The 114050-nt window shown below is 73.0% G+C and carries 109 protein-coding genes and 2 pseudogenes (1 of these 111 running past the window's edge); 62 read left to right on the forward strand and 49 right to left on the reverse strand.

Annotated features, from left to right (window positions below; translation table 11 throughout):
• The first annotated feature begins 734 nt into the window (after positions 1-734).
• Genes LZG04_RS17125 through LZG04_RS17145 form a run of 5 tightly spaced genes read left to right on the forward strand, consistent with a single transcriptional unit; the run spans position 735 to position 5307 of the window.
• A complete protein-coding gene (locus tag LZG04_RS17125) occupies positions 735-1127 on the forward strand; it encodes a GntR family transcriptional regulator (protein ID WP_233818115.1) in 393 nt (130 codons plus the stop codon).
• Positions 1124-2005, forward strand: coding sequence for an ABC transporter ATP-binding protein (locus LZG04_RS17130; protein ID WP_233818117.1), 882 nt, complete (start codon positions 1124-1126; stop codon positions 2003-2005). The genes LZG04_RS17125 and LZG04_RS17130 overlap by 4 nt, the downstream gene beginning before the upstream one ends.
• Positions 2002-2985: a transporter gene (locus LZG04_RS17135; RefSeq protein ID WP_233818118.1), complete on the forward strand. Its 984-nt coding sequence runs from the start codon at positions 2002-2004 to the stop codon at positions 2983-2985. Before LZG04_RS17130 ends, LZG04_RS17135 begins: the two co-directional genes overlap by 4 nt.
• Positions 2986-3007: 22 nt before the next feature.
• Positions 3008-4138: an alpha/beta hydrolase gene (locus LZG04_RS17140; protein WP_233818120.1), complete on the forward strand. Its 1131-nt coding sequence runs from the start codon at positions 3008-3010 to the stop codon at positions 4136-4138.
• Positions 4139-4161: 23 nt separating this feature from the next.
• Complete coding sequence (locus tag LZG04_RS17145; protein WP_233818123.1) at positions 4162-5307, forward strand: alpha/beta hydrolase; 1146 nt, start codon at positions 4162-4164, stop codon at positions 5305-5307.
• On the opposite strand, the gene LZG04_RS17150 is transcribed toward LZG04_RS17145, so the two are convergent.
• Positions 5271-5966 carry a GntR family transcriptional regulator gene (locus tag LZG04_RS17150; RefSeq protein WP_233818126.1) on the reverse strand — a complete coding sequence of 232 codons (696 nt, stop codon included), beginning with the start codon at positions 5964-5966 and terminating at the stop codon, positions 5271-5273. The two genes, LZG04_RS17145 and LZG04_RS17150, sit on opposite strands and share 37 nt — an antisense overlap.
• Positions 5967-5994: 28 nt before the next feature.
• Between LZG04_RS17150 and LZG04_RS17155 the strand changes: the two genes are divergently transcribed.
• From LZG04_RS17155 to LZG04_RS17170, 4 genes are read left to right on the forward strand one after another with little or no spacing between them, the layout of a single operon-like run.
• Positions 5995-6411 carry a VOC family protein gene (locus tag LZG04_RS17155; protein ID WP_233818129.1) on the forward strand — a complete coding sequence of 139 codons (417 nt, stop codon included), beginning with the start codon at positions 5995-5997 and terminating at the stop codon, positions 6409-6411.
• Positions 6408-7085 carry an SDR family NAD(P)-dependent oxidoreductase gene (locus LZG04_RS17160; protein WP_233818131.1) on the forward strand — a complete coding sequence of 226 codons (678 nt, stop codon included), beginning with the start codon at positions 6408-6410 and terminating at the stop codon, positions 7083-7085. The genes LZG04_RS17155 and LZG04_RS17160 overlap by 4 nt, the downstream gene beginning before the upstream one ends.
• Positions 7086-7094: 9 nt before the next feature.
• Positions 7095-8051, forward strand: coding sequence for an LLM class flavin-dependent oxidoreductase (locus tag LZG04_RS17165; RefSeq protein ID WP_233818133.1), 957 nt, complete (start codon positions 7095-7097; stop codon positions 8049-8051).
• A gap of 26 nt (positions 8052-8077) precedes the next feature.
• A complete protein-coding gene (locus LZG04_RS17170; RefSeq protein WP_233818135.1) occupies positions 8078-8449 on the forward strand; it encodes a hypothetical protein in 372 nt (123 codons plus the stop codon).
• Positions 8450-8455: 6 nt separating this feature from the next.
• On the opposite strand, the gene LZG04_RS17175 is transcribed toward LZG04_RS17170, so the two are convergent.
• Positions 8456-9049, reverse strand: coding sequence for a TetR/AcrR family transcriptional regulator (locus LZG04_RS17175; protein WP_233818137.1), 594 nt, complete (start codon positions 9047-9049; stop codon positions 8456-8458).
• A 50-nt stretch (positions 9050-9099) separates the two neighbouring features.
• Between LZG04_RS17175 and LZG04_RS17180 the strand changes: the two genes are divergently transcribed.
• From LZG04_RS17180 to LZG04_RS17215, 8 genes are all read left to right on the forward strand, one after another.
• Complete coding sequence (locus LZG04_RS17180; protein ID WP_233818140.1) at positions 9100-9912, forward strand: class I SAM-dependent methyltransferase; 813 nt, start codon at positions 9100-9102, stop codon at positions 9910-9912.
• Positions 9913-9969: 57 nt separating this feature from the next.
• The gene (locus tag LZG04_RS17185; RefSeq protein ID WP_233818143.1) at positions 9970-11271 is read left to right on the forward strand and encodes a sensor histidine kinase; all 1302 of its coding nucleotides are present in this window, start codon (positions 9970-9972) and stop codon (positions 11269-11271) included.
• The gene (locus LZG04_RS17190) at positions 11268-11939 is read left to right on the forward strand and encodes a response regulator transcription factor (RefSeq protein ID WP_233818145.1); all 672 of its coding nucleotides are present in this window, start codon (positions 11268-11270) and stop codon (positions 11937-11939) included. The genes LZG04_RS17185 and LZG04_RS17190 overlap by 4 nt, the downstream gene beginning before the upstream one ends.
• Positions 11940-12024: 85 nt before the next feature.
• The gene (locus tag LZG04_RS17195) at positions 12025-12909 is read left to right on the forward strand and encodes an ABC transporter ATP-binding protein (RefSeq protein ID WP_233818147.1); all 885 of its coding nucleotides are present in this window, start codon (positions 12025-12027) and stop codon (positions 12907-12909) included.
• Positions 12909-14018: an ABC transporter permease gene (locus LZG04_RS17200; RefSeq protein ID WP_233818149.1), complete on the forward strand. Its 1110-nt coding sequence runs from the start codon at positions 12909-12911 to the stop codon at positions 14016-14018. Before LZG04_RS17195 ends, LZG04_RS17200 begins: the two co-directional genes overlap by 1 nt.
• Positions 14019-14163: 145 nt before the next feature.
• Positions 14164-14670: a SigE family RNA polymerase sigma factor gene (locus LZG04_RS17205; RefSeq protein ID WP_233818152.1), complete on the forward strand. Its 507-nt coding sequence runs from the start codon at positions 14164-14166 to the stop codon at positions 14668-14670.
• On the forward strand, positions 14667-15905 hold the full coding sequence (locus tag LZG04_RS17210) for a hypothetical protein (protein ID WP_233818154.1): 1239 nt from the start codon (positions 14667-14669) through the stop codon (positions 15903-15905). The genes LZG04_RS17205 and LZG04_RS17210 overlap by 4 nt, the downstream gene beginning before the upstream one ends.
• A 123-nt stretch (positions 15906-16028) precedes the next feature.
• Positions 16029-16886, forward strand: coding sequence for an SDR family oxidoreductase (locus tag LZG04_RS17215; RefSeq protein WP_233818156.1), 858 nt, complete (start codon positions 16029-16031; stop codon positions 16884-16886).
• Positions 16887-16892: 6 nt separating this feature from the next.
• Here LZG04_RS17215 and LZG04_RS17220 read toward each other — a convergent pair whose 3' ends face one another.
• From LZG04_RS17220 to LZG04_RS17275, 12 genes are all read right to left on the reverse strand, one after another.
• The gene (locus LZG04_RS17220) at positions 16893-17444 is read right to left on the reverse strand and encodes a GNAT family N-acetyltransferase (RefSeq protein ID WP_233818158.1); all 552 of its coding nucleotides are present in this window, start codon (positions 17442-17444) and stop codon (positions 16893-16895) included.
• Positions 17441-18913: an ABC transporter ATP-binding protein gene (locus LZG04_RS17225; RefSeq protein ID WP_233818159.1), complete on the reverse strand. Its 1473-nt coding sequence runs from the start codon at positions 18911-18913 to the stop codon at positions 17441-17443. Before LZG04_RS17225 ends, LZG04_RS17220 begins: the two co-directional genes overlap by 4 nt.
• Positions 18910-19680: an ABC transporter permease gene (locus LZG04_RS17230; RefSeq protein ID WP_233818161.1), complete on the reverse strand. Its 771-nt coding sequence runs from the start codon at positions 19678-19680 to the stop codon at positions 18910-18912. The genes LZG04_RS17225 and LZG04_RS17230 overlap by 4 nt, the downstream gene beginning before the upstream one ends.
• The gene (locus LZG04_RS17235; protein ID WP_233818163.1) at positions 19677-20621 is read right to left on the reverse strand and encodes an ABC transporter permease; all 945 of its coding nucleotides are present in this window, start codon (positions 20619-20621) and stop codon (positions 19677-19679) included. The genes LZG04_RS17230 and LZG04_RS17235 overlap by 4 nt, the downstream gene beginning before the upstream one ends.
• Complete coding sequence (locus LZG04_RS17240; RefSeq protein WP_233818165.1) at positions 20618-22153, reverse strand: ABC transporter substrate-binding protein; 1536 nt, start codon at positions 22151-22153, stop codon at positions 20618-20620. The genes LZG04_RS17235 and LZG04_RS17240 overlap by 4 nt, the downstream gene beginning before the upstream one ends.
• Before the next feature lie 10 nt (positions 22154-22163).
• On the reverse strand, positions 22164-22958 hold the full coding sequence (locus LZG04_RS17245) for a trans-aconitate 2-methyltransferase (RefSeq protein ID WP_233818167.1): 795 nt from the start codon (positions 22956-22958) through the stop codon (positions 22164-22166).
• Positions 22955-24136 (reverse strand): MFS transporter, encoded by a 1182-nt coding sequence (locus tag LZG04_RS17250; RefSeq protein WP_233818169.1) that lies wholly within the window; start codon positions 24134-24136, stop codon positions 22955-22957. The genes LZG04_RS17245 and LZG04_RS17250 overlap by 4 nt, the downstream gene beginning before the upstream one ends.
• Before the next feature lie 109 nt (positions 24137-24245).
• The gene (locus LZG04_RS17255; RefSeq protein ID WP_233818171.1) at positions 24246-25247 is read right to left on the reverse strand and encodes a dipeptide epimerase; all 1002 of its coding nucleotides are present in this window, start codon (positions 25245-25247) and stop codon (positions 24246-24248) included.
• Positions 25244-26302, reverse strand: a complete 1059-nt coding sequence (locus LZG04_RS17260; protein WP_374202829.1) for a PLP-dependent cysteine synthase family protein — start codon at positions 26300-26302, stop codon at positions 25244-25246. Before LZG04_RS17260 ends, LZG04_RS17255 begins: the two co-directional genes overlap by 4 nt.
• Positions 26299-27138, reverse strand: a complete 840-nt coding sequence (locus tag LZG04_RS17265) for a Rossmann-like domain-containing protein (RefSeq protein WP_233818173.1) — start codon at positions 27136-27138, stop codon at positions 26299-26301. The genes LZG04_RS17260 and LZG04_RS17265 overlap by 4 nt, the downstream gene beginning before the upstream one ends.
• A gap of 43 nt (positions 27139-27181) precedes the next feature.
• Positions 27182-28438, reverse strand: coding sequence for an ATP-grasp domain-containing protein (locus tag LZG04_RS17270; RefSeq protein WP_233818175.1), 1257 nt, complete (start codon positions 28436-28438; stop codon positions 27182-27184).
• Between the two features lie 142 nt (positions 28439-28580).
• Complete coding sequence (locus tag LZG04_RS17275; protein WP_233818177.1) at positions 28581-29111, reverse strand: CGNR zinc finger domain-containing protein; 531 nt, start codon at positions 29109-29111, stop codon at positions 28581-28583.
• Between the two features lie 39 nt (positions 29112-29150).
• Here LZG04_RS17275 and LZG04_RS17280 point away from each other — a divergent pair, with 39 nt between their 5' ends.
• Positions 29151-30083: an EamA family transporter gene (locus LZG04_RS17280; protein ID WP_233818179.1), complete on the forward strand. Its 933-nt coding sequence runs from the start codon at positions 29151-29153 to the stop codon at positions 30081-30083.
• A 246-nt stretch (positions 30084-30329) separates the two neighbouring features.
• Here LZG04_RS17280 and LZG04_RS17285 read toward each other — a convergent pair.
• The 5 genes and pseudogenes from LZG04_RS17285 to LZG04_RS17305 form a co-directional block, all read right to left on the reverse strand.
• A pseudogene (locus tag LZG04_RS17285) lies at positions 30330-30788 on the reverse strand (acyl-CoA dehydrogenase family protein); the annotation flags it as partial.
• A gap of 17 nt (positions 30789-30805) precedes the next feature.
• Positions 30806-31261: an acyl-CoA dehydrogenase family protein gene (locus tag LZG04_RS17290; protein ID WP_233818181.1), complete on the reverse strand. Its 456-nt coding sequence runs from the start codon at positions 31259-31261 to the stop codon at positions 30806-30808.
• Between the two features lie 64 nt (positions 31262-31325).
• Positions 31326-32381, reverse strand: a complete 1056-nt coding sequence (locus LZG04_RS17295) for a hypothetical protein (RefSeq protein ID WP_233818183.1) — start codon at positions 32379-32381, stop codon at positions 31326-31328.
• Positions 32382-32551: 170 nt separating this feature from the next.
• On the reverse strand, positions 32552-32923 hold the full coding sequence (locus tag LZG04_RS17300) for an RNA-binding S4 domain-containing protein (RefSeq protein ID WP_233818185.1): 372 nt from the start codon (positions 32921-32923) through the stop codon (positions 32552-32554).
• A gap of 34 nt (positions 32924-32957) precedes the next feature.
• Positions 32958-34313: an alpha/beta fold hydrolase gene (locus tag LZG04_RS17305; protein WP_233818187.1), complete on the reverse strand. Its 1356-nt coding sequence runs from the start codon at positions 34311-34313 to the stop codon at positions 32958-32960.
• A gap of 90 nt (positions 34314-34403) precedes the next feature.
• Here LZG04_RS17305 and LZG04_RS17310 point away from each other — a divergent pair, with 90 nt between their 5' ends.
• Complete coding sequence (locus LZG04_RS17310; protein WP_233818189.1) at positions 34404-35618, forward strand: sensor histidine kinase; 1215 nt, start codon at positions 34404-34406, stop codon at positions 35616-35618.
• Positions 35615-36247 (forward strand): response regulator transcription factor, encoded by a 633-nt coding sequence (locus LZG04_RS17315; protein WP_233818191.1) that lies wholly within the window; start codon positions 35615-35617, stop codon positions 36245-36247. The genes LZG04_RS17310 and LZG04_RS17315 overlap by 4 nt, the downstream gene beginning before the upstream one ends.
• Positions 36248-36286: 39 nt before the next feature.
• On the opposite strand, the gene LZG04_RS17320 is transcribed toward LZG04_RS17315, so the two are convergent.
• On the reverse strand, positions 36287-37477 hold the full coding sequence (locus tag LZG04_RS17320; protein WP_233818193.1) for a serine hydrolase: 1191 nt from the start codon (positions 37475-37477) through the stop codon (positions 36287-36289).
• Positions 37478-37591: 114 nt separating this feature from the next.
• Between LZG04_RS17320 and LZG04_RS17325 the strand changes: the two genes are divergently transcribed.
• Positions 37592-38719 carry a sensor histidine kinase gene (locus LZG04_RS17325; RefSeq protein ID WP_233818195.1) on the forward strand — a complete coding sequence of 376 codons (1128 nt, stop codon included), beginning with the start codon at positions 37592-37594 and terminating at the stop codon, positions 38717-38719.
• Complete coding sequence (locus LZG04_RS17330; protein ID WP_233818196.1) at positions 38716-39405, forward strand: response regulator transcription factor; 690 nt, start codon at positions 38716-38718, stop codon at positions 39403-39405. The genes LZG04_RS17325 and LZG04_RS17330 overlap by 4 nt, the downstream gene beginning before the upstream one ends.
• A 1-nt stretch (position 39406) precedes the next feature.
• Here the strand turns inward: LZG04_RS17330 and LZG04_RS17335 are convergent, their stop codons facing one another.
• A complete protein-coding gene (locus LZG04_RS17335; RefSeq protein ID WP_233818199.1) occupies positions 39407-40522 on the reverse strand; it encodes a glycosyltransferase in 1116 nt (371 codons plus the stop codon).
• 195 nt (positions 40523-40717) lie between these two features.
• Here LZG04_RS17335 and LZG04_RS17340 point away from each other — a divergent pair, with 195 nt between their 5' ends.
• A complete protein-coding gene (locus LZG04_RS17340; protein ID WP_233818200.1) occupies positions 40718-41092 on the forward strand; it encodes a hypothetical protein in 375 nt (124 codons plus the stop codon).
• Here LZG04_RS17340 and LZG04_RS17345 read toward each other — a convergent pair.
• The 6 genes from LZG04_RS17345 to LZG04_RS17370 form a co-directional block, all read right to left on the reverse strand.
• A complete protein-coding gene (locus LZG04_RS17345; RefSeq protein ID WP_233818202.1) occupies positions 41089-41232 on the reverse strand; it encodes a hypothetical protein in 144 nt (47 codons plus the stop codon). The genes LZG04_RS17340 and LZG04_RS17345 overlap by 4 nt on opposite strands.
• An 84-nt stretch (positions 41233-41316) precedes the next feature.
• The gene (locus LZG04_RS17350) at positions 41317-42720 is read right to left on the reverse strand and encodes a cell wall metabolism sensor histidine kinase WalK (RefSeq protein WP_233818204.1); all 1404 of its coding nucleotides are present in this window, start codon (positions 42718-42720) and stop codon (positions 41317-41319) included.
• Complete coding sequence (locus LZG04_RS17355; protein ID WP_233818206.1) at positions 42717-43403, reverse strand: response regulator transcription factor; 687 nt, start codon at positions 43401-43403, stop codon at positions 42717-42719. Before LZG04_RS17355 ends, LZG04_RS17350 begins: the two co-directional genes overlap by 4 nt.
• Positions 43404-43575: 172 nt before the next feature.
• Entirely contained in the window at positions 43576-46275 is a 2700-nt protein-coding gene (locus LZG04_RS17360) for a Tat pathway signal sequence domain protein (protein WP_233818208.1), read from the reverse strand.
• Positions 46275-49325 (reverse strand): glycoside hydrolase family 2 TIM barrel-domain containing protein, encoded by a 3051-nt coding sequence (locus LZG04_RS17365; RefSeq protein ID WP_233818210.1) that lies wholly within the window; start codon positions 49323-49325, stop codon positions 46275-46277. Before LZG04_RS17365 ends, LZG04_RS17360 begins: the two co-directional genes overlap by 1 nt.
• 272 nt (positions 49326-49597) lie before the next feature.
• Entirely contained in the window at positions 49598-50623 is a 1026-nt protein-coding gene (locus LZG04_RS17370) for a LacI family DNA-binding transcriptional regulator (RefSeq protein ID WP_233818212.1), read from the reverse strand.
• 382 nt (positions 50624-51005) lie between these two features.
• Here LZG04_RS17370 and LZG04_RS17375 point away from each other — a divergent pair, with 382 nt between their 5' ends.
• The 4 genes from LZG04_RS17375 to LZG04_RS17390 all read left to right on the forward strand — a co-directional run bounded on the left by LZG04_RS17375 (position 51006) and on the right by LZG04_RS17390 (position 55695).
• Positions 51006-52316, forward strand: coding sequence for an ABC transporter substrate-binding protein (locus LZG04_RS17375; protein ID WP_233818214.1), 1311 nt, complete (start codon positions 51006-51008; stop codon positions 52314-52316).
• Between the two features lie 67 nt (positions 52317-52383).
• Positions 52384-53346, forward strand: a complete 963-nt coding sequence (locus LZG04_RS17380; protein ID WP_233818216.1) for a carbohydrate ABC transporter permease — start codon at positions 52384-52386, stop codon at positions 53344-53346.
• Complete coding sequence (locus tag LZG04_RS17385; protein WP_233818218.1) at positions 53343-54182, forward strand: carbohydrate ABC transporter permease; 840 nt, start codon at positions 53343-53345, stop codon at positions 54180-54182. Before LZG04_RS17380 ends, LZG04_RS17385 begins: the two co-directional genes overlap by 4 nt.
• 7 nt (positions 54183-54189) lie before the next feature.
• Positions 54190-55695: an alpha-N-arabinofuranosidase gene (locus LZG04_RS17390; protein WP_374202830.1), complete on the forward strand. Its 1506-nt coding sequence runs from the start codon at positions 54190-54192 to the stop codon at positions 55693-55695.
• Between the two features lie 621 nt (positions 55696-56316).
• On the opposite strand, the gene LZG04_RS17395 is transcribed toward LZG04_RS17390, so the two are convergent.
• The 3 genes from LZG04_RS17395 to LZG04_RS17405 all read right to left on the reverse strand — a co-directional run bounded on the left by LZG04_RS17395 (position 56317) and on the right by LZG04_RS17405 (position 59683).
• On the reverse strand, positions 56317-58707 hold the full coding sequence (locus LZG04_RS17395) for an ATP-binding cassette domain-containing protein (RefSeq protein WP_374202832.1): 2391 nt from the start codon (positions 58705-58707) through the stop codon (positions 56317-56319).
• Positions 58708-58817: 110 nt separating this feature from the next.
• A complete protein-coding gene (locus LZG04_RS17400) occupies positions 58818-59228 on the reverse strand; it encodes a VOC family protein (RefSeq protein ID WP_233818222.1) in 411 nt (136 codons plus the stop codon).
• A gap of 5 nt (positions 59229-59233) precedes the next feature.
• On the reverse strand, positions 59234-59683 hold the full coding sequence (locus tag LZG04_RS17405; RefSeq protein ID WP_233818224.1) for a helix-turn-helix transcriptional regulator: 450 nt from the start codon (positions 59681-59683) through the stop codon (positions 59234-59236).
• Between the two features lie 71 nt (positions 59684-59754).
• On the opposite strand from LZG04_RS17405, the gene LZG04_RS17410 reads away from it, so the two are divergent.
• The gene (locus LZG04_RS17410) at positions 59755-60279 is read left to right on the forward strand and encodes a hypothetical protein (protein ID WP_233818226.1); all 525 of its coding nucleotides are present in this window, start codon (positions 59755-59757) and stop codon (positions 60277-60279) included.
• A 3-nt stretch (positions 60280-60282) separates the two neighbouring features.
• On the opposite strand, the gene LZG04_RS17415 is transcribed toward LZG04_RS17410, so the two are convergent.
• On the reverse strand, positions 60283-61320 hold the full coding sequence (locus LZG04_RS17415; RefSeq protein WP_233818228.1) for a sigma-70 family RNA polymerase sigma factor: 1038 nt from the start codon (positions 61318-61320) through the stop codon (positions 60283-60285).
• Positions 61321-61396: 76 nt separating this feature from the next.
• Here LZG04_RS17415 and LZG04_RS17420 point away from each other — a divergent pair, with 76 nt between their 5' ends.
• On the forward strand, positions 61397-62224 hold the full coding sequence (locus tag LZG04_RS17420; RefSeq protein ID WP_233818230.1) for an alpha/beta fold hydrolase: 828 nt from the start codon (positions 61397-61399) through the stop codon (positions 62222-62224).
• Here the strand turns inward: LZG04_RS17420 and LZG04_RS17425 are convergent.
• Entirely contained in the window at positions 62214-63437 is a 1224-nt protein-coding gene (locus LZG04_RS17425; protein WP_233818232.1) for an MFS transporter, read from the reverse strand. The genes LZG04_RS17420 and LZG04_RS17425 overlap by 11 nt on opposite strands.
• 188 nt (positions 63438-63625) lie before the next feature.
• Between LZG04_RS17425 and LZG04_RS17430 the strand changes: the two genes are divergently transcribed.
• Genes LZG04_RS17430 through LZG04_RS17440 form a run of 3 tightly spaced genes read left to right on the forward strand, consistent with a single transcriptional unit; the run spans position 63626 to position 65340 of the window.
• Positions 63626-64345 (forward strand): HEAT repeat domain-containing protein, encoded by a 720-nt coding sequence (locus LZG04_RS17430; protein ID WP_233818234.1) that lies wholly within the window; start codon positions 63626-63628, stop codon positions 64343-64345.
• Positions 64346-64384: 39 nt separating this feature from the next.
• Positions 64385-65089 carry a hypothetical protein gene (locus LZG04_RS17435; protein WP_233818237.1) on the forward strand — a complete coding sequence of 235 codons (705 nt, stop codon included), beginning with the start codon at positions 64385-64387 and terminating at the stop codon, positions 65087-65089.
• A complete protein-coding gene (locus LZG04_RS17440; protein WP_233818239.1) occupies positions 65086-65340 on the forward strand; it encodes a hypothetical protein in 255 nt (84 codons plus the stop codon). Before LZG04_RS17435 ends, LZG04_RS17440 begins: the two co-directional genes overlap by 4 nt.
• Here LZG04_RS17440 and LZG04_RS17445 read toward each other — a convergent pair.
• The 7 genes from LZG04_RS17445 to LZG04_RS17475 form a co-directional block, all read right to left on the reverse strand.
• Positions 65328-65714 (reverse strand): pyridoxamine 5'-phosphate oxidase family protein, encoded by a 387-nt coding sequence (locus LZG04_RS17445; protein ID WP_233818241.1) that lies wholly within the window; start codon positions 65712-65714, stop codon positions 65328-65330. The genes LZG04_RS17440 and LZG04_RS17445 overlap by 13 nt on opposite strands.
• A 50-nt stretch (positions 65715-65764) precedes the next feature.
• A complete protein-coding gene (locus LZG04_RS17450; RefSeq protein ID WP_233818243.1) occupies positions 65765-67201 on the reverse strand; it encodes an MFS transporter in 1437 nt (478 codons plus the stop codon).
• Between the two features lie 73 nt (positions 67202-67274).
• Positions 67275-67763, reverse strand: a complete 489-nt coding sequence (locus LZG04_RS17455; protein ID WP_233818245.1) for a MarR family winged helix-turn-helix transcriptional regulator — start codon at positions 67761-67763, stop codon at positions 67275-67277.
• Between the two features lie 51 nt (positions 67764-67814).
• The gene (locus tag LZG04_RS17460; RefSeq protein WP_233818247.1) at positions 67815-69158 is read right to left on the reverse strand and encodes a glycoside hydrolase family 6 protein; all 1344 of its coding nucleotides are present in this window, start codon (positions 69156-69158) and stop codon (positions 67815-67817) included.
• 97 nt (positions 69159-69255) lie between these two features.
• On the reverse strand, positions 69256-69906 hold the full coding sequence (locus tag LZG04_RS17465; protein WP_233818249.1) for a response regulator transcription factor: 651 nt from the start codon (positions 69904-69906) through the stop codon (positions 69256-69258).
• Positions 69891-71282 carry an MSCRAMM family adhesin SdrC gene (locus tag LZG04_RS17470; RefSeq protein WP_233818252.1) on the reverse strand — a complete coding sequence of 464 codons (1392 nt, stop codon included), beginning with the start codon at positions 71280-71282 and terminating at the stop codon, positions 69891-69893. The genes LZG04_RS17465 and LZG04_RS17470 overlap by 16 nt, the downstream gene beginning before the upstream one ends.
• On the reverse strand, positions 71275-72339 hold the full coding sequence (locus LZG04_RS17475; RefSeq protein ID WP_233818253.1) for a sensor histidine kinase: 1065 nt from the start codon (positions 72337-72339) through the stop codon (positions 71275-71277). Before LZG04_RS17475 ends, LZG04_RS17470 begins: the two co-directional genes overlap by 8 nt.
• A 116-nt stretch (positions 72340-72455) precedes the next feature.
• Between LZG04_RS17475 and LZG04_RS17480 the strand changes: the two genes are divergently transcribed.
• The 4 genes from LZG04_RS17480 (at position 72456) to LZG04_RS17495 (ending at position 76363) form a co-directional block, all read left to right on the forward strand.
• Positions 72456-73244, forward strand: coding sequence for a class I SAM-dependent methyltransferase (locus LZG04_RS17480; RefSeq protein WP_233818255.1), 789 nt, complete (start codon positions 72456-72458; stop codon positions 73242-73244).
• Positions 73245-73314: 70 nt separating this feature from the next.
• Positions 73315-74724 carry a serine hydrolase gene (locus LZG04_RS17485; protein ID WP_233818257.1) on the forward strand — a complete coding sequence of 470 codons (1410 nt, stop codon included), beginning with the start codon at positions 73315-73317 and terminating at the stop codon, positions 74722-74724.
• A 26-nt stretch (positions 74725-74750) separates the two neighbouring features.
• Positions 74751-75710 (forward strand): sensor histidine kinase, encoded by a 960-nt coding sequence (locus LZG04_RS17490; protein WP_233818259.1) that lies wholly within the window; start codon positions 74751-74753, stop codon positions 75708-75710.
• Positions 75707-76363 carry a response regulator transcription factor gene (locus LZG04_RS17495; RefSeq protein WP_233818261.1) on the forward strand — a complete coding sequence of 219 codons (657 nt, stop codon included), beginning with the start codon at positions 75707-75709 and terminating at the stop codon, positions 76361-76363. Before LZG04_RS17490 ends, LZG04_RS17495 begins: the two co-directional genes overlap by 4 nt.
• Here the strand turns inward: LZG04_RS17495 and LZG04_RS17500 are convergent.
• Positions 76333-77034, reverse strand: a complete 702-nt coding sequence (locus tag LZG04_RS17500) for a MerR family transcriptional regulator (protein ID WP_233818263.1) — start codon at positions 77032-77034, stop codon at positions 76333-76335. The two genes, LZG04_RS17495 and LZG04_RS17500, sit on opposite strands and share 31 nt — an antisense overlap.
• A gap of 118 nt (positions 77035-77152) precedes the next feature.
• Here LZG04_RS17500 and LZG04_RS17505 point away from each other — a divergent pair, with 118 nt between their 5' ends.
• Together LZG04_RS17505 and LZG04_RS17510 are read left to right on the forward strand one after the other, a co-directional pair.
• Positions 77153-78037, forward strand: coding sequence for an ABC transporter ATP-binding protein (locus LZG04_RS17505; protein WP_233818265.1), 885 nt, complete (start codon positions 77153-77155; stop codon positions 78035-78037).
• Positions 78034-78885: an ABC transporter permease gene (locus LZG04_RS17510; protein ID WP_233818267.1), complete on the forward strand. Its 852-nt coding sequence runs from the start codon at positions 78034-78036 to the stop codon at positions 78883-78885. The genes LZG04_RS17505 and LZG04_RS17510 overlap by 4 nt, the downstream gene beginning before the upstream one ends.
• 5 nt (positions 78886-78890) lie before the next feature.
• Here the strand turns inward: LZG04_RS17510 and LZG04_RS17515 are convergent, their stop codons facing one another.
• Together LZG04_RS17515 and LZG04_RS17520 are read right to left on the reverse strand one after the other, a co-directional pair.
• Positions 78891-79823, reverse strand: a complete 933-nt coding sequence (locus LZG04_RS17515; RefSeq protein ID WP_233818269.1) for a hypothetical protein — start codon at positions 79821-79823, stop codon at positions 78891-78893.
• Between the two features lie 308 nt (positions 79824-80131).
• The gene (locus tag LZG04_RS17520) at positions 80132-80770 is read right to left on the reverse strand and encodes a hypothetical protein (RefSeq protein WP_233818271.1); all 639 of its coding nucleotides are present in this window, start codon (positions 80768-80770) and stop codon (positions 80132-80134) included.
• A gap of 17 nt (positions 80771-80787) precedes the next feature.
• Between LZG04_RS17520 and LZG04_RS17525 the strand changes: the two genes are divergently transcribed.
• The 6 genes from LZG04_RS17525 to LZG04_RS17550 all read left to right on the forward strand — a co-directional run bounded on the left by LZG04_RS17525 (position 80788) and on the right by LZG04_RS17550 (position 88016).
• Complete coding sequence (locus LZG04_RS17525) at positions 80788-80946, forward strand: hypothetical protein (RefSeq protein ID WP_233818273.1); 159 nt, start codon at positions 80788-80790, stop codon at positions 80944-80946.
• A 104-nt stretch (positions 80947-81050) separates the two neighbouring features.
• A complete protein-coding gene (locus LZG04_RS17530) occupies positions 81051-82562 on the forward strand; it encodes an amidase (protein WP_233818275.1) in 1512 nt (503 codons plus the stop codon).
• 34 nt (positions 82563-82596) lie between these two features.
• A complete protein-coding gene (locus LZG04_RS17535; protein ID WP_233818277.1) occupies positions 82597-83505 on the forward strand; it encodes an NAD(P)-dependent oxidoreductase in 909 nt (302 codons plus the stop codon).
• Positions 83506-83714: 209 nt separating this feature from the next.
• Entirely contained in the window at positions 83715-84230 is a 516-nt protein-coding gene (locus LZG04_RS17540; RefSeq protein ID WP_233818279.1) for a hypothetical protein, read from the forward strand.
• A 109-nt stretch (positions 84231-84339) separates the two neighbouring features.
• A complete protein-coding gene (locus LZG04_RS17545) occupies positions 84340-84696 on the forward strand; it encodes a DUF6292 family protein (protein WP_233818281.1) in 357 nt (118 codons plus the stop codon).
• Between the two features lie 113 nt (positions 84697-84809).
• A complete protein-coding gene (locus LZG04_RS17550; RefSeq protein ID WP_233818283.1) occupies positions 84810-88016 on the forward strand; it encodes a BTAD domain-containing putative transcriptional regulator in 3207 nt (1068 codons plus the stop codon).
• Positions 88017-88122: 106 nt separating this feature from the next.
• Here LZG04_RS17550 and LZG04_RS17555 read toward each other — a convergent pair whose 3' ends face one another.
• On the reverse strand, positions 88123-88494 hold the full coding sequence (locus tag LZG04_RS17555; RefSeq protein ID WP_233818285.1) for a metalloregulator ArsR/SmtB family transcription factor: 372 nt from the start codon (positions 88492-88494) through the stop codon (positions 88123-88125).
• 84 nt (positions 88495-88578) lie between these two features.
• Here LZG04_RS17555 and LZG04_RS17560 point away from each other — a divergent pair, with 84 nt between their 5' ends.
• From LZG04_RS17560 to LZG04_RS17590, 7 genes are all read left to right on the forward strand, one after another.
• Complete coding sequence (locus LZG04_RS17560; protein ID WP_233818287.1) at positions 88579-89535, forward strand: cation diffusion facilitator family transporter; 957 nt, start codon at positions 88579-88581, stop codon at positions 89533-89535.
• A 157-nt stretch (positions 89536-89692) separates the two neighbouring features.
• Positions 89693-90724, forward strand: a complete 1032-nt coding sequence (locus tag LZG04_RS17565; protein ID WP_233818289.1) for a GDSL-type esterase/lipase family protein — start codon at positions 89693-89695, stop codon at positions 90722-90724.
• 140 nt (positions 90725-90864) lie between these two features.
• Positions 90865-91866 carry an efflux RND transporter periplasmic adaptor subunit gene (locus LZG04_RS17570; protein ID WP_233818291.1) on the forward strand — a complete coding sequence of 334 codons (1002 nt, stop codon included), beginning with the start codon at positions 90865-90867 and terminating at the stop codon, positions 91864-91866.
• Positions 91863-92588, forward strand: coding sequence for an ABC transporter ATP-binding protein (locus LZG04_RS17575; RefSeq protein ID WP_233818293.1), 726 nt, complete (start codon positions 91863-91865; stop codon positions 92586-92588). Before LZG04_RS17570 ends, LZG04_RS17575 begins: the two co-directional genes overlap by 4 nt.
• Positions 92585-93895: an ABC transporter permease gene (locus tag LZG04_RS17580; protein WP_233818295.1), complete on the forward strand. Its 1311-nt coding sequence runs from the start codon at positions 92585-92587 to the stop codon at positions 93893-93895. The genes LZG04_RS17575 and LZG04_RS17580 overlap by 4 nt, the downstream gene beginning before the upstream one ends.
• Positions 93896-94339: 444 nt before the next feature.
• Positions 94340-95152: a nitroreductase/quinone reductase family protein gene (locus LZG04_RS17585; protein WP_233818297.1), complete on the forward strand. Its 813-nt coding sequence runs from the start codon at positions 94340-94342 to the stop codon at positions 95150-95152.
• 108 nt (positions 95153-95260) lie between these two features.
• Entirely contained in the window at positions 95261-96784 is a 1524-nt protein-coding gene (locus tag LZG04_RS17590; RefSeq protein WP_233818299.1) for a S1 family peptidase, read from the forward strand.
• 485 nt (positions 96785-97269) lie between these two features.
• On the opposite strand, the gene LZG04_RS17595 is transcribed toward LZG04_RS17590, so the two are convergent.
• A complete protein-coding gene (locus LZG04_RS17595; protein WP_233818301.1) occupies positions 97270-97842 on the reverse strand; it encodes a TetR/AcrR family transcriptional regulator in 573 nt (190 codons plus the stop codon).
• A gap of 219 nt (positions 97843-98061) precedes the next feature.
• Between LZG04_RS17595 and LZG04_RS17600 the strand changes: the two are divergent.
• The 11 genes and pseudogenes from LZG04_RS17600 to LZG04_RS17645 all read left to right on the forward strand — a co-directional run.
• Positions 98062-98862: pseudogene (locus tag LZG04_RS17600) on the forward strand (trypsin-like serine protease); the annotation flags it as partial.
• A gap of 69 nt (positions 98863-98931) precedes the next feature.
• Complete coding sequence (locus LZG04_RS42590) at positions 98932-99228, forward strand: proprotein convertase P-domain-containing protein (RefSeq protein WP_308199168.1); 297 nt, start codon at positions 98932-98934, stop codon at positions 99226-99228.
• A gap of 312 nt (positions 99229-99540) precedes the next feature.
• Positions 99541-102624: a fibronectin type III domain-containing protein gene (locus LZG04_RS17605; RefSeq protein ID WP_308199148.1), complete on the forward strand. Its 3084-nt coding sequence runs from the start codon at positions 99541-99543 to the stop codon at positions 102622-102624.
• Positions 102625-102930: 306 nt separating this feature from the next.
• Positions 102931-104460, forward strand: a complete 1530-nt coding sequence (locus tag LZG04_RS17610; RefSeq protein WP_233818305.1) for a sensor histidine kinase — start codon at positions 102931-102933, stop codon at positions 104458-104460.
• Positions 104448-105089 carry a response regulator transcription factor gene (locus tag LZG04_RS17615; protein WP_233818307.1) on the forward strand — a complete coding sequence of 214 codons (642 nt, stop codon included), beginning with the start codon at positions 104448-104450 and terminating at the stop codon, positions 105087-105089. Before LZG04_RS17610 ends, LZG04_RS17615 begins: the two co-directional genes overlap by 13 nt.
• Before the next feature lie 78 nt (positions 105090-105167).
• Entirely contained in the window at positions 105168-106220 is a 1053-nt protein-coding gene (locus tag LZG04_RS17620; protein WP_233818308.1) for a hypothetical protein, read from the forward strand.
• Positions 106217-106993 carry a hypothetical protein gene (locus LZG04_RS17625; protein ID WP_233818310.1) on the forward strand — a complete coding sequence of 259 codons (777 nt, stop codon included), beginning with the start codon at positions 106217-106219 and terminating at the stop codon, positions 106991-106993. The genes LZG04_RS17620 and LZG04_RS17625 overlap by 4 nt, the downstream gene beginning before the upstream one ends.
• Positions 106990-107331, forward strand: coding sequence for a hypothetical protein (locus LZG04_RS17630; protein ID WP_233818312.1), 342 nt, complete (start codon positions 106990-106992; stop codon positions 107329-107331). Before LZG04_RS17625 ends, LZG04_RS17630 begins: the two co-directional genes overlap by 4 nt.
• Positions 107328-108419 carry a hypothetical protein gene (locus LZG04_RS17635; protein WP_233818314.1) on the forward strand — a complete coding sequence of 364 codons (1092 nt, stop codon included), beginning with the start codon at positions 107328-107330 and terminating at the stop codon, positions 108417-108419. The genes LZG04_RS17630 and LZG04_RS17635 overlap by 4 nt, the downstream gene beginning before the upstream one ends.
• Positions 108420-108686: 267 nt before the next feature.
• Positions 108687-109445: a DUF4239 domain-containing protein gene (locus tag LZG04_RS17640; RefSeq protein WP_233818316.1), complete on the forward strand. Its 759-nt coding sequence runs from the start codon at positions 108687-108689 to the stop codon at positions 109443-109445.
• A complete protein-coding gene (locus tag LZG04_RS17645; protein WP_233818318.1) occupies positions 109442-110668 on the forward strand; it encodes a hypothetical protein in 1227 nt (408 codons plus the stop codon). Before LZG04_RS17640 ends, LZG04_RS17645 begins: the two co-directional genes overlap by 4 nt.
• A gap of 22 nt (positions 110669-110690) precedes the next feature.
• Here the strand turns inward: LZG04_RS17645 and urtE are convergent, their stop codons facing one another.
• The 5 genes in view from urtE to urtA are tightly spaced (each overlapping or abutting the next) and all read right to left on the reverse strand, a layout consistent with a single transcriptional unit that may run on beyond the window.
• Positions 110691-111386 carry an urea ABC transporter ATP-binding subunit UrtE gene (gene urtE / locus LZG04_RS17650; protein ID WP_233818320.1) on the reverse strand — a complete coding sequence of 232 codons (696 nt, stop codon included), beginning with the start codon at positions 111384-111386 and terminating at the stop codon, positions 110691-110693.
• Positions 111386-112135 (reverse strand): urea ABC transporter ATP-binding protein UrtD, encoded by a 750-nt coding sequence (gene urtD, locus LZG04_RS17655; RefSeq protein ID WP_233818322.1) that lies wholly within the window; start codon positions 112133-112135, stop codon positions 111386-111388. Before urtD ends, urtE begins: the two co-directional genes overlap by 1 nt.
• Positions 112132-113172: an urea ABC transporter permease subunit UrtC gene (gene urtC, locus LZG04_RS17660; RefSeq protein WP_233818324.1), complete on the reverse strand. Its 1041-nt coding sequence runs from the start codon at positions 113170-113172 to the stop codon at positions 112132-112134. Before urtC ends, urtD begins: the two co-directional genes overlap by 4 nt.
• Positions 113169-114044 (reverse strand): urea ABC transporter permease subunit UrtB, encoded by an 876-nt coding sequence (gene urtB, locus LZG04_RS17665; RefSeq protein ID WP_233818326.1) that lies wholly within the window; start codon positions 114042-114044, stop codon positions 113169-113171. The genes urtC and urtB overlap by 4 nt, the downstream gene beginning before the upstream one ends.
• Positions 114044-114050: the end of an urea ABC transporter substrate-binding protein gene (gene urtA, locus LZG04_RS17670; protein ID WP_233818328.1), read on the reverse strand. The gene runs 1226 nt beyond the window's last position; only the last 7 of its 1233 coding nucleotides appear in the window; the start codon falls outside the window, past its right edge; it ends in the stop codon at positions 114044-114046. Before urtA ends, urtB begins: the two co-directional genes overlap by 1 nt.

Genomic DNA, 114050 nt, shown 5'->3' on the forward strand with positions numbered 1-114050 from the left:
CTGCGGCCCTCCGCCCGTCCTCCCGCCGCTCTTCCCGCCGCGCCGCTCTTCCCGCCCCGCCGCCCGCGGCCCACGCCCGGCGGCCCGCGGCCCTTCGCCCCGGCGGCTCTTCGCCCCGCCGCCGCGACCCTTTGCCTGCCGCCTGCCGCCTGCCGCCTGCGGGCCTCCGCCCTCCGCCCTCCGCCCGCAGTCCCAGGCCCGCGATCCCGTGCCCGATGACCAGTCGCTGGCCTGGCGGACCGGTTTATCCCGGCGGGTCGGTGCTGCCCGCGACCGCGAGCGAGTCCTCCGCCCGCCACCCTTCCGCGCCCCGCGCCCTGCCGCCCCGACCTGTCGCCCCGCGCCTGCCCTGCCTGCCCTGCCTCGCCCGCCCTCCGCCGCGCCTGCCCCGCCGCACGCCGTTGCGCGCTGCCTTGCCGCGCCGCGCCCCGCCCCGCCCAGCCGCGCCGCGCCCCGCCCTGCCGCCCCGCGCCCCGCCCTGCCGCGCCCCGCCCCGCCTTGCCGCCCCGCCCCGCCTTGCCGCGCCCCGCCCCGCCTTGCCGCGCCCGCCCCGCCCTGTCGCGCGCCGCCCTGCTCCGCCCGTCGCCCTGCCGCGCCTCGCCCGCCCTGTCGCGCCTCGCCCCGCCCTGTCGCGGGTTGCCCTGCCCCGCCCGTCGCGCGCCGACCCAACTCCGCCTCGACGCCAGCCTCCTATGTACCTATAGTGCTAGGTAGCTAGATAAATGGAGGTAGTCGTGATCGAGTTCCACCTGGACGGCAAGTCGGGCCTGTCGCCCTACCAACAGCTGGTCCGACAGGTGCGGCACGCGTTGCGGCTCGGGTTGTTGCGCGAGGGGGACCAGTTGCCGAAGGTCAAGGACGTGGTCGCCGACCTCGCGATCAACCCGAACACGGTGCTCAAGGCCTACCGCGAGCTGGAGCACGACGGCCTGGTCGCCGCCCGTCCCGGCGTGGGCACGTTCGTCACCGCAACGCTGTCGGGCACCTCGCTCGCCGCGCTCGCACCGCTGCGCCAGGACCTGCGGCGCTGGCTCGCCAAGGCCCGCCGCGCCGGGCTGGACGAGGAGAGCATCGAGGCGTTGTTCCTGACCACGTTTCGCTCCGCGGCCCGAGAGGACATAGCGTGACCGTGCTGAGGGCCCGCGGGTTGGGCAAGAAGTACCAGCGCCACTGGGCGTTGACCGACTGCGAGCTCGACATCCCGGCCGGGCACGTCACCGGGCTGGTCGGGCCGAACGGCGCGGGCAAGTCGACGTTGCTGGGCCTGGCCGCGGGCATGTTGGAACCGTCCAGCGGCACGATCGAGGTGTGCGGCGGTGTGCCCGGCAGCGGCCCGGCCCAGTTGGCGAAGGTCGGGTTCGTCGCGCAGAACACGCCCGTCTACGCCAACCTGACCGTGGAGGAGCACCTGCGCCTGGGCGCGCGCCTCAACCCCGGCTGGGACGACGAACTGGCCCGCGACCGGGTCGCCAAGATCGGCCTGGACCCGGCGCTGGCGGCGGGCAGGTTGTCCGGTGGCCAACGCGCCCAGCTCGCGCTCACGCTCGGCATCGCGAAACGGCCCGAGCTGCTGCTGCTGGACGAACCGGTGGCCTCGCTCGACCCGTTGGCCCGGCGGGAGTTCCTCCAGGACCTCATGGAGGCCGTGGCCGAGCACGGCGTGAGCGTGGTGATGTCGTCGCACCTGGTCGCCGACCTGGAACGCGTCTGCGACCACCTCGTGGTGCTCGTGGACGCCCGGATCCGGGTGACCGGCGAGGTCGAGGAGCTGCTGTCGACCCACCGCAGGCTGACCGGCCCGCGGCGCGACGTCGACACCCTGCCCGCCGACCAGCACGTCGTCTCGGTGCGCCACACCGACCGGCAGACGACCGTGCTGGTGCGCACCGACGCGCCGATCCTCGACCCGACCTGGGACGTCGGCGAGGTCGACCTCGAAGACCTGATCCTGGCCTACATGGCGAACCCGCACGCCGGTCGCCCGTCCCTGGGGGTGGTCCGATGACGTGGCTGGCCTGGCGGCAACTGCGCTTCCCGCTCGCGTCGGTGTACGCGGCGCTCGCGCTGGTCGCGGTGGTGCTCGTGCTCACCCGACCCGAGCCGGGCGGCTTCGGCGACGAGGAGTTCCTGTACCGCGGCAGCATGCTGGCGGTGTACGCGCTGCCCGCCCTCCTCGGCGTGTTCTGGGGGGTGCCGATGATCACCCGCGAGCTGGAGACCGGCACGCACAACCTGGTGTGGAACCAGAGCGTCACCCGCACCCGGTGGCTCGGGGTCAAGCTCGGCCTCGGCGTGCCGGCGGCCGCGGTCGCGGCCGGGCTCCTCGGCCTGGTCGTCACCTGGTGGGCCGGTCCCCTCGACGCCTCCGCCGGTGACGGCGGGTACGACCCGCGCATCACACCGGGCCTGTTCGCCGCACGGGGGATCGCGCCGTTCGGGTACGCCGCGTTCGCGTTCGTCCTCGGCGTCGCGGTCGCGATCCTGGTGCGCCGCACCGTGGTGGCCATGGCGGTGACGCTGGTGGTGTTCGCCGCCGTGCAGGTGGCGGTCCCGTTCGCGGTGCGCCCGCACCTGCTGCCGCCGGTGGAGGAGACCGTCGCGATCACCGCGCAGACCATCGCGGGCGTCCAGGCCGAGCCGGGGCCGGACGGCGACGTGCCCGAGGCGCTGCGCGTGTTCGAACCCGAGGGCGCGTGGGTGCTGGCCAACGAGACGCTGGACCCGAACGGCGCGGTGGTCCACCGGCTGCCCGCCTCGGTGGGCGGCTGCCTGCCGCGCGTTCCGATCGGCCAGATCGACGCCCGGGTCCTCGACCGGATGCGCGAGTGCTTCGCCCGCCTGTCCGACCTGGGCTACCGCCAGCACCTGGCCTACCACCCGGCGAGCCGGTTCTGGCCGTTGCAGTGGCTGGAACTGGCGCTGTACCTCGCGTCGACGGCGCTGCTGACGTGGTTCTGCTTCCGCCGCCTGCGCCACCTGTCCTGACCCGCCACGAGAAGAGGACCCCATGCGCGGTCTCGCGATCGGCACCGCCCTGTCGCTCACCCTGTCCGTCGCCCTGTCCGCCACGCCCGCCGTCGCGGACCCGGCCCTGCACTTACCCGCGCCTACCGGCGACCGACCGGTGGGCACCACGAGCCTGCACCTGCGGGACACGGCCCGGCCGGACCCGTGGGTGCCGTCGACGCACCGGGAGCTGATGGTCTCCCTGTACTACCCGGCCGCCACGGCACGCGGGACGAAGGCGCAGTACGTGACGCCGACCGAATCGGCGCTCCTGCTCGAACGCGCCGGTCTCACCGACCTCCCGCCGGACCTGCTGAGCAGGACCCGGACCAACGCCGTGGTCGACGCGCCGCCCGCCGCCGGTCGTCGGCACCGCGCGCCGCTGGTCGTGCTCTCGCCCGGGTTCCTCAACGGCCGCGCCACGCTCACCGCCCTCGCCGAGGACCTGGCGAGCCGCGGTTACGTCGTCGCGGTGGTCGACCACACACACGAGAACGTCGCCACCACGTTCCCGGACGGGCGGGTCGCACCCTGCGTGGCGTGCGAGGTGGACCACCTGCCCGGCTTCTGGGAGAAGCTGGGCGCGGGCCGGGCGGCGGACGTGTCGTTCGTGCTCGACCAGCTGACCGGGCCGTTGCGGCACCGGCGCGGCGTGAACCTGGTGGACCCGGCGCGCATCGCCATGGCCGGGCACTCGGCGGGTGGCGCTAGCGCGATCCTGACCATGCTCGCCGACGACCGCGTCCGGGCGGGCATCGACCTCGACGGCAGCACGCACGTCCCGGTCCCCGCGGAGGGCCTGTCCCGGCCGTTCCTGTTCGTGGGCAACGAAGACCTGTACGAGCCCGGCAGCCGCGGCCCCTACCGCGGGTGGGAGCGGGACTGGCCCCAGCTGACCGGCTGGAAGCGCTGGCTGCTGGTGGCGGGCACCCGGCACGCGTCGTTCACCGACCTCGGCCTGATGGCCGACCAGCTCGGCGTCGACATCGGCACGAGCATCGAGGCGAACCGCGCCCTGGCCATCACCCGCACCTACACCGCCGCGTTCTTCGACGTGCACCTGCGCGGCGCATCGCGACCGCTGCTGGACGGCCCGTCGGCGGACTACCCGGAAGTGAGCTTCGTCGGCTGATGCCCGACGTGAGAGGAAGACCCATGCGCGGCCTCGCGTTCCTGATCGCCCTGACCGTCGTCCTGTCCGCCACGCCCGCGTCCGCCTCGGCGGACGGGCCCGGCGACGGCTCCGACGCGACGCCCCACCTGCCCCCGCCGACCGGGCGGCACGCCGTGGGCACGACGTCGCTGCACCTGACCGACACCACGCGCCCCGACCCGTGGGTGCCCGCGGCCCGCCGGGAGCTGATGGTCTCGCTCTTCTACCCGGCGGCCCCGGCGCGCGGCCCGAAGAAGCAGTACATGACCCCGGCCGAATCGGCCGCGGTGCTCGAAGAAGGCGGCCTCACGACCGTGCCGCCCGACACGCTCGCCACCGTGCGCACCAACGCCGTCGTGGACGCCCGACCGGTCGGCCGGCGGCACGGCCTGCCGCTCGTCGTGCTGTCACCGGGCTACAAGCGGCCCCGCGCCACGCTCAGCACGCTGGCGGAGGACCTGTCCAGCCACGGGTACGTCGTCGCGGTGGTCGACCACACCCACGAGAACGTCGCCACCACGTTCCCGGACGGGCGGGTCGCGCCCTGCGCCTCCTGCGAGGTGCTCCACGACCCGGCCTTCTGGCAGAAGCTGGGCGAGGGTCGGGCGGCGGACGTGTCGTTCGTGCTCGACCAGCTGACCGGGCCGTTGCGCCACCACCGGGGCGCGAACCTGGTCGACGCCTCGCGGATCGCGATGGGCGGCCACTCCGCGGGCGGGGCGAGCAGCCTGGAAGCCGCGCGCGCCGACGCCCGCATCCGTGCCGCGATCAACGTGGACGGCCTCGTCTCCACGCCGGTGCCGGAGCCGGGGATGTCGCAGCCGGTCATGCTCCTGGGGCGGCAGGACAACTTCGCGCCCGGTGCGCCCAGCGCCAAGAGCTGGGCGGACACCTGGCCGTTGCTGACCGGGTGGAAGCGCTGGCTGGTGGTGGCGGGCATGGCGCACCCGTCGTTCACCGACATCGGCGTGATCGGGGCGCAGCTGGGCCTGGAGTTCGGCGAGGTCTCCGGCGAGCGCGGCGCGGCCATCACCCGCGCGTACGTCCGAGCGTTCTTCGACCTGCACCTGCGCGGCGTGCCGCAGCCCCTGCTGGACCGGCCGTCGGCGAGCTACCCGGAGGTCTCGCTCGTCGAGCGGTCGAGCTGACCGACAAGCACCCGCTTCGCCGAGTGGACGTGCTCCTCGGCGAAGCGGGTGACCTCGGCGGCGTCACCGGCGTCGAGCAGCCGCACGATCTCGCGGTGCTCGTCCACGACGACCGCCCGGTAGCCGTGGTGGCCCAACCGGATGCGGGTGAGCTGGAACAGGTGCACCTGCGACCGCACGGCGTGCCACGCCTCCAGCAGCCGCCGGTTGCCCGTGGCGCGGTAGATCGTGTCGTGGAACTCGATGTCCAGCGCCAGCAGCTCGGGGCTGGGCGCGCCCGCGGCCAGGCGGCGGGCCATGGCGTCCACCAGGCCGCCGAGGACGTCGAGGTCGACCCGGCCGATGGCGCTGCGGCCGGCCAGCCCTTCCAGCGCGGCCCGGACCGAGTAGACCTCCTCGGCGTCCCGGGCGGTCAGGTCGATCACCCTGGTGCCGCGGTGCCAGGCGCTGCGCACGAGCCCTTCCCGTTCCAGCAGGTCGAGGCCCTCGCGCACGGAGCCGCGGCTGACGTCCAGCGACGCGGCCAGCTCGACCTCGCGCAACGGCGAGCCCGGCGGGAAGTCGCCCGCGAGGATCGCGTCCCGGATCCGGTCGGCGGCCTCGTCCGCGAGGCCCCGGCGGTCGGCCTGGCGCAGCTGCATGATGTCGAATGTTGACATTGGCCCGGACGGTGGTCAAGGTGAGGGCATGAGACCCGGTTTCCACCTCGCCGTTGGAGTCGACGACCTGGCCAGGGCCCGCGAGTTCTACGGGGGTGTGCTCGGGCTCGAAGAGGGCCGTTCGGCCGAGAAGTGGGTCGACTGGGACTTCTACGGCCACCAGTTCGTCACGCACGTCGTGCCCGGGCCGCGCGGCGACTCCGGCCGCAACCCGGTCGACGGCCACGACGTGCCCGTGCCGCACTTCGGGTTGCTCCTGCCGATCCCGGCGTTCCACGAGTTGGCCGAGCGGCTGCGCGCGGCGGGCACGGAGTTCGTGATCGAGCCTCACCTGCGGTTCGCGGGCGAGCCGGGGGAGCAGTGGACGATGTTCTTCCGCGACCCGGCCGGCAACGCCCTGGAGTTCAAGGCGTTCTCCGACGAGTCGCAGGTGTTCGCCAAGTGAGCCGGGGCGTCCTGGTCACGGGTGGCAGTCGCGGGATCGGCGCGGCGATCGTCGAGGCGTTCCGCGACCTCGGCGACCGGGTGGTCGGACTGTCCTCTTCGGACGTCGACCTGGCCGACCCGGACGCGGTCGAGCGCGTGGTCGACTCGGCCGCCGACACGCTCGGGGGGATCGACGTGCTGGTCAACAACGCCGGCCTGGTGGAACTGGGCTCGGTGGACCTGCCGTACGCCCAGTGGCAGGCGTTGTGGCGGCGCACGTTCGCGGTCAACGTCTTCGGCGCGGCGGACATGTCGTACTGCGTGGCCCGGCACATGATCGCGCGCGGCACGCGCGGCCGGATCGTCAACGTCGGCTCGCGCGGCGCGTTCCGCGGCGAGCCCGCCATGCCCGCGTACGGCGCGAGCAAGGCGGCGTTGCACTCGATGGGCCAGTCCCTGGCGGTGGCCCTCGCACCGCACGGCATCGCGGTGGCGTCGGTCGCGCCCGGTTTCGTGGGCACCGACCGCGTGGCCGACATGGTGACCGACGAGGTGCTGGCGCAGAGCCCGTTCGGCCGGGTGGCGAAGCCCGAAGAGGTCGCCGCCGCGGTCGTCTACCTCGCCTCGCCGGCGGCCGAGTGGGCGTCCGGCGCCGTGCTCGACCTCAACGGCGCTTCGTACCTGCGGACCTAGGAGATCGTCGTGAGCCGTTCCGGATCGGTCGGCGTCATGCTGCCCCGCGACCTCGAGCCGTCACGGGTGCTGCCGTTCGCGCGGCGCGCCGACGAGCTCGGGTTCGACGAGCTGTGGGTGGTGGAGGACCTCGGGTACCGGGGTGGGATCGGGCAGGCCGCCGCGGTGCTGGCGGCGACCGGGCGCATCCGCGTGGGCATCGGGTTGCTGCCGGTCGGCGCGCGCAACGCCGCGTTCGCCGCGATGGAGGTCGCGACGCTGGCCCAGCTGTTCCCGGGCCGGATCGACATCGGCATCGGGCACGGCATGCCGGGGTGGATGCGGTCGGTGGGCGAGTGGCCCGCCAGCCCGTTGACGTTGCTGGAGGAGTACCTGCGCGCGGTGACCGCGTTGCTGCGCGGTGAGCCGGTCGAGCCGGGCGAGTACGTGCGGCTGGACGGGGTGTCCCTGGAGCCCGCGTGCGTGCCGGCCGACCCGCCGCCGGTGCTGGCGGGCGTGCGCGGTCCGCGTTCGCTGGCGTTGTCCGGGCGGGTGGCGGACGGCACGATCCTGGCCGAGCCGACCACGCCGGAGTACGCGCGGGCGGCGTTGGCGCACGTGGACGCGACCCGGCCGCACCGCCTGGTCGGCTACAACGTGGCCGCCGTGCACGCCGACGCGTCGGTGGCGGTGGACGCCGTGCGGGCCGGCCTGGAGTGGATCGGCGAGCCGGACTGGGCACCGCACCTGGCCCCGCTGCCGTTCGCCGCCGAGTTCGCGGCGCTGCGGCGGGAGTGCGGCAGCCGGGAGGATTTCGTGCGCCGGCTGCCGGAGGAGTGGGTGCGCCGGCTCGCGGTGACCGGCACGCCCGAGGACGCGAAGGCGCGGCTGGCCGAGCTGTTCGCGGCCGGGGTGGACAGCGTGGTCCTGATCCCGATCGGCCCGGACCCACTGGAGGCGGTGCACGGGCTGGCCGAGGTGCTGTAGCCGACCCCGGCGGTGCCTACGAGGCGGTGATCCTCGTCGCCGGGCAGGGTCAGGGTCTCGTAGGCCAGCGCCGGCTCGCCGCCCTCAGCGTGCCGCCGGGCACCGACCCGGCGGTGAAGCGGCGGCCGAAGTCCGCGCCCACCACGATCGACAGCTCCTCGGCCGACGCGCGCGTCCGCGACGAACGCGGGCGTCGGCTCCAGCCGGTCCAGCAGGTGGCGTTGGCGTGGACGCGCGCCGAGTCCCGCGCGGTGCTGCCGCTGGTCGGCGTGAGCAGCGTCGAGCAGCTCACGGCGGCGGTGGATTTCCGGTCGGGGTTCCCGGGCGGCTTCATCGCCGAGTGCGAGCCGGCGCCGTTCGTCTTCGGCGACACGGCCACCAGGGTCGAGCCTCGCTGAGGTCGTTCACGGTTGTCGCAGCGCCGCGCCGACGACCGTGGTCACGGCCTGGTGCACGGCCTCCCGTTCGGGCTGGGCGCCGCGGCGGTCGGCGAAGAGCAGGTGCGCGGTGCCGATGAGGGTCGGCGCGAGCGCGTCGACCGGGGCGTCGGGCGCGAGGCGGCCGAGGTCGCGTTCGGCGGTGAGGTAGGCCGCGATCATGGTCACCGCCTCGGTCAGGACCGGGACGCCGGCGGGCCAGGTGTCGCGCAGCCGGGCGCGCAGCTCGTCGCGGAACGTGACCAGGGCGACGATCGCCACCGCGACCGAGCCGAACAGGGCGGTCAACGCGTCGGTGAGGTTGTCGGGGACCGTGCCGCGGCCCGCGCTACCGAGCAGGGCGGCGGCCTGGGCGTCCATCCGGTCGACGCGGTCCAGCACGAAGTCGGCCAGGAACGCGTCGAAGTCCGCGAAGTGCCGGTGCAGGACGCCCTTGGCGACGCCCGCCTCGGCGGTGACGGCACGGCTGGTCAGACCGCTGGGACCGTCGCGCAGCAGGATGCGGTCGGCGGCGTCGAACAGCTGGTCGCGCACGTCGCGGATGGCCACACCGGTCGGCACGGCGCTCCTCTCGGTTGACGAGTGGGCATCTGCCCACTCATAGTGGGCGCATGCCCATTCTACCGTCGGAACCCCACCGCGCCCGAGCCATGGCCGAGTCGTTCGGCACGGACCCCGAGCGCTACGACCGCGCCCGGCCCTCCTACCCCGAGGCCATGGTGCGGGCCATCGTCGCCGCCGCCCCCGGGCCGGACGTGGTGGACGTCGGCACGGGCACCGGCATCGCGGCCCGGTTGTTCCAGGCCGCCGGGTGCCGGGTGCTCGGCGTCGAGGTCGACCCGCGGATGGCGCGGTGGGCCCGGGGTCGTGGCCTCGACGTCGAGGTGTCCGCGTTCGAGTCGTGGGACCCGGCCGGCCGGGTGTTCGACGCCGTCGTGTCCGGGCAGACCTGGCACTGGGTCGACCCGGTGGCCGGCGCGGCGAAGGCGGCGGCCGTGCTGCGGCCCGGCGGCAGGCTGGCCGCGTTCTGGAACGTCGGCCGACCGCCGTCCGACCTGGCCGACGCCTTCGCCGAGGTCTACCGGCGGGCGCAGCCGGACTCGCTGATGGCCCGCGCGTTCGACCCCGCCGGCGGCTCGGCGCTCACGGACCGGGCGATCGCCGGCATCCGGGAGGCGGGCGGGTTCGGCGAGGTCGAGCGGTGGCGGTTCGACTGGGAGCGCACCTACACCCGCGACCAGTGGCTGGACCAGCTGCCGACCTCGGGCGCGTACGCCCTGATGCCGCCGGGGAAGGCGGACGAGGTGCTGACCGGCATCGGGGCCGCCATCGACGCGGCGGGCGGCAGCTTCACGATGGCCTACACGACCCTCGTGATCACCGCCGCCCGGCTCACCGACACGACCGACCCGCGCCCCACCTGACCAGGTCCCCACCCTCCGCTGCCGTGTCCGAACACCGCTCGGGTTACGTTTCCGGACATGGCGGACGAACCCTCGCGCGAGCCCGACTGGGCGCGGTGGCGGCGTCCTGGGCCTACGGCGGCGCAGCGGCGGCACGATGTCTGGTTGGCCCTCGCGGCGCTGGCGGGTGCGGTGGCGGTGACCGTGTTGATCTCCAGCATGGGTGCGAGCCTGTGGGACCACGGGCCGCCGCTGGCCGAGCAGCTCGCCTGGGGCGCGGCGCTGACCCTGCCGCTGGTGGCGCGCCGGCGCTTCCCGCTGACCGTGATGGTCGTCCTCGGCGCATTGCTCGTCGCGGTGCAGGTCCGGCAGGTGGGGGACAACCTGGTGCCCTCCGTCGCCTTGTTCCTGGCGATCTTCAGCGCGGGCGCGTGGGGGCGCGACCGGGCACGGGCGCGGTGGGCGCGGGTCGCGGTGATCGTGGCGATGTTCGCCTGGCTCGGCTTCGGCCTGGTCAAGTTCCTGGTCGAGCCCGCACCCCCGTTCGAGGGCGCGGCCGGGCCGCTCGACCCGGTGCTCGCGACCGTGCTCTACGGCATCGGGTTCAACCTGCTGTTCTTCCTGTCCGCGTACTTCTTCGGCGAGATGGCGTGGGTCTCGGCACGCCGGCAGGCCGAGCTGGAGCACCGCGCCGAGCAGCTGCGCCGCTCGCAGGAGCAGAACACGCGGGGCGCGATCGTCGCCGAACGCGTGCGCATCGCCCGCGACCTGCACGACGTCGTGGCGCACCACGTGTCGGTGATGGGCGTGCAGGCGGGCGCGGCGCGCCGGGTGCTCGACCGCGACCCCGACCTGGCCCGCGAGGCGCTGCGGACCGTGGAGGACACCGCGCGCACGGCCATCGGCGAGCTGCGCGGCCTGCTCGGCGTGCTGCGGGCCGACCCGGACGACCCGCCGGGTGACGCCGGTGAGAAGGAGGGCGAGAAGAAGGGCGAGACCTCCTCGCCGGGGTTGGACCAACTGCCGGAGCTGGCCGAACTGGCGCGGTCGGCCGGGCTCGACGTGGCGCACGGCGTGTACGGGGAGCCGCGGCCGGTGCCGGAGGGCGTCGCGCTGTCGGTGTACCGGATCGTGCAGGAGTCGTTGACCAACGTGGTGAAGCACGCCGACGCGCGCAAGGCCGACGTGCGGGTCCGGTTCCTGGAGAACTCGCTGGAGGTGGAGGTGTCCGACGACGGCCGTGGGCCGCGCGGTACGCCGAACAGGACCGGGTTCGGCCTGGTCGGCATGCGGGAACGGGTCGCGGTGCACGGCGGCGAGCTGGAAGTGGGACCCCGCCGTGACGCCGGGTACCGGGTCCGTGCGAGGTTCCCCGCATGACGGATCCCTTGCGCGTGGTGCTCGCCGACGACCAGGACCTGGTGCGGGCGGGCTTCCGGGTGATCCTCGGCACCGAGGACGACATCGAGGTGGTCGGCGAGGCCCGTGACGGCGTCGAGGCCGTGGACGTGGTCGGCCGGCTCCAGCCGGACGTGGTGCTGATGGACGTGCAGATGCCGGGCGTCGACGGGCTGGAGGCCACCCGGCGCATCCTCGGCCCGGACGGCGCGGGCCACCCGATCAAGGTCGTCATCCTGACCACGTTCGACCGCGAGGACTACCTGTTCGAGGCGCTGCGGGCGGGTGCGAGCGGCTTCCTGCTCAAGAACGCCTCGCCGGAGGACCTGGTCGACTCGGTGCGGGTCGTGGCCCGCGGTGACGCCCTGCTGTCGCCCGAGGTCACCCGCCGCGTCATCGCCCGGTTCACCGCGCCCGCCCCGGCCACGCCGTCGCGACGTCCCCCGGAGCTCACCGACCGCGAGTTCGAGGTGCTGGTCCACCTCGCGCGAGGCGCGAGCAACGCCGAGATCGCGAACGCGCTGCACCTGGGCGAGACCACGGTGAAGACGCACGTGTCGCGCATCCTGGCCAAGCTCGGCCTGCGCGACCGCACGCACGCCGTCGTGTTCGCCTACGAGCACGGGATCGTGGAGCCGGGCCGGGCCTGACGCGCGGCATCCTCCGCGAGGAGGACACCAGAAGTCGATCTCGCGCCGGACGTGTTCGCGGCGGCGGCGACCTAGCGTTGCGGTCATGTTGACAGTCACGTCGGTCAGCCGGAGCTTCGGCGACCACCGGGTCCTCGACGAGGTGTCGTTCGAGGTCCGACCGGGCCGCATGACCGGGTTCCTGGGCGCGAACGGGTCCGGCAAGACCACCACCATGCGCATCGTCCTGGGCGTGCTGGCCGCGCACGGCGGCACGGTCGCCTGGCAGGGCTCGCCGGTGACCGGCGCGGTGCGGCAGCGGTTCGGGTACATGCCCGAGGAACGCGGCCTGTACCCGAAGATGGGCGTCGCTGAGCAGATCAGTTGGCTGGGCCGGCTGCACGGCCTCGACCGGGACACCGCGCGCCGCAACACCGAGCGCCTGCTCGACCAGCTCGAACTCGCCCACCGGGCCGAGGACAAGCTCGAGGAGCTGTCGCTGGGCAACCAGCAGCGCGCGCAGGTCGCCGCCGCGCTGGTGCACGACCCGGTGATGCTGATCCTGGACGAGCCGTTCTCCGGCCTGGACCCGATCGCGGTCGAGACCGTGCTCGGCGTGCTGCGCGAACGGGCCGCGGCCGGTGTGCCCGTGCTGTTCTCCAGCCACCAGCTCTCGGTGGTGGAACGGCTGTGCGACGACGTGGTGATCATCTCCGGTGGCCGGATCGCGGTCAGCGGCGCGCGCGACGAGCTGCGCGCCCGGTACGGGCCCGCGCGGTTCGAGCTGGTCGTGGCCTCCGACGCGGGGTGGGTGCGGGACGTGCCCGGCGTGCGCGTGGTCGACGTGGACGGCCCGCGCGCGGTGTTCGAACCGGACGGTGACGCGGGCGCGGACCAGGTCGTGCTCGAAGCCGCCCTGCGCCGCGGGACCGTGCGCAGCTTCACCCCCGTCGTGCCGACGCTCGACGAGATCTTCAAGGAGGCGATCTGATGACCGGCGTGACGGAGCAGGGCGGCGGGTCCCGCGGTTTCGCCGCGGCCACCCGGTTGGTGGCCGAGCGGGAGATGAAGTCGTTCCTGCGCGCCAAGGGTTTCTGGATCGGCCTCGCGGTGATCGTGGTCGGCCTGTTCGCGATCTCCATCCTGCCGACCGCGCTCGGCGGCGGTGAGACCGAGGTCGCCGCGGTGGGCCCCGAAGCGGCGGCCGTGCTGACCGACAGCGGCCTGCGGGTGCGCGAGGTCGACGACGTGGCCGCCGCCGAAGCGCTCATCCGCTCGGAGGAGGTGGAGGCGGCGGTCGTGCCGGACACCACCGGCAAGTCCGCCACGGGCGTGCGCGTGCTGGCGCTGTCCGACGCGCCGACCGACGTGCTGGCCGCGCTGCGCACCGCGCCGCCCGTCGACCTGCTCGACCCGGCCGAGGTCGGGCAGGGCCAGCGGCAGCTCGCGATCATGGTCTTCTCGCTGGTGTTCCTGATGTTCGGGATGAGCGGGGCGGCGATCGCGCAGAGCACCGTGACGGAGAAGCAGACCCGGATCGTGGAGATCCTGGTGGCGACGGTGCCGGTGCGGGCGTTGCTGGCGGGCAAGATCGTGGGGCACTCGCTGCTGACGATCGGCCAGGTGGTGGTGATCGCGGTGGCCGCGCCGATCGCGTTGCGGCTGGGCGGGCACTCGGAGCTGCTGTCGCTGATCGCGCCCGCGCTGGGCTGGTTCGTGCCGTTCCTGGTGCTCGGGTTCGTGCTGCTGGCCGCGATGTGGGCGGTCGCCGGGTCGCTGGTCAGCAGGCAGGAGGACCTGGGTTCGAGCATGGGCCTGGTGATGATCCTGGTGATGGGGCCGTACTTCGGCGTGATGTTCTTCTCCGACAACGTCACCGTGCTCACCGTGCTGTCGTTCCTGCCGTTCTCGTCGGCCATCGCGATGCCGGTGCGGCTGTTCGCCGGCGACGCGGCGGTGTGGGAACCGCTGCTGGCGCTGGGGCTGCTGGCCGGGACGGTGGTGCTGACCGTGCTGCTGGCCGGCCGCGTCTACTCGGGGTCGCTGCTGCACACCGGCGGCAAGCTCAAGCTCGCCAAGGCGTGGGCCCGCGAGGGCTGACGCCCGGTCGCCGCCGCCCAGGCGGCTCGGAGGGCCCGTGCGCTCGGGGGCGCACGGGCCCTCCTTCGCGTCGTCACCCAAAGTTACGGGCAACGGGGTGCGGGCGGACGCCGTATAGGGGGTGACCGAGTGGAGGAGGTGTCACGTGCACGATCGGGACCGCGAGTTCCGCTCGTACTTCGAGGCACGGGCGGCCGTCGTGCGGCGGACCGCTTTCTTGTTGTGCGGTGACTGGCACCGGGCCGAGGACCTGGCGCAGACGGCGCTGGCCAAGGTCTACGTGCACTGGGGGCGGCTGGACCGGCACGGGCAGGTCGACGCGTACGTGCGCAAGGTACTGGTGCGGGCCGTCATCGACGACTCGCGCTGGCGGGGACGGCGGCCGGAGACGGTGGTCGAGGCCGTGCCGGAGGTGGCCGAGGCGTCCACGGGGGTGGAGGAGGCCATGGACGTGCGGCGCGCGTTGGCCGCGTTGCCGCCCAGGCAACGCGCGGCGGTCGTGCTGCGGTACTGGGAGGACCTGCCGGTCGCGGAGACCGCGGCGGCGCTGGGCTGTAGCGAGGGAACGGTGAAGAGCCAGGTGTCCAAGGGGCTGGACGCCCTGCGACGCGCGCTGGCGACCAGGCGGACCGTGCTGTGGGAGGGATCGTGAGCGACGAGGTGCGCGAGATGATCCGGACGGCGTTGGCCGACGAGCCGGCGTCGGGCCTGGAGTTCGAGCGGGTCGTGCGGGACGGGCGCAGGCGGCGGGCACGGCGGCGGCTCGGTGTGCTGTCCGCCGCGACGACGGGGGTGGCCGCGGTGGTCGCGGTCGCGGTGAGCGGCGCGTCCACCTCCACGTCGGCCCCACCCGCCGGTGTGCTGTCGACAGCGCCCACGACGACCGTGACGTCGTCCCCGGCGGTCGCGTCGGGCTGTGCCACGCCGGCGATGACCGGCGGCTTCCCCGACCGGCCGCGCGGCTCGGCGACGCCGGGCGAACTGGCCGAGTCCGCCCGGCTCACGGAGGCGTTCGGGCGGTTCGCGCTGCCGTTGCCGGCGGGGGTGGAGGCGACGCCGCTGCGGCTGTGCGCGATCGACGAGAGCTGGGGCGGCGACTTCCGGCTCACGGGTGACCGGGTGGTGATCGTCTACGTCAAGCCGCGCGGCGGCCAACCGCCCGGTGAGTGCGTGCGGTTCACGCCGCAGGTGCAGTGCTCGGTCCGGGTGCTGCCGGACGGCTCCACGGCACGCCTCACCGTCGAGCCGGCGGGGGAGACGACCCTGGTCACCGCCGACGTGTGGCGCACCGACGGCACGTATGCCGGCGTCATGGAGACCGGCGGCACGGGTTCGAAGAACCGGGTCCTCGATGACGATCGGCTGATCGCCATCGCCACCGCGCCGCAGCTGAGGGTGCAGTGGACGGGCCGTCCGACGCCGCCCGCCCCGTCGGACCGCCGTGCGGCCGAGCTCGACGCGGTGCTGGCCGGGGTCCTGCCGGCCGGCATCGGGATCGAGCCGACCCCGGCCGGTGAGGCGCTGGACTTCCGCGTCCGGCAGGGCGGTTACCGCGCGGTCGCCAACCTGGTCGACGCGGCGGGTCGCGGCTGGCTGATGGTGACCGTGGACGAGCCGAACGGCGGCGAGGTGGACTGCGGCGGCCGTCCCGAGTGCCGCCTGGTCGAGTTGTCGAACGGCCGCGAGGGCGCGCTGGACACCCTGACCGCCGGCGGCCTCACCAGGCTGTCGTTGCACGTGAAAGCGGCGGACGGCAGCCGGGTCGGCATCCACACCGCCAACGGCGCCGACGACGGTACCGGGCCCGACAGCCCGACCCGGCCGACCCCGCCGCTGACCGAGGCGGACCTGGTCCGGATCGCGGAACTGCCGGACCTGCACTGGTGAGAGCGGTGCGGGCGCGAGGAGTTCGCGCCCGCACCCTTCGGCACGCCTTGGTGCTCCTCGCGGGGAATTGGTCGGATCCACGACGTCGAGCCGGCTCCCGCGCGAGGTGGGAGACTCGGCCGCATGTCGACTCCCCGGCCCTCGATCGCCGTCACCGGTGCCACCGGGCACCTCGGCGGACGCGTCGCCCGCCGCCTCGCGGACGCGGGCCGCGCCCAGCGGCTGCTCGTCCGCGACCCCGCCCGCGCGCCGCGACTGCCCCACGCCACCGTGGCGCGGGCCGCGTTCGCCGACCGCGATGCCGTCCGCCAGGCGCTGGACGGCATCCCGACCGTCCTCATGGTCTCGGCGTCCGAGTCGACCGACCGCGTCGACCAGCACCGCGCCTTCGTGGACGCCGCGGTCGACGCCGGGGTGGCCCACCTCGTCTACGTCTCGTTCGCGGGCGCCGCCCCGGACGCCACGTTCACCCTCGCCCGCGACCACTGGGCCACCGAGCAGCACATCCGGCTCAGCGGCCTCGGCTTCACGTTCCTGCGCGACAACCTCTACGCCGACTTCCTGCCCGCCATGGTGGGCGAGGACGACGTGCTGCGCGGCCCCGCGGGCGACGGTCGGGCCGCCGTCGTGGCGCAGGACGACATCGCCGACGCCGCCGCGGCCGTGCTCGCCGACCCCAGGCCCCACGTCGGCCGCACGTACGACCTCACCGGGCCGCGAGCCCTGACGCTGCACGAGGTCGCGGCCGTGCTGTCCGACGCCACCGGCCGGACGATCACCTACCACCTGGAGACCGTGGAGGAGGCCTACCGCTCGCGCGCGACGTACGGCGCGCCGGACTGGCAGGTCGACGCCTGGGTCTCCACCTACACCGCCATCGCGAACGGCGAGCTGGCCGCCGTCAGCGACGCCGTGCCGCGGCTGACCGGCCACCCGGCCACGTCGTTGGCGGGCCTGCTGCGCCGACGACGTGACCGTTAGCGGTGCTCAGCGCGGCAACGGGATCTCGAAGTGGACGGTCTGGAAGGTGATCGGGTCGCCGTCACGGGCGTCGTGCACCTCCTCGGCCACGGACCGCCAGAACGGCTCGGCCCCGGGGATCCGGGTGTCGGTGTGCAGGTACAGCCGCTCGTAGCCTGGCGTGCCCACGACGAACCCGGTGGCCATGTCGACCAGCGCCCGCGCCAGCCCGGCCCGTCGGTGGTCCGGCCGCACGTACACGCGGAACAACTGCGCCGTGCTGCCCTCCGGGTACCGCGCGGCCAGCCAGGCGGGGTGCGGTGGGCTGGCGGGCGCGGTGGCGCGCACGCCGGTCGTCGCCACCACCTCGTCGCCCTTGACCGCGACGAACAACGCGTGCCGCTCGGGCCGCAGGTACGCGCCTTCCAGGTCGATCACGTCGCGGTGCCACTCGGGCCGGTAGCCGTAGCCGAACTCCTGGTAGAACGTGTCCAGCATGACGCTGCGCGCACCGTCCAGATCGGACTCGCGCGCGCGACGGACCTCGTAGGGCCCCACTTCGCGGTGGTAGGGGTTCATGCCTTCCTCTCCTCTGTTCCTTCCATCGAGCGGCCCAGCAGGCCGACGGTCACCGGGTGGGTGGGGGAGCCCAGGACCTCGCCCGCCGGCCCGTGCTCGACGACGCGTCCCCGGTGCAGCACGGCGACGCGGTCCGCGAGCCGCGCGACGACGGCCAGGTCGTGGCTGATCAGCACGACGGTGCAGGTCAGCGCGGCGAGCTGGTCGAGCAGGCTCGCCTGGGTCAGGGTGTCCAGACCGGACGTGATCTCGTCGCACACCAGCACGTCGGGCCGGGCCAGCAGCGCGCGCACCAGCGCCGCCCGTTGCAGCTCGCCGCCGGAGAGCCCGGCGGGCCGGCGCGTCACGGTGGCCTCGTCCAGCCCCACGGCCGCCAGCCGCGCCAACGCCTCCGCGCGCGGGTCGGCCGCGCCACCGAGCCGCACGGCGGTCCGGCTGACCTGGTCGAGCACGGTGCGGTAGGCGTCGAACGACGCGCGGGCGTCCTGGAACACGTACTGCACCGCGGCCAGCTCCGCGCGGGAACGGCGGCGCAACGACCGCGGCAGCGGGCGGCCGTCCAGCAGCACCTCGCCGGCGAACCCGGCGTGCAGCCCGGCGACGCACCGGGCGAGCGTGGTCTTGCCGCTGCCGGACCGCCCCACGACGGCCAGGCACTCGCCCGCGCCCACCCGCACGTCCACGTCGTGCAGCACGGTCGTGGCCCGGTGCCGCGCGGTCACCGACCGCGTCTCCAGGCGGGGTGCCGCGGCCGGTCGCTCGGCGGGCACGGTGACGCGGGGCTGTGCCGCGACCAGCGCGGCGGTGTAGGCCGTGCGCGGCCGGTCGAGCACGTCGGCCGTCGGACCGGCCTCCACGACCCGGCCCGACCGCAGCACCACCACCTCGTCCGCCACCGCGCGCACCACGTCCAGGTCGTGCGTGAGCAGCACCAGCGCCACCCCTTGGGCGACGACCGACGCCAGCTCGTCCACCACCTCGGCCCGCGTGATCGGGTCCTGCCCGGTGGTGGGCTCGTCCGCGACCAGCACCGCCGGATCACCCACCAGGGCCTGCGCCAGCACCACCCGCTGCTGCTGGCCGCCGGACAGCTCGTGCGGGTAGCGGCGCAGCAGCTCCACCGGCACGCGCGCCCGGCGCAACGCGGTGGCGATCAGCACGTCGTCGTCACCGGGGTGCAGGGCGGCGATCTCCCGGAACACGCCGCCGAGCCGCCGCACCGGGTTCAGCGCCGCCGACGGCTGCTGCGGCACGAAGCCGATCCGCCCGGTCACGGTGACCCGCCCGCTCACCGACACGCCCGGCGCGTGCTCGCCCAGCAGCGCGAGGCCCGTGGTGGTCTTGCCGCTGCCGGACGCGCCGACCAGCGCCACCACCTGCCCGGCGGCCAGCGCGAAGCTGACGCCGTCGACCAGCGTGCGCGACCCGGTCACCGCGCGCAGGCCCTCGACGTGCACCACGGGCGTCACGTCCGCGCCCCCGTCCGCAACGCCCGGTCGAACACCAGGTTCAGCCCCACCGACAACGCCACGATCAGCAACGCGGGCACGACCACCGCCCACGGCTGGAGGAACAGCCCGACCCGGTTGCGGTCGACCATGACCGCCCAGTCGGCCGCGTCCGGCGCGACCCCGACGCCGAGGAAGCTCGCCGACGCGACCAGGTACAGCGCGCCGGTCAGCCGCACGCCCGAGTCGGCGGCCAGGGTCCGCACCATCGACCGTCCCGGGTAGACGATCGAGGTCCGCCACCACGTCTCGCCCTGCAACCGCATCGCCTCCAACGCCGGACGCCCGGCGACCTCCAGCGCGGCGGCCCGCGAGATCCGCGCCACGTCGGGGAAGTTGACCAGCGCCACCACGCCGACGAGCACCGGCAGACCGGGACCGGCGATGGCGGCCACCAGGATCAGCACCAGCAACGACGGCACGGCGAGCAGCAGGTCCAGGGGCCGCATCAGCACCTCGTCCACGACCCGCAGGCGGGTCATGGCGGCCGTCACGCCCCACGGCACGCCCAGCAGGTACGACAGCGCCGTCGCCACCACCGCGACCAGCACCACCGTCCGCCCGCCCGCGAGCACCTGGTGCCACACGTCCCGGCCGACGAAGTCGGTGCCCAACGACGAGTTCCCCGCGAACGGCGCGCCGCGCGTCGGCTCGTCCGGCACGAACCACGGCCCCACCAGCGCGAGCACCAGCGGCACCAGCACGAGCGACCAGCCGACGACCCTCACGCGATCGCCACCGATCGCGGTGCGAGCCGGAACGCGAGCAGGTCCGCGACCAGGTTCACCACCACCGTGGTCACCGCGAACACCACCGCGAGCCCCTGCACCACCGGCAGGTCGCGGCCCGCGACCGCGTCCACCAGGATCGTGCCCAGCCCGGGGACGACGAACACCGCCTCGACCACGATCACGCCGCCCAGCAGCCAGTCGGTGGTCCGCGCCACCTGCTGCACGGCGGGCGCGAGGGCGTTCGGCAGGGCGTGCGCGAACCGGATCCGCGTCACCCCGATGCCCAGCCGCCGCGCGTGCCGCACGTGGTCGGACGCCAGCGCGTCGATCATCCCGGCCCGCACCAACCGGCTGATCGAGCACAGCGGCCGCGCCACCAGCACCACCAGCGGCAGCACCAGCACGGCGGGTTGCCCGAGCAGGTCCGCGCCCACCGCCGTCGGCGGCAGCCACCGCAACTGCACGCCGAACACCGCGATGAGCACCACGGCCAGCGCGAACTCGGGGATCGAGTGCAGGCCCACCGTGACCGTCGTGACGACCCGGTCCACCGGCCCGCCCTCGCGCAACGCCGCCAGCACGCCCAACACCACCGACAACGGGACCAGCAGCACGAGGGCGAGCGCCGCGAGCACGAGCGTCGGCCCGAGCCCGTCGTGCAGGAACTCGACCACCGGCCGACCGGAGATCAACGACACGCCGAAGTCGCCGCGCGCCAACCCGAGGACCCACTCGCCGAACCGCTCGAGCGGTGGCCGGTCCAAGCCCATGGTGACGCGGATCTGCTCGATCCGCCGCGGGTCCGGGTTGTCGCCCGCCAGCGCCACCGCCGCGTCCCCCGGCAACGCCTGCACCAGCAGGAACACCACCGTGACGACGGCGAGCACCTGCACCAGGCCCAGGGCCAGCCGGCGGGCGGCGTAGCGGCGCGGGCTCACCCCAACCACACCTTGTCGAACCGCGCCCAGTCCAGCGTGTTGGCGGGCGCGGTGGAGATGCCGCCGACGTTCGGCGCCGCGCCGACGATCCAGTCCGCGAAGCCCCACATCAGGTAGCCGCCCTCGGCGTGCAGGGAGCGCTGCATCTCCCGGTACACCTCGCCGCGCCGCGTCTCGTCCACAGTGGACACCGCTTGGTCGTACAGCGCGTCGAACTCGGGCCGGGCCCACTTGGTCACGTTCGTGCCCGAGCCGCTGAGCAGGCGTTGCGCGATGTGGGTCTCGATCGGCATCGCGCCGGACCGGAAGCTCGACAGCGAGCCGTTCTTGAGCGTGTCGGACCAGTAGCTGTCCTTGTTGCCGGTGACCACTTCGACGGTCAGCCCCGAGCCCTTGACCTGGTCGGCGAACACCGTGGCGGCCTCGACCATGCCGGCCGCGGCGGTGGAGGTGTCCAGCTTGACCGTGAGGCCCTCCGCGCCCGCCTTGCGGATGAGGAACTTCGCCTTGTCCAGGTCACGGGTGCGCTGCGGGATGTCGTCGGCGTAGTGCTGGTAGCCCTTGCCGAACAGGTCGTTGCCGACCTGCCCGCTGCCCGCCAGCACCGACTCGACCAGCTGCGGCCGGTCGGCGAGCAGGAACATCGCCTCGCGCAGGTCCCGGTTGTCGAACGGCGGCCGGTCGAGCTTCATCGCGAACGCCTGCACGGCGCTGTTGGGCGCGCGGTGGATCGCCATCCGGTCGCCGGCCGCGTGGCTGCGCGCGGTGGTGGGGGTGAGGTCGTGCGCGTACTCGACCTGGCCGCCGAGCAGCGCGTTGGCCCGCGCCGACTCCTCGTTGGCGATGACGAACTCCAGCTCGTCCAGGTGCGGCGCGCCCTCCCAGTACTCGGCGTTCCGCTTGAGCAGCACCGACTTGCCGGGTTCGAAGGAGACGAAGCGGAACGGCCCGGAGCCGACCGGGCTGGTGAAGTCCTCGGTGCCCGCGGGCACGATGTACGCGCCGAACGCGGCCAGCACGTTCGGGAACTCCACGAACGGCCGCTTCACCGCGAACTCGACCGTCCGCTCGTCCACCGCACGGCTGTTCGCCAGGTCGATGAGCGCCAGGCTGGACTTGGCGCGGAAGGCGCGGTTCGGGTCGAGGATGCGGGCGTAGCTGGCCAGCACGTCCTCCGCGCGGACCGGCTGCCCGTTGTGGAACACTGCCCGCCGCAACGTGATCCGCCAGCGGGTCAGGGTGGCGTCGGGCTCCCACTTCTCGGCGAGCCGGGGCTGGGCGGCGACGTCCGGGCCGAGGTCGGCGAGCTTGTCGTACAGCGCCTTGGACCGGGCGGCCTCCACGAACAGGTTCGCCAGGTGCGGGTCCAGCACCTCTTTGGCCCCGCCGCCCGCGAACGCGGCGCGCAGCCGTCCACCGGCGCGCGGGGTGGACGCGGCGGAGGTCGGTTCGGCCGTGCCGCAGCCGGTGAGGGCGGCGAAGGAGAGGCCGGCGGTGAGGCCGAGGAAACCGCGGCGGGTGAGCGGGTGCATGTCGTTCCTTTCAGTGGCGCAGGCGCGCGACGAGGTGCAGGCGGTCTCCGGACAGGGCCTCGCCCAGCTCGGCGTCGGCGGTCCAGGGTTCGTCGGTGCGCGGCCCCGGCGAGTCGAACAGGGCGAGCACGTCGAACCCGGCGTGGTCGAGGAAGTGCCGCAGCTCCTGGGGGAACAGCAGCCGCCACGCCGACCGCTGCACGAGCGGCTGCGCGCCGGGCCACCACCACTCGCGCCGACGCCGCAGCAACTGGGCCGCGTGGTCGATCCACAGCCGGGTGTGGGAGGTGTAGGAGACGCCCTGCCAGACGACCGTGCGGCTGCGGACGCCGTCGAGCAGTTCGGTGTTGCCGAGGAAGAACGCGCCGTTGCGCATCTCCGCCACGAGCAGGCCGCCGGGGCGCAGGTGGGCGCGGCAGCGGTGCAGGAACCCGTCCAGGTCGGCGTTCGTGTGGCAGTACAGCAGCGCGCTGTCCAGGCACGTGATCACGTCGAAGCGGCGGCCCAGGTCGAACGACCGCATGTCGCCGAGCACGAACTCCACCGCCGGGTGGTGCGCGCGGGCGTGCTGGACCATCCGCTCCGAGCTGTCCAGCCCGACCACGTCGTGGCCCAGGGTCGCCAGGTGGCCCGCGTCGCGGCCCGTGCCGCAGCCGACGTCCAGGAGCGCGCGCCGGACCCCGGAGTGGTGGTCGGCACCGAACCGCGTGACGACGTCGTGCGCGAACCGGGCGGCGACGTGGTCGGGGTCGGGGAACTGCTGCTCGTAGAGGCCGGGGTTGTCGGTCAGCAGGTTCTCGCTCATCGGGCCACCTCTCGGTTCGCGGTCAGCGCGCCACGCCGGTGCAGCCAGGCCACGGCCGCCGCGCACCCCAGCCCGATCGCCGCGCACAGCAGCGACGCCAGCGGGGCCGACCGGCCGAACACCCAGCCGATCACCGCGTTGCCCAGGGTCGCGGCGAGGCCGGAGACCAGGTAGAACACGCCGAAGTACGTGCCGGCCAGGCCGGTGCGGCCGAACGCCGGGATCAGCTCGTAGACGAACGGGTGCGTGATCATCACGCCGACCGACAGCAGCAGCGCGGTGACGAGCACGGGTGTGATGCCGCCGACCGGTCCGACGTGGCTGACCGCCGTGGCCACGAACCCGAGCCCCATGACCGCGAGCCCGAGCGCGATGGCCCGACCGCGCGCGAACCGGTCCAGCGCCCGCGTGACGCGCACTTGCAACAGCAGGGTCGCGACGGTGGACACCAGGAACAGCGCCGCGACCGCGAACGACGAGTCGGTCGACCGCCGCGCTTCCAGCGGCAGCACCAGGTAGAGCTGGTTCTGCAGGACGAACATGCCGGTGAGCGCGGCGGTGAAGGCCAGGAACCGCCGGTCGGACAGGCACTCGCGCCAGTCGTCGAGGACCGTGCCCCGGTGCGGCGCGGCCGGTCGGTCGGGCAGCACGACGGCCTGCGCGACCGTGAGCGCGGCGAAGATCCCGGCCGCCACCAGCGCGGCGACCCGGAAGTCCCACAGCATCACCAGGCCGCCCAGCAGCGGCCCGGCCAGTGCGCCCGCCTGCCCGTAGGCGTTGAACAGCGCGAACGCACCCGCCCGGTCCTCGGCCTCCTCGGCGATGTAGGCGCGCACGGCCGGGTTGAACAACGCCCCGGCCACCCCGCTGAGCACGGAGGCACCCAGCAGCACCACCACGGACTCGCCGGCCGCGAACAACCCGAACCCGACGGCCCGCACCGCACAACCCGCGATGATGACCCGCCGCGGCCCGAGCCGGTCCGACGCCGAACCGCCGACCAGGAACAAGCCTTGCTGGCTGAGCGTCCGCACCCCGAGGACGACACCGATGGTCGCCGCGGACAGGCCGAGGTCGCCGAGGTGCGTGGCGAGGTAGGGGATGAGCAGGTAGAAGCCGGTGTTGACGCCGAACTGGTTGACCAGCAGGAGGCGGACGGAGAGGGGGAAGCGCTTCATCGGGTCACCGGGCCGGTCGTCGGGGACGGGCCGGGGTCGCCTCGGCGGAGGCTGCGCGGGTCGACGCCGCACTGGGTGGCGATCACGCGCACGGGGAGCGGGGAGCGCCTCATCTGGCCACCACGCCGAGGCCGGGCGCGCCGGTCAGCCGCAGGGTGCCGTCCTCGCCGCCGATGCCGGTCCACGGGTCGTCCGCCACCAGCAGGTGCCCGTCCAAGTCCACCCACCGCGCGTGACCGGTCAGGTGGACGGCCGGCGCGATGCCCAGCGAGCTCGCCACCAGGCAGCCCAGCATCACGTCCAGCCCGCACTCCCGCGCGACGGCGATGACCTCCAGCGCCGCGGTGATCCCGCCGCACTTGGCCAGCTTCACGTTCACCCCGTCGACCAAGTCCGCCAACGCCCGCACGTCCGCGACCGTGGCGGCGTCCTCGTCCGCGATCAACGGCACCGCGCACCGCTCGCGCAACCACGCCAGCTCGTCCCACCGACCGGCCGGCAGCGGCTGCTCCAAGGCGTCCACTCCGGCGAGCCGGTCGACCACCCGCACGGCCTGCTCGGCGGTCCAGCCGCCGTTCGGGTCGAGGATGAGCCGGGCGTGCGGCGCGGCGGCCCGGACCGCCGAGACCCGGGCCACGTCGTCCTCCCCGCCCACCTTGACCTTCAGCACGGTGAACCCGCGCGCGGCCAGCCGGGCGGCCTCGGTGGACGCCTCGGGCACCGGACCGATGCCGATCGTGCACGCCGTCGGCACGTCCGTCCACTGTGGATCGCCCACCAGCGCGTGCACGGGCACGCCGGCCCGCGTGGCGACCAGGTCGTGCAGCACGGCGTCCACGGCGGCGAGCACGCCCGGCGGCAACGGCGGCAGGCGCTCACGCAGCTCGTCCGGGCTCGCGCTGGACTCGACCACGGGTGCCAGGCCACGCAGCAGCCCGGTGATCCGCTCCACGTCCAGCCCGTAGTACGCGCTCGTCACCACCTCGCCGTGACCGCGGACCCCGTCGCACTCCACGACCACGCGCACCGCGTCACGCCGCGCCATCACCGACCGCGATATGCGCAACGGCGACCGCAGTTCGAGCCCGTACACCGTCCAGTCGAGCTTCATGCGGGCACCCCCACGGCCTTGGGCGCGTAAACGGTCCGGCACCGGGCCCAGCTGGTGACCTCGACCTCCGCGGTGTCGGCGATCTCCACCGGCCGGTCCTCCGGCGTGCCCAGCAAGCCGCGCGACCGGCAGAAGTCGTCGTCGAAGATGGTGCCCAGGTAGCGGTGCGGGCCGTCCGGGAAGATCGTCACGACGGTCGCGCCCGGCTCGACGCGCGCCACCCATGCCGACACCAGGGCGACCGCGCCGGTGCTCCAGCCGCCGGTGACGAAGCAGTCCCGGGCGAGCCTGCGGCACGCGTCGACCACCTCCACCGGACCGAGCCAGTGCACCTCGTCGAACTCCTCGTAGGCGACGTTGCGCGGGTGGATGCTGCTGCCCAGGCCGCGCATCACCCGTGGTCGGGCGGGTTGGCCGAAGATGGTCGAGCCGACCGTGTCCACGCCGACCAGCCGCACGTCCGGCCAGTGCCGGCGCAGGGCCGCGACGACGCCGGCGCTGTGCCCGCCGGTGCCCACGCTGCACACCAGCACGTCGGCGTGGTCGAGCTGCGCCGCCAGCTCGCGGGCCAGCCCCGCGTACCCGGCGGGGTTGTCGGGGTTGTTGTACTGGTCGGGCCAGTACGCGCCGGGCAGCCCCCGCAGCACGGCGTGCAGCCGGTCCAGCCGGGCCTGCTGCCAGCCGCCGGTCGGGTGCGGCCGGTCCACGATCTCCAGCCGCGCGCCGTGGGCCCGCAGCAACGCGCGCATCGACGGTTCCAGCTCGTGGTCCACCACCAGCACCACCGGGTGCCCCAACGCCTGGCCGGCGAACGCCAGGCCGAGGCCGAGCGTGCCGCTGGTGGACTCCACGACGACCGCGCCGGGGCGCAGCTCGCCGCGCTCCCGTGCGGCTAACAGCATCGCGACCGCCGAACGGGCCTTCATGCCGCCCGCGCTCAGGCACTCCAGCTTCGCCCAGAACCCGCCGTGCCGGTGCGGCAGGGGCGTGTCGATGCGGGCCACCGGGGTGTTGCCGAGCAGGTCGAACAGGTGGGGGTTGCGCCGCACGGTCACCGTGGCCGTCCCGGGGTGGCGCGGTAGTGGTGCAGCGTGGTCGGGCCGCCGTGCAGCCAGAAGAACGGGTACGGCTCCGCCGACACCGCCGTGACGCCCGAGCCGAGGAACCACGGCACGATCGCGCTCGCGGTCTGGGCGAACACCACCAGCGGCCGGTCGGCGGCCCGGGCCGCACGTCGCAGCGGTTCGAAGCTGCCGTTGCCGACGGTCATGCCGGAGGCCAGCACCAGGTCGCAGTCGTCGAGCGCGGGGAGCGCGTCGGTCACGATCGGCTCGCCCCACTCGGTGCGACCGCCCTTGAGGTCGCACGGCACGTACCGCAGGCCGCGTTCGCGCAGGTGGTGCAGCAGCGAGTTGACCACGCCGACGACCAGCACCCGCTGCCCCGGCACGGCGTCCAGCAGGTCGACCACGGCGCGGGCGCGGGCCATCGACTTGGCCAGCGAGTCGCCGCCGCCGATCACGACGTGGTGGGCGGCGGAGAGGTGGTGCGGGTGCGCGTGCATGAGGTAGGCGTCCAGCACGGCGGTGCGGATCGCGAGGTCGGGGTGGGCGAGCAGGTCGGCGACGTGCTCGCCGACGCAGTCCGTGACGGCCGCGTCGTCCACGGCGTCGGGCTCCACCGCGCACGAGCCGACCGCGTCACCGACCCGGACGCTGATCACGGTGTTGCGGTACGCCTGTTCGCGTGACGCGTGCCGTGCGCCCTGACGGGTGGTGAACGCGACGCTGACGGCGCACTGCGCCGGGTCGGGCCCCACCGCGCCGGCCCGGGCCAGCGCGACGAGCTCCGTGACGTCGGACAGCGGCCGCTGCCCGGCCTGCGCGGTCACGCGGCACCTCCTGCGGGCCGCGGGTTCGGGTCTGCCACCGCGATCACGCGACGGCCTCCGCGTAACGCACGTCCAGCGACTTCACGACGCGCTCGGCCCGGCTGCGGGCATCGGTGTCCGGCGACGTCACCATCACGTGCCCGAGGTAGCTGTTGTTGCTGGTCGGTTCGCCGGCGCGGTGCCCGGCGGGCTTCACCGCCCAGTCCACCACCTCCGGGTTCGCGGGCAGGGCGTCCACGCCGTCGATCCCGGCCACCACCCCGGCGCGCGGCGGCAGGAGGAACGAGATGGCGGCGCTGCGCACACCGGTCTCCCGCGACCGCAGGTCGGGCTGACGACCGGCGGCGAGGTCGGCGAACACCGAGGGCAGGTCGACGCCGGTGACGCGGCGGACCAGCTCGGTGATCTGGTTGCCCGCCGGGCGCGGGTTGACCTCGATCAGGCGCGGCCCGTCGGCGGTCAGCTTGACCTCGGTGTGCGCGACGGCGCGGTCCAGGCCCAGCGCGTCGATCGCGCTGACGGCGGTGTCCACGACCGCGTCCCGGTCCGCGTCGCTCAACGCGGCGGGGAACATGTGGCCGCTCTCCACGAACCACGGCCGCCCGGCCAGGCTCTTGTCGGTCACCCCGACCACGTAGGTGGTGCCGGCCGCGGTCACGGTCTCGACGCTCACCTCGGGTCCGACGAGCAGCTCCTCCAGCAGCACGGTCGGCACCCGCTCCTGGCCGCGGGCGTTGACCGGGAACGCCTCCAGCGCCAGGTACGCCTCGCGCAACGCGGCTTCGTCGCGCACCTCCCGCACGTGCATCCCGGCGCACAGGTCGACCGGCTTGACCACCAGCGGGTAGCCCAGCCCGGACGCGGCCTTCGCGGTCGCGGGCCAGTCCTCGGCCAGCGCGAACCGCGGGCCGGGCACGCCGGCGGCCGAGGTCGTCGTGCGGGTGAGGTCCTTGCGGCAGGTGCGTTCGACGGCTCGCGGGTCCGGCCCGGGCAGGCCCAGGTGGGCGGCGACGGTGGCGACGGTGGCCAGGTAGTAGTCGCAGGAGGAGATCACGCCGTCGAACTCCAGCACGCCGTGCAGGCGCTCCACATAGGACAGCAGCGCGGGCACGTCGTTGGTCTCGGCGGTGAGCACGTTGTCCGCCGCCAGCAACGGGTGCGGGTGCGCGGGCGCGGCGCGCAGGTAGTGCCTGAGGTCCCGGGTGAGGAACGTGAAGCGGTGGCCGGCCTCGTGGATCGCCCGTGGCAGCAACGAGCTCATCGCGCCGACCCAGCTCTCGATCATCAACAAGTGCGCCACGCGTGCTCCTCCGAAGGGGCGTCGGACCGGGGACGGGGAGAATGGTAATCATTATCAGTCCGGTGCCGAGGCCGCCATTGGAGTGATGTGGGTCACCGAACTCGAACGGCTCTCCCTTCGCGGTCGGGGCGCTGCGGTGGCGTCAGCCCCTGCGGGCGCGGTAGTTCGCCACGGCGATCCGGTTGCCGCACGCGGTGCTGCAGTAGCGGCGGGAGCGGTTGCGGGACAGGTCGAGCACCAGCCCGTCGCACGTGTCGTCCGCGCACACCGACAGGCGGCTCAGCTCGTCGGCGCGGATCACGTCGACCATCGCCATGGCCGTCTCCACCTCGATCCGGTCGGCCAGCGGCGTCGCGGGGTCGGTGGCGTGCAGGTGGTAGTCGAAACCGTCGTGCCGCACGAGCCGCGGCACGGCCCGGTGCCTGGCCAGGATGTCGTTGACGATCTCGACCGCGGTGTCGCGGTCGCTGGTCAGCAGTCGGCGCAGGGGCGCGCGCAGCGCTCGGACCGCGGACAGTTCGGCCTGGTCGTGGGTGCGCGAGCCGGTGTACCCGTGCTCGGCGAAGAACGCGTCGAGCTGCGCCCGGTCGGTCATCGTGTCCGGCTCGACGGCCGAGTTCACCAAGGCGACCGCGGCGACCAGCGACGCCGTCGTGTCATGGGTGAAAAGCATGTTGACAGATTACCGGCCCGGTCCATAGCGTCATGGGTCATGGCAACGATGACGCATGACACGCACGTGGGCGGGCGGCTGCGGGCCGGGTTGGGCTTCGCGCTGCTGTCGGCGTCGTCCTTCGGGTTGTCCGGGCCGCTCGCGCGCGGCCTGATGGACGCGGGCTGGTCGTCGGCGGCCGCGGTGGCGGTGCGGGTGCTGCTCGCCGCGGTGGTGCTGGCCCCGGTGGCGGTGGTCCAGCTGCGCGGCCGGTGGGGCCTCCTGCGCCGGGCCGCACCGCTGATCACGGCGTACGGGCTGGTCGCGGTCGCGGGCTGCCAACTGGCGTTCTTCAACGCCGTGGCGCACATGGAGGTCGGGGTCGCGCTGCTGGTCGAGTACACCGCGCCGGTGGCCGTGGTCGGCTGGCTGTGGCTGCGGCACGGCCAGCGGCCCACCCGGCTGACCGTGCTCGGCGGCGTGCTCGGCCTGGTCGGGCTGCTGCTGGTGCTCGACGTCGGGTCCGGCGCGCGGGCCAGCGCGGTCGGCGTGCTCTGGGCGTTGGCCGCGATGGTGGGAGCCGCCGTGTACTTCGTGCTCAACGCGCGGGACGCGGACGGGCTGCCGGGCACCGTGCTGGCCGCCGGCGGGCTGCTGGTCGGCGGTGTCGTGCTGCTGCTCGCGGGCGCGGTCGGGATCGTCGGGTTCACGGTGTCGGCGCGGCCGGTCGCGTTCGACGGGTTCACCGTCGCCTGGTGGCCGCCGCTGCTCGCGCTGGGCGTGGTGACCGCGGCCCTGGCCTACGTCGCCGGCATCGCCGCGACCAGGAGGCTCGGCTCGCGGCTGGCGTCGTTCGTGGCGTTGACCGAGGTGGTGATGGCGCTGGTGTTCGCGTGGCTGCTGCTGGGCGAGGCACCGGGCGCGGTCCAGTTGGCCGGCGGCGCGTTGATCCTCGGCGGCGTGGTGGCCGTGAAGCTGGGCGAGCCGCGCTAGCGCCGGGCCCCTCCGGGATCGGAAGGACCCGGCGGCGCAGCACTGGTGGGAAGCGGCGACGGCGGGCAGGCCCGCCGGTTCGCCCGCCACGAGCGTGACGCGGTCCAGCGCCGTGCTGCTCGCCCGCAGCTTGTCGGACAGCCGCGCCGACCACTGGTCCCGGTAGGTGCCCAACGCCACCTCGGCCGGCCGCGGCCGCTGGATGTCCGAGGTGCCGGCGGGGGAGTAGATGTGATTGGCGTCGCGCAGCAGGCGCTCGACCGCGCGGTCCGGGTCCAGCCCGTACGCCGCGTGCACCTCCATCGCGGTGCGCGCGGAGTCCAAAGAGGACTGCACGTTGAGCGGCTTGGCGCTGATCGGCTCCGCGTCGCAGGGGATGCCCTGGTCGAGCAGGTGCGCGGCGAAGCAGGCGGCCAGCCGCGCGGTCATCAGCTGGGACAGCAGCTGCCCCAGCTTCTGCTTCACCGCGGGCAGCTCGGCCAACGGCCTGCCGTACCGGCGGTGCGTGCTCGCGAACTCGACGGTCCGCTCCACGATCGCGCGGTGGACGCCCAGCGACACCGCGGTCAGGTTGGGCCGCCCGTACAGGACGCTGGACGAGTACGCGACGGCCAGGCCGTCGCCCTCCGCGCCCAGCAGGTTGGCCGCCGGGACGCGGCAGTCCTCGAAGACCGGCTCGCCGAAGCTGAAGCCGTGCAGGCCCATGGCGGGCCGGTGCGGCGCTAGGGAGAAGCCCGGCGCGGTCGCCTCGACCAGGAACGCCGACAGGCCGCGCGACCCCGGTCCGGTGCGGACCACCACGCCGTGCAGGTCGCCGACGTGCTGTTGCCGACGAACACCTTGCGCCCGTTGAGGACGTACTCGTCGCCCACCCGCTCGGCGGTGCTCGCCATGCCGAGCAGGTGCCCGCCCGCGTCCGGCTCGGTGACCGCGATCGTCGGCAAGCACCGGCCGTCGCTGACCCGCGGCGGCAAGTGCCGCTTCTGCTCCTCGTCGCCGAAGTGCACGATCTTCGCGACGCCGAGCTGGGACGCCTGCACCATGGCCCCCATCGCGCCGCTGACGCGGGACAGCTCCTCGATGATGATGGTCTTGGCCAGGTGGCCCAACCCCATCCCGCCGTACGCCGGGTCCGCGGTGACGCCGAGCCACCCCTGCCGCGCGATCAGCCGGGACAACTCGGCTGCGCGACCAATGTCGGGTGAAGGTGTTGCAACATTCGGCGGCAGGTGCGAGGAGGGCTCACGTCGGCGGTGGGCCGGTGTGGCGGGGGATGTGATCGGGAGTATCGGCGGGGTGGAATTGTTCGAGGTCCGCCGCCGGGCCGCGGTGCCGGGCCAGCAGCTCGGCGCGTTCGGCCTGGGCCCGGGCCACCCGCCTCGCCTGGTCGGGCCGGCCGGCCAGCACCCGTTCCGCGCCCACGAACTCGCGCCACGCCTCCGCGTCCGCTTCGTCGGACCCGAGCGAGGCCAACCCGATCCCGCGCCACAACCGCAGCACGCCCACCACCGGCGTGTCCGGCGCCCGGGCCTCGATCACGGCCAGGTGCCGGTCCAGGCACGGCAGCGCGTCGGTCGCCCCTTCGCGCGCCAGCGCCACCTCGCACCACCGGTCGACGGCGTCGGCGGTCACGGGTGCGTCGGGTGCGTGCCGCAGCAGGAGGTCGATGCCGCGCACGAGGTGCGGCCACGCCTCGTCGGCCCGGCCGAGGTCGTCCAACGCCTCCCGCAGGGTGTGGTGGCCGACCGCGGCGGCCAGGCTGCCCGGCGCGATGCGCTCGGCCAGCTCGACGGCCTCGCGGGCGGCCCGTTCGGCGGCGCACGGCTCGCCGCGCGACCGGAGCGTGCGGGACAGCTCGGTGAGCGTGCCGACCACCGCCTCGCCGTCGCGGTCGACGGCCCGCTGGAGCGCCAACGCCTCGGTGAACGCCGTGAGCGCGTCGTCCAGCGCTCCCGTCTCGCGCAACGCGCACGCCCGGCAGCACAGGATCCGGGCGTGCAGCGCACCGCCCGGCTCGGCCCGCTCGACCAGCTCCAGCGCGGTCGTCACCGTCTCCAGGGCGCGGTGCGGGTGGCCGAGCTCCAGGTCCACCCGGGCGTGACCCGCCAGCGCGTGCGCGAGCAGCGTGGCCACCTCGCGGTCGCCGGTGTCGAGCCCGTCCAGCTCGTAGGCGGCCACGGCGTACAGGTCGGCGGCCTCCGGCAACCGCCCGGCGAGCACCGCCGAGTCGCCCTCGCGCAGCCGCCAGCGGGCCAGGCCGACCCGCCCGTTGCGCTCGTCCCGCCGCTTGTGGACCACCGCGCCTCCCGACCGGCGGCGGTGCGGGCCGCCCCGCGGGAGAACGCCGTCCTTTCCTTGATCGGGACGAATCGATCGCCCGTTAGGGGGAGATCGCGCGGTTCACCCGAACGGTCCAGGCGGGCCGGTCGGGTGCGCACGGGTCCGCCGGCCGGTCGCGGACCCGTGGCTCACAGTTGGCCGCTGCGGAACCTGTCCAGCACCCGCCGTTCCCGCTTGGTGGGCCGGCCGGCGCCGCGTTCCCGGCGGGCGACGGGCGCGGGCGCCTCGGTCGGCGGTGGCGGCGGCGGGGTCCGGTCGATGAAGCAGCCGACCGCGTCGGCCGCGCCAACCCGCTTCTGGATCACCCGGACGACCTCCACGATCCGGGTCGTGTCACCCACTCGTGCACGCACCTCGTCACCGGGTGACACGGAGGTGGCGGGCTTGGCCGGCTTGTCGTTGACGCGCACGTGCCCGCCCCGGCACGCCGCCGCGGCGTCGGATCGGGTCTTGGTCAACCGGACCGCCCACAGCCAGCGGTCCACACGGGTGGACTCCACGCCTTACATCATGACCTGTGCGCGGCCGGCGCGGTCACGGGCACGTGACCTGCGCGGGCGGCAGCCGCCGGTCGGTGACGTAGGCGCTCACGTGCTCGATCACGCACGCGTTCATCATCCCTGCGAACAGGTTGTGGCCGGGACCGTCGTGGAAGATCGTGCGGCTGCCCGCGACCTGGTCGGTGACCCGCTTCGTGGCGGCGTGGTCCTGCCAGGTGCCCGCGCCCAGGAACGGCGGCAGCCCTCGGGGCAGCGGCGCGGGCGGGTTGGCCGTCGGCGTCGGCCACCCCGGGCACGTCAGCGACAGGTGCCAGGCCAGCGGGAACGACGCGCCGGTGTTCGGCGCGATCCGCCGCAGCCGCTGCGTGGTCCGCTCGACCCGCGCGAAGTCGGCGTGCGGGAAGTCGAGGCACTCCTTGACCCCGCCGCCGGGCAGGCCGGGGTTCGGGTCGCGGCCCGGCGGGGCGAAACCGGACGCGTCGCCCGCCTCGGCCGCCGTGATCGCCCGCAGCACCTCGTCCCACTGGACGGGGCCGCGCCGCAGCTTGCCGAACGCGAGCGCCTGCAACTGCGTGCCGTCGTAGCCGGTGCTCGCCGTGAGGGCGGGGATCGGCTCGGCGTCGGCCCTGGCGACCAGCGCCTGCCAGCGCCGCTCGACGTCCGGCCCGGCCCAGTCCAGGAACCGCCGCGCGAACGCCTCGTTGTCCCGGGCGATGGCGTCCAGCTCACCGTCCCAGTCACGGGTGCTGTGGTTGCCCGTGCCGTCGACGTAGACCGTGCGCACCCGGTGCGGGTACTTCCGGGCGTACGCCTGCGCGATCACGCCGCCGTACGAGGTGCCGATGAAGTTCACCCGCCGCTCGCGCAGCGCGACCCGGATCGCCTCGACGTCACGGGCGTCGCTGCCGGAGTCCATGTGGTCGAACAGTTCCGGGTCGGTGGCCCGGCACCGCTCGCCGCGGGCGCGGTTGTCGGCGACGAGCCGGTCGAACCCGGCCTGGTCGGCGGGGAAGCGCGGCGTGCGCAGGAACGTCCAGTCGCAGGCCAGGGCGGGCCGGCTCAGGCCGGGGTAGCCGCGCGGGTCCCACGTCACGACGTCCATCGACTCGCGGATGCGGTCGAACAGGTGCGGCCGGGACCGCAGGAGCGCGATCTGATCGCCTTGCGGCCCGCCGAAGTTGACCAGCACCGAGCCCCGGCGCGGGCCGGTCGCGGGCAGGCGGGCCAGCTTCAGCGTGACGGTCCGGGTCGAGGTCACCGGCACGGGCAGGTCGGCGCACTCGGCGGTGACCGCGCTGTCGCCGGGACAGGGTTGCCAGTCGAGCGTTCGGGGCGGCTGGTCGGCGTGCGGCGGCACGAGGAGCAGCAGTGGCAGCAGGAGTTTGATCACGCTGCGCACGCTAGGAAGGCGTCGGGGTCGGGCGCTGTTCGCGATCGTCGCCCGCGGTGTTCACCAAAGTGGATGGCTAGGGTGGCGGCCATGGCGAGGACTGCGCTGCTGCTCGCGGTGGTGGTGGCCGACACCGGGTTGGCGTGGTTGAGCGGGGTCGGCGGGTTGGCGGTCGTGGCCGCGGTGACGGCGGCGGTGCTCGTCGTGGCCGCACGGCGCCCGCTCGCGGCGTTCCCGGCGGCGGTGGCGATGGCGTTGGTGACCGGCGGTTCGCCGGCGTTGCTGGCGTGCACGAGCTACCAGGCCGGTCGGCGCGTCACGACCCGCCGTGAGCTGGCCGCGGTGGTCGCCGCCGCGCTCGCCTACCCGGTCGTGCTGCTGGCGTTGACGCGGCGGTTCGGGGTCGACCCGTGGCCGGTGCTGGCCCGGGTGGCGGTGCTGGTGGCGTTGCCGCTGGCCGCGGGGCTGCACTTCACCCGGCAGACCGAGCTGGAGCGGACCCGGGAACGGCTGCGCATCGCGGCGGACATGCACGACTCGCTCGGCCGGTGGCTCAGCCTGGTGACGGTGCGGGCGGCGGCGCTGGAGGTGGCCCCGCTGCCGGCCGCCCAACGCCCGGTGGTCCGCGACCTGGCGCACGCCGCCCGCACCGCCGTGGACGAACTGCACGCCGTCGTGGCGGCCCTGCGCGACGAGCCCGGCTTGGCGGGCGTGGACGAACTGGTGGACCAGTTCCGCCGGGCCGGTGTCGCGGTGACGGTTGAGCGGTCGGGTGCGCGCCGGCCGATCGCCCGGGACGCGGACCACGCCGCTTACCGGGTGGTGCAGGAAGGGCTGACCAACGCCACCCGGCACGCACCCGGCCGGCCGGTCGTCGTGTCGCTGGACTGGCAACCGGACGGGCTGCTGGTCACCGTGACGAACCCGACCGCCGTGGCCGACCCGACTGCCGTGACCGCCTCGACTCCTATGGCCGACTCGACCGCTGTGGCGAGCCCGACTGCCGTGGCCGACCCGACTGGCACGGCGAACCCGGCCGGCGTAGCGAATCCCGTCGCCGTGGCCAACTCGACCGGCGTGGCGGACTCGACCGGCGTGGCTGCCGCGACTGCCGTGGCCGACCTGACCGCCGTGACCGACCCGGCCGGTGAACCGACCTCGATCGCGCCGGGGACCGGGCTGACCGGCTTGGCCGAACGGGTCCGGGCGGCCGGTGGTCTGTTGCGCGTGCGCGCCGAGCCGGACCGGTTCCGGGTGGTCGCGATGTTGCCGGTCGCGCCGGACCGGGCGGGGGTCCTCGCGTGATCAAGGTGCTGGTCGCGGACGACGAGCCGCTGATCACCGCGGGCATCACGGCGGTGCTGGAGTCGGCGGGCGACCTGGAGGTCGTCGCGGTGGCCGCCGACGGTCGCGCGGCCGTGGACGCGGCCCGCCGCCACCGGGTGGACGTGGCGCTCCTCGACCTCGCCATGCCCGTGCTGGACGGCCTGGCCGCGGCCGCCGCGTTGAGCGGGCCGAGGGTGGTGGTGCTGACCGCGTTCGGCGACGAGGCCACCGTGCGGCGGGCGTTGCGGCAAGGGGTCGACGGGTTCGTGCTGAAGAACTGCGCGCCCGACGAGCTGATCCGCGCCGTGCGGGCCGTGCACGCCGGTGAGGCGTACCTGTCGCCCGCCGTGACCCGGCACGTGCTCGGCATGGTCGCGGTCGACGGTGGGCGTGGCGAGGACGCGGCACGAAGGCTGGCCGCCCTGACGCCCCGGGAGGCGGACATCGTCGCCCTGGTGGCGGAAGGGCTGTCGAACGCCGAGGTGGGCCGCCGCGTGCACATGAGCGAGGCGAGCATCAAGACCTACGTGAGCCGCATCCTGGCCAAGCTGGGCTGTCGCAACCGGGTCGAGGCGGCGCTGTTGGTCCACGACGCCGCGCGGACGTGACCGCGGTGGTGAGGCCCATCGCCCCACCACCGCGAGGAATCACTTCAGGCCGCAGAGCGCGTGGTCGACCAGGTCGGCGGTGACGTCCTTGGTCGGCGTCGGCGCGCCCGGCCGGGCGACCATCGAGTCGGTGTTGATCGACACCACCACGCTGCGCGCGCCGTCCGGCGTCACGCCGTTGCGGGTCTTGAAGCCGGGGATGTCGCCGCCGTGCGACCAGTAGCCGCCGCACGAGCTCGGAACCCACATGATGCCGAGGCCGTACCTGGCACCGGGCCACGCCGGGTCCAGCGCGGGCGCGGCCACCGTCTTCGTCATCTCGGCGAGCTGCGCCGGCCGCAGCACCTCGCCGCCGAGCAGCGCCTTGAGGAACCGGTTGCCGTCCTCGGTGGTGCTGATCATGTCACCGGCCGCGCCGCCCCACGACGGGTTGTAGTGCGTCACGTCGATCGCCCGACCCCACCGCGGGTCGTTCGGGTCGGCCTCCAAGCCCTTCTCCGGGAACCGCTCGTAGGCCGTGGCGTGGGGCTTGGGCAGCCAGGGTGACGTGCCCGGCAGGGAGGTGTCGCGCAGGCCGAGCGGCTCCACGATGCGCTCGCGCACCTCGTGCTGCCAGGTGTGGCCGGTGACGCGTTCGATGACCATGCCGGCCAGGACGTACCCGGTGTTGGAGTAGTTCCACCTCTCCCCGGGGCGGAAGTCCGGCTGTTGCCGCATCGCCAGCGCGACGAGCTGCTCCGGCCGGTAGGTGCGGGTCCGGACGTTCGGGAACTCCTTCTCCAGGAACAGCTCCGGCATGCTGCCCACGTAGTTGTGCAGGCCGCTGGTGTGCTGCAAGAGCTGCCGCACGGTGATCTTCGCGCCGTCGTTGCCGTTGCCCGAGACGACACCGGGCAGCCACCGCTCGACGGTGTCCTCAAGGGACAGTCGACCCTCGCCGACCAGTTGCAGCACGGTCGCCGCCACGAACGTCTTGGTGTAGCTGCCGATGCGGAACCGCGCCTGCCACGGCACGGGCGTGCGCCGGTCCACGTCGCCGTAGCCGCTGCGCACCCGCACGTCACCGCGCGGGGTGTCCACCTCGACCAGCACGCCGGGTGCACCTTGGGCCAGCAACGCGTCAGCGTGCCGTTGGAGGGTCTTGGTGTCGGTGCGGTGCCCGGCGTTGGCCGTGCCCGCCGCGGTCAGGGTCAGGGTCGCGATCACCGCTGTCGCGAGGAGTCGTTTCATGGCACCGAACGCTAGGCACGCGGCGTGCCCGCGTCGTCGCCCCACGACGGCAACTCCACCTACCCCCGCAGGGGTAGTGCGGGATCCGCCCACGGGGTGGCGACGGGGGACGCGGTGCGCGACTACCGTGGGCTGGTGCTGGCGAACCTCAAGCCGATCCGGCTGGACCTGCTGCTCGCGGTGGTGCTGACCACGTTGACCGTGGTGACCACGGCGAACCAGAGCGGCGCGCACGACCCGGTGGCGTACGTGCTGGCCGCGCTCACCGTCGTGCCGATCGCGCTGCGCCAGCTCGCGCCGGTCGCCACCACGGCGGTGATGCTGGGCGCGGTGACGGCCTACAGCCTGTTCGACTTCGGCGGCCTGCCCAGCGGCGGGGTGGGTGTGCTGGTCGGCATGTTCACCGTGGCCACCCTGCGGTCCCGGCTCGTGGCCGCGGTGGTGTTCGCGGTGGCCACGGTGGTGGTGGTCGTGGCGTTCCTGCGGGTCGAGGGGGCCGCGTGGTCGGAGGTGGCGCAGTCGGTGCTGGTCGTGGTCGGCGCGTGGATGCTCGGCGAGGGCACCCGGCGGTGGGCGCACCGGGCCGAGCGGCTGGCCGAGCAGGCGGCGCGCGCGGTCGCCGACGAACGGGTGCGCATCGCGCGGGAGCTGCACGACATCGTCGCCCACCACATGTCGGTGATCTCGTTGCAGGCAGGCGTGGCGCGGTACGTGCTGGACAGCGACCTGGCGACGGCGCGCGCGGCGATCACCACCGTCGGCGACACCAGCCGCGAGGCGTTGACCGAGATGCGACGGCTGCTCGACGTGCTGCGGGTGGACCACGACGACGACTACCGGCCGCAGCCCGGCCTGGCGGCGTTGGACGACCTGGTCGCCCGCGCCCGCGGCGCCGGGCTGCCGGTGGACGTGGTGGTCACCGGCCAGGCGCGCGAGCTGCGCCCCGGGCCGGACCTGTGCGCGTACCGGGTGGTGCAGGAGTCGTTGACCAACGTGCTCAAGCACGCCGGGCCCGCCACCGCGCGGGTCGACGTCGACTACGGGGAGCAGACCCTGGTGCTCAAGGTGACCGACGACGGCCGGGCGACCCGGCCGGGCGACCCCGACCACCAGTCGCACGGCATCCGCGGCATGCGGGAACGCGCCGAGCTGTACGGGGGCGTGCTCACCGCGGGTCCGCGGGCCGAGGGCGGGTTCGGCGTGGTCCTGCGGCTGCCGATGGGCGAGGTGGCGGCGGGGTGACCATCCGCGTGCTCGTCGTCGACGACCAGGCGCTCATCCGCGCGGGCCTGGTCGCCCTGTTCACCGCCGCGCCGGGCTTCGAGGTCGTGGGCGAGGCCGCCGACGGCGAGCGGGCCGTGGCCGCGGCGGCGCGGACCTCGCCCGACGTGATCCTGATGGACGTCCGGATGCCCGTGCTGGACGGCATCTCCGCCACCCGCGCGATCCTCGCCGCGCACCGGGACCGGTCCGACGACGACCCGCCGCGCATCGTCGTGCTGACCACGTTCGACCTGCCCGAGTACGTCTACACCGCGTTGGGGGAGGGCGCGTCGGGCTTCCTGGTCAAGGACACCCCGCCGGAGCGGATCCTCTCCGCCGTCGCCGCCATCGCCGCGGGCGACATCCTGGTCGCGCCGCACATCACCCACCGGCTGATCGAGACCTACGCCCAGCACCACCGCGCCACCGCCGTGGGCGCGCCGCAACTGGCGGCGCTGACCGCGCGGGAGACCGAGGTGCTGCGCCTGGTCGGCAACGGGCTGACCAACGGCCAGATCGCCCAGCGCCTGGTGCTCAGCGAGGCGACGGTGAAGACGCACGTCAAGCGCATGATGGGCAAGCTGGGCCTGTCCAGCCGCGCGCAGGCGGTCGTGGTGGCGTACGAGAGCGGCCTCGTCGTGCCCACGGCGCAGCGGCCCGGGTAGGTCAGGCCGCCAGCCGCGCCAACAACGGCACCGCCCGTGCCGGCTCGGGGAGGTCGAGCATCTCGGCCCGCACGCGTGCCGCCGCCTGCCGGTAGGCGGAATCGCCCAGCACCTCGGCGACCGCCGCGCGCACGTCGTCCGGGGTCGCGGCGACGGGGTCCAGCGCCCGGCCGACGCCCAGCCGGGCGACCTGGTCGGCGTTCTGCGGCTGGTCGGCGCCCATCGGCAGCAGCACGGTCGGCAGGCCGTGCGCCAACGCGCCGATGACGCTGCCCGAACCGCCGTGCGAGACCACCAGGTCGCAGCGCGGCAGCACGGCGTCCTGCGGCAGGTAGCGCTCGACGCGCACGCCGGGCCGTTGCGGGCCGAATGCGGCCGGGTCGACGTGCCGGCCGACCGTGGCGACCACGTCCACCGGCAGGTCGCCCAGCCCGGCCAGCACGCGCGGGAACAGGTCACCCGACTCCGTGTTGAACTCCGTGCCCAGGGTGAAGTAGACGGTCGTCCGGTCGGAACGGCCCACCGGGCCCACCGGCGGCCGGATCGGGAAAGCCGTGTCCGGCAACGGGAACGCCGGGTCGCGGAAGCTCGGCGGGAACGGCGAGATCATCAGGTTCCGGTGCCGCATAGTCAGGTCGGGGTCGGGCGGCAGGCCGAGTCCGGCGCGCAGCTCGCCGATCGCCTCGCCGACCACGTCCGGCCGCACGAACGACCCCGACGCGATCACCTGCGCGTTGGCGAAGGGCAGCCCGAGCTTCTCGGCCGCGAGCACGCTGCCGAAGTCCACTTCCTCGCACACGACCACATCGGGCCGCCACCGGTCGAACAGCTCCAGGTACAGCGGCACCCGCCCGGCCGCGCCCCGCCGCACGAACCCGTCCCGCAGCTCCGCGGCGTCCCGCTCCCGGTCGGGCGTCGGCAACGGCCCGACCCGCACCCGTTCCGAACGTCCCTCGCCGACCGGCAGTGCGGTGAACCCGGCCGCCGCGACCGCCCCGCACCGCTCCGGCCCCGCCGCGACCGCCACGGTGTGCCCGGCCGCGACCACGGCGGAGGCGAGCGGCACCAAGGGCTGGAAGTGCCCCAACCCGCCGATGAAGGTGAACAACACGCGCATCCGACCAGCCTAGGGAAGGCCACCCGGCCTGGTCGGCGCGGGCTCACCCCATCACCGACCCGGCTCTCGGCCGCCAGACCTCCCCGGGTCGTCGGGCCCACCCCGGCCCGCACGTCCCGCGCGCGGATCACCCCGCCGCTCGTCGCACGGGGCCGAGCGGGCACCGGTCCGGGTGGGTGACCTAGCATCCGCGCCGTGGACAAGATTCGGGTCGGCTGCTGGTCGGTGCTCGCGCTCGTCGTCGCGCAAACGCTTTCCACGTTGTTGTCCGGCGACCTGGCGGAGATCCGGATCATCGGCGTGCTGTTCAACCTCGCCGCCGCGGTGTCGGTGTACCTGGTGCTGCGCCGGCCCGGCCGCAACCGCTGGCCCCTGGTCGCCTGGGTGGCCGCGTTCTTCGGTTGGCACGTGACCGGCCTGCTCACCCTCGCGGGCGTGGTGACGACCGGGCTGGACGCGGTGTTCACGGTCGGCAGCGACCCGCGGATGTCGATCCTCTACCAGGTGGTGCTGACGACCGTGGCGGGCTTCGCCGTGCACCTGCTGCTGCCCCGGCCGACGCGGACCTAGGCGTCACGCAGCCGCAGCAGCAGACCGCCGACCAGCAACGCCCCCGTCGCCCACAGCCCCAGCTCGCCCAGCCCCGCCCACGGGCTGATCGGCAGGCTCCCGACGTGCTCGGTGGCCCGCACCGCGAGCCCCGCCGTCATCGGGCTGACCCGCCGCAACCGCCGGACTCACCAGGCGGTCGTCGCGGCCGACGCGTCCGGCCTGGTCGTGCCACGCTTCCGCGGTTAGCCACTCACCACCGGCAAGGTGGCCGTGAGGCACGCACCGCCGTGGTCCGGCGCGTCGGCCACGTCGAGCGCGCCGCGGTGCAGCCGGGCGATCCGGCGCGCGATGGGCAGGCCCAGGCCGGTGCCGCCGGTCTCCCGGGTGCGGGCGTCGTCCAGGCGGGTGAAGCGCTCGAAGACCCGCTCGCGGTCCTCGGGCGGGATGCCGGGGCCGTCGTCCACCACGTGCAGCCACGCCACCCCGTCGGCCTCGGTGAGGCGGACCGTGACGCGGTCGGCGGCGTGGCGCTCGGCGTTGTCCAGCAGGTTGGCGAGCAGGCGTGCCAGCAGGGGACGGCTGCCGCGCACCCGCACGGGCCGGTCGCCCAGGTCGAGGGCCGGGACGCGGTCGCCCCGGCGCGCGGTCTCGGTGCGCACCAGCTCGACCAGGTCGACCACGTCGTCCGAGGCCGCCGCGGGCGCGTGGTCGAGCCGGGCGAGCAGCAGCAGGTCGCCGGCGAGCTGTTGCAGCCGGTAGGTGTCCCGGAGGGCGCCGTCGACCACGGCGCGCCAGTCGGTCAGGTCGGGGTGGGCGTGCGCGATCTCCAGTTCGGCGCGCAGCGCGGCGATGGGGCTGCGCAGCTCGTGCGACGCGTCGGCGACGAACCGCCGGTTCTCCTCCACCGCCGCCTGCAACCGGTCCAGCGTGGCGTTCACCGTGACGGCCAGGCGGGCGATCTCGTTGCGCGTGCCGGGCACGGGCACGCGGCGGGCCAGGTCGTGCCCGGTGATGTCGGCGAGCTCCCGCCGGATCGCCTGCACCGGCCGCAGCACCCGGCCGGTGGCGAACCACACCACGAACGCGAACAGGGCCGTGAGCGCCACCGCGCCGCCGAACAGGCCCAGCACCCGGTGGTTGAGCGTCGTCTGCGCCGCGACGACCTCGTCCAGCACCGGCCCGGGGAAGCGCAAGCTCGGCTGGTCCGGGCCGCCTTCACCGGTGTCGCCGATCCAGAAGGCGTCGATGGCGCGCGGATCGGTGAACGGCCACAGCGACAGCTGCGGGATGTGCGCCACGGAGTTGTACCGCGCTTCGAGGAACACGACCCGGTCGGCGTCCGCGAGCCCGGAGATGGCGTAGTCCCCGATCCGCCGCGAGGTGATCTCGACCTCGTGCTCCCCGCCCGCGCACTCCTCGCCGAGCGACACCTTGCCGGAGGTCCGGCGGGTCGGCGTGCCCGTCATGTCGGTGCTGAGCGCGCCGGAGAGGCAGATGACGGCGAGCTTGGTCGGCGCGGTCTCGAACCGCATCGCCTGGTCGCGCAGGAACACCGCGGCCACGGCGGCGATCCCGAGCAGCGGCAGCGCGATCACCACCGTCGCCACCACCGTCACGCTGACCCGCAGCGACCGCCGCCCGCTCACGCGCCCGCCCCGCCGTCGCCGCGCAGGCAGTACCCGACGCCCCGGACCGTGGTGATGCTCCGCCGCTCGAACGGCGCGTCGACCTTGCGCCGCAGCGCCGAGACGTAGACCTCGACGAGGTTCGGGTCCGGGTCCTGCCGCGAGTCCCACACCCCGGCGATGACCTCGGCCTTGGTCACCACCTGGTCGCGGTGGCGCGCCAGGAACTCCAGCACGGCGAACTCCTTGGCCGTCAACGGGATCGGCACGCCGCGGCGGCGGCACACCCGCAGCGCCGGGTCCAGTTCGAGGTCGCCCGCGCGCAGCACGGCCGGCCGCGCCACCCCGCCCCGGCGGACGAGCGCGCGCAGCCGGGCCACCAGCACCACGTACGAGAACGGCTTGGTCAGGTAGTCGTCCGCGCCCGTGTCCAACCCCTCGGCCTCGTCCAGCTCGCCGTCCTTGGCCGTGAGCATGAGGATCGGCGTCCACACCCCGGCGGCACGCAGTCGCTCGCACACGCGGTACCCGTTCAGCGACGGCAGCATCACGTCGAGCACGACGACGTCGTAGGCGTGCTCGGTGGCCCGCCACAGCCCGTCGCGGCCGTCGTGCTCCACGTCGACCGCGAACCCCTCCGCGGTGAGGCCGCGGCTGAGCAGCTCGGCCAATCGCCGGTCGTCCTCGACCACCAGAACCCGCATGGGCGCCACTATGCCGTGAGGAAGCCCCGTCGTGCCTGAAGTCCGTTTCAGGTTCTTTCAGGGTGGCTTCAGGACGTGTGCGCCATGATTCGGGACGCCGGTCGCCAGGGGGATTCGAGGGGTGGCGACCGGCTGTGCCCGGGTGCGTCGTCGGCGCACCCGGGCACGGCGACTACCGGTCGACCCGCTGCGGGGGCAGCGCGTCGCCCACCAGCGCCAGGTTCTGGATCGCGGCGAGCCCGTACTGGGCGGAGGCGTTGGTCGACACGAACACCGCCTCGTCCACCGGGCGCAGCGCGTTCGGCCCTTCCACCCTGGTCGTCCGCCACGGCAGGCCGGGGCCGTACCCGTCCTGGCCCGCGAAGAACTCGTCCCACGCCCGCCGGGCCAGCGCCGCGTCCCCGGTCCGCGCCGCCGCGTACGCGGTGAGGCGGGAGTGCATCTGGCGGAAGCCGACGTTCCACGAGCCGCCGACCTCGGCCTGCTGCTCCTCCTTGGTCGCGCCGTAGAGCCGGCAGTACTGCAACCACGCCTTCTCGAACGCGGGCTGGTCGACGATCGAGATCAGCTCGCTGCAGATCTCGGCCAACCCGAACACCGCAGACAGGTGCGACACGCTCACCTGCACGCGGTCGGTGGCGAACCGGCCCGTCTCGAGGTTGTACAACGCCTCACCGGTCACGAAGCCGTTCTTCAGCGCCCCGATGTCCTCGATCGTGCCCAGCAGCTTCTGCCGCGCCACGGGGTCGCCGCCGCGTTCCCACTCGGTCAGCCACGCCGCCGCCAACGCGCCCCAGTCCGTGCCCAGGCCGACCGCGAGCGCTTTCGGGTCCGGCGTGTACGGCTCGGTGCGGATCTTGCGCAACGGGTCGAGCGCGACGAACGTGCGGTCCGCGTCCACCAGCTCGCGCAGCAGGTCGCCGACCCGCTCGTCGGCGGTGAGGAAGTAGTAGAACCGGCGGTTGGCCGCCGTGCTGATGCGCAGCTGCTTCGCGCTGCACCCCCAGTGCAGGACGTTGTGCCTGCTCCCGAGGTCCTTCCACTGGCCGAGGTGGTAGACGTCGACCTCGCCGGTGTGCCGCGTCATCGCCTCGGCCATCCGGAACACGTCCGCCCGCCCGCTGCGCAGGTAGGCGTACCAGAGCCACAGGTCGGTCGACAGCTCCGAGTTGTCCCACGCGTAGCCGCCCACGTCGTAGCGCCACTGGTGGCGGTCCGCGTCGTAGGTGTGCATCACGTCGCCGTAGTTCCAGAACCCGTACCAGCGGCGCTGCTCCACCTGGTCGCGGTGGTAGTCGAAGAGGAAGTCCAGCCGGTCCTCGATCGCCGCGCGCGCCGGCGTGGAGCGGTCCACCAACGACCAGTCGCCGAACACGCCCGCCGCGTGCAGGTGCTCCGGCGACGCGACCAGCAGCGGCGGGGTCCGCACCGCCTGCGCCATGGCGGCCAGGCTCGCGTCGTCGGGCGTGGAACCGAGCGCCCACAGCGTCAGCTCGCTGGTGCGCGCCACGCCGTAGGCCGTGCCGAACCCCGGCTCGTAGTCCTCGTAGGTGATCTGCAAGCCCTCCAACTGCTCCGGGAACGTGTCCATGCCCAGGCCGTCGTGGTAGAACCGCAGGTCCATCGGCCGCGCGTCCGGCGACCACAGCCACACCGTCACCTCGGCCTTCTCGCCGGCCGCGCCGCGCACGTCGAGCTGGGTCGGGTGCAGCCGCCAGAAGTCGCGCAGCCCGAACGCCAGGCCGCCGCTCGCGCCGCCGACGTAGCCGAAACCGGACGCCCGCCGTCCCGCGTCCACGTCGACCCACGTGTGGCCGGGCTTGGTGCGCTTGCGGATCGCGAACCCGTCCGCGGTGAGCTGGCTGAGGCTGTAGTCGCCCCACGCCGGGATCAGGTGCAGCCTCCCGCTCACCCGCGTGTCCCAAGTGGACACCGGCGGCAGCTTCGCACCGGCGACCTGGGCGGCGCGCACGGCCGCGCCGGGATCGCGGCGCAGGCCGGTGATGCCGCGCACGGCCTCGCGCAGCAACCCGCCCTCCTCGCCGCCGAACCGGACGTGCCGGTCGTACAGCTCGTCGCGCATCGGCACGTCGAACCGGATGCCCAGACCGCGCAGGCAGTCGTCCTCCGTGCCGTCCCAGACGAACGTGTGGGTCATCCGGATGCCGTCCGTGCCCGCGAAGAAGTACAGCCGCACGGTGAACGGCAGCCACTCGCGCCGCTTCCCCCGGTGCACCCCGTCGACCCGCAGCACGGCCCGCACCGGACCACTCTGCTCCACGATGACGTTGCGCACCTCGCTGACGAACTTCTCCCGCTTCGCGCCGCCGGTCTCCTCGTCCTCGTGGTCCTGCCGCAGGCACACCAGGTGCCCGCGTTGCACGACCGGTCGGCCGTCGCGCACGATCCGCTCGACCAGGTCCGCGCCCCGCTTGCGCACGGTCACCTCGATCACGCCGGTGCGCACCACGACGTGCTCGGCCTTGTCCTGCACCGTCACCGCCTGCGCGGGCGCCTGAGCCGGACCGGGCTCCAGCCGGTACCCGGCGGCGGCGGTCGGCCCGCTGATCGCGTGGGCGCTCCACTTCAGCGAGCCGTCCGGCCAGACACCGGTGGCCCAGGTCTGCACCGGAACCCGCTCGCCCGTCGCCGTGACCAGCGAGAACGTCTGGTCCTTCGGGAACGCGCCCCGCGGCCACGGCACGCCCCACGTGGTGCCGGCGTGCGTGGCGGGCGTGCCGCCTTCCAGCCACGCGAGCGAGGCGTGCCGCGGTGGTTCGACCGGCGCTGCCCGCGCGGTCCCCGTGCCGAACGGCAGCGCGTAGGCCGCGGCCACGCCACCGAGGAAGGTCCGACGGTTCACCTTCGCCATCACGCGCTCCCGTCCACTCGCAGTTCGTCGATGCCGAGGAACCCGGTCGGCGTGCCGGGCGCGCGGCTGGTCAGGGTGAGCCGGATCCGCGTCGTGGTCACCGGGTCGAACGTGACGCGGCCCGTGGTGCCGGCCCACTCGACCCGGGCGTCCGCCACCGGGGCCCAGGCCGAGCCGTCCCAGTGCTCGACCCGGATCGAGGCGGGGAGCTGGTGCGAGGCGTCCACGGTGAAGGAGGACGTCACCCCGTCGACCCGGCGTGCCCTCGGCCACCCCACCGACACCCAGTCGCTCGCGTGCGCCGACGACACGGCGGGCAGCACCTGGGTGGCCTGCTTGGTGTAGGCGTTCGACCAGCGGGTGGCCGGGTCGCCGTCCACCATGGCGGCCGGCACGGTGCTCGCCCGGCCGCTGTAGCTCGCGTCGACCACCGGCGTTCCCGGGGTTGGCGCGGGCTGGAGGATCGGGGTCAAGCCGCCCGGCCCCTTCGGCCCGCGCGGGACGGCGAGGACGGACGCGCGGCCGGACCGCAGACCCGGCGACGACGCCTCGACCGTGATGGGGCCGCCGCGCGCGTCCGACTGCACGATCGCCAGCACCTTGCCGTGGAACGCGGTCATGCCGTCGGACTGGTACGGCTCCACGCTCTCCGGCCGCCCGTTGTCCACGCCCACGAGCCGACCGCCGGTGACGGAGAACGTCACCCGGTTCGCCGCGTTCGGCACGACCACGCCGTAGCGGTCGACCACGTCCGCGGTGACGTAGGTGAGCGACCGGCCGTCCGCCGTGACGACCTTCCGGTCCGGCGTCAGCTTGACCTCCGCCGCCGCGCCGGCCGTGCGCACCACGTCCCGCGCGACCTGCTTGCCGCCCTCGCGCGCGACCGCCACCAGCTCGCCCGGCTCGAACGGCACGGTCCACGTCAGGTGCAGCTTGCCCGCGCTGCCGTTGGGGCTGGTGTAGCTGCCGGGGAACGGCCCGGTGGTGACGGTCTTGTCGTCACCGGTCGGCTCGGTCGTCTCCAGGTACTCCTTGCCGTACGTGGTCTTCTTGCGGTCGAACTTCCGCACGCCGAGCGACCTGCCGTTGAGGAACAGCTCCACGGTGTCCACGTTCGCGTAGGCCCAGACCTGCACCGGCTCGCCGACCTCGTGGTCGGTCCAGTTCATCGGCACGACGTGCACCATCGGGTCGGTCGTCCACTGGCTCTTGAACAGGTAGTACAGGTCCTTGGGGAAGCCCGCGGTGTCCATCGCGCCGAAGTGGGAGGTGCGCACCGGGAACACGCCGTCGTACGGCGTCGGCTCGCCGATGTAGTCCATGCCCGCCCACAGGAACTGGCCGAGGAAGAACTTGCGGTCCCGGTCCTTCTTCAGCCCGTACTCACCGCTCAACGTCCACGACGCCATGTTGTTGTCGTACGAGGACACCTCGCGCTTGCCTGGCGTGTGGTTCTCACCGGTGTTGACCAGCAGCGGGTCCTGGTACGAGCCGCGCGTGGACGTGGAGGACGACGACTCGGACTCGAAGATGAACTTGTCCGGGTACTTGGCGTGCAAGGCGTCCACCGAGGCGGCCGTGTTGTAGTTCAGGCCCAGGCCGTCCAGCTCGGCGAGGATCCGGTCCGGGCCGGAACCCGTGGCGGGCACCCGGCGGTAGGCGTCCGAGCCGAACACGATCGGCCGGCTGGTGTCGATCGACCGGATGTCGGCGGCCAGGCGTCGGGCGGTGTCCGGGCCGAACGGCACCGAGTGGAAGTCCGGGATCTCGTTGCCGACCGACCACAGCACCACGGCGGGGGAGTTCTTCGCCGCGTGCACCATCTCCTTGATGTCCGCGCTGCTGTTGGCCTCGAAGAACCGGCCGTAGTCGTAGGCGAGCTTCGGCCGCCGCCAGGTGTCGAACGCCTCCACCATCATCACGATGCCCAGCTCCTCGCAGAGCTCGACCTGCTCGGGCGACGGCGGGTTGTGCGAGGTGCGGAAGGCGTTGACGCCCATGCCCTTCATCAGCCGGAACTGCCGGGCCAGCGCGTCCCGGTTGACCGCCGAGCCCAGCGCGCCCTGGTCGTGGTGCAGGTCGACGCCCTGGAGCTTGTGGTACTCGCCGTTGACGAAGAAGCCCTCGTTCGCGTCGAACCGCACCCAGCGGAAGCCGAACCGGGTGCTCGTGGCGTCCACCCGCCTGCCCGCGACCGTCACCTCGGTCTCCAACGCGTAGAGGTGGGGGTCCGCCATGGACCACAACCTCGGCGAGGGCACGCGGATGTCGGCTTCCGCGGTCGTCCCGGCCACTTCGGCGCGGTGACGTGCGACGACGCGCCCGTCGGCGTCCTTGATGCGGTATCGCACAGCGATGTCCCCGGCGGCGCGGCCGTTGACCACGTCGGTGCGGACGTGCGCGGTGGCGTGCCCGGACGCGACCTCGCGTTCGACGTCCGGGGTGGTGACGAACGTGCCGTGCCGGGCGACGTGCACGCGGTCGGTGACGACCAGGTCGACGTGCCGGTGAATGCCGCTGCCGGAGTACCAGCGGCTGCTCGGCAGCTTGTTGCGCACCTTCACCGCGACGACGTTCGGCGTCCGGCCGTCCTTGTGCGCCGCCGCCAGGTCGACCGCGAAACCCGTGTAGCCGTAGGGGTGCGCGGTGACCAGCGTGCCGTTGAGGTAGACCTCGGAGTCCATGTAGACGCCGTCGAACTCCAGCGACACCTTCTTGTCCGCGGTCGAGCGCGGCAACGTGAACGTCTTGCGGTACCAGCCGAGGCCACCGGGGAAGTAGCCCGTGCCGCTGCCCGCGGCGGGCGTCATCGGCTGCTCGATCGACCAGTCGTGCGGCAGGTTCAGCACGCGCCACGCCGAGTCGTCGAAGTCGGGCTCGTCGGCGTCGGCGTACGCCGGTTCTTCGTCTCCGGTCGTGTTGGCCAGGGCGAACTTCCACGAGGCGTCGAAGCTCTCGTTCCGGACGGGGTGCGCGGCCGGCTCGCCCGTCGCCGCCGGACTGGTCACCGACCCCGCCGCCACGACGACCGCGATGACCACAGCGAGCACGCGCCTGTGTCCGTCCACCAGCACCCCGGTTCTACGCGTCGTGAACCAACAACACCGATCAGAGAACTTCGCAGAGCGACAGGACGACACAGGATGCTGCCGCTGGTCGCCGTGAGTGTCAATACTCCAGGAAAGCGCTTTCTCGCTCGCTGCCCGCCTCGATCCCGCGAGTCCTACGTCCAGAACGCGTGTGTCCTACGTTCAGAACGCGTGTGTCCTACGTTCAGTACGCGTGTGTCCTACGTTCGGAACGGGTGAGTTGAACGTTCGGGTCAGGGAGCGGCGCGGCCCAGGGTGCTCTGCCGGGCGATCAGGCGGTGGCCGGCGCGGACCTCGACGCCCGGCAACGGTTCGGTGCTGCCGATGCGCGCCAGCAGCCGCTCCACCGCCGTGGTCGCTATGGTCACCTTGTCCGGCGAGATGGTGCTGATCGTCGGGTTGGAGTAGCGGCCGTCCTCGATGTCGTCGTAGCCGATGAGCGCGATGTCCTCCGGCACGCGCAGCCCCCGTTCCAGCGCCACGTGCAGCGCGCCGAGCGCGACCAGGTCGCTGTAGCAGAACACGGCGTCCGGCGGGTCGGCGCGGTCGAGCAGCCGGCGCATCGCGCCCGAGCCGTCGGCCCGGTTGAACCGAGGCGTGCGGATGATCAACGACTCGTCCACCGGCAACCCGGCCTCGGCGTGGGCCTGCCGGTAGCCCGACGTGCGCAGTTGCGCGGCCTCGCCGGTCGGGTACGGCTGGTCGCCGATCGCCGCGATCCGGCGTCGGCCCAGGCCGATCAGGTGCGCGGTCGCCTCCCGGGACGCGGCCACGTCGTCGATGCCGACGTGGTCGAACGTGCCGTTGGACGACCGCTCCCCGAGCACGACCAGCGGCAGCGTGGGATCACCGTCGTCCAGGTCCTCCTGCGCCAACCCGAGCGGGCTGAAGATCATGCCGTCGAACAGCAGGGCCCGCGCGCCGCGCCGGATCAGCTCGCGCTCGTGCGCCGGGTCGCCGTCGGTCTGGTCGATCAGGACGTTGTAGCCGCGCTCGCGCGCCCGCGGGATGATCGCCTGCAACAGCTCGGCGAAGTACGGCGTGTCCAGGTAGGGCACGACCACGGCGATCTGCCCGGACCGCCCGTTGGCGAGGTTGCGGGCGAGCACGTTGGGCCGGTAGCCCAGCTCCTTGATCGCCCGCTCCACCTTCTCCCGGGTCCGCTCGGTGACCCTGGCGTAGCCGTTGACGACGTTCGAGACCGTCCGCGCGGACACGCCCGCGAGCTCTGCTACGTCACGCAGCGTGGCGTCGCGCATCGTTCCCCTCCGTCGGACCGGCGCGGCGGCCCCACCGCTACAGCGCTGCAAAGGAGTGTGCACGGCGGTCCCGGCCGCGACAAGCCCCGACCGCCGGCGAGCCGTACCCGTCTCAAATATCGTTTCAATTAACTCCAGGTGAGGTCTTGCAGCGCGGCAAAAGGCCGTCCATAGTGCTTTGCAGCGCAGCAATACCCGGTGCCACGGTGGCAGACACGGCAAGGTCCCCCGGACCCGCCGGCCGTGGTGCGACACCCGGACCCGACCTCACGGCACCAGCACGCGCCTCGCGGGGGCGCCGCTTTCCCTGTCCGTCTCGTTCACGCACCGTGATCGCGGTCGTGGCATGCCCGGACGCGTGCCGCGACGGAAAGGCGCACTCATGCTCGGCACCACCTGGTTGGCGAAACTCCGAGGAGGGCTCGCCGCCTGCGGCCTGCTCGCCGTGGCCGCGTGCGGCGGGGCGGGCGGCGACGACGGACCCGTGACGGTGTCCGTCTGGGCCTGGTACCCGGAGTTCAAGGGGGTGGTCGAGGCGTTCAACGCCTCCCACCCCGACATCAAGGTCGAGTGGACCAACGCCGGCACCGGGGCGGACCACTACGCCAAGCTCAAGACCGCGATCACGGCCGGCAAGGGAGCTCCGGACGTGGCGATGATCGAGTTCCAGCAGATCCCCACGTTCGTCATCCTCGACGCCCTCGCGGACATGGGCGAGCACGGCGCCAACGAGGACAAGGACCTCTACGCCGAGTGGGCCTGGCAACAGGCCACCGACGGCGAGAAGGTCTACGCGATCCCGGTCGACGGCGGCCCGATGGCGCTGATGTACCGCAAGGACCTGTTCGACCAGCACGGCATCCCCGTGCCGACCACGTGGGCCGAGTACGCCGAGGCGGCCGTGAAGATCAAGGCGGCCGACCCGGCCGCGCACATCGCGAGCTTCGGCAGCGACGGCGGCTGGCTCAACGGCCTGATGTGGCAGTCCGGCTGCCGCCCGTACGGCTACTCGCACACCACCGCCAAGGACCAGGTGAAGATCAACCTGACCGCGCCGGAGTGCGAGCGGGTGGTCGACCTGGTCGGCGACCTGGTCGACAAGGGGCTCATGGCCAAGGACCCGTTCTTCACCGCCGACGCCACCGCCGCGCTGGACTCGGGCAAGTACTGGACGTGGGCCGCGGCGGGCTGGACGCCCGGCTACCTGGCGGGCTCGCTGAAGAACACCGCCGGCAAGTGGGCGGTCGCGCCGATGCCGCAGTGGACGGCCGGCGCGGACGAGCAGGGCGACTGGGGCGGCTCCACGTTCACCGTGACCAAGCAGGCCCGCAACCCGAAGGCCGCCACCACCGTGGCGCGCGAGCTGTTCGGCAGGTCGAAGGCGGCCTGGGAGATCGGGCTGGACAAGGCGTTCCTCTACCCGCTGGTCAAGGACGTCGCGGCCGACCCGGCGTTCACCGGCAAGGCCTACGACTTCTTCAACGGCCAGAAGGTGAACGAGATCTTCGTGCCCGTGTCGGAGAAGCTGGGCGACTTCCAGTTCACCCCGTTCCAGGACTTCGTGTACGGCGAGCTGAACGACCGCAGCGCCGAGGCGTTGTCGGGCAGCAGGCCGTGGGGCACGGTGCTGGAGGAGACGCAGAAGAACGTGGTGGCCTACGCCGAGCAGCAGGGCTTCAAGGTCAGCAAGTGACGTCCGGGCGGCCCGTCACCGCGACGGGCCGCCGTACCCACGCCCAGGCCCAGTCAGGAGGTCCACCGTGACGCGGTCCCTGCCGATCACGGCGCCCGAGGCCGACGACCCACCGGCCGCACCGGCCGAGTCCCGCGCGCGGCGGCGGTCGCGCCGGGTCACCGCGCGCCCCGTGGCCGGGATGTTGTTCGTCCTGCCGTTCTTCCTCGTCGTCGTCGCGTTCCTGGTCGTGCCGCTGGGCTACGCGTTCTGGCTCAGCCTGTCCAGCAAGAGCCTGGCGCTGGGCACGCGGTTCAGCGGCGTCGACAACTACGTGCGCGCGTTCACCGACCCGGTGCTGCTCGACGGGCTGCTGCGGGTCGTGCTGTTCGGGCTCGTGCAGATCCCGGTCATGCTCGGCATCGCGCTGGCCGGCGCGCTCGCGCTGGACGCCGTCACGACCAGGTTCGCCCTGGCGTTCCGGCTCATCGCGTTCATGCCCTACGCCGTGCCCGCCGTGGTCGGTGCGCTCATGTGGGGCTTCCTCTACAGCCGCACGTTCGGCCCGTTCGCCGACCTGCCGACGCTCGTGGGCGGCGAGCCGATCGACTTCTTCAGCGTCTCGTTGCTGCTGGTGTCGCTGGGCAACATCGTGACGTGGGCGTGGACCGGCTACAACATGATCATCCTGTACTCGGCGTTGCAGGGCGTGCCGCGCGAGCTGCACGAGGCCGCGGTGGTCGACGGCGCCACGCCGGTGCAGGTCGCGCTGCGGGTCAAGGTGCCCGCGATCAAGCAGGCGATCTCGCTGGCCGCGATCTTCACCGTCATCGGCACCATGCAGTTCTTCACCGAGCCGCAGATCATGGCCCGGTTCGCGCCGCAGATCTCGGCCGGGTACACGCCCAACCTCTACGCCTACAACCAGGCGTTCGCGTACTCGGACTTCCACTACTCCGCCGCGCTCTCCTTCGCCCTCGGCTTCCTGGTGTTCGTGGTGGCTTACGCGTTCGTGATCGTCAACAACCGCAGGCGGGTGGCGCGCTCATGAAGGTGAAGACCCGGCTCCCGCACCTGTTGATGGGCGCGGGCATCCTCTACTTCGTCGTCCCGCTGCTGTGGGTGGTCATCGCGGCCACCAAGAGCCAGCCGGACCTGCTGGACAGCCCGGCGCTGTGGTTCGCCGAGTTCAACCTGTTCGACAACATCGGGCAGCTGTTCCGCGAGGACGACGGCGTGTACGGCCAGTGGCTGGTCAACACGGCGTTGTACTCGGGCCTGAGCGCGGTGGGCGCAACCGCCTTGGCGGCCGCGGCGGGCTACGGCCTGGCGCGGTTCCGGTTCCCGGGCCGGCGGTTGTTCGAGACGGCGCTGCTGGGCATGATCATGGTGCCGGCGACCGCCCTGGTGCTGCCGACGTACCTGATCCTGTCCGAGGTGGAGCTGGTCGACACGATGTGGGCGGTCGTGCTGCCCTCGCTGCTCAGCCCCTTCGGCGCGTACCTCATCCGGGTGTACGTGGACGAGAGCGTGCCGGTGGAGCTGATCGACGCCGCCCGCATCGACCGGGCGGGTGAGCTGCGGATCTTCTGGCAGATCGTGGTGCCGATGATGCGACCCGCCATCGTCACGGTCTTCCTGTTCACCCTGGTCGCCACCTGGAACAATTACTTCCTGCCGCTGGTGATGCTCAGCGACGCCGACCTGTACCCGCTCACCGTGGGCCTGACCACCTGGTTCAACACCGCTCAGCAGGAGGCAGGCACCCGCATGTTGTTCAACCTCGTGGTGACCGGCGCACTGCTGGCCATCGTCCCGCTCATCGTCGCCTTCGTCCTGCTGCAGCGCTTCTGGCGCAGCGGTGCGGCCGCGGGCGCCCTGAAGTAGGAGTCCCGTGCTCAACGCCTCCCTTGCCCTCAATCCCGACTACGTCATCGCGCCCGTGCGACGCCGCCTCTTCGGGTCGTTCGTCGAGCACATGGGCCGTTGCGTCTACACCGGCATCTACGAGCCCGGCCACCCGACCGCCGACGAGGACGGCTTCCGCGGCGACGTGCTGGAGCTGACCCGTGAGATGGGGGTCGAGCTGGTCCGCTACCCCGGCGGCAACTTCGTCTCCGGCTACCGCTGGGAGGACGGCGTCGGCCCCGTCGCGCAGCGGCCCGTGCGCCGTGAGCTCGCGTGGCACAGCCTGGAGACCAACGAGGTCGGCATCGACGAGTTCGTCCGCTGGGCCCGCAAGGCCGACGTCGAGGTCATGTACGCGGTGAACCTGGGCACGCGCGGCGTCGCCGAGGCGCTCGACGTGCACGAGTACATGAACCACGACGGCGGCACGCACCTGTCCGACCTGCGCCGCGCCAACGGCTCGAAGGAGCCGCACGGCGTGAAGCTGTGGTGCCTGGGCAACGAGCTGGACGGCCCGTGGCAGCTCGGCCACAAGACCGCGCACGAGTACGGCCGGCTGGCCGCCGAGACGGCCCGCGCGCTGCGGCAGGCCGAGCCGGACCTGGAACTCGTGGCGTGCGGCAGCTCCAGTTCGTCCATGCCGACGTTCGGCGAGTGGGAGTCCACCGTGCTGGAGCTGGCGTACGACGAGGTGGACCACATCTCGCTGCACGCCTACTACGAGGTGATCGACGGCGACGTGGACAGCTTCCTCGCCTCGGCGGTCAACATGGACCACTTCATCGACAGCGTGGTGGCCACCGCCGACGCGGTCGGCGCGCGGCTGAAGAGCAAGAAGAAGATCACGCTGTCGTTCGACGAGTGGAACGTCTGGTACATGCAGCGCTTCCACGCCGAGCCGCGCACGGAATGGGAGATCGCGCCCCGCGTGATCGAGGACCAGTACGACGTCACCGACGCGGTCGTCGTGGGCAACCTGCTGATCTCGTTGCTGCGCCACAGCGACCGGGTCGCCGTCGCGTGCCAGGCCCAGTTGGTGAACGTGATCGCGCCGATCCGCAGCGAGCCCGGCGGCCCGGCGTGGCGACAGACCACCTTCCACCCGTTCGCGCTGACCTCGCGCCTGGCGCGCGGCCAGGTGCTGCGGGTCGAGACCTCCTCGCCGACCTACTCGACCAAGCGCTTCGGCGACGTCCCGGTGGTCGACTCGGTCGCCACGCACGACGAGGAGACCGGCGACACGGTCGTCTTCGTGGTCAACCGCCACCGGACCGAGCCGGTCGACCTGCGCGTCGCCCTGGCCGCCTTCGGCGACGTCACGGTCGCCGAGGCTTGGACCGTTCACGACCCGGACGGCTCGGCCACCAACACGGAATCCGACCCGGACCGCGTCGTGCCCAAGCCCCAGGACGTCGCTCTGGCGGACGGCGAGCTCCAGACCGTGCTGGCTCCCGTGTCGTGGACGGCGGTCCGGCTCACGTCCGGTTCCTGATCGGCGCTGATCAGGATAAAAAATCAAAAGATCAAAAGCGTCCTCGCCGGACGGGCAGATCAGCAGGATGACCCCAACTACCCCTGGATGCTGCGGTTGCGTCGTGGGCCGGGTTTCGTGTCATCCCACCGACCTCCCTCCGGGCTACCACACGCGTCAAGGGGGCGACATCGGTCAACGCCGTAGCCCGCAGTGGACTACGCCCCCTTGACACGTGCGGTAGGGCAAAGCCAGGTCGGCGGGATGACACGAAGCCCTCCCTGTATTGGGGAAGCGCATCGCGGCCTCACCGCGCCGGACGAGACCGGACGCCCGGCCCCGCCGGCGACTTCCGACCCCGTCCACTGGGCGTCTTTGCTTCAGAAGTAGGGCTTCGTGTCATCCCGCCGACCTGGCGCAGCCCTACCGCACGTGTCAAGGGGGGCGTAGTCCACCTCTGCCTGACACGTCCACTGCGGGCGCCCCCCTTGATACGTGTGGTAGCCCTTGTGGAGGTCGGTGGGATGACACGAAACCCGGACCACCCACCCAACCGGAACATCCATGGGCGGTTCGGGTCATCCTGCTGATCTGCCCGTCCGGCGAGGACGCTTTTACCTTTCGATCTCTTCGACCTTCCAATCACTCTCCGACATAAGCCGCCAAGTGCTCACCCGTCAGCGTGGCGCGCTTGGCGACCAACTCTGCCGGAGTCCCCTCGAACACGACCTGACCGCCGTCATGACCCGCACCGGGACCGAGGTCGATGATCCAGTCAGCGTGCGCCATCACGGCCTGGTGGTGCTCGATCACGATGACCGACTTGCCCGACTCGACCAGCCGGTCGAGCAGGCCGAGCAGTTGCTCGACATCCGCCAAGTGCAAGCCCGTGGTCGGCTCGTCCAGGATGTAGACCCCGCCCTGCTCGGCCATCTGCGTGGCGAGCTTGAGCCGCTGCCGCTCGCCGCCCGACAGCGTGGTCAACGGCTGCCCCAGGGTCAGGTAGCCGAGGCCCACATCGGCCAACCGGTCGAGGATCTTGTGCGCGGCCGGGGTGCGGGCCTCGCCCTCGCCGAAGAACGACTCCGCCTCGACCACGGACATGGCGAGCACCTCGGCGATGTCCCGGCCGCCCAGCGTGTACTCCAGCACCGACGCCTGGAACCGCTTGCCCTCGCAGTCCTCGCAGGTGGACTCGACGGTGGCCATGACGCCCAGCTCCGTGTAGATGACGCCGGCGCCGTTGCACGTCGGGCACGCGCCCTCGGAGTTGGAGCTGAACAAAGCCGGCTTCACGCCGTTGGCCTTGGCGAACGCCTTGCGGATCGGCTCCAGCAGCCCGGTGTAGGTGGCCGGGTTGCTGCGTCGCGAACCGCGGATCGCGCCCTGGTCGATCACGACCACGCCGTCGCGGCCCGCGACCGAGCCGTGGATCAGCGAGCTCTTCCCGGACCCGGCCACGCCGGTGACGGCGCACAGCACGCCCAGCGGGATGTCCACGTCGACGTCACGCAAGTTGTGCGTGTTCGCGCCACGCACCTCCAGCACACCCGACGGCGTCCGAACCGAGGGCTTCAGCCGCGCGCGGTCGTCCAGGTGCCGTCCGGTGAGGGTGTCGGCGGCGCGCAGCCCGTCGACGGTGCCCTCGAACACCACCTCGCCACCACCCGTGCCCGCCGCCGGACCGAGGTCGACGACGTGGTCGGCGATCGCGATCACCTCGGGCTTGTGCTCGACGACCAGCACGGTGTTGCCCTTGTCCCGCAACTGGACCAGCAGGGCGTTCATCCGGTCGATATCGTGCGGGTGCAACCCGATCGTGGGTTCGTCGAAGACGTACGTGACGTCGGTGAGCGACGAGCCGAGGTGCCGGATGAGCTTGGTGCGCTGCGCCTCACCGCCGGACAGCGTGCCGGACGGCCGGTCCAGCGAGAGGTAGCCGAGCCCGATGTCCACGAAGGAGTCGAGCGTCCGGCTCAGGTTCGCCAGCAGCGGCGCGACCGAAGGCTCGTCCAGCTCCCGCACCCACTGGGCCAGGTCGCTGATCTGCATCGAGCAGACGTCGGCGATGTTGCGGCCCTTGATCTTGGACGACAGGGCTTCCTTTGCCAGGCGCGTGCCGCCGCAGTCGGGGCAGGTCGTGAACGTCACCGCCCGTTCCACGAACGCGCGGATGTGCGGCTGGAGCGAGTCGACGTCCTTGGACAGGTAGGACTTCTGGATCGACGGGATCAGGCCCGAGTAGGTCAGGTTGATGCCCTCGACCTTGATCTTGGTGGGTTCCTTGTGCAGCAGGTCGTGCAGCTCCCGCTTGTTGTACTTGCGGATCGGCTTGTCCGGGTCGAAGAAGCCGCAGCCGCGGAAGATGCGGCCGTACCAGCCGTCCATGCTGTAGCCGGGGATGGTGAGCGCGCCCTCGTTGAGCGACTTGCCGTCGTCGTACAGCGCGGTGAGGTCGATGTCGTTGACCGAACCCATGCCCTCGCAGCGCGGGCACATGCCGCCGAGCCGGTTGAACGTCGCCTTCTCCGCCTTGGTCTTGCCGCCGCGCTCCACCGTGATCGCGCCGCTGGCCCGCACCGACGGCACGTTGAACGAGTACGCGTTGGGCGGGCCGATGTGCGGGGTGCCGAGCCTGCTGAACAGGATGCGCAGCATCGCGTTGGTGTCGGTCACGGTGCCGACCGTGGAACGCGGGTTCGCGCCCAGCCGCTCCTGGTCGACGATGATCGCGGTGGTCAGCCCGTCCAGCACGTCCACCTCGGGCCGCGCCAGCGTCGGCATGAAGCCCTGCACGAACGCGCTGTACGTCTCGTTGATCATCCGCTGCGACTCGGCGGCGATGGTGCCGAACACCAACGAGCTCTTGCCCGAGCCGGACACACCGGTGAACACCGTGAGCCTGCGCTTGGGGATCTCGACGCTGACGTCCTTGAGGTTGTTGACGCGCGCGCCCTGCACGCGGATGAGGTCGTGGCTGTCGGCCGGGTGCGGCTCGGGCGACGGCGCGTTCTTCCTCGTGGCCATGCTGATCGTGTCTCCATCTGGTTGTGCGGCGCGCGTGGTCGGTGGTGTGGGGTTCGGTCGGTGCGCCGCCCCGCTCCGGACGGGGAGCGGGGGCGGCACCGTCCGCTGTGGACGGCTCAGCGCAGTTGCTGGATGCGGACCAGGTTGCCCGCGGGGTCGCGGAACGCGCAATCGCGGACGCCGTACGGGTGCTCGGTCGGTTCCTGCACGACGTCCGCGCCCGAGGCTTGGAGCTTGTCGAACGTGCCGTCGAGGTCCTTGGTGGCGAGGTTGATGGCGGCGTAGGTGCCCTTGGCCATCATCTCGGTGATGGTGCGGCGCTCCTCCTCGGTGACGCCCGGGTCGGCGGCGGGCGGGTGGAGCACGACCGACGTGTCGGGCTGGCCGACGGGACCGACCGTGATCCACCGCAGGCCCTCGTAGCCGACGTCGTTGCGGACCTCGAAGCCGAGGGTGTCGCGGTAGAAGGCCAGCGCGGCGTCCGGGTCGTCCTGCGGGAGGAAGGTCTGGTGAATGGTGATGTCCATGGCCGTCACGCTAGGTGCGACCCGGAGGCGGGTGCTTCTCGATTCCTGACCGGTCTGGTGACCTGCTTGGCCACGCACGCCGGCATGCCCGCGGTCGCGGCCGTCGGGTCCTGCCGGTAGACGCTGGGCGGCACGCCGACCAGTTCGGTGAAGCGGGTGCTGAACGTGCCCAGCGACGAGCAGCCGACCGCGAAGCAGACCTCCGTGACGCTGAGGTCGCCGCGCCGCAGCAACGCCATCGCGCGCTCGATGCGCCGCGTCATCAGGTACGAGTACGGTGACTCGCCGTAAGCTTGCCGGAACTGGCGGCTCAGGTGCCCGGCGGACATGTTCACGCCCCGGGCGAGCGCTTCGACGTCCAGCGGTTGCGCGTACTCGCGGTCGATCCGGTCGCGGACGCGGCGCAACCGGGCGAGGTCGCCCAGGCGGTGCGCCTCGGCAGGTCTGCTGGTCACGTGGCCGATGGTGCCACATCACGACCGGTGGGGCAGGTGATCACGCCGGGTCGCGTGCCAGGCTGTCGAACGTGATCACGCGTGAGCTGTTGCTGCTCGGGGGCGGCGCCGGGGTCGGCAAGTCGAGCGTCGGCTGGGAGGTCTCCCACCTCCTCCAGACCCGGGGGACCGCGCACTGCCTGGTGGAGGGCGACAACCTGGACCAGGTCCACCCCGCGCCCGCCGACGACCCGCACCGCACCGCCATCACCGAGCGCAACCTGGCCGCGATCTGGGCCAACTACGCCGCGCTCGGCCAGCGGCGGCTCGTCTACACCAACACGGTCAGCGTGCTGGAGGAGCCGATGATCCGCCGCGCCCTGGGGCCGGGGGACGTCCGCTCCACGCTCGTGCTGCTGACCGCGTCGGAGGCGACCGTCCGCGCACGCCTCGCCGGCCGTGAGATCGGCTCGCAGCTCGCGCCGCACGTCGAGCGGAGCCTGGCCATGGCCCGCCGGCTGGACGCGGACGCACCGCCCGGGACGGTCCGCGTCGCCACCGACGGCAGGTCCGTCGTGGACATCGCGCACGAGGTGGTGCGCGTCGCCGGCTGGTGACGGTCAGGGCAGCGACGGGGGCAGGCCGAACGCCGGGAAGTGGGCGGCGTCCACGAAGGACGTGATCTCGCGGATCCGGTCGTCCCGCAGCGTCAGCACGTCGATCGACCACGCCAGGTACGCGCCCGCGTCGTCGTCCCAGAGGTAGCCGGCGACGGCGGGCTGGCCGTTGGCGCTGGTGGGCAGGTGCCGCCACGGCGGGCACGAGGTCAGCGGCACCCGCAGGGCGAAGTCCGCGACCGCCTCGATGCCGCGGTACCAGTGCGGCAACGGCGGCATCGACCAGGTGACGTCCTCGGTCAGCAGCGCGACCAGCGCGTCGGCGTCGCCGCGTTCCAGCGCGGTGGAGTAGTCGGTCACGACCTGCCGCAGGCGCGCGTCGTCGATCAGCCGCAACGCCTGCTGCCGGCTGCGTTCGGGCACCTTCTCCGCCACGACCCGGCGGGCACGGGCCAACGCCGAGTTCACCGACGTGGTCGAGGTGTTCATCATGGCGGCGATCTCGGCCGCCGAGAACCCCAGCACCTCGAACAGCAGCAACGCGGCCCGCTGGTTGCCGGGCAGGTGCTGCAACGCGGCCACGAAGGCCAGCTCGACGGCCTCGCGCTGCGCGTAACGCCCCGCCGGACCGCCGTCGACCAGTCCCGCGTCCGGGTACGGCCCGAGCCACGCGACGTCCGTCGCGGGCGCGTTCTCGATCACGGCCCGCTCGCTAAACGGCCCCAGGTCCATCGGCAGGGCCCGCCTGCCGCGGCTGCGCACCGCGTCGAGGCACGTGCGGGTGGCCACCGCGTACAGCCAGGACCGCAGTGAGCTGCGCCCCTCGAAGCCGCCCAGTCCCCGCCACGCCCGCAGCAGGGCTTCCTGGAGGGCGTCGTCGGCGTCGTGGGTGGAGCCGAGCATGCGGTAGCAGTGGGCGTGCAGCTCCCGGCGCAGCGGTTCCACCAGGCGGGTGAACGCGTCACCGTCGCCCTCACGGGCGCGCCGCAGGTCGGCGTCCTCCGCAGCCGTCGCCGGACCCGCCGGGAAAACTTCGCTCACGAGCGACGATTCTGCCCCACCACCGGAGTCACCACCGGCGAACGAGCACTTCAACACCGTCCCAGGAGGATTCACGATGACCCGGACCGCCACCACCGACACCCTGCGGGTGCCCGACGCGCTGCTGCACTACGAGGTGCGTGGCCGGGGTCCGCTGGTCGTGCTCGTCGCCGCGCCGATGGACGCCCGGTCCTTCGAGCCGTTGGCCGACCTGCTCGCCACCGACCACACCGTGCTCACCACCGACCCGCGCGGCATCCGCCGCAGCCGGGTCGACGACCCCGGCCGCGACGCGACGCCGGAGCTGCGCGCCGACGACGTGGCCCGGCTCATCCGGCACGTGGACGCGGGCCCGGCGGCCGTGCTCGGGTCCAGCGGCGGCGCGGTCACCGTGCTGGCCCTCGCGCAGGCGCACCCGGAGCTGGCGCACACCGTGATCGCCCACGAGCCGCCGCTGGACCAGCTCGTCCCGGACCGGGAGGATCTGCTCCGGCGCACCGACGAGATGGTCGCCACCTACCGGTCCGGCGACTCGCTGGGCGCGTGGCGGCAGTTCCTGGCCATCGCGAACATCCAGATGCCCGACGAGGTGGTCGAGCACATGTTCGGCGGCGAGCGCGACCCGCGGGACCTCGCCGACGAGCGGTTCCAGTACGAGCACATGCTGCTGCCGACCGTGCGGTGGGTGCCGGACCTCGACGCGTTGCGCTCGGCGTCGAGCCGGATCGTGGTCGGCATCGGCGAGGACTCGGGCGGCGAGCTGTGCGAGCGCACCTCGATCGCCCTCGCCGAGGGCCTGGGCCTCGAACCGACCCGCTTCCCCGGCGGTCACGTCGGCTTCGCGGAGCACCCGGAGCGGTTCGCCGCGCGGTTGCGGGAGGTGCTGGGGTGGTTCACGGCGTGAGGTGACGGCCGGGCTGGGCGGGCGGGCGGCGGCGGTCGACCACGACGGACAGGGCGGCCACCGCCAGCCCGGCCAGGCTCAACGCCACCCCGACCCACGCGGTGGAGGTGTAGCCCCAGCCCGCGCCGATCGCCAGGCCGCCCAGCCACGCGCCCGCACCGTTGGCGATGTTCAACGCCGAGTGGTTGGACGACGACGCCAGCGACGGCGCGTCGGGGGAAGCGTCCATCAGCCGGACCTGCAACGCCGAGGCCAGCACCTGCGACACGAGCCCGATCAGGAACACCGTGCCGAACGCCATCACCGGCGAGGTCGCGGTGAGCGCGAACAGCACGAGCACGACCGTCACCGCGATCAACGAGCCGAACACCGTGCCCATGACCGAGCGGTCCACGAACCGGCCGCCGACCGTCGCGCCGAGCGTCATGCCCAGCCCGAACACCGCCAGCACCCACGGCACGGCGGACGCCGACAACGCGGTCACCTCGGTGGTGATGGGGGAGATGTAGGAGTAGACGGCGAACATGCCGCCGAACCCGATCATGCCGGTGAGCAGCGCGAACCACACCTGCGGCCGGCGGAACGCGCTCAGCTCGGCGGCCACGCTCGCGTCCTCCGGCGCGGGGACGCGCGGCAGCCACCGGGCCACCGCCAACGCCGTGACGCCCGCGATCACGGCCACCGCGAGGTAGGCGACCCGCCAGCCGATCTGCTGCCCGGCGGCGGTGGCGACGGGCACGCCGACCAGGTTGGCCACGGTCAGGCCGACCATGATCCGGGCGACCGCCGTGCCGCGTCGTTCCGGCGGCACGAGGGTGGTCGCGACGACGGCCGCGATGCCGAAGAACGCGCCGTGCGGCAGCCCGGCCACGAACCGGGCGGTCATCAGCAGGGCCGTGTTGGGGGCGATGGCGGACAGGCCGTTGCCCAGGGCCAGGGCCAGCGTCAGGCCGATCAGCAGGCCCTTGCGGGGCAGCTTGGCGGCCAGCCCGGCGATCAGCGGCGCGCCGACCACCACGCCGAGCGCGTAGAGGCTGATCGCGTGGCCCGCGGTGGGGATGGAGATGTCGAACGTGGCCGCCATCTGCGGCAGCAGGCCCATGGTGGCGAACTCGGTCGTCCCGATGCCGAAGCCGCCCAGCGCCAGGGCGAACATGGCCGCCCCGCCGCCCTTGCCGCGACGAGTCACCGCGGACTCGACCGTCGCCGTCATGCGTCGCTCCTGTCAGCTGTCCCGAGTCGACAGTGACCACGCGACGTAGATTGCTTAGCCAGCGAAACTATTTTACCGGCCGGCGCCGACCACCCCGACCCCGAACCGCGTGCCGCTGCTCACACGCCCACCCGCCGGCCGGGAAACCGCTGGCGGGCGTGCTGCCCGGCACGGCAGGCTCCGCGACCATGACCGCCGAGATCGACCGTCTCATCCGGCTGCTGGACGACGACTCGACCGACGTGTCCGAGGACGCGAAGTTCACGCTGATGTCGATCGGGCCGCAGGTGGTCGAGCCGCTCGCGGCGGCCGTCGGCTCGCTGCACCCGGTCGCCCAACTGTGCGCGATCGAGGTCTTCGACCACCTCGGCGACCCCGCCGCAGGTCCGGCGCTGCTCGACCTGCTCCGCAGCGAGGACCCGACGGTGCGGGCGTGGTCGACGTGGTCGGTCGGTGAGCTCGGCGTCCAAGAGGCGGTGCCGTCGCTGCTGGCGGCGCGCGAACGGCTGCGCGCCGAGGGCGGTCCGCCGGACCTGCTCGAAGCGATCTGGGTCCGGCGCTCGTTGACCGTGCTGGGCGCGCGGCGGCAGGTCTTGCCGCCGTTGACGGCGTCGTTGCGCACCCCGCTCGGCCACCGGCAGTGGTGGCCGTCGGACCGGCTGGCGGACGTCATCGACGACCTGGCCGACCACGACCAGGCGGTGCTGTACTTCGACCTGTGGGCGATCATCGACGGTGACGTCCTCGGCAACGGCCACGAGCGCCTCGACCGGCGGTTCGACTTCGCCGAGCCGTGGTCGCGGGTGGTCCAGGACGCGCGCGAGACCGCGTTGATCGAGGCGGTCTTCGTCCCACCGCGCCCGAACCTGTTCGCGACCTTCGAGTGGATCGACCGCTCGGACGTCTGACCACCCGTGCGCGACACACCGAGTGGAACGAGGAGAACGGTGTTCTCACGACTGGTGGAGCCGCAGGCGCACGCCGAGCTGGCCGCGCCGACGGAGGGCGACGTCCTGGTGAGCACCGGCGTCGGCCCGCGTGGCGAGGTCGTCGCGCTGTGGTCGTCGGCCGCGGGCCGTGAGGCGTTGCCGGCGCGTGACGGCGGCCCCGGCCGGCCGAGCTTCGCGGCCACCCGCACCGAGCGCCCGGTGGAGGCTCGCCTGACCGGGCACGGTCCGGAGCGCGACGTCGTGGTCACCCTCGACCCGGCCCTCGCGCGCCCGGTCGTCCAGCCGCTGCCGGACGACCGGTTCCTCGTCGTGGGCGCGCGGTGCCGGTGGCGACCGGAGGGAGCCGAGCACAACGCCCAGGTGGTCGGCCCCGACGGGGACGTCGTCCGCACCGCCGTGTTCGGCGACGGGGTCAACCACGTCGCGACCACGCCGACCGGTCAGGCGTGGGTGGCCTACTCCGACGAGGGCGTGTACGGCAACTACGGCTGGGGCGGGCAGGGCACCGCCGCCCCCGTGGGCACGTCGGGCCTCGTCCGGTTCGACCCGGCGTTGAAGCGGGCCTGGTCCTACCCCTTGGACGGCGACTTCGACGCGATCGACGACTGCTACTCGCTGAACGTGGCCGGCGAGACGGCCTGGGCCTGTTACTACTCCGACTTCCCCGTCGTGAGGGTCGACGGCGACCGGGTGACCGGGTGACCACCCGGGAGGGGATCCCGACCGCTTTGCTCGTCGACGGCACGCGGTGCGCGCTGATCGGTGGCTACGGCAAGGAGCAGGACCTGGTCCGGGTCGGTGAGCTGACCGGCGACGGGCGGTTCGTGGTCCGGCGGCAGCGGCGGTTGGCGCCGCCGCCCGGCCACCGTTGGACGATGGCCGGGCGGGGAGGGATCCTGCACCTGTTCTCCGGCGCGAGCCACTGCCTGCTCGACCTCGATCAGGTGTCGTGAGCGAGGTCCAGCGCCGTGCCGTAGAGGCGGGTGGCGGGGAACGTGATGGTCAGCCGGCGGTCCGGTTCGTCCCCGTCCGACACCTCCACCAGCTCCGCGTCACCCTCCACCGCCGCGAACGACCACACGTCCGGGCCGCTCACGTGCAGCGCGACCTTCGGGTCGGCCCGGATCTGGCGGGCCTTCAGCCGGTCCGCCGTGGTGGACACGCGGATCACGCGCTCCTTGGCGTCCCACTGGTACAGCACGGTGGACAGGTGCGGGTGGCCGGTGCGCTTCACCGTGGCCAGCACGCCGAACCGCTGGGCGCCGAGCAGGTCCACCAGTTCGCCGTCGGCCAGGGCTCGGGGCGCGGGGCCGGGGTTGACGGTCATGTCGGTCTCCTCTTCGGGTGCCGGGACTTCGGGTGTCAGGTCTTCCGGTGTCAGGCGGAACGCTTGCGCAGGACGACCAGGCTGGTCGCGAACGCGGCCGCGAGCAGCGCGGCGGCGACGGTGAAGGCCACGCGGTACCCGGCGGTCAGGGCGGCCGGTTCGGCGACGCCCGCGGCCAGCTCCTCCCCGGTCCGCGCGGCGGCCAACGTGGACAGCACGGCCACGCCCACCGCCATGCCGACCTGCTGGGTGGCGTTGAACAGGCCGGACACCAGGCCGGCGTCGTCGGGCCGGGCGTCGGACATGCCCAGCGACGCCAGCGCGGGCAGCACGAGCCCGCCACCGGCGATCAGCAGCATCACGGGCAGCAGGTCGGTCGCGTAGTCGGCCTGCACCGGGACCACGCTCAGCTTCACCATCGCGCCCGCCAGCAGCGCCAGCCCGACCAGCAGCACGGCACGTTCGCCGAACCGCGTGTTCAGCCTGGCCGAGACGAACAGTGACACGCCGCCGATCGCGACCGCCGCCGGCAGCATCGCCAGCCCGGTGGCCAGGGCGCTGTAGGCCAGCACCTCCTGCATGTAGAGCGCGACGATGATCTGGAACGCGAACATCGCCGACAGGGTGAGGACCTGCACCAGGTTCGCGCCGACCACGTTGCGCGAGCGCAGGATCCGCAGCGGCATCAACGGCGTCCGCGCCTTGGCCTGCCGCACGGTGAACGCCGCCAGCAACGCCACCGACAGCGCGCCGAGGCCGAGGGTGTGCGTGGCCGTCCAGCCGTACTGCTCGACCTTGACGACGGTGTAGATGCCGAGCATCAGCCCGCTCGTGACCAGCGCCGCGCCGAGCACGTCCGCGCCGGCGGACAGGCCCGCGCCCCGGTCGGCCGGCAGCACCCGGATCGCCAGCAGCACGGTGGCCACGCCGATCGGCAGGTTGATGAAGAAGATCCAGTGCCAGCTCAACGCGTCGGTCAGCACGCCGCCCAGCACCTGCCCGATGGACGCGCCCGCCGCGCCGGTGAAGCTGAACACCCCGATCGCCTTGGCGCGCTCGGCCGGGTCGGTGAACAGCGTGACCAGGATGCCGAGCACGACCGCCGAGGCCATCGCGCTGCCCGCGCCCTGGAGGAACCGGGCCGTGATCAGCAGCCCCGGGCTCGTCGCCGCGCCCGCCAGCAGCGACGCGGCGGTGAACACGGCGTTCCCGGCCAGGAACATCGCCTTGCGGCCGATCAGGTCGCCGAGCCGCCCGGCCAGCAGCAGCAGGCCGCCGAACGCGATCAGGTAGGCGTTGACCGTCCAGCTCAGCCCGGCGGGGGAGAAGCCCAGGTCACGCTGGATGGCCGGCATGGCGACGGTGACGATGCTGCCGTCGAGGATCGTCATCAGCATCGCGGCGGACAGCACGACCAGCGCGGACCAGCGGTTCGCGCGGGGCTGGGCGGGCGGTGCGTCGAGCGGGGTGTCGAGCGAGGGCGACATCGGTCTCTCCTGTTCCGGTGGGGACAGGAGGAACCGTAGCGGATAGTTTCGTTACAGACAATCTCTTGCGGATCTACCGGGTGGTCTCGCGGGCTCGGCGGGCCGTCTGCGATGCCGTGACGGGGGTGGCCAAGTGGCCGGTGACCAGCAGGTTCAACGCGTGCAGGAGCGCGTCGCGGTCCTTGGCGGGCAGCGACTCCAGGGCGGCGCGGTGCACCCCGTCCACGATCTCCTGGCTCCGGTGGGCCAGCTCGGCCCCCTTCTCGGTGACCGCGATGATCCGGGCCCGCCGGTCGGTGCTGGACGGGCGGCGCTCGGCCAGGCCGGCCTTCTCCAGCGCGTCGACGGTGACCACCATCGTGGTCTTGTCCATGTCGCCGATCTCGGCCAGCTGGATCTGCGTGCGCTCCTCCTGCAAGGCGTGGACGAGCACGCAGTGCATGCGGGCGGTCAGGCCGATCTCGGCCAGCGCCGCCGCCATCCGGGTGCGCAGCACGTGACCCGCGTGGTCGAGGAGGAACGACAGGTCGGACTCGGTGCGGGCTGGGGCCATGGCGGACATGGCCCCAGTCTAGCTACCAGGACAACAGTGGATTATCCGCAACGAATCGAGTCACGCCAGTGGTGGGTGGGCGTTGCGCAGCAGCTCCTGGAACTGCGCCGAGTGCCACTGCCCGGCCGGCGGCGCGTTCCGCCACGCCCCGGTCGGGTCGTAGGTCGAGGTCGGCCGGCCGTCGTAGTCCGGGTCGCACATCCGGTTGAAGTTCTCCTCGCCGATCGGGATCGGGACGCTCGCGCCGTCCGACTCGCCCGGCGGCTTCATCCACACGTAAGCGTCGACGTTCGGCCTCGGCGCGGCGACCGGCCGTTCACCCAGGCCCGTGCCGGTCTGGTTGCACCAGTTGTAGATCCGCGCCCGGCGGTCGACCCGACTGCTCTCGACGTAGGCGTCCACGTTCGTCTCCGCACCCGGCGCGGTCGGCCGGTTCGGCCCGCCCCAACCGTTGCGGGAGGTGTCGACCAGCACGCCCACCCGCGGGTCGAAGCCCGCCGCGACCGCCTCGGCCCGGAAGAACTCCGCGAACGACAGCTCGTCGAGGAACGGGTTCCAGTCCACCCACCTGGTCTGCTGGATGTGCTGGCCGTTGATCACCGTCTTGACGATGAACTCCTCGCGCAGCGCCGAGTAGTTCGCGGTGTTGGTGATGAAGCCGTGCACGTCGCCGAGCCTGCTGCCGCCCGAACGGGCCGCCTTCGCCAGCAGCTCCAGCGTCGGCTTGCGGTTGTCGTCCCAGCCGATGCTTCCGTGGTGGCCGATGTCGAGGTAGCTGTAGACGTTCGGGAGCGCGCCGAGCCTGGCCAGCGCGTACCCGATGCCCTCGGTGTAGGAACCGGCCGCCTTCACCTGCTCGCAGCTCATCGTGGCGTCCGAGCGCGGCAGCACGTGCGTGACCAGGAACGGCAGCGAGTTGGGCTCCACCACCGCGACGATCCGCAACCGCGCGTACCGCGGGTCGGCCAGGATCGAGGCGATCGGGTCGACGAACTCCCGCTTGTACCGCGGCAGTTCGCCGAAGCCCAGCTCCCCGTTGGTGGTCAGCCAACCGCAGTCGCGGCCGGGCAGGTTCCACAGGGCGAGCTGCACCAGGTTCGCGCCCTGGCGCACGGCTTCGTCCAGGTGGGCGCGCAGGCCCATCCTGCCGTTCGCGCCCGTGATCGACGCGATCCGGTCGAGCCACACGCCGGTCGGCTGCCCGGCGACGGCCGCGCCGCCCGGTTCGGCGGCGGCCCGCGCGGACCACTCGGGGTTGACGTACGGACGCGCGCCGACGTACGGGTTGTCCAGGCGCGGCGACCAGTGCGGCGACGTGCTCGCCCCGGCCGGCGGGACGACCGCGAGCCCGGCGGCGCACGCGACCGCCGTCAGCACGTGGCCGACGCGTAAGAGAGACCTCATGGGCTGGCTACCTCCGATGATCACGACGACGTGAGGGAGGCGGTGTGCCCTCACCGTACCGTGATCGCACCGCGACCGGCCGTGACCGCTTCGGCGGCTACAGGTCGTCCACGCCGATCAGCCCGTCCTGGATCGCGCGCGCCACCAGCGCGGCCTTCGTCGGCGCCTCCCGGCCGATCAACGCGTACTTGACCCGGATCCGCTCCAGGTGCGAGTTCACCGTGCTCAGCGAGATGCCCAGCCGCTGCGCCACGAACTCCTTGGACTCCGACTGGAACCACTCCACCAGCACCTCGACCTCCCGCGCCGACAACGCGGGCCGGTGGTCGGACCGGTCGCCCGCCAACGCGCCCGCCAGCGACGGCGGCGTGTACGGCCTGCCCTGCGCCGCCGCCCGGGTCGCCTGCACCAGGTGCTCCGCGCCCTCCGCCTTCGTCAGGTAGCACAGCGCGCCCAGCTCCAGGCACTGCAACGCGATGTCGTCGTCGGCGCGCATCGAGTACACGACGACCCGCCTGCCCACCTCGACCAGCCGCCGCAGGTCGCCGAGCACCGGCGCGGGCCCGCCCAGGTGCAGGTCGAGGATCACCACGTCGGCCTTGGCCCCCTCACCGAGCCACGCCGAGCGCACGTCCTCGCCGGAGGCGACCACCTTGACCGGCGGGGTGCCGCAGGACAGCCAGTAGGCGACACCCGCGCGCACCGCCGGGTGGTCGTCCACCACCACCGCGCTCAGCTCGTCCGCCATCGGACCTCCATCCGCGTGTGCCGACCGTACGTGCCGCATTCGACCTCGACCCGGCCCTTGGCGGTTCCCGCCCGGACACCCGCATCGGTGTCTGATTCGCCGCTCGCGTCGGTGTCTGATTCGCCGCTCGCGTCGGTGTCTGATTCGCCGCTCGCGTCGGTGTCTGATTCGCCGCTCGCGTCGGTGTCTGATTCGCCGCTCGCGTCGGTGCCCGATTCGCCGCTCGCGTCGGTGCCCGATTCGCCGCTCGCGTCGGTGCCCGATTCGCCGCTCGCGTCGGTGACCACCGCCACCCGCACCTCGTCCTCACCGCGCAACAAGCTCACCCGAGCCCGCTCCCGCGCCGCCGACAACGCCTCCGCCAAAGGCCCGGTCAGCTCCCGCCGCACGTCGGTCGGCACCGGCACCGGCGCGCCGCTCACCGCGAGCGACACCGCCACGCCACGCCGTTCGGCGACGTGCACGCACGCCGTCACCTCGTGCACCAACGGGTCCGGCACGTCGTCGTTCTCGGCGAACAACCGGCGCAGCTGGGTGGCCGCGAGCGCGCACCGCCGCCGGGTGTCCTCGGCACGCGGGTCCAGCACGCCGTCGGCCAGGTCGGCCAGCAGCGGCAGGGTGACGCCGAGCTGACCGGCGAACCCGGCACGCAAATCCTGCTCCCACTGCTCGGCCAGCGCGGCACGGGTCGCGGCGCGTTCCCGTTCGGCGGCGTCCTCGGCGGCCTGGCGCGCGCTGCGCAGCAAGATCCGGGACATCACCAGGACACCGAGCTGGAAGCTGGTCGCGCTGAGCACGGCCACGCCCGCGTTGCCGATCTCGGCCCGATCCGGCGCACCCGTGAGCAGCCACTGCGCCAGACCGAGCACGAGGTGCGCGGCCTGCGCGGCGAGCAGCAGCGGGACGCGGTCCAGCAGCAACAGCAGCAGGTGCCAGCCGATCAGCCCGTACGACCAGTGCGCCGGCCCGAAGTGCGCGTGCGGCGGCAACGTGCCGGTGGCCACCGCGCACGCCGCCAGCACCGTCACCGCGCCGCCCAGCGCGACGGGCAGGGGGATGGGCCGGCGGCGCACGACCCAGACCGCGCTCAGCAGCGTGACCAGGGCCGTCACCGTGAACGCCACTCGCGCGGCCGGGTGGGCGGCCTGGGTGAGCACCGGCCCGAGGCTCAGGCTCGGCTGCACGACGGCCGTGACGCCGAGCAGGATCAACCGCAGGCTCGCGAACACGTGCCGCTCGGCCTCGCGGCTCTCGTCCCCGGGCGACTCGGCGCGGTCCTCGGCCGCGCGACGACCCGGGCGGGCCGAGGGCGGACCCGCCGGTCCCGCAGCCGCCGGGCCACCGGTCCCGACGCGATCCAGCACCCGGTCAGCCACGGGGCCACTCCAGCCGCACCGTCGTCCGACCCGGCCGGGACGTCACCTCGGCGCTCCCGCCGACCGCCGCCATCCGCTCGACCACCGACCCCCGGATGCCGCGCCGGTGGTCCGACACCGCGCCCACGTCGAACCCGCGCCCGGCATCGGTCACCCACACCTCGACCCCGCGCCCGTTCGCCCGCACCCGGACCCGCGCTGCACCCGTGCCCGCGTGCCGCTCCACGTTCGTCAACGCCTCCCGCACCGCCCGCACCAGCGCCAACGCCACCGAAGCCGGCACCAGCGCGGTGTCCCAGCTCGCCTCGACGGCCAACGGGCTGCGCTCGACCACCGCCCGCAACGACGACCCGACGTCCACCGCGCTGTCCCGCGGCACGCCCGACGTGCCGGTCAGCAGGTCCAAGTCGCGCCGCGCGTACCCCGCCACCTCCGCCGGGTCGGCCTCACGCCCGTTCACCGCCACCACCAGGAACGTCGCCGACGCCGTGTCGTGCAGCAGAGCCAGGTACTCGCGCTCCCGCCGCCGCCTCTCCAGCGCCACCGCCTCGGCCCGTTCCAGCGCCGCCCGCCGGGTCCGCAGCTCGTCCACCCGCCGTGACGACCGGCGCAGCAGCCGGAACGCCAGCCGCGCCAGCACGCACTCGACCACCACCCGCAGCACCGTCGTGCCGTCCCACCCGACCGCGGTCCCGTGCACGACCAGCAGCGCGGCCGTGGTCGGCACGGTGATCTTCGGCGCCCACTCCCACTGCAACGTGATCGCGGTGGTGGTGAGCACGTTGAGCGTCCACTGGCCCGTGCCGCCGATCTGCTCGTGCGCCGCGCACAGCGCCACCACCCGGGCGATCGCCAACCCGAACGCCGGCCGCGGCGACCGGAAGTCCGCCACCGCGCCCAGCAGCACCAGGCCGAACAGCCCCAGCCCGAGCGGCAGGGCGTCGGTCGGCACGGACAGCACGCCGAACGCGCTGATCAGGGTGACGCCGACACCGCGAACCGGACCGGCGAACCGCGCGATGGCGGTCAGGAGCTCGCTCTCGACCTGACCCGGCATGCCGCGACCCTAACCGCAACGTCCGAGGTGAACGGAGGACGACGTGCCCGCCCGTCGTCCGGAAGCGCTCCCACCTTCAAGCCGGCCCGACACCCGATGCCCTAGCGTCACCTGCCGTGACGGATCTCGGCGCGGAGCTGTTCGACCGGGTGGCCGCCGACTACGACCGGTCGGTGCCGTTCTTCGCCACGTTCGGCGCGCGGCTGGTCGAGTGGACCGCGCCCGACCCGGGCGCACGGGTGCTGGACCTGGGCGCGGGCCGCGGCGCGGTGACCGCCGCCCTCGTGCGCGCCGGCTGTTCCGCGGTGGCGGGCGACGTGTCGTCGGCGATGCTGGACGGGTTGCGCGAGGCGCTGCCCGGGGTGGACGCCCGGTTGCTCGACGCGCACCGGCTCGACCTGCCCGACGCCTCGTTCGACGTGGTGCTCAGCGGTTTCCTCGTCCACATCCTGGACGCCGGCACGGCGTTCGCCGAGATCGGACGCGTGCTGCGGCCGGGTGGGGTGTTCGCGTTCTCCGTGCCCGGCCCCAGCGCGGACGGCGGCTGGTGGGAGGCCTACGGCCGGGTCGTGGCCGAGTTCACCCGCCGCATCCGCGACCCCGAGGAGCCGCACGAGCCCGTGACCTGGGCCGAGCGCGCCGAACGGGCGGGCCTGCGGCACGTCGACCAGACCACCACCGAGGTGTCGTTCCCGGTCGACGGGCCCGAGGCGCACTGGTCGTGGCTGATGTCGCACGGCAACCGCTGGCTGCACGACGCGCTGGACCCGCCCGACCGGGAGGCGTTCCGCGACCGCGTGCTGCGCGGCCTGCGCGAGGACCACCCGACCGGCGGGACGACCGTGATCGCCGGCGCCGAGTTCCACCGCGTGGAAAAACCGGGGCACCCGACCCGTGCCCTATGACTTTCGTCAGGGGTGGTCCGGGCCCGTGGCCTGATGCCCGCGCAGGGCCGCCGTTCCTACGTTGACCTGCATGAAAGCCACGCTGATCGGGGTCGCGGCCCTCACCGCGACGCTCCTGGCCCCCACCGCCCACGCCGCACCGACCTCCATCGACGACTACCTCACCCGAGCCCTCCACGACACCGGCATGCCCGGCCTGTCGGTCGTCGTCACCGAGGGCGACCGGGTCGTCCACGCCGCCGGCTACGGCGAGGACTCCGAGGGCGCTCCCATCACCGCGGACACACCCATGCGCATCGCCTCGCTGAGCAAGTCGTTCACCGCGATGGCCGTGATGACCCTGGTGGAGGACGGCCGGATCGCGTTGGACGAGCCCGTGGCCGACCAACTGCCCGGCTTCACCATGGCCGACCCCCGGTACGCCGCCGTGACCGTCCGGCACCTGCTGAACCAGACCTCCGGCTTCTCCGACACCACGATCGACGTCAACGCGCTCGACTCCGCCACCGACCTGGCCGACTACACCGCCGAGCTGTCCACCGACGCGCTCGCCGCCGACCCCGGCACCCACTACGAGTACTGCAACGTCAACTACGACCTCGCGGCACGACTGGTGGAGGTGGCGAGCGGCCGCACGTTCGGCGAGTACCTGCGGCAGGAGGTGTTCGGGCCGCTGGGCATGGCGCGCAGCACGGTGTCCCCCGACGAGATCCGACCCGCCGACGGCTACAACTCGGTGTTCGGGTCCTGGTGGAGCAGGCCCGAGCTGCCCGGCTTCCTCAGCGGCGGTGGCGGCGTCATCACCACCGCCGCCGACATGGGCAAGTGGCTGATCAGCCAGACCGGCCACGGCACCCAACTGGTGTCACCCGACGGCCTGCGCACCATGCACACCTCCTCCACCGTGCACGAGTACGGCATGGGGTGGATCCCCGAGACCGGCCCGGACGGCGTCGACCGGCTGGTGCACCCCGGCAACCTGTTCACCTACACCGCCGTGCAGGCCGTCGTGCCCGCCACCGGCCAAGGGTTCGCGGTGCTGGCCAACAGCGCTTCGTTGCAGGACGACACCTACGACATCCTCAACGGCCTCATCGCGGTGAGCCAGGGCCGCGACCCCGACCCCGTCGGCGGCGGACGGCAGGCGTCCGAGCTGGTCCTGGGCCTGATCGCGCTGGCCGCCTGCGGGCTGGGCGTGCTCGGCGTGCGGCGCTCGCCCACGTGGGCACGGCGTCGCGCGGGCTCGCCGGCGTGGCGGGTGGCGCTGCGGTTCGTGCCGCTGCTCGTCCCCGCCGCGGTGCTGGCCGCCTACCCCGACCTGGTCGAGATCCTCGTGAACGGGCGCACCGTGACCTGGGCGCAGCTGACCTACTTCGCCGTGCCGCTGACGATCACCCTCGCCGTGACCGCCCTGGCCGGCACGGCCACGGCCACCGCACGCCTGCTGCACCTGCACCGCTCGCGCACGACGGTCCACTGAGGATGGCGCTGGGTAGGGTCCGCACCATGCGCAACGGCACCGCCCTCGCGGCCCTCGCCGTCGCCGGCCTGGCCAACGGGGTGGCCACCGACGCGCTGCCGGCCTGGCGGCAGCTGCTCTACCCGGCGCTGGCCGTGCTGGCCTACCTGCACGGCCGGCACCTGCCGGCGCGCCGAGGCGGCCTGGTCGTCGCGGCGGCGGCGGTGCTCGGGGCCGTCATCGCCGCCGTGCGGCTCTGGGAAGGCGTCGGCGCGCTGGCCAGCCTCGGCCTCAGCGTCGTGCTGCCCTGGCTCGCCGGCCGGTTCCGCCGGCAACAAGCCGAGCTGATCGCCGTGGGACGGGAGCGGATCGTGCAGTTGGAACGGGCGCAGGACCTCGTCGCCGAACGCGCCCGCCTGCGCGAACGGGCCCGCATCGCGGCCGACATGCACGACTCCCTCGGCCACGAGCTGGCCCTCATCGCGCTGCGAGCCGGCGCGCTGGAGCTGACCGCCGAGACCGAGACCACCCGCCAGGCGGCGGCCGGCCTGCGCGAATCGGCCGTGACCGCCACCGACCGGCTGCGCCGCACCGTCGGCGTGCTGCGGGAAGGACCCACCACCCTCGACCCGCCCGACGAGACCGTGGAGGCACTGGTCGCGCGAGCGGCCCGGGCCGGCCTGCCGGTCGTCCTCACCCGCACCGGCGACACCACCCCGCTGCCACCCCTCACCGACCGCGCCGTGCACCGGGTCGTGCAGGAAGCCCTCACCAACGCCGCCCGCCACGCACCCGCCGCACCCGTGACCGTGGAGCTGAGCACGACCGACCACGTGCAGGTGACCGTGACCAACCCCGTCGACCGGCCACCCGCCGGTGACGGCGACGGCAGCGGCCTCGCGGGCCTGGCCGAACGCGTCCGACTGCTCGGCGGCACCCTGCGCTCCGGCGTCACCGACGGCCGGTTCACCGTCACCGCGCGACTGCCGAAGGAGGACCGGACGTGATCCGCGTGCTGCTCGCCGACGATGAGGCGATGGTCCGCGCCGGCGTCAAGGCCATCCTCGACACCGACCCCGGCATCGAAGTCGTCGCCGAGGCCACCGACGGGCGCGAGGCCGTCGACCTCGCCCGCACCCACCAACCCGACGTCGTGCTGCTCGACATCCGCATGCCCCGCCTCGACGGCCTGGCCGCCGCCGCCGAACTGCGGCAGACCGTGCCCGGGACCGCGGTGGTGATGCTGACGACGTTCGACGAGGACGAGTACGTGGCCCGGGCCCTCGGCGACGGCGCCAACGGCTTCCTGCTCAAAGCCGCCGACCCGAGGGAGCTCCTGATCGGCGTGCGCGCGGCGGCCGACGGCGCGGCCTACCTCTCACCGAAGATCGCCCAGCGCGTGGTCGCCGACCTGCGCGACGGCCGGCTCACCCGCTACGACCAGGCCCGCCGACGCGTCGCCACCCTCACCGGACGTGAACGCGACGTGCTGGCGCTGGTGGGGGAGGGCCTGTCCAACCACGACATCGCCCGCCGCCTCACCGTCACCGAAGGCACGGTGAAAGCACACGTCAGCGCGATCCTGAACCGCCTCGACGTGACCAACCGGGTTCAAGCCGCGATCCTCGCCTACGAGGCCGGGCTGACCACCGCCAGGTAACCGTGCAGCGCGGCGGCCGCCTCCACCATCGCCCTCGCCCGCCGCCCCGACTCCACCTCCCTGGTGGCGATCGCGGCCCGCAACGCGTCCGCGCCACCCGAGCTGCGGAACTCGTCCATGATCGGCTTGATCGTCGGCAGCGGGTAGCGGCTCAACCGCAACGTCGCCACCAGGCGCGCGTCCCGCACGTCGGTCGGACCGAACCGGCGATGCCCGTCGGTGTCGCGCTTGGGCAGCAGCAACCCCGCCGACTCCCACACCCGCAACGCCGACGGCCGCACCCCCAACCGCGCCGCCAGCTCGCCGACCCGCAACCCCGTCCGCGGCACCGCGTCCGGCGGGTGCCCGGCCACCGCCTCCAACGCCTCGGCCGTCGCCCGCAACGCCAACCGCTGCTCGTGCGCCGCCGCGTGCTCGGCGTCCACCCTCGCCAACGCCAGGTCCGGCGAACCCCCGTGCAACGCGCGCATGATGGCCTTGGCCGCGTCCCACCCGTAGCCGCGCCCCAACGCCCGGTACGTCGTCAACGCCTGCCGATGCCGCTCGTCGAACACCCGGTACCCCGCCGGTGAACGCTCGGCCGGCGGCAGCACCCCGGCGTCGAGGTAGTTGCGCACCTGCTGGGCCGAGATGCCCGCCGCCCGCGCCAGATCAACCGGACGAAGCCCCAACCAGACCACCCCCCAGATGCGCTTCGGGTTCAACTCTGGACTTGAAGGTTTTCCGGAGCCAACCGGCCCGAACCCTCATCAACCTTAAACAAGATACTTCAACGATACGGTTGAAGACATGAAAACCAGCGACAACCAGCGGCGATCGTCGGTGGTGCACACGCGGGGCCTGCGCATGCGCTACGGCTCCACCGACGTGCTCAAGGGGGTGGACCTCACCGTCGCACCCGGCGAGGTCGTGGCGTTGCTCGGACCCAACGGCGCGGGCAAGACCACCACCATCGAGATCCTCGAAGGCTTCCGCACGCGGTCCGACGGCCAGGTCAGCGTGCTCGGCGTCGACCCCGACCACGGCGACGAGCCCTGGCGCGCCCGGCTCGGCGTGGTGCTCCAGTCGTGGCGCGACCACGGCCGGTGGCGCGTGCGCGAACTGCTGTCCTACCTGACCCTGTTCTACGAGCCCTACCGCGAGCGGGTGTTCGACCCCGACGAGCTGATCGGCCTCGTCGGCCTCACCGACCACGCCGACCGGAGGGTCGGCACGCTGTCCGGCGGGCAGCGGCGACGGCTCGACGTCGCCGTCGGCTTGATCGGGCACCCCGACCTGCTGTTCCTGGACGAACCGACGGTCGGCTTCGACCCCGAGGCGCGCCGCGAGTTCCACGAGCTGCTGGGTCGCCTGCCCGGCACCGCCGTCCTGCTCACCACCCACGACCTCGCCGAGGCGGAGAAGCTGGCCGACCGCATCGTCATCCTCGTCTCGGGCCGCGTCGTCGCCGACGGCACGGCCGCCGAACTGGCCGACCGCATCGCCGGCGAGGCCGAGGTGCGCTACCGCCTCCACGGCCGCGAGCACGTGCACTCCGTCCCCGACGCCACCTCGTACGTGCGCGAACTGTTCGCCCAGCACGGCACGGCGGTGGACGACCTCGAAGTGCGGCGCGCGAGCCTCGAAGACGTGTACCTGGCGCTGGTGCGCGAATCCGAGCCGGTGGCCGCGTGAACCCCCGCGCGGTGGCCGTGCGCGCCGGCCTGCGGCGCGGCCGGATCGAGTTCCGCCACACCATGACCAACGCGGGCGAGCTGATGGGCTGGCTGTGGCTGCCGGTGGTGGCGCTCATCGTGATGTACGCGTTCGGCGACGGCGCGACCCCCGGCGTCGACTTCCCGCTGGGCGCGCAGGCCGTGCCCGGCATCCTCGCCATGAACGCCGTCTTCACCGGCCTCGTGGGGCTGGCCATGACCCTCACCCTGGACCGCGAGGACGGCACCCTGCTGCGGGCCAGGGCGACACCCCACGGCGTGCTCGCCTACGTCATCGGCAAGGTGCTGGGCAAGGCGGCGATGGCGGTCGCCGTCGTCCTGCTGGTCCTGCTGCCCGCGATGCTGGTGTTCGACGGCCTCCAACCGGGCCGCCTGTCGACGTGGGTGACGCTGACCTGGGTGCTGCTGCTCGGCCTGCTCGCCGTCCTGCCGATCGGGGCGATCCTCGGCGCGGTGTCCGGCAACAGCCAGAGCCTCGGCTTCGTCACCCTGCTGCTCATGGCGCTGGTCGCGGTGTCGGGCGTGTTCTACCCGATCACCGCCCTGCCGGGGTGGCTCCAGTGGCTCGGCCAGGCGTTCCCGCTGTACTGGATGGGCCTCGGCCTGCGGTCGGCGTTGCTGCCGGACGCACTGGCGGCGGCCGAGGCCGGCGGCTCGTGGCGACCCACCGAGACCGTGCTCGCGCTCGGCGCATCGGCCGTCGTGGGCTTCACCCTGGCCTCGGTCACCCTGCGTCGCATGGCCCGCCGCGAGTCCGGCTCCTCCGTCGCGGCCCGCCGCGAGCGCGTGGCGCAACGCCTCGACTGACCCGCTCAGCCGAACAACCCGGGCAACTCACCCCGCTGCAACGCCACCAACACCCGACCGACCCGAACGTCCGGCGCGGCCGGCACGAGCACCCGCACCATGCCCGTCTGGTCCGCGGGCTGCTCGGCCGTCGCGCCGGCGAGCACCTCCACCCAGGGCGCACCCTCCAGGTTGGTGCGCACCAGATCCTTGAGCGCGTTGGGGTTCTCGTCGGGCACGCACACGACCTCGGTCACCTCACCACCCACCGCGACCCGCACCCCGGCCGCCACCGGCAACCCGCTCCTGGGCTTGCTGATCACCGCCACCGACACCTCGCCGAGGCAGCGCGCCAGCTCACCGATCATCGGATCGGCGGCCAACGACTTACCCCCGACCGGCTCGGTCACCCACTTCAACGCCTCCGCACCGGTCGAGTGCGCCACCGACCCCGCCTCCACCCGCACCTGCTGGAACCCGGTCACGATCCCGGCCTGCGCCAACGGCCCGTCCGGGTCGATCTCGCCGTCCTCCCCGGTCGTCCAAACCCCCGAACCCCCCTTCCGCCCACCGAGCGCCTGAACCTTCCCCTCCACCACCGCCACATCGACATCCATCCGCACCACCGCCACCCACGTCGGCGACTGCCCCACCCGCAACGCCGTCGTGGCCTGCGCCGGGTCGAACCCCACCAGCTCCGGCAACACCTGGCTGTGCCCGGCGAGGTCGGAGTACCCGTACCCCCGCAACCCGGCGAACCGCCGGGCGTCCTGGTCCAGCAACCCCCGCACGGCCGCCACCTCGCCGTACTCCACCAGCAGGGACGACTCGTCAGTGGCCCGCACACCCGCCAACGCGCCCAGCAACCCGGTCTCGGGCACGCCCTGCGGCACCTCGGCCTCAGCCGTGCACCCCACCAACAGGACCGCGACCAACGCCACGCTCGAACGCTTGTTCACCGCCCGAATGCTAGGCAACCGACCGCCCACGCACTCCTGTTTTCCACCAAGCCCTCAACCCGCCACTCCCTGCCCACGCCTCCTCGCCGCCGGGCCGGCCGTTTTATCCGGCTAACGTGAGAAATGCGGTTCAGGTTGTCAAAGGTTGCATGATTCCCCCTCCCGAGTGACACCCACATCGGACCCGCCACCCCACTGCAAAGGCCCGATTCGACATGGGTTCGGCCTGCCTGGAGTGCCCGTACGGGCCCCATGTCGAATCGAGCCGGACTGCACCACCGAGCCGCCTCAACCCTGAATCTCGACCTTCAGATCTCCACCCCGATCTCCTCACCCAACCGCGCTCCACCCACCAACTCCAACTCATCCCCACTCCAGAACCGCCCCGGGTCGTACCAATTGGCCCGCCGCCCCGCCGGCAGCAACCCCATCGCCTCGTACGTCACCGCCACCACCTCCGCGCAGTACGCCGTCTCCAACGTCGACCCCGACGGCGACTCCGACGACCGCCGCAAGTTCGGCAACCGCCCGCGCAACCACCTGGTCGCCAACCTCGCCGTCGACGGGAACGGCGTGCCGTTCAGCCGTGCGACCGTCTTCAGCACCGCGTCGTCCTCCTCCGGCGTCGTCGGCCGGTCGAGTTGGCGCAGCCACGCCCGCTGCCCGTACTTGCGCGCCCACACCAGCACCGCGTCACGCAGGTCGTGCAACTGCACCCCGCGGTGGTGGGTGCCGGTCCACACGTCCGGCAGGGAACGGCCCAGTTCGGCGTGCCACATCAACGGCGGCAGGTCCTCGATCGCCACGGTCATGCCCACGTGGTTGACCGGGCTGTTCGTGGTGACCCGGATGGCGCGGTCGGCCACCGAGTTGCCGCGGAACAACCACACGTCACCGGTTCGAGTGAGTTCGACCGCCTCGTCCAGACCGATCTTCGTTCCAGCCATCCCGGTAGCCTAGGCAGATGCGCTGGTGGAAGCTGCTCGGACTGGCCGGTGTCGCGGGTGTCGCGGCGACCGGGGTGGTGATCGCCCGCGCGGAGCGCAAGCGCCGCGCCTACACGCCGGACGAGATCCGGGAGCGGCTGCACGCACGGGTGAACCAGGACAAGTCGGCCGGGTAGCTCGGCGAGCACGCCGGCACCCTGGTGCCGAAGGCCGGGAACCAGGCAAACCACCGACAACCGGCGGGTTGACCGCGACCGGTCCACGGGACTGGGGTACCACCATGCGATTGCGATCCCTGCTCGCCGCCCTGCTGTGCGTGCTCGTCGTCGCACCACCGGCCCACGCCCGCACCCGCCCGGTCGAGAACCTCGACGCCGCCACGATCCCGCAGCTGATCCGCCGGCTGGACGCGGGCACCCTCACCTCGGTCGACCTCACCCGCGCCTACCTGCGTCGCATCGAGGTCGTCGACCGCGCGGTCCGCTCCGTGGTCGTGGTGAACCCCGACGCGCTCGCCCAAGCCGCGGAGAGCGACCGGCGGCGACGCCAGGCCCGGGCCAAAGGCCCGATGGACGGCATCCCGGTGCTGCTCAAGGACAACATCGACACCACGACCATGGGCAGCACGGCCGGTTCACGTGCTCTGCGCGTGCCCCCGCGCGACGACGCCGAGCTGGTGCGCCGCCTGCGTGACGCGGGCGCGGTCGTGCTGGGCAAGACGAACCTGTCGGAGTGGGCGAACTTCCGCTCCACCGCTTCCACGTCCGGGTGGTCCGCGGTGGGCGGGCAGACCCACAACCCGCACGTCCTGGACCGCAACCCGTGCGGCTCGTCGTCCGGTTCGGGCGCGGCGGTGGCGGCGTCGTTGGCACAGGTCGCCGTCGGCACGGAGACCGACGGCTCGATCGTGTGCCCCGCCGGGCAGAACGGGGTGGTCGGCCTCAAGCCGACGCTCGGCCGGGTCAGCGGGGACGGCATCGTGCCGATTTCGTCGCGGCAGGACACGGCGGGGCCGATCGCACGGCACGTGGTCGACGCGGCGATCCTGATGTCGGCGTTGGAGGGCAAGGGCGTGGACTACGCGTCTGAGCTGGGGACCAAGCCCAATGCGCTGAACGGCAAGCGGATCGGTGTGTGGCGCAAAGCGGGGACCAACGCCGAGGTCGACCGGGTCGTGCAGTCGGCGGTGGACGTGCTGCGGCGCGCCGGTGCGACGGTGGTCGAGGTCGAGCTGCCGTACCAGGAGCAGGTGGAGGCCGCCGAGTTCCCGGCGTTGATCACGGAGTTCAAGCACGACCTGGAGCGGTACCTGAAGACGCGACCGGGTGCGCCGCGGTCGTTGGCCGAGCTGATCGCGTTCAACGAGGCCGACCCGGTGGAGCTGGGCGAGTTCGGGCAGGAGCTGTTCCTCGAAGCGGAGAAGGCACCTCCGGTGACCGACCCGGAGTACGTGGAGCGGCGCCGGACCGCGACCGGGCTGGCCCGCCGTTCGATCGACGAGGTGCTGGCCGAGCACCGGCTGGACGTGATCATGGCACCGACGAACGGACCGGCGTGGCGGACCGAGTACGGCAGCGGTGACGCCTACGAGCTGGGGTCCTCGACGCCGGCGGCCGTGTCGGGTCACCCGAACGTGAGCGTGCCCGCCGGGTTCGCCGGGCCGTTGCCGATCGGGGTGTCGTTCATGGCGGGGCGGTGGGCGGACGCGACCGTGCTGCGGTTCGCCGCCGCGTTCGAGCAGGCCGCGCACGCGCGTCGCGCGCCGGGGTACCTGCCGTCGCTGCCTTCGTGATGCGGTTCTCCGGCCGGGGTGCCATGTTGGGCCCATGCGCGTGGTGGTGTTGGGTACCGGTCTGATGGGCGCCGGCATGGCGCGGAGCCTGCTGCGGTCCAAGGTGGACGTCGTCGTGTGGAACCGCAGCGTGGCCAAGGCGCGTCCGCTGGCCGACGAGGGCGCGGTGGTCGCCGACGACCCGAAGAGCGCGGTGGTCGGCGCGGACTTCGTGATCACCATGCTGTTCGACGCCGAAGCGACCGCCGGGGTGATGGCCGAGGCGTTGCCGGCGGTGGAGGACGGCGCGGTGTGGGTGCAGTGCGGCACGGTCGGGTTGGCCGGGGTCGAGCACTTGGCGGAGCTGGCCGCGACGCACCGGGTGCCGTTCGTCGACGCGCCCGTGCTCGGGACTCGTGCGCCGGCGGAGCAGGGGAAGCTGACCGTGCTCGCGGCCGGGCCGGTCGAGCTGCGGGAGGTCGTGGCCCCGGTGTTCGACGCGATCGCGCTGCGGACCGTGTGGGCGGGTGAGCGGGCGGGGGACGGGCAGCGGTTGAAGCTGGCGGCCAACTCGTGGGTCTTGTCGATCACGGCGGCGACGGCGCAGGCGGTGGTGTTGACGCGGGGGTTGGGGTTGGACCCGGACGCGTTCCTCGAGGTGATCGCGGGTGGGCCGGTGGACAGCACGTACGCGCAGGTGAAGGGGCGGGCGATGATCGACGGCGAGTTCTCGCCGTCGTTCGGGGTGGACGGGGCGGTCAAGGACAGCGAGTTGATCTTGGCGGCGATGGGGGTGGCGGGGGTGGACGATCGGTTGATGCGGGTGATGAACGAGCAGTACCGGGTGGCGGCGGAGCGGGTAGGGGTGGGGGCGGACATGGCGGCGGTGGTGGCGGCGTTCGGGGTTGGCTCGGGGGTTGGTGGGGTTGAGGGCGGCTCGGTGGGCAAGTCCGGCTCGATTTGACATGGGGCCCGTACGGGCACTCCAGGCTGGTCGAAGCCATGTCAAATCGGGCCTCGGTGGGTGCGCTGCGGGTCCGATGGGGGTGAGATTCGGGATCCGTGTGGAGGGTCGGTGGGGTGGTGGTCGGGGGAGGTGGGAGATAGCTTCGGATCGGGTACCAGGTGGTGACGGTGCCGGGTGGTGGAGGTGGCGGTGTGGGGTCGGGTGGGTTGATCGCGGCGGCGGCGTTGGTTGGGGTGGTGGCGGTTGCCGGTGGGGGGTTCGCCGGTGCTGAGGGGCCCGATGAGATGTGGCGGGAGCGGGGGCTTCGGGTGGTCGATCGAGCGGTTCGGGGGGATGCGGAGTGCGCTTCGCACTCGTTCGGGCAGGTGCAGGAGTTGTTGAGGGCGGTGCCGTGTGTCGCGCTCGAGCGGATGATCTTCACCGTCACCGATGACAGGGGTGGTACGGCGGTGGTGTTCGTGGCTTGGGTGGAGTTCGACGACCGGGAGAAGGCGCGGGGGTTCAAGAAGGTCGAGGACGTGCACGGGACTGGGGACATCGTGCCGTTGTCGGGCTCGTTGGTGCAGGTCAAGGATGTTCCGTTCACGGCGCTCAACTACGACTCGGACGTGGTCGACGGGGTGACCGTGGTGATCGCCGAGGCCGAGAACGTGGCCGGTGGGTTCACGGCCGAGTACCTGGACGACATCGCCTCCATCGCGGTCCGGACGCCGAGGCCCTGACGGGTAATCCGAACGGCCGGGTTTCGGAACGCCACGTTCGGGCTACCCCGGATCGCGCCGAGTGATCGGCACGGACCAGGTACTTCGGGGGCGGGGACGGTGGTGCGTGATGGACTGGGACTTCGATGACGACAGCGCGGTACGTGCGCTGCTGACCTACGTGTCGGACGTGACGCGGGCGCTCGGGCTCAGCGGGGAGTGCTCCTGCGTGCAGTCCGACGGCTCCCGGTTGGGTGCCTACTTGGCGCTCGACGGTCACCTGCCCGGGTTCCCCGATCGTGACGTGGCGTTGCTCTGGGACGAGGCCCGCGGGTGGTCGGTGGCGGTGGAGAGCGACAGTTCGGAGCCGCCGTTCGTGTTGGCCAGGTTGCGTGGGCCGGCTCGACCCGAGCCCGCCGCGGTGGCGGGGTGGGTGGATCAGCTCCGCCTGCTGCACGACGACCGCGAGTTGCTCGCGGCCAGCTAGATCACCGTGGGTGAAGAGATAGTCACAGTCTGACACCGTCCGGCTGTCCGGGACACGTCCGGACAGCCGGACGGCCTGTTTCCGGGCCTGGTGGGTGGTTGGTTTCAGCCGTCATGGGCGGCGCGGTTCGGGTGGCGGTGCTGGGTCCGGTCGAGGTGGTGCACGGGCCCCGGCCCGTGGCCGTGCCGGGGCCGCAGTTGCGGTGCGTGTTGGCGGTGTTGGCGGCGCAGGCCGGGCGCGTGGTGCCGGTGGCGCGGTTGGCGGAGGCGCTGTGGGACGTGCCGCCGGCCACCGCTCGCGGCACGGTGCAGGTGTACGTGTCGAGGTTGCGCAAGCTGCTCGCCGGGCCGGGTGTGGCGCTGGTCGGCGCGGGTGGCGGGTATCGGCTGGACATCGACCCCGATGACGTCGACCTGCACCGGTTCCGGGAGGTCGCGGGGCGGGCGCGGGCCAGTGCGGACGTGGCGGTGCGGCGGCGGTTGCTCGGGCAGGCGCTGGGGGAGTGGCGTGGCGAGCCGCTGGTCGGCACGGCGGACGGGCCGCTGCGCAACCGGCTGGTGGTGGCGTTGGAGGAGGAACGCCTGGCCGCCTTGGAGGACCGGCTGGAGGCGGACCTGGAGCTGGGCCGTCATCACGACGTGGTCGGCGAGCTGGCCGCGTTGGCCGCCGAGCACCCCGGGCGGGAACGCGTGGCGGGCGCGTTGATGCCGGCCCTGCACCGGTGCGGGCGGCGGGTGGAGGCGTTGGAGGTCTACCGGCGGTTGCGCGGGTCGCTGGTCGAGCAGGCGGGGGTGGAGCCGGGCGCGGACCTGCGTCACCTGCACCAGCGGTTGTTGGACGACGCGGACGCGCCGGCCGGTGCGCCGACACCCCGCCAGTTGCCGCCGGCGGGTGAGCTGGTGGCGCGGGAGGACTGCCTGGCGGCGCTGGACGCCCTGCTCGACGGGGGTGCGGGGGCCGGGCCCGTGGTGGTGGCGCTCGTCGGGACACCCGGTGTCGGCAAGACCGCGCTCGCGTTGCGGTGGGCGCACCGCGTGGCCGAGCGGTTCCCCGACGGCCGGCTGTACGTCGACCTCGGCGGGCACGGGGAAGGCGAGCCCGTGCCGCCGCGAGCGGTGTTGGGTGAGTTCCTGCGGTCGTTGGGCGTGCACCGCGACCACGTGCCCGAGGGCGAGGCCGAGCGGTCGGCGTTGTGCCGGTCCCTGCTGGCCGACCGGCGGGTCCTGCTCGTGCTGGACAACGCCCGGTCCGCCGACCAGGTGCGACCGTTGCTGCCGGGTGCGCCGGGGTGCGCGGTGGTGGTGACCAGTCGGGCCGAGCTGGGAGGTCTCGCCGCTCGGGACGGCGCGCACCCGGTCGCGGTCGTGCCGATGGGGACCGAGGACGGGGTGGCGTTGCTGCGCGGTGTGCTCGGACGCCGGGTGGACGCGGAACCGGCCGCCGCGGCACGCCTGGTAGAGCTGTGCGGCGGGTTGCCGTTGGCGTTGCGGGTCGCGGCGCACCGGGCGCTGCGCCGGCCGTCGGTGCGGTTGTCCGCGCTGGTCGACCACCTGGCCGACGGGACGAGGCGGATGGACCTGCTGTCGCCGCCGGACGACCCGGCCGCGGCCGTGCGCCCGGTGTTCTCCTGGTCCTACCGGGCGTTGCCGTCGGACGTGGCGTGCCTGTTCCGGCGGCTCGGCACCCTGCCCGGACCGGACTTCGACGCCGGGGCCGCCGGCGCGGCGGCCGGGTCGGAGGTCCACCGGCAGCTCGCCGTGCCGGCCGCCGGCCACTTGGTGGAGGAGGTCGGGCTCGACCGCTACCGGCTGCACGACCTGCTGCGCGTGTACGCCGCCGAACTGGCCGACCCCGAGGAGGAGCGGGCCGCCGCGGTCCGGGTGCTCGACTGGTACCTGGACCGGGCGGCGGAGGCGGTGTCCGCGGTCGAGACCGGAGCCGACGACCGCGACACCGCCGCGCGGTGGCTGGAGGACGAGCGGCGCAACCTCGTCGCGGCCACCCGCCTCGCCGCCGCGTCCGGCCTGCACGAGCACGCGTGGCGGCTGCCGAACGTGGTGTGGCGGCACTGGTTCACCCTCGGCCTGCTGGACGAGTGGACCGTGACGCATGAGATCGGCTTGGCCTCCGCGCGTGCCCTCGGTGACGTCCGGGCCCAAGCCGTGATGCTCAACGGCCTGGGCGTCGCCCACCAGACGGCCCGACGGCACGCCGACGCGGTGGAGGTGCACGAAGAGGCGTCGGCGTTGTGGGAGGAGCTGGGTGATCACGCGGGCGCGGCGCGGACGTCGACCAACATCGCGATCACGCACTACCAGACCGGGCGCTACCGGGACGCGGTCGAGCAGGGCGAGCGGGTGTTGGCGTTGCGGCTCGGTCAGGACGACGCGTTCGGCGAAGCGGTCGCGCACACCGCGCTCGGCGGTTTCCACCTCAGGCTCGGCGACGTGGCCCGCGCCTTGGAGCACGCCCAGCGTGCGTTGACGGTGTTCGAGAAGCTGGGCAACCGGTTCGGCGTGGCCGCCGCCACCCTCAACCTCGGGCACGTGCACCGGGAAGCGGGTGCGTTCGACCGTGCCGCCGCGCACTACCGGGACGCCCTGGCGCGGTTCCGCGAGCTCGGCGACCCGCGGCACGAGGGCGAGGCGTTGTGCGGGCTGGGATCGGTGCGCCTCGCGCGCGGCGCACCGGGGCAGGCGCGCGACCACCTCGACGCGGCGCTGGCGGTCGGGGCCGTGGCGGACGACCCGTCGTTGCTGGGGGAGGTGCGGCACCAGTTGGGGTTGCTGCGCCTGGCGACCGGCGAGCCGGAGTTGGCGTTGCGGCACTTCGAGCACGCGCGGCGGCTCGGCGGGCCTTACGAACGGGCTCGTGGGCACCACGGGGTGGCACGGGCGGAGTGCGCGCTGGGGCGGCACGGTTCGGCGGCGCGGTCGTGGCGCCGGGCGGCCGAGGGGTTCGCCGCGCTCGGCGTGCCGGACCGGGCCGTGCCCGCGTGCGCGGTGTGCGCGGAGGCGGTCGGCGCGCGAGGCGGCCGGGTCTTCCCTTGCGCCACAACGGAAACGGGGCCGCGGGCGAGTGCCCACGGCCCCGTTGGGGGACAGCTGCCGCGCTTCACCGTGATACCGGTTCGAGGACGCGGCCCGACGCGGTCAGGTGTTCCCAGGTGCGGCCGCGTTGGCTGGGCGGCGCTTCGCCGTCCGCCGTGCACGTCGGGTACACCAGGCCGTAGGGGACGGGTTGGTGGAAGAGGTCTCCGCTGCGGATGTCGATCAGGTCCCGTGACTGCGCCATCACGACCTCCCGTCGCAACAGGGTGAGGTGCCCATGATCCTGCTCCTCGTCGAACCGGGTGGGGGAGCCTCGGATACCCTCTGAGCTGCACTGATATACCTGATTCGTTGCGACGTAAGGGTGAAATCGCGGTCACCGGCGGTGGTGGGCGACTTCCTGCTCGGCGTCCTCGGCGGGCGGGATGCCGCGGTCGACGTGGTCGGCGTGGAAAAGTGCTTGCGCCAGCAGGGACTTCACGTGGTCGTTGGCCGCGGAGTAGTAGACGAACGTGCCCTCGCGGCGGCCCTTCACCAAACCCGCGAGGCGCAGCTTCGCCAGGTGCTGGCTGACCGCGGTCGGCGCGGCGCCCGCCAGCTCGGCGAGGCAGGCCACCGACGACTCGCCCTGCAGCAGCGCCCACAGCACCTTGATCCGGGTGGGGTCGGCGAGCAGGCGGAACGACTCGGCGGCCAGGTGCACCTGTTCGTCGTTGGGCATGTCGAAGTCCGACAGCGCGGTGTGCATGCCGACAGCCTACTTGCTTGCGTATCTGCGTGACTGCGCAGGTATGCTCGCAGCATCACGCGCGGGTCGAGCAGAGGGGGAACGGTGACGGGGAAGTCGCACGGGCACGGCCACGGGCATGGACACGGGCACGGCCATCGATCGGCGGACCGGGTCGACACCGCGCTGGAGAGCAGCAAGCGCGGGATGCGCGCCTTGGTCGTCTCGTTCGTGGCGCTGTTCGCCACGGCGGTCGCGCAGGCGGTGTTGGTGCTGGTCACGGGCTCGGTCGCGTTGCTGGGCGACACCGTGCACAACTTCGCCGACGCGCTGACCTCCGTGCCGCTGGCGATCGCGTTCGTGCTCGGCCGCCGTGCCGCGTCCCGCCGGTTCACCTACGGCCTCGGGCGGGCCGAGGACCTGGCCGGCGTCGTGATCGTGCTGGTGATCGCCGCGTCCGCGGTGTACGCCGGGTACGAGTCCGTGCGCGGCCTGCTCGACCCGCAGCCGGTGCGGCACCTGTGGATCGTGGCGGCGGCCGGCGTCGTCGGCTTCCTGGGCAACGAACTGGTCGCCCGCTACCGGATGCGGGTCGGCCGGGAGATCGGCTCGGCCGCGCTGGTCGCCGACGGCCTGCACGCCCGCACCGACGGCTTCACGTCGCTGGCCGTGGTCCTGGGCGGGATCGGCGTGGCCCTGGGCTTCCCCGCCGCCGACCCGCTCGTCGGCCTGGGCATGACGGTCGCCATCCTGTTCGTGCTGCGCGACGCGGCGGGCGAGGTCTTCGGCCGGCTGCTCGACGCGGTCGACCCGGCGTCGGTCGACCTGGCCGAACGCGCCGCCGCGCAGGTCGACGGCGTGGTGCGGGCCGACCGGGTGCGCATGAGGTGGACCGGTCACGTGCTGCGCGCCGAGCTGGCGATCGCGGTGGACGCGGGCCTGAGCGTCGAGCAGGGCCACCGCATCGCGCACGAGGTCGAGCACCACCTCAAGCGCGCCGTGCCCCGCCTGGCCGCCGTCACCGTGCACACCGAGCCCGCCACCGCGTCGGCGGCGGGCTGACCGCCTGTCGGTGCCGCGGCGTGCTCCTCTGTGGACCGCCCCCGCGTGCGGACAGCCGAAGGGCCGGGCAAAGCAGCCGATCGGACGTTGTCGGCGCGTTACGCGCACCCTACGGTCGGATCACGTCCGGTCGACGGCGAACCCTTGGAGGTCTGCGGTGTCGCGGAAACAGGTCGGCGCCGTGGTCGGCGCGCTCTTGCTCACCGGCTCCACCTTCTTCGCGATCCCCATCACGGCCAGTGCCGTGGACGACCGGCCCACCGCCGTCGTGTCCCTGGGCGACAGCGCGATGTCCGGCGAGGGCGCCGGCTCCTACGAACCGGGCACCGCGGGCGAGAACGGCAACTGGTGCCACCGCTCCACCCAGGCCATGGTGCACCGCACCCAGCTGGCCGACCGCACCTTCAACCTGGCCTGCTCGGGCGCGGACTCGGCGAACGTGTCGCTGGCCGACACCGTGCACTACACCGAGGGCTCCCAGGCGCGCCGGCTGATCGACATCGCCCGCCAGTACCGCGTCACGACGGTCCTGGTGCAGGTCGGCGCGAACGACGACGTCCGGTTCGCCGACACGATGGTCGACTGCGTCGCCGCGTGGGTGAACCCGTTCGGCGCGAGCTGCCGCTCGAAGCTGGAGCGCGAGTGGCCCGGCAGGCTGGCCGCCATGGCGCCCAAGGTCGAGAACGCGCTGCGCGACGTCCGCTCCGCGATGGCCCAGGCCGGCTACGCCGCCTCCGCCTACAACCTGGTCCTCACCTCGTACGCCTCACCGGTGACCGAGAAGATGGACCGCTACCTGCACGGCCCGCAGGGCTGCCCGCTGCGCCTGGCCGACGCCGCCTACGGCCGCACGGTCGCCGTGCCGCAGTTGTCCGAGGCGCTGCGCGGCGTGGCGACCCGGGCGGGCGTGAAGTTCCTCGACTTCTCCCGCGCCACGGAGAACCGCGAGGCGTGCAGCAAGGGCGAGAGCTCCGCGGGCGAGTGGCAGCGCCGGCTGACCGTCGACCCGTACGCGCTGGTGACCGGCGGCCTGGACGCCATCGGCCTGCACCTGGCCCAGCAGTCGTTCCACCCGAACGCCGACGGCCACGGCCAGCTCGGCCGCTGCGTCACCGAGTTCGTCACCGGCGGCGCGGGCTCGGCCCAGTGCCTGGCCGGGGCCGACGGCAACCTGCACGCCGTGGCATAAAAGCCCCTGACCACCGGAAACCGCTCCCACCCGACCGCGGGTGGGAGCGGTTTCCGGTTTCCGCGCAACCTTGATCACCCCGGCGGCGTCATAGGGGTGGATCAGCGAAATCGGATAGGGGAATCGCTTTGGGGGGACCGGTGTCCGAGAACGCCCTCGTCCGCGTGTGCGGACTGGTCGCGGTGGTGCTCGCCGCGGCCGCGTGCACGTCGACCGGAGCCGAGCCGCTCGACCCCGAGCTGGCGCCGCGCGGCACCGTGCAGACCACGGCCAAACCGACCAGGCAGGACCTGACCAACAAGGTCAGCCTGACCGGCAAGGTCACGATGAACCCGCTGTTCGGCATCGTCGCGCCGGTCGCGGGCGAGGTGCGCTACTGGACCGTCGCGGACCCGACGGGCACGCCGACCAAGCCCACCCGCGTCGCCACGGTCTGGGCCGACGGCAAGCCCACCAACGTCGACGTGCCCGCCGGGGCGACGTTCGGCGGACGCCTCGTCGACGACCGCGCCAAGGTCACCGCGGGCATGCCGATCGCGTCGGCCAAGCACGCGGGCTACGGCATCGTCGCGGAGGTCAGCGGCGAGCAGGCGTACCAGATCTCCGACGCCGCGCAGGGCACCGTGCAAGCGCAGATCAAGAACGGCCCCGGCCCGTTCCCGTGCGCCCTGCTCGGCACGATCGCCGCCCTGCCCCAGGGCACCGTCCCCGCGCCGCCGCCCGCGCGGGACCCCGAACCCGACACCGACGCCACCGGCGCGAAGACGCCCGCGCCGCCCGGCGACCGGCAGCCACCCGACACCTCCTCCGAACCCACCGGACTGCGCCTGGTGTGCACCGCGCCCGCCGACGTCAAGATGGTCAACGGCGCCGCCGCCACCCTCGAACTGGTCACCGCGTCCGTGCGGGACGCGCTGGTCGTGCCGGTCGAAGCGGTCGCGGGCGGCCAGGGCAAGGGCAAGGTCGACGTGGTCGGCGCCGACGGCGCCAAGCAGACCACCGACGTCGTGCTCGGCCTCACCGACGGCAAGGTGGTGGAGATCAAGTCCGGCCTGACCGGGGACGAGACGCTCGCCGTCCCGGGCCCGAACCTGCCGCCGGGCGAGGTCGCGGGCCAGGCCGAGCCGGGGACGGGCAAGTGACCACCACACCCCTGCTCGTGCCGCCACCGCCGTTGATCCACCTCACCGGCGTCACCAAGACCCTCAAGGGCCAGGACGAGCCGCGCACCATCCTCGCGGGCGTCGACCTGACCGTGCGCGCGGGCGACAGCGTCGCCATCCTCGGCCGCTCCGGCTCCGGCAAGAGCACGCTGCTCAGCCTGATCGGCCTGTTCGACCGGCCCGACGGCGGCCAGTACCTGTTGGGTGGCCGCGACATCACCCGGATCCCCGAGCGCAAGGCCGCCGCGTTGCGCAGCGCCGAGTTCGGCTTCGTGTTCCAGCGCTTCTTCCTGCTCAAGCACCTCACCGCCGCGCAGAACGTGGCCATGGCGCTGGTCAACGGACAGGGCTGGCTGCCGCGCCGCAAGCGCAAGGCGAAGGTGCTGGCGGCGTTGGACCGCGTCGGCATCGGCCACCTGGCCAAGCACAAGCCGCCCCGCCTGTCCGGCGGCGAGCAGCAACGCGTCGCGATCGCCCGCGCCCTGGTGCGCGAGCCGCGCATCCTGCTGGCCGACGAGCCGACCGGCGCGCTGGACACCGAGACCGGCAACCTGGTCGTCGAGGTGCTGCGCCAGGCCACCGAGGTCGGCTGCGGCCTCGTGCTGGTCACCCACGACCACGACCACGCGGCGAAGATGGGCCGGGTGCTGCACCTGTCCGACGGCCTGCTGCGCCCGGCCGGGCAGCGGGTGATCGCGTGATCAGGCTGTCGGGCAGGCTCCGGGCGTCGCTGATCATCGGCGGCCAGGGCATCCGGGCCCGCAAGCTGCGCACGTTCCTGTCCATGGTCAGCCTCTTCCTCGGCGTGCTCGCCGTGGTCGTGGTGCAGGCGGGGGCGGAGATCGCGAACCGGGCCATGCTCGCCGACGTCGAGCTGTACCAGGGCAAGGACGGCACCCGGCAGATGTACGTGCCGCCGGAGGGCCAGGCGGTGCCCGTGGCGCTGGAGGTGCTGGAGGGCCGCACCGACGCGGTGGCCATGACCACCTCGCGGGCGATCATCGGCGAACCCGGCGTGAAGCCGATCAACGAGGGCGGCGGGCCCATCGACCAGGTGGGCGACTACACGGGCCCGCGCATGACGTGCGACCAGAGCGGCTGCTACCCCGTCCAGGACGCCAACAGCGGCGCGCCCTCCGGACAGGCGGTGGAGCTCCAGCTCGTCGGGCTCACCGGGGACGTCCGCCAGTTCCGGCCGTTCCGCCCGTCGCAGGGCCGGTGGCTGGACTTCGGCGGCGAGCCGTCGCTCGCGCCCCGGCTCGTGCTCAACGAACAGGCCGCGAAGGCGTTCACGCGCTACCACGTGCCGGCGGAGATGAGGGTCGACGGCGCCACGGCCAACCCGACACCGCAGATCATCGGCGTGGTGGACGACGGCGGCTACCAGCCCGCCGCCTACGTGCGCGCCGACGAGCTGATGAACTGGATGCCGGTGGCGGAACTGGGCGACAGCAGCTCCGGCGGCGGCCTCCAGGTGCTCATGACGCCGACCGCGGTCGAGGTCGAACACGTCCTGCGGGCCAGGCTGGTCGCCGCGGGCACGCCCGAGGAGCAGATCCACGTCAACACCGTGGAGACGTTGAAGCGGATGTCCACCGAGCTGGCGCTCATGCGCTGGATCTTCCTGGGCATGGCCGCGCTCGTGCTGCTGATCGGCGTGGCCGGGATCCTCAACGTCGGCCTGGCCACGGTCGGCGAGCGCATCGAGGAGTTCGCGCTGCGCCGGGCCGTCGGCACGCCCCGGCTGCTGCTGGCGGGCATCGTGCTGGCCGAGACGCTGTTGACCGGTCTGCTCACGGCGGCGTTGGCGATCGGCGCGGGCGTGGTCGGGTTGCAACTGGCCATGACGGTGTTCGGCTCGCGGTTCCCGGCGCTGGAGGGCACCGCGTTCCCGTGGCAGGCGGGCGTCGCCGGGGTGATCGCGGGCCTGGTGGCCGGCGTCCTCGGCGGCCTCGTCCCAGCGTTGCGGGCGGCGCGCATCCCGATCTCCACGGTCATGCGCGCCTGACGCGTCACGGGGCGGCGGTCCGCGGCTTCGCACCGAGCCCGCCGGTTTCCGGTGCGCCACAACGGAGCCGGCACCGCCGTCCCGCCGGGCGGGACGGCCGTGCCACGGGAAAAGAAGAAGCGGCACCGATCCCGGTGTTCGAGGTTGCCCGAATGCGCATTCGCGGGTTAGGCTCCGCCACGTGACTGCCGGGTCGGCCATGGGCCACGAGCGAGAGAGTCACCCGGCCAAGGTTTGACCGCCGGGTGGGCCAGGGGCCCGCCGCACGCAGGCATTTCCCGGGTTTTCCGCGCACCTGTGCGCGATGTGCCCGCTGTTCTCACCTTCAGCGCACCCGCGTGGCACCGCTGTGCCCGCGCGCCTCCACAAAACCTTCACCGAAAACCACGGCGCATTTCACCCGTGGTGATCCGGTCATGCCCAAAATCAGGAGTCACACCCCAGATGGATTTCAACCAGCACGTGATCGACGAGTTCCGCGCCAACGCCGGACGCGTCGGCGGCCCCTTCGAAGGAGGCAGGCTCATCCTGCTGACCACCACCGGCGCCCGGACCGGCGCCCGGCACACCAACCCCGTCGGCTACCTGCCCGACGGCGACCGGATCGTGGTCATCGCGTCCGCCGGCGGCTCGCCCCGCCACCCCGACTGGTTCCACAACCTCGTGGCCAACCCCGTCGTCCAGGTCGAGGACGGCGTGTTCACCTACGAGGCCAAGGCCACCGTGCTCGACGGGGAGGAACGCGAGGCGCTGTGGGCGCGGGCGGTCGAAGCCGAACCCGGCTGGGCCGAGTACCAGGCCAAGACGTCACGGCGGATCCCCGTGATCGCGCTGACCCAGGTCTCCGGTGGCCCGCCGAACGCCTCCAGCTGGGGCGCTGCGCTCAAGCTCGTGCACGACGCGTTCCGCCGAGAGCTGGCCACCATCCGCCGCGAGGTCGCCTCGTCCCGGCCGACGCTCGGCGCGCAGCTCAAGGTCAACTGCCTGACCGCGTGCCAGGGACTGAGGTTCCACCACACGGCCGAGGACACCGGCACGTTCCCGATGCTGCGCGACCGGTTCCCGGAACTCGCGCCGACGCTCGACCGGCTCGGCGAGGAGCACGAGCGCATCGCCGAGCTGCTGGCGCGGCTCCAGCGGACCGTCGAACGCGGTGACGCGGCGACGTTGCGCGCGGACGTGGACGGGTTGATCGACGAGCTGGAGGCGCACCTGGCGTACGAGGAGGAGCAGATGATCCCGTTCCTCGACGCGTGAGGACCTGAAGCCACCGCGCGGGGGTGTCCTTCGCGCGGCGGAGTTTTCGCCCGGTTGATCGTCCACATCGGGTTGAATGCTCATGTTTCCCATCCACCGAGCAAGGAGATGTCCGTGGGCAGAGCAAGGGGCTTGGGGGCCCTGTTCGCCTCAGTGGTCGTCACGGCGACCGTGCTGAGCGCGTCCGGGGGAGCCACCGCCGCGCCGTCGACCCGCACCGCGCTGAACCCGGCGGCGGTCGCGGAGTCCGTGAGGTACCTCGTCGACAGCTACGGCGTGAGCGAACGGGAGGCGCTGCGCCGGCTCGCACTGCAGGACGAGTCCGCACGCCTGGACCGCGTGCTGCGCACCGAGAACGCGGCCGAGTACGGCGGCATGTGGCTCGACCAGACCTCCGGCGAGCTGGTGGTCGCCATGACCGACCCGGCCGCCGCGCGGCGGCACTTGGAGGACCTGCCCGACCGGTCGCGCGTGCGCACGCAGGCCGTGCGGCACTCGTTGGCCGACCTGAACGCCGCCAAGGACCGGATCGCCGCCAAGGTCGGCGCCGGGCCGGACGCGGTGTACCTGCCCGCGGTCGACGAGCGGGCCAACGAAGTGGTGCTGTGGGAACGCGCTTGGGTGGCGCGGGAGAAGTCCGCGCCGGTCGGGGCCGCGTCGGCCGACGTCGCCGCTGCGGGGGAGTCCGTGGCGCGGGAAGCCGTGGCGCGGGAAGCCGACGCCGCCCGCCGTGCCGTGTCGGAGGAGCCGAAGGTGGCCGTGCGGGCGAAGGTCCTGCCCAAGCCGAACCCGCTGGCGGCCACCTACCCCGACCGGGGCTACTGCCACCCGCTGGCGTGCGCCGGCTACGGCCCCATGCGCGGCGGGCTGCGGCTGGACATGAAGCGCGACGACGAGACGTGGGGCGGCTGCACGGCCGGCTTCAACCTGCGCTCCACCGGCGGCGGCCACCCGGGCAAGGCGTGGGTCCTCACCGCGGGCCACTGCATGGCGACCAAGACCAACAACACGCCGACGCGGCACAACGGCGTCCCGGTGCTCCAGCAGCACGGCATCGAGCGGAACTCGTACCCGTACGACTACGCGGCCGTGCTGTACGTCGACACCCCGACGCGGCAGACGTGGCTGGAGAACCACACGGGCCGCAACCGGGTGCTCAAGTACTGCTGGAACGGCGGCATGGACAGCAACATCGACACCCCGTGCGGCGAGCAGGAGAAGTCGGTCGACGAGTACATCACCGGCACCCACGGCCTGGCCGAGGTCAAGGCCGGCTGGGTGGTGTGCGCGACGGGCTCGGCGTCCAACGCGATCGACGACTCGGGCGCGGTCGACAGCGGCGCGGGCAAGGGCTACCGGGCGGGCACGCGGTGCGGCCGCGTGCTGTCCACCGACGTGGGCATCAACACCGACCTGTGCGCCCGCCGGGGCGACAGCGGCGGTCCGCTCTTCAGCCAGGTCGACCACACCGCGCTGGGCATCCTGGAGGGCAACCAGCAGTCCCGCTCCGGCGCGTGCGCGGCCGGCGAGCTGAACAACTACGTGCCGATCGACACGATCCTGACCGACATCCACACCCAGTACGCGAGCCTGCGCTCGAAGTTCTCGGTGATCACCACGCCGAACGGCTGAGTTCACGCCGGCTGGGTTCACCACGCCGGACGCACGCGGCTCCGGCTCACCCCGGTCCGCGTGCGGATCCGGTCCGGCCCGCCTCCTCCCGCACGCGGGGGAGGCGGGCCGCTCACGTTCACGGCCGGCGTCCTGCGTGCGGCGATCGGCGCACCCGTGCCCGGATCCCTGCGCGCCCCAGGGCTCGTGTCCTCGAGGCTGGCGTCCCCAGGGCTGGTGTCCTTCGGTGGGTTGGCTCGCGATCGGGTTCCCACCCAGGCCGCCCACCGTGCCCCTTGCCGCCTCCTTCTCTCCCGGCAACGTCAATGGTGCGGTGAAAGTTTCCGAGGCGAGGTAACCCATTGGGGTGATCTCCGCACCGAGCCGGGAGGTCAGGTGTGCCAGGCAGATCACCGGCGCGTTCAGATCGTGTCCATTGTGGTCACACCACGGCCTGGGCCGAGGATCACCGTGAAGGGTTGCGGTGGAGGTGACTGGTTGGTCAGTCAGTAGTGGCGGATGCCCCGGGACAGGGTCTTCGCCCACGGCGCGTCGACGTCATCCGCGTTCACCGCCATCACCAAGTGGCACAACATGCCCCTGGCGAAGAACTCCTGCACCTGCTCCTCGCCACCACCGGACACGCCGCGCACGTACTCGACCGTCCGCGCGTACCCCCGTTGCACGACCTCCCGCACGGCCGGTTCCGAGATCGCCGCGCACTGGGCGTGCATCTGGACCAACAGCAGCGTGTTCTCCTCCGCGATCAGGCGCGCGTAAGCCTCACCCATCGCGCCCAGGACCGCCTCCGGCGTGCTGCCCCTGGCCGCGGCGACCCCGTCGGCCAGGCTTTCCCTGATCCGTGCGAAGCAGTGCTCGACCACGGCGAGGAACAGTGCCTCCTTGTCCGGGAACAGCCGGTAGACGTAGGCCTGCGAGATCCCGGCCGACTTCGCGACCTCGCCGGTGGTGGTGCCGTAGTAGCCGCGCGCGGCGAACGCGCCCAGAGCGGTGCGCAGGACCGTCTCGCGGCGTTCCTCGGCGGTCGACAGTCGGCGTTCGCGTGATGCGGCGGGCATGAGTGTAATCCACCACTCACACCCCTCGGAGTCAAGTCGAAGGTCTCCGCCGCGCTCGCGGGCGGCCGGAAGAAGTCCCGTCGATCGACGGATTGTGAGCAGATCGTCCGCCACGGACGATGAGTCGCCGGCAGAGGGGCCGGCTGGATAGTTCCCTGCGATCTCGACGTCCGGCCACCCTGCGAGCACGATCCCGGCCGGGCGCGGGAAGGATCAACCGTGCGCGACACCCTGAGAAGGACGCTTGCCCTGGGGACGGGCATCGTCGCCGTCCTGGCCGCGTTCGCCGGCCACGCCACCGCCGCTCCCCCGCCGCCGGACGCGGGCACCCCGACGCCCATGGTCGTCGGCGGCACCCAAGCCGCCAAGGGCGAGTTCCCCTGGATGGTCCGCCTGTCCATGGGCTGCGGCGGCGCGATGCTGACCGAGCAGCTCGTGCTGACGGCGGCGCACTGCGTCAGCCGCACCGGCAACAACACCTCCATCACCGCCACCTACGGCGTGGTGGACCTCCAGGACACCTCCCGCGTCACCCGCACGTCCACCTACGTGCACCGCTCACCCACCTATGACACGGCCACCGGCGGCGACTGGGCGATCATCAAGCTCGGCAGCCCGATCACCGGCGCGGCCCTGCTGCCCATCGCCACCACGGCCGCCTACAACACCGGCGTGTTCACCGTGGCCGGTTGGGGTGCCACGCGGGAGGGCGGCGGCCAGTCGCGCTACCTGCTCAAGGCGAACGTCGACTACATCGACGACACCACGTGCAAGAACTCCGACCCGTACTACGCCGACCTGATCCCGGCCGCCGAGCTGTGCGCGGGCAAGCTCGCGGGTGGCGTGGACACCTGCCAGGGCGACTCGGGCGGGCCGATGTTCCGCCGCGACAACAACGGCGCGTGGGTCCAGGTCGGCATCGTCAGCCACGGCAACGGGTGCGCGCGGCCGGACAACCCCGGCGTCTACACCGAGGTGAGCACGTTCGCGGCGGCCATCAACCAGGCGGCGGCCAACCTCGGCGGCACGCCGCAGCCGCCCGGCAAGGTGTTCGAGAACCTGGACGACGTGGCCATCCCCGACGCGGGCGTGGCCGTCTACAGCAACGTCACCGTCACCGGCGTCACGGGCAACGCGCCGTCCACCCTGAAGGTCGGCGTGGACATCAAGCACAGCTACAGCGGTGACCTGGTGATCGACCTGGTCGCGCCGGACGGCTCCACCTACCGGTTGAAGAGCTCCAGCAGCTCCAGCACGCCCAACGTGGTCACCACCTACACGGTGAACGCCTCCTCCGAGGTCGCCAACGGCACGTGGCGGCTCAAGGTGCAGGACGTCTACAGCCAGGACACCGGCTACGTGGACGCCTGGCGCCTCACCTTCTGAAAAACCCCGCACCACCCGACGACCGCGCGCCGAGCACTCGGCGCGCGGTTTGTCATCTCCGTGCCAAAAGTCGTCCCGGAAATCCTCGTCCCGGTGCCAAATGTGTTCAAGAGTCGCCGACTGTCTCGTTTGCGCAGGTCGCAGGCCAGGTAATTGTCCGAAGGTGACAATTTTCGCGGCCGTTCGGAAATGGGTATCCGGCAGTCTTGCGCAAGTGTTGCGCCGTGGTTAATTTCGGCGAGCGGCACGCCTGCGAACCAATTCCCGTCCTTCATCCGCCGGTGTGCGCCCGACGTCAGGGAGGACGTTCCCGTGAGACACAGAAGACCAGCCCGCGGGCTGACCAGGCTCGGCGCGGCGGCCACCGCCGCCATGGTCGTCGCGGGCCTCGCGATCGGCGTGGGCACCGGTTCGGCCGCGCAAGGCGACCTCACCCAGACCTACACGTGCCCGTTCCCCCTGATCGGCGACCAGAACGTCGCCGTGACCATCAAGACCACGCAGCCCGGCTCGGTCGCCGCCGGCACGTTCACGCCGAAGCTCGACATCACCGCGGTGTCCAACGCGGGCCCGACGGCGACCCAGGGCCTGCGCCTGGTCGGCGCCGAGACGATCCGCGGCACCGCCCGCGCGACCTCGAAGGTCACCGCGCCCGGCACCCAGGGCGCGCTCACCGTGCAGGTCGCCACCGACGTGCCGAACCAGCCGATCCCGGCCGTGGGCAACGACCTGGTGCTCAACGCCGTCGGTTCCGCGCCCGGCCTGCGCTTCGACCAGCCCGGCACGGCCACGGTCGAGGTGACCGACCTGGTGCTGGAGATGACCCCGCTGCGGGCCGACGGCACGCCGACCGACCTGGGTACGTTCGTGGCCGACTGCACGCCGGAACCCGGCCAGGACACCGTGTTGCAGACCTACGCCGTCACCGGCGCGGCCGTCACGCCCGAGACCCCGGCGGGCACCGGCGGCACGCCACCGCTGCGCCAGACCTACACCTGCCCGTTCCCGTTGATCGGCAACCAGAACGTCACCGTGGACATCGACACGGCCCTGCCCGCCCGGATCGGCGTCGGCGAGTTCACGCCGCAGATCGGCATCAGGGCGGTGTCCAACGCCGGGCCCACCGCGACGCAGGGCCTGCGCCTGGTCGGCGCGGAGACCATCCAGGGCACGGCGGTCGCCACCTCGCTGGTGACCTCGCCGGGCGGCCACCAGGCCGTGGCCGTGCCGACGACCGTGCCGAACCAGCCGATCCCGGCGAGCGGCGACCTCGTCATCAACGCCGCCGGCACCGCGCCCGCGCTGCGGTTCGACCAGCCGGGCACGGCGACGCTGTCCGTGCACGACCTCGTGCTCACCATGACGCCGAAGCGGGCCGACGGCACCGACACCGGCCTGGGCACGTTCGTCGCGGACTGCACGCCGGTCGACCCGGCCCAGCGGACCGTGCTGCACACGTTCACCGTCACCCCGGCGGCGGACACCGAAGCGCCCTCCACCCCGGCCGGCCTGACCGTCGGCGAGACCACGCAGACCAGCGTCGCCCTCACGTGGGCCGCGGCCACCGACAACGTCGGCGTCACCGGCTACGACGTCTACCGCGGCACCACCTTGGCCGTCAGTGTCGAGGGCACCAGCGCCACGGTGGACGGCCTGGCCCCTGACACCGAGTACAGCTTCACCGTCGTGGCCAAGGACGCGGCGGGCAACCGCTCGTCCGCCGGCACCCCGGTCACGGCCCGCACCAAGCCCGCGCCCGACACCCAGGCCCCGACCGCGCCGGGCAACCTCGCCTCCACCGGCGTGACGCCGACCAGCGTGAGCCTGGAGTGGTCGGCCGCCGGCGACAACGTCGGCGTCACGGGCTACGAGGTGTTCAACGGCACGACGTCGGTCGCCACCACCACTGGCACGAGCGCCACCGTGGACGGGCTGAGCCCGAACACCGAGTACACGTTCACCGTCCGGGCTCGGGACGCCGCCGGCAACGAGTCGGCCCCGAGCGCCGCGCTCACCGTTCGCACAATCGAAGCGCCCGACACGCAAGGTCCGAGCGCCCCGGCCAACCTGCGCCCGACCGGCGCGTCCGCGTCGAGCATCGGCCTGGCCTGGGACGCGTCCACCGACAACGTGGGCGTCACCGGCTACGACGTCTACCGCGGCACCACCTTGGCCGTCAGTGTCGAGGGCACCAGCGCCACGGTGGACGGCCTGGCCCCTGACACCGAGTACAGCTTCACCGTCGTGGCCAAGGACGCGGCGGGCAACCGTTCCGCGCCCAGTGCCGCCGTCACCGCCCGCACGCAGACCGCGCCGGACACGGAGGGCCCGACCGTGCCGACCGGTCTCGCGGTCACCGGCGTCACGCAGTCCAGCGTCACCCTGGGCTGGACCGCGTCGAACGACAACGTCGGCGTCACGGGTTACGACGTCTACCGGGGCGGCACGCTCGGGGTGAGCGTCGAGGGCACCAGCGCCACGATCGACGGCCTGACCGCCGGCACCGAGTACAGCTTCACGGTGGTGGCGAAGGACGCGGCGGGCAACCGTTCCGCGGCCAGTGCCGCCGTCACCGCACGCACCGAGGACGCGCCGGACACGCAAGCCCCGACCGCGCCGAGCGCGCTGCGGTCCACCGCGCAGACCCAGAACAGCGTCACGCTGGCGTGGGACGTCTCAACCGACAACGTGGGCGTGACGGGCTACGAGGTGTTCAACGGTGGCACGTCGGTCGCCACCACCACCGGCACCGCGGCCACCGTCAGCGGCCTGAGCCCTGACACGGAGTACGCGTTCACCGTCGTGGCCAAGGATGCGGCGGGCAACACGTCCGCCCGCAGCGCCGAGGTGAAGGTCCGCACCAAGCCGGGCCAGGGCCCGCCGGTCGTGAGGTTCGGCTACGACCTGTCCGGCAGCACCAGGATCAAGGCCGCCAACGGCACGGTCCCGCTCACCGGCGGCATCGACGCGGCGCTGGACCTGTCCACCGGCGCGTTCGAGGCCGACCTGACCCTCAACCCGACCTCCGGCCACTTCAAGGCGTTCGGCTTCGTGCCGGTCAAGGCGAAGATCCAGTTCGTGCCGGCCGCCAAGACCACCGGCACGCTGGCGGGCGGCGTGCTCAAGTCGACGTCGAGCGTGACGGTGAAGTTGCCGCACGTCACCGTGCTCGGCATCCCGGTCAGCAGCAGCCCCGACTGCCGGACCAGGACGCCCGCGTCGATCCCGCTGGAGTCCAGGCCCGGGTTCGACCCGCTCGCCGGCGGCACCCTGGCGGGCGTCTACACGCTGCCCGCGCTGACCGGCTGCGGTCCGCTCACCGGCCTGATCAGCGGTGTGACGTCGGGTCCGGGCAACACCATCGAGGTGAAGCTGGCACCGCGCGCGCGGCGCTGACACCCCGACCGCGTGGCCCCGCCCGGACCCCCGGACGGGGCCACGCGCCAACGGAAGAAGTCCACGGCCCCACAGTCGCCGGATGACGCATGCGGTGGTTGTTGGGCGGGCTGCCGGCGGCGCGCGTGTTGGTCGGCTCCTACGACCGCGACCCGCTGCGCGACGAGGCGGGCACCGGCGCTGCGCGATGGTGACGCCGACCCGGCGCTGCCGGAGATCCCCTGCCACCGGTCGCCGTCCACCAAGGTCGAGGCTCGCGCCGCGAGTGGGACCGGCCACGCCCGCTCGACGGCTACCTTGGTGACCATGCTGCTGCCGTCCGCGATGTTCGCGGTGAGCGCCGTCTACGTGATCGCGGGTGTGATCGGCCGCCGGGTGCAGCCGCGCAACCGCGTCGGGCCGCTGTTCGTGCTCGTCGGCGTGGGCTGGCTGCTGGACTACACCGTCGACGACGGGTCGTTTCTGTTCATGCTGGTCTGCAAGGCGTGGCCGGCCCTGCTGGGGCACGTGCTGCTGGCGTTCCCGACCGGCAGGTTGCGCACCCTGCCCCGGCGGCTGGCCGTCGCCGCCGGGTACGTCGAGACCCTGGTGCTGGGCGTGGCGTTCGAGTTCGAGCGCCTGCCGTGGGCGGCCGCGGCCATCGACGCCGAGACCGGGGCGACCGCCGTCATCGGTTTCTCGATGTTGGGCCTGCAACTGCACCGCTGGCGGGTCAGCAGCATCGCGCAACGGCGGACGCTGACCGCGATGGTCGGCGCGGCGGCGGTGGCGATCGTCGTGTTCGTGGTGTGGGAACCGGTGGAACGCGCGGGCCTGCAACCGCCGCTGGTGGTGTTGATGCTGGCGTTGAGCGGCATCCCGTTCGCCTACCTGGCCGGGTTGCTGCGCCGCCGGATGGACCGCGGCGAGGTGGCCGACCTGGTGGTGCGGCTCAGCGGCGACAGCAGGCACGCCGGCGTGCAGGAGGCGCTGGCCGCCACGCTGCACGACCCGGGACTGCGGGTGGCCTACTGGGTGGCCGAGCAGGAGCGGTACGTGGACGTGGACGGCCGGCCGGTGGCGCTGGACTCGGTGCACACCAGGGTCGACCGGGGTGGTGTGCCGGTCGCCGTGCTGCTGCACGACCCGGTGCTGGACCTGGAACTGGTGGACGCCGCGTGCGCCGCGGTGGGGCTCGCGCTGGAGAACGAACGGCTCACCGCGGAGCTGCGCGCGAAGGTCCGGCAACTGGCCGAGTCGCGCGCGAAGGTGCTGCGGGCGGCCGAGCAAGGCCGGCGTCGGCTGGAGCGCGACCTGCACGACGGCGTCCAGCAGCGGCTGCTGTCGGCGGCGATGACGCTGGGGCTGGCCGAGACCGTGCCGCCCGACCGCGCGCGGGCGCTCGCCGCCGAGGCCAAGCAGGCCGTGCTGGCCACCATCGACGACCTGCGCGCGGTGTGCCACGGCATCCACCCGCCGGTGTTGGCCGAACGGGGCCTGCACGGCGCGGTGCGCGAGCTGACCGCGTTGGCCGAGCCGAGGGTGGACCTCACGCTGGACCTGCCGGACACCGTGCCGCCGCTGGTGGAGACGACCGCGTACTACGTCGTGGCCGAGGCGCTGGCGAACGTCACCAAGCACGCCGAGGCGTCCCGGACCGAGGTCGTGATCACCGGCCGGGGCGGGCGGCTGGTCGTGCGGGTGGACGACGACGGGCGCGGGGGAGCGGACCCGGCGCACGGCTCGGGGCTGCGCGGCCTGAGCGAGCGGGTGGAGGCGAACGGGGGCACGATGCGGGTGGTCAGCGCGGCGCGGACGGGCACGAGCGTGCGGGTGGTGCTGCCGTGCGGGTCGTGATCGCGGAGGACTCGACGTTGCTGCGCGAGGGGCTGGCGCGGCTGCTCGCCGAGGCCGGGTTCGAGGTCGTGGCGGCGGTGGAGGACGCGCCGTCGTTGCTGGCCGCGGTGGACGCGCACCGGCCCGACGTGGCCATCGTGGACATCCGGATGCCGCCCACGCACACCGACGAGGGGCTGCGGGCGGCGGTGGCGTTGCGCCGGCAGTACCCGGCCACGGGCGTGCTCGTGCTCTCGCAGTACGTGCGGGTCAGCTACGCGGCCGAGCTGCTGGACGCGGGCGCCGACGGCGTCGGCTACCTGCTCAAGGACCGCGTGTCCGACCTGGCCGAGTTCACCGGCGCGGTCCGGCGCGTCGGCGCGGGCGGCTCGGCGTTCGACCCGGACGTGGTGAGCCGGCTGCTGGTGCGGCGGCGCGACGACAGCGACGACCGGCTGACCGAGCGGGAGCGGGCGGTGCTCGCGCTGATGGCCGAGGGGCGCACCAACCAGGCCATCGCGCAGCGGCTGTTCATCACCGAGCGGACCGTGGAGAAGCACTGCACCAACATCTTCACCAAGCTGGACCTGTCCGCCAGCCCGCACGACCACCGCCGCGTGCTCGCCGTCCTGCGCTACCTCAACGCCTGAGGAGGTGCGGTTAACCGCACCACGCGGTAGTGGTGGCACGATTCCGGCGCGCCCGGCCCGACCGCCAGGCTCGACCCCATGAAAACGGGGCGGGAGAGGGAAGACCTGGCGACGAGCCGCCGGCCGCGGGCGGACTACCGCACGGACCTGGTCACCGTGCTGCTGGGCACCTGGTTCTCGATCGGGCTGTTCCTCGACGCGTGGGCGCACTCCAACGTGCCCGAGCTGGAGTCGTTCTTCACGCCGTGGCACGCGGTGTTCTACTCGGGCTTCGCCGCGACCGGCGCGTGGATCCTGTGGGTGCTGTGGCGCAACCACCAGCAGGGGCTGCGAGGGTTGGACGCGGTGCCGGTCGGCTACGGGCCCGCGGTGCTCGCGCTGCCCGTGTTCGCCGCAGCCGGTGTCGGCGACTACCTGTGGCACACGTTCATCGGCATCGAGCAGGGCATCGACATCCTGTTCAGCCCGACCCACCTCGTGCTGATCACGTCGATGATCGTCATCCTCACCACGCCGCTGCGCACGCTGTGGAGCGACCGGGCCGTGGTGGCCCCGACCTTGCGGCGGTTCCTGCCGGCGGGGCTGGCGCTGGCGTTCGCCACCTCGCTGGTGCTGCTGTTCGCGAGCTTCGCCGACGCGTCCGGCTACACCGGCGCGCAGGTGATCAAGGCGTTCACCTTCGACAAGGGCGCGGGCGGCTCGGGCCGCGCGTCGGACCTGGCGTCCTCGATCCTGGTCACCAACATCGTCATGATCATGCCGCTGCTGCTGGTCACCCGCCGGTTCCGGTTGCCGTTCGGCGTCGCGACCCTGCTCGCGGTCGTGGTGATGGGGCTCAGCACGGCCACCGCCGCCTACACCAACCTGAGCACCGCCATCGGGTTCATCGTCTCCGGCGTGCTGATCGACGTGCTGCTGCGCAAGCTGGACCCCTCGGAGGACCGGCTCAAGCAGTACCGGGTCTTCGCGGCGGCCGCGTCGTTCGTCACGTGGGCGGTGTACTTCGCGTCGGCCATCATCGACCAGGGCACGACGCCCAGCGTCACCGAGATGTGGACCGGCGCGCCGGTCATGGCCGCGTTGCACGGCCTGCTGATGGCGGTCCTGCTCGTGCCGACCGCCCGCCGGTGAGGGCGCTGCTCGCGGCGCTGGTCCTGCTGGTGGCCACCGCGACCCCGGCCCAGGCGCACGCGGGCGGCCTCACGCCCCAGGACCACCTGAGCCGGGTCACCGAGATCGACCCGCCGCTGCCCGGCGTGACCGCGGCGATGGTCAACCACGGCTCCCAGTTGGAGATCCGCAACGGTGGCCGCACCCCGCTCGCGGTCGCCGACCACGTGGTCGCGCCCGGTGAGACGTACCGCTTCCGCGACGACCGCACCACCGCGCCGCGGTGGGAGGTGCCGCTGGGCACGTCGGTGGTGAAGGGTCGGGTGGACGTCACGCCGGGCCCGAACCCGGTGTGGTGGCTGCTGGTCACGCTCGCGCTCGCCCTCGGCGGCTACCTGCTGGGACGTCGGCGGGCGCTGCTCGCCGCGGGCGTGGTCGTGGTGACCGGGGCGCACGTGTGGCACGCGGTCGGCTCCGCGCTCGCCGTGACCGGCCAGTCGTTGCCGCTGCTGCTCGGCGCGAGCGGCGTCGGCCTGGTGGCGTGGCCGCTGACCGTGGTCGCCGCGGTGGCCGCCGTCCGGCGCAGGCCCGCGACCGCGTTCGTCGCGGCCGTCGTCGGCGCGATGCTCGTGGTGGCGGGGATCCCCGACTTCGACAGCTTCCGGTTCTCCCGGCTGCCGTTCGCCGGTCCGGCCGACCTGGACCGGCTGCTCGTGGCCCTCACGCTCGGCGGTGGCCTCGGCCTGGCCGCGGGCGGCTTCGACTACCTGAGAAGGACTGGTCCCACCCCATGAGGATCGCGCACGCCCTGCTGCTCGCGCTGTTCGTGCTCGCCGGCTGCGCGTCCACGCCCCCAGCCTCGCCCCCAGCCTCGCCACCGGCCGAGCCGCTGGTGCTGCGGCTGTCGGCCGACGAGCCGTCGCCGCAGCGGGTGGAGGCGGTGCGCGGCCAGTCTGTCGAGCTCACCGTGACCAGCGAGGAACCCGTGGACGTGCATGTGCACGGCGTCGACGTGCTGGCCAAGGCCGAGCGCGGGAAACCGGCCGTGCTGGCGTTCACCGTGGACCGGACGGGCACGTTCGACGTCGAGGCGCACCCCGACACGCTGCTCGTGCGGTTGGTGGTGCGGTGACGGTCCTGGCCCACGGGGTCGGCGCGCGGCACGACCTGCCGCTGCCCCTGGACCTCGTGCTGCAAGGCGCGGCGGTGGCGCTGCTGGCGTCGTTCCTGGCGTTGGGGGTGCTGTGGACGAGGCCCCGGTTCGCCGCCGTCGAGCCGGGGCCCGAGCGCGACTGGTGGCCCGTGCGGCTGCTGGTCGCGGTCGGGCTGGTGCTCGTGCCGGCGCAGGCGTGGCCGCACCTGGTGTTCGTGCTGCTGTGGGTCGGCGTGGCGGTCCTGTCGGTGCTGCTCGGCCCGGTGTGGCGGGTGCTCAACCCGCTGCGCCTGGCCACCCGCGTCACGCTCGGCCGCCCGTACCCGCACCGGCTGGGCCACTGGCCGGCCGCGCTGGGGCTGCTCGCGTTCACGTGGGTGGAGCTGGTGTCGCCGGACGCGCTGCCGTGGTTCCTGGTGGCGCACGCGGTGGTGAACGTGGCCGGCGGTGTGGTGTACGGCGGCGCGTGGTTCGAGCGGGCCGACGGGTTCGAGGTGTTCTCCACGCTGCTGGGCAGGCTGTCGCCGTTGCGCGGCAACCCGTTCCGCGCGCTCGCCGCCACGCCCGTGCGGCCCGGCCTGGTCGCGGTGGTGGCCGTGCTGCTGGGCTCGACCGCGTTCGACGGCATCGGTTCCAGCCCGGCCTGGGAACGGCTGTCCGTGCCCGACACCGTCGGCCTGTCGGCGGCGGTGGCGCTGGTCGCGGGCAGCTACCTGGCGGCGTGCCGGTCGTCCGGCGGGCCGCTCGCCCACTCGATGGTGCCGATCATCGCCGGGTACGTGGTGGCGCACTACTACTCGCTGCTCGCCGTGGAGGGCCAGCGGGCCGTCGCGCTGCTGTTCGGCGTCACCGGCTTTGCCCCGCACGACGGACCGGCGTCACCCGTGCTGGTGGCATCCGTTCAGGTCGGGGCGGTGCTCGCGGGGCACCTGGTGGCCGTGGTGTCAGCGCACGACCGGGCGCTGCGGCTGCTGCCGCCCGGCAGGCACCTGACCGGCCAGGTCCCGTTGTTGCTGCTCATGGTGGGGTACACGGCGGGCGGCCTGGCCCTGTTGTTCGCCGGTTGAACGACTTTCCCGTCATTGGCGACCGTCCGTCATGACAAGAAGTACTCGATCGGGCGAGGTAATTCGCTCGATGGGGCGTATTTCACCGCATTTCAGCGGCTTCGCCTTCGGGCGTACCCTGGTGTCAGGTGAGCGTGTCACCTGACCGATTGGCATTCCCCAGCACTCGGATGAACGTTCTTCTCACCGGATCGGGTCGATCACTAGCTTTCGGGTGAGTGAATCGGCGGATCTGTGGAATTCATCCCGAGTGACGAAAGGGTGTCGATGAGCATTTACCTCACAGGTCTGCTGTGGGTCGCCGGCGCGGCGGTCGTGGCCGCCGTGATGGCTTACTTGATCCGCAAGTACGGCGAACTGGAAGGCCGCTCGGCCAACAACGAGGCCGCGGGGCAGGTGTTCACGATCGTGGGCGGCCTGCACGCGGTCCTGGTGGCGTTCGTGCTCATCGCCCTCTTCGACGCCGTCAACCAGGCCAGTGACGCCGCCTACCGCGAGGCCGACGGCCTGGTCGCCGCCACGTGGGCCAGCGACTCGCTGTCCCGCGACGTCGGCGAGCAGGTGCGCGAGATGTCCCGGCAGTACGCCGTCACCGTGATCGACGACGAGTGGCCGGGCATGGCGGCGGGCACGGACTTCCAGACGACCGGCTGGTCGCAGCTCGACCGGCTGCGGCAGGTCGTCGCCGAGGCGCCCACGACCGACGACTGGCAGGTCGACCGCAAGGTCGAGGCCGCCAACCAGCTGTGGCAGGTCTACCAGGCCCGGCAGGAGCGGCTGGAGGCGGCGGGCGGCGGCGTCAGCTCGGTGGTGTGGTTCGTGCTGATCGCGGGCAGCGTGCTGGCCGTGTGCCTGCCGCTGCTGTTCGGCGGGCCGCGCATCCGCACGCACGTGCTCATCGTGGCCACCCTCGCCGCGACCATCACGCTGCTGCTGTACGCGACCTACCAGCTGCAGAACCCGTTCGGCGGCGGCGCCGGGGTGAGCCCGGACGCGTTCCAGGCCGCGGTGGAGAGGTTCGGATGATCGAAGCGCTCGCGCAGGTGGTGTGCACCGTCATCCAGGTCGAGGCGGGGGCCCACGGCCCGTCGACCGTGTTCCAGGTGCGGCTGCCCTCCGGCGAGACGACTTCGCTCAACACCCTCGACCTGCGGCTCAACGCCATCGGCTTCTCGGCCGGGCAGAACCTCGTGTTCGGCGTGGACCAGCACGGCAGGCTGGTCGCGCTCGACCGCACCGGCCGGCTGGTCGGCGAGCCGACGCGGCCCTCGGGCCGGCTGCACAGCGCGACGGCGGGCGTGGTGGTGGGCGACCGGCTGGTCGTGCGGTCCGGGCCGTGGCTGCACTCGGTGGACATCGACCGGGGCAGCCCGACGTACGGCCACGTCGTGCGCCAGGCGTGGCTGTGGCCGTTGGGGACGACGGTCGACGACTTCGACCTCAACCCGGCCGACGGCCTGCTCTACGGCGTCGCCTCGCACCAGAGCGGCGGCGTGGTGGTCAGCATCGACCCCGGCACCGGCAAGACCACGCCGGTGCCGGGCGCGGGCAAGCTGCCCGGCGGGAGCTACGGCGCGGTGACGCTGTCGCCGGACGGGTCGCTCTACGCCACGAACAACAACCACGGCGGCCGCAGCACCCTGTGGCGGGTGGCGCTGGACGGCTCGGGCGTGGTCACCGAGATCTCGTCCCGCAAGGCCCTGCACACGATCGACTCGTCGGGCTGCCTGTCCACCATCCCGATTCCGACGACCACGCCGACCACCACGACCACAACCCCGCCGACGACGACCACCACGACAACAACGACCACGACAACAACGACCACCACCACCACAACGACAACACCGCCCACGACGACGACCACCACCACGACCGCCGTCCCACCGACCACGACCACCACGACGACCCCGCCACCGCAACCGACGACCACCACCAACACCACGACCCTCGCCCGGACGACGACCCCCACCACCGTCCGCCCGGCCCCCGCGGTGCCGCCGCCGAACATCCCCCCGCCACCGCCGCTGGAGACGCCGCCGCCGAACACGCCGCCGCCGTCCCCACCGCCACCACCGTCGCCGCCGCCACCGCCCCCACCGGCCGACCTCGTGGCACCGGACCGGCGGGTGGAGACGTTGGCGCCGACCAACAACACGCTGCGCGACCAACGCCGCTGGGGCCTGGCCGCGATGATCCTGATCCTGGCCGCGGGCGCGCTGGGCCGCCAAGCCGCCCGGCGCCGCTAGCCGGCCGGCAGGCGGGGTCCGGTCAGACCGCCAGCATCCGGCGCACCTCCTCGTCGTGCAGCTGCCCGGTGTCGCCGGCGTGCACCACCTCGCCCGCGTCCAGCACGACGAAGCGGTCCGCCAGCCGCACCGCGAAGTCGAGGTACTGCTCGACCAGCAGCACCGTCAACCCGGCTTCGCGGTGCAGCCGCTCGACGGCCGCCTCGATCTCGTCGATCACCGACGGCTGGATGCCCTCCGTCGGCTCGTCCAGCAGCAGCATCCGCGGCCGGGTGATCAACGCCCGCGCGATCGCCAACTGCTGCCGCTGCCCGCCGGACAGGAACCCGGCGGGCCGCTTGAAGAACTCCCGCAACGCCGGGAACACGTCCAGCGCCTCGTCCACCGCGCCCGGATCGCGGTGCGCCGTCGCCTCCAGCGTCACCTGGAGGTTCTCCCACACCGTCAACTGCGGGAACGAGACGTGACCCTGCGGCACGTACGCCATGCCCGCGCGGACCCGCTCGTGCGTCGGGGTCCGCGTGATGTCGCGCCCGTCGAACGCGATCCGGCCGGCCGTGGGCGTGAGCGTGCCCATCACCGTCTTGAGCAACGTCGTCTTGCCCACGCCGTTGCGCCCCATCACGCACACCAGCGACCCGGCGGGCACCTCCAGGTCCACCCCGAACAGCACCCGCGCCCGCCCGTACGCCGCGTCCACCCCGGACACCGACAGCATCACGTCACCGCCTTCCCCTTGGCCCGGCCCAGGTACACCTCGCGCACCTTCGGGTCCTCCTGCACCTCGGCGACCGAGCCCTCGCGCAGCACGCGGCCCTGGTGCAGCACGGTGACCTTGCGCGCGTACTTGCGCAGGAACTCCATGTCGTGCTCGACCACGACCACGGTGTGCGTGGCCGCGATCCGGTGCAGCAGCTCGCCCGTCCGCTCCCGCTCCGACCGGCTCATCCCCGCCACCGGCTCGTCCAGCAGCAGCAGCCTCGGCCGCTGCACCAGGAGCATCCCGATCTCCAGCCACTGCCGCTGCCCGTGCGAGAGCACCCCGGCCGGCTTGTCCGCCAACGCCGTCAGGTCGGCCGCCTCCAGCGCCGCCGCCACCGCGTCGGACACACCGCGCCGCCGGCGCAGCAACGACCGCAGCGGCAACCGGAAGCTGTCCGCGAGATCCAGGTTCTCCACCACGGTCAGCTCTTCGAACACGGTCGCGGTCTGGAACGTGCGGCCGACGCCCAGCCGCACGATCCGGTGCTCCCGCCGCCCCACCAGCTCCTGGCCGTCGAACCGCACGCTTCCCGCGGTCGGCTTGGTCAACCCGGTCACCACGTCGATCAACGTGGTCTTGCCCGCCCCGTTGGGCCCGATCAGGAACCGCAGCTCGCCCTCCTCGACGGTGAGGTCCAGCCCGTCGATCGCGGCGAAGCCGTCGAACACCACGCGCAGCCCGCGCACCTCCAGCAGCGCCGTCACGCCACCACCTCCGCGGGCTTGCGGCCCCACCGCAGCCGGGCCGACTCGACCACGCCCGCCAGGCCCTTCGGCGCGAACACCAGCACCAGCACGAACAGCCCGCCTTGGAGGTACAGCCAGCCCTCGGCGAAGTCCTCGCTGAACACGGTCTTGGCGTAGTTCACCGCGATCGCACCCGCGATCGCGCCCGCCAGGACGAACCGCCCGCCGACCGCCACGCCGACCAGCAGCTCCAACGACGGCACGATGCCGAGCAGCGCGGGGGAGATGATGCCGACGACCGGCACGAACAACGCACCCGCCAGGCCCGCCATCACCGCCGAGACGGTGAACGTGATCGTCTTGACCACGGCCGGGTCGTAGCCGAGGAACCGCACCCGGTCCTCGCCGTCGCGCACCGCGACCAGCAGCCGTCCGAACCGGCTGCGCACCAGCAGCTTCGCCACCAGGAACGTCAGGCCCAGCACGAGCGCCGTGATGGCGTACACGGCCCGCTGCCCGTTCGGGTCGGAGAGGTCGAGCCCGAAGAACCGGGTGAAGTTCGTCATCCCGTTCGTGCCGCCGGTGAGCCCCTGCTGGCCGACCAGCAGGATCACGAACGCCGCCGCCAGCGCCTGGGACAGGATCGCGAAGTACGCGCCCCGCACCCGTTGCCGGAACACGAGCAGCCCGAGCAGGAACGCCACCAGACCCGGCACGAGCACGACGGCGGCCAGCGCGAACACCGGGTTGCCGAACGGTTCCCACAGCGCGGGCAGCTCCTCGACCCCGCTCCACACCATGAAGTCGGGCAACCCGGCCGACCCGGCTTCCTCCAGCTTCAGGTACATCGCCATCGCGTAGCCGCCCAGGCCGAAGAACACGCCCTGCCCGAGCGTCAGCATCCCGCCCTGGCCCCAGGCCAGCGCGATGCCGACCGCGACGATCGCGAAGCACAGGTACTTCGCCAGCAGCCCGAGGCGGAACGGCGACAGCGCCAGCGGCGCCACCGCCAACAGCACCACGCACACCACGAGGGAGACGCGACCCAACGTCATACCAACGCCCTCCCCTTCACCACGAACATGCCCTGCGGCCGGACCTGGAGGAACGCGACGATCGCCACGAACACCAGCACCTTGGCCAGGCTCGCGTCCGTCCAGAACTCCAGGTAGCCGTTGAGGAACCCGAGCGCGACCGCCGCCAGCACCGCCCCGCGCAACTGGCCCAGCCCGCCCGCGACCACGACCAGGAACGCGTCCACGATGTAGAAGGTGCCCAGGCTCGGGCCGACCGGGCCGACGAGCGTCAACGCGACGCCCGCCACCCCGGCCAGCCCCGAGCCGAGCAGGAACGTGAAGCGGTCCACCCGACCGGTGGCGATGCCGCTGTACGCGGCCAGCTCCCGGTTCTGCACCACCGCCCGCATCCGGCGGCCGGCGGGCAGCCTGGTCAGGTACAGCCACACCCCGACCACGCACAGCACGGCCAGCGCGATGATGAACACCCGGTTGTGGGGCAGGCGGACGCCGAGCACGTCGACGCCGCCCACCAGCCAGCCCGGAGCCGTGACCTGCACGTTGGGCGCGCCGAAGAGGTCGCGCGCGAGCTGTTGCAGCACCAGGCTCACGCCCCAGGTCAGCAGCAGCGTGTCCAGCGGGCGGCCGTAGAACCGCCGGATCAGCGCCCACTCCAGCAGCAGCCCCATCGCCCCGGCCACGGCGAACGCGACCGGCAGGGCGATGAGGAACGACTGGCTGGTCAGGCCCTGCAACAGGTACGCGGTGTAGGCGCCCGCCATGATGAACTCGCCGTGCGCCATGTTGATCACGCCCATCTGGCCGAACGTGAACGTCAGCCCGAGCGCGATGAGCAGCAGCACCGCCGCGATGCTCAGCCCGATGGGCAGCTGGTTCGCCAGCGCGCCCATCAGCCG

Source organism: Saccharothrix sp. S26 (assembly GCF_021390395.1).
In the GTDB taxonomy this organism is placed as follows: domain Bacteria; phylum Actinomycetota; class Actinomycetes; order Mycobacteriales; family Pseudonocardiaceae; genus Actinosynnema.

Bases quoted from the DNA above. Each gene is read 5' to 3' on its own strand.
- LZG04_RS17485 (WP_233818257.1), top strand. From the start codon at position 73,315: ATGAAAGCCACGCTGATCGGGGTCGCGGCCCTCACCGCGACGCTCCTG.
- LZG04_RS17275 (WP_233818177.1), bottom strand. From the start codon at position 29,111: ATGCTTTTCACCCATGACACGACGGCGTCGCTGGTCGCCGCGGTCGCC.
- urtE (WP_233818320.1), bottom strand. From the start codon at position 111,386: ATGCTGTCGGTGTCCGGGGTGGACGCGGCGTACGGGCGGGCGCGGGTG.
- LZG04_RS17450 (WP_233818243.1), bottom strand. From the start codon at position 67,201: ATGTCGCCCTCGCTCGACACCCCGCTCGACGCACCGCCCGCCCAGCCC.
- LZG04_RS17535 (WP_233818277.1), top strand. From the start codon at position 82,597: ATGCGCGTGGTGGTGTTGGGTACCGGTCTGATGGGCGCCGGCATGGCG.
- LZG04_RS17180 (WP_233818140.1), top strand. From the start codon at position 9,100: ATGCCCATTCTACCGTCGGAACCCCACCGCGCCCGAGCCATGGCCGAG.
- LZG04_RS17195 (WP_233818147.1), top strand. From the start codon at position 12,025: ATGTTGACAGTCACGTCGGTCAGCCGGAGCTTCGGCGACCACCGGGTC.
- LZG04_RS17200 (WP_233818149.1), top strand. From the start codon at position 12,909: ATGACCGGCGTGACGGAGCAGGGCGGCGGGTCCCGCGGTTTCGCCGCG.
- LZG04_RS17595 (WP_233818301.1), bottom strand. From the start codon at position 97,842: ATGCCCGCCGCATCACGCGAACGCCGACTGTCGACCGCCGAGGAACGC.
- LZG04_RS17400 (WP_233818222.1), bottom strand. From the start codon at position 59,228: ATGGACATCACCATTCACCAGACCTTCCTCCCGCAGGACGACCCGGAC.
- LZG04_RS17645 (WP_233818318.1), top strand. From the start codon at position 109,442: ATGATCGAAGCGCTCGCGCAGGTGGTGTGCACCGTCATCCAGGTCGAG.
- LZG04_RS17150 (WP_233818126.1), bottom strand. From the start codon at position 5,966: ATGTCAACATTCGACATCATGCAGCTGCGCCAGGCCGACCGCCGGGGC.
- LZG04_RS17370 (WP_233818212.1), bottom strand. From the start codon at position 50,623: ATGCGCGACGCCACGCTGCGTGACGTAGCAGAGCTCGCGGGCGTGTCC.
- LZG04_RS17190 (WP_233818145.1), top strand. From the start codon at position 11,268: ATGACGGATCCCTTGCGCGTGGTGCTCGCCGACGACCAGGACCTGGTG.
- LZG04_RS17215 (WP_233818156.1), top strand. From the start codon at position 16,029: ATGTCGACTCCCCGGCCCTCGATCGCCGTCACCGGTGCCACCGGGCAC.
- LZG04_RS17490 (WP_233818259.1), top strand. From the start codon at position 74,751: ATGCGCAACGGCACCGCCCTCGCGGCCCTCGCCGTCGCCGGCCTGGCC.
- LZG04_RS17320 (WP_233818193.1), bottom strand. From the start codon at position 37,477: ATGAAACGACTCCTCGCGACAGCGGTGATCGCGACCCTGACCCTGACC.
- LZG04_RS17465 (WP_233818249.1), bottom strand. From the start codon at position 69,906: ATGGCGGACGAGCTGAGCGCGGTGGTGGTGGACGACCACCCGGCGGTG.
- LZG04_RS17425 (WP_233818232.1), bottom strand. From the start codon at position 63,437: ATGACGGCGACGGTCGAGTCCGCGGTGACTCGTCGCGGCAAGGGCGGC.
- LZG04_RS17505 (WP_233818265.1), top strand. From the start codon at position 77,153: ATGAAAACCAGCGACAACCAGCGGCGATCGTCGGTGGTGCACACGCGG.
- LZG04_RS17140 (WP_233818120.1), top strand. From the start codon at position 3,008: ATGCGCGGTCTCGCGATCGGCACCGCCCTGTCGCTCACCCTGTCCGTC.
- LZG04_RS17355 (WP_233818206.1), bottom strand. From the start codon at position 43,403: ATGCGGGTTCTGGTGGTCGAGGACGACCGGCGATTGGCCGAGCTGCTC.
- LZG04_RS17345 (WP_233818202.1), bottom strand. From the start codon at position 41,232: ATGACGGCGGGGCTCGCGGTGCGGGCCACCGAGCACGTCGGGAGCCTG.
- urtB (WP_233818326.1), bottom strand. From the start codon at position 114,044: ATGGGCGCGCTGGCGAACCAGCTGCCCATCGGGCTGAGCATCGCGGCG.
- LZG04_RS17135 (WP_233818118.1), top strand. From the start codon at position 2,002: ATGACGTGGCTGGCCTGGCGGCAACTGCGCTTCCCGCTCGCGTCGGTG.
- LZG04_RS17255 (WP_233818171.1), bottom strand. From the start codon at position 25,247: ATGAAGCTCGACTGGACGGTGTACGGGCTCGAACTGCGGTCGCCGTTG.
- LZG04_RS17335 (WP_233818199.1), bottom strand. From the start codon at position 40,522: ATGCGCGTGTTGTTCACCTTCATCGGCGGGTTGGGGCACTTCCAGCCC.
- LZG04_RS17520 (WP_233818271.1), bottom strand. From the start codon at position 80,770: ATGGCTGGAACGAAGATCGGTCTGGACGAGGCGGTCGAACTCACTCGA.
- LZG04_RS17640 (WP_233818316.1), top strand. From the start codon at position 108,687: ATGAGCATTTACCTCACAGGTCTGCTGTGGGTCGCCGGCGCGGCGGTC.
- LZG04_RS17590 (WP_233818299.1), top strand. From the start codon at position 95,261: ATGTCCGTGGGCAGAGCAAGGGGCTTGGGGGCCCTGTTCGCCTCAGTG.
- LZG04_RS17310 (WP_233818189.1), top strand. From the start codon at position 34,404: ATGGCGAGGACTGCGCTGCTGCTCGCGGTGGTGGTGGCCGACACCGGG.
- LZG04_RS17360 (WP_233818208.1), bottom strand. From the start codon at position 46,275: ATGGCGAAGGTGAACCGTCGGACCTTCCTCGGTGGCGTGGCCGCGGCC.
- LZG04_RS17145 (WP_233818123.1), top strand. From the start codon at position 4,162: ATGCGCGGCCTCGCGTTCCTGATCGCCCTGACCGTCGTCCTGTCCGCC.
- LZG04_RS17245 (WP_233818167.1), bottom strand. From the start codon at position 22,958: ATGAGCGAGAACCTGCTGACCGACAACCCCGGCCTCTACGAGCAGCAG.
- LZG04_RS17555 (WP_233818285.1), bottom strand. From the start codon at position 88,494: ATGCACACCGCGCTGTCGGACTTCGACATGCCCAACGACGAACAGGTG.
- LZG04_RS17610 (WP_233818305.1), top strand. From the start codon at position 102,931: ATGCTGCTGCCGTCCGCGATGTTCGCGGTGAGCGCCGTCTACGTGATC.
- LZG04_RS17240 (WP_233818165.1), bottom strand. From the start codon at position 22,153: ATGCACCCGCTCACCCGCCGCGGTTTCCTCGGCCTCACCGCCGGCCTC.
- LZG04_RS17475 (WP_233818253.1), bottom strand. From the start codon at position 72,339: ATGCCGGGTCAGGTCGAGAGCGAGCTCCTGACCGCCATCGCGCGGTTC.
- LZG04_RS17250 (WP_233818169.1), bottom strand. From the start codon at position 24,136: ATGAAGCGCTTCCCCCTCTCCGTCCGCCTCCTGCTGGTCAACCAGTTC.
- LZG04_RS17220 (WP_233818158.1), bottom strand. From the start codon at position 17,444: ATGAACCCCTACCACCGCGAAGTGGGGCCCTACGAGGTCCGTCGCGCG.
- LZG04_RS17280 (WP_233818179.1), top strand. From the start codon at position 29,151: ATGGCAACGATGACGCATGACACGCACGTGGGCGGGCGGCTGCGGGCC.
- LZG04_RS17545 (WP_233818281.1), top strand. From the start codon at position 84,340: ATGGACTGGGACTTCGATGACGACAGCGCGGTACGTGCGCTGCTGACC.
- LZG04_RS17620 (WP_233818308.1), top strand. From the start codon at position 105,168: ATGAAAACGGGGCGGGAGAGGGAAGACCTGGCGACGAGCCGCCGGCCG.
- LZG04_RS17525 (WP_233818273.1), top strand. From the start codon at position 80,788: ATGCGCTGGTGGAAGCTGCTCGGACTGGCCGGTGTCGCGGGTGTCGCG.
- LZG04_RS17375 (WP_233818214.1), top strand. From the start codon at position 51,006: ATGCTCGGCACCACCTGGTTGGCGAAACTCCGAGGAGGGCTCGCCGCC.
- LZG04_RS17455 (WP_233818245.1), bottom strand. From the start codon at position 67,763: ATGTCCGCCATGGCCCCAGCCCGCACCGAGTCCGACCTGTCGTTCCTC.
- urtC (WP_233818324.1), bottom strand. From the start codon at position 113,172: ATGACGTTGGGTCGCGTCTCCCTCGTGGTGTGCGTGGTGCTGTTGGCG.
- LZG04_RS17630 (WP_233818312.1), top strand. From the start codon at position 106,990: ATGAGGATCGCGCACGCCCTGCTGCTCGCGCTGTTCGTGCTCGCCGGC.
- LZG04_RS17460 (WP_233818247.1), bottom strand. From the start codon at position 69,158: ATGAGGTCTCTCTTACGCGTCGGCCACGTGCTGACGGCGGTCGCGTGC.
- LZG04_RS17430 (WP_233818234.1), top strand. From the start codon at position 63,626: ATGACCGCCGAGATCGACCGTCTCATCCGGCTGCTGGACGACGACTCG.
- LZG04_RS17155 (WP_233818129.1), top strand. From the start codon at position 5,995: ATGAGACCCGGTTTCCACCTCGCCGTTGGAGTCGACGACCTGGCCAGG.
- LZG04_RS17530 (WP_233818275.1), top strand. From the start codon at position 81,051: ATGCGATTGCGATCCCTGCTCGCCGCCCTGCTGTGCGTGCTCGTCGTC.
- LZG04_RS17420 (WP_233818230.1), top strand. From the start codon at position 61,397: ATGACCCGGACCGCCACCACCGACACCCTGCGGGTGCCCGACGCGCTG.
- LZG04_RS17445 (WP_233818241.1), bottom strand. From the start codon at position 65,714: ATGACCGTCAACCCCGGCCCCGCGCCCCGAGCCCTGGCCGACGGCGAA.
- LZG04_RS17550 (WP_233818283.1), top strand. From the start codon at position 84,810: ATGGGCGGCGCGGTTCGGGTGGCGGTGCTGGGTCCGGTCGAGGTGGTG.
- LZG04_RS17585 (WP_233818297.1), top strand. From the start codon at position 94,340: ATGGATTTCAACCAGCACGTGATCGACGAGTTCCGCGCCAACGCCGGA.
- LZG04_RS17385 (WP_233818218.1), top strand. From the start codon at position 53,343: ATGAAGGTGAAGACCCGGCTCCCGCACCTGTTGATGGGCGCGGGCATC.
- LZG04_RS17185 (WP_233818143.1), top strand. From the start codon at position 9,970: ATGGCGGACGAACCCTCGCGCGAGCCCGACTGGGCGCGGTGGCGGCGT.